General features: G+C 71.9%; 69 protein-coding genes. 34 read left to right on the top strand and 35 right to left on the bottom strand.

Annotated features, from left to right (window positions below; all coding sequences use genetic code 11):
* The first annotated feature begins 229 nt into the window (after window positions 1–229).
* Window positions 230–4,906 carry an AAA family ATPase gene (locus IT293_10870; GenBank protein MCC6765155.1) on the top strand — a complete coding sequence of 1,559 codons (4,677 nt, stop codon included), beginning with the start codon at window positions 230–232 and terminating at the stop codon, window positions 4,904–4,906.
* Window positions 4,903–6,435 (top strand): apolipoprotein N-acyltransferase, encoded by a 1,533-nt coding sequence (gene lnt / locus IT293_10865; protein ID MCC6765154.1) that lies wholly within the window; start codon window positions 4,903–4,905, stop codon window positions 6,433–6,435. Before IT293_10870 ends, lnt begins: the two co-directional genes overlap by 4 nt.
* 10 nt (window positions 6,436–6,445) lie before the next feature.
* On the opposite strand, the gene IT293_10860 is transcribed toward lnt, so the two are convergent.
* From IT293_10860 to IT293_10815, 10 genes are all read right to left on the bottom strand, one after another.
* Window positions 6,446–7,189, bottom strand: coding sequence for a methyltransferase domain-containing protein (locus tag IT293_10860; GenBank protein ID MCC6765153.1), 744 nt, complete (start codon window positions 7,187–7,189; stop codon window positions 6,446–6,448).
* Window positions 7,179–7,775, bottom strand: a complete 597-nt coding sequence (locus IT293_10855) for an adenylyl-sulfate kinase (GenBank protein MCC6765152.1) — start codon at window positions 7,773–7,775, stop codon at window positions 7,179–7,181. The genes IT293_10860 and IT293_10855 overlap by 11 nt, the downstream gene beginning before the upstream one ends.
* Window positions 7,772–8,563, bottom strand: a complete 792-nt coding sequence (locus IT293_10850; protein ID MCC6765151.1) for a phosphocholine cytidylyltransferase family protein — start codon at window positions 8,561–8,563, stop codon at window positions 7,772–7,774. The genes IT293_10855 and IT293_10850 overlap by 4 nt, the downstream gene beginning before the upstream one ends.
* Window positions 8,551–10,926 carry a hypothetical protein gene (locus IT293_10845; protein MCC6765150.1) on the bottom strand — a complete coding sequence of 792 codons (2,376 nt, stop codon included), beginning with the start codon at window positions 10,924–10,926 and terminating at the stop codon, window positions 8,551–8,553. The genes IT293_10850 and IT293_10845 overlap by 13 nt, the downstream gene beginning before the upstream one ends.
* On the bottom strand, window positions 10,923–12,185 hold the full coding sequence (locus IT293_10840; protein ID MCC6765149.1) for a hypothetical protein: 1,263 nt from the start codon (window positions 12,183–12,185) through the stop codon (window positions 10,923–10,925). The genes IT293_10845 and IT293_10840 overlap by 4 nt, the downstream gene beginning before the upstream one ends.
* Before the next feature lie 7 nt (window positions 12,186–12,192).
* Window positions 12,193–13,326, bottom strand: a complete 1,134-nt coding sequence (locus tag IT293_10835) for a B12-binding domain-containing radical SAM protein (GenBank protein ID MCC6765148.1) — start codon at window positions 13,324–13,326, stop codon at window positions 12,193–12,195.
* A 360-nt stretch (window positions 13,327–13,686) separates the two neighbouring features.
* On the bottom strand, window positions 13,687–19,107 hold the full coding sequence (locus IT293_10830) for a PD40 domain-containing protein (GenBank protein ID MCC6765147.1): 5,421 nt from the start codon (window positions 19,105–19,107) through the stop codon (window positions 13,687–13,689).
* Window positions 19,108–19,232: 125 nt separating this feature from the next.
* Window positions 19,233–20,372 (bottom strand): class I SAM-dependent methyltransferase, encoded by a 1,140-nt coding sequence (locus IT293_10825; protein MCC6765146.1) that lies wholly within the window; start codon window positions 20,370–20,372, stop codon window positions 19,233–19,235.
* A complete protein-coding gene (locus IT293_10820) occupies window positions 20,369–21,517 on the bottom strand; it encodes an acyl-CoA dehydrogenase family protein (protein MCC6765145.1) in 1,149 nt (382 codons plus the stop codon). Before IT293_10820 ends, IT293_10825 begins: the two co-directional genes overlap by 4 nt.
* A gap of 19 nt (window positions 21,518–21,536) precedes the next feature.
* Window positions 21,537–22,727, bottom strand: a complete 1,191-nt coding sequence (locus IT293_10815; protein MCC6765144.1) for an acyl-CoA dehydrogenase family protein — start codon at window positions 22,725–22,727, stop codon at window positions 21,537–21,539.
* 274 nt (window positions 22,728–23,001) lie between these two features.
* Here IT293_10815 and IT293_10810 point away from each other — a divergent pair, with 274 nt between their 5' ends.
* From IT293_10810 to IT293_10800, 3 genes are read left to right on the top strand one after another with little or no spacing between them, the layout of a single operon-like run.
* A complete protein-coding gene (locus IT293_10810; GenBank protein ID MCC6765143.1) occupies window positions 23,002–24,021 on the top strand; it encodes a hypothetical protein in 1,020 nt (339 codons plus the stop codon).
* A complete protein-coding gene (locus IT293_10805) occupies window positions 24,018–25,103 on the top strand; it encodes a cyclic nucleotide-binding domain-containing protein (GenBank protein MCC6765142.1) in 1,086 nt (361 codons plus the stop codon). The genes IT293_10810 and IT293_10805 overlap by 4 nt, the downstream gene beginning before the upstream one ends.
* Before the next feature lie 29 nt (window positions 25,104–25,132).
* The gene (locus tag IT293_10800) at window positions 25,133–26,125 is read left to right on the top strand and encodes an ABC transporter ATP-binding protein (protein MCC6765141.1); all 993 of its coding nucleotides are present in this window, start codon (window positions 25,133–25,135) and stop codon (window positions 26,123–26,125) included.
* A 61-nt stretch (window positions 26,126–26,186) separates the two neighbouring features.
* Here IT293_10800 and IT293_10795 read toward each other — a convergent pair whose 3' ends face one another.
* The 7 genes from IT293_10795 to IT293_10765 all read right to left on the bottom strand — a co-directional run bounded on the left by IT293_10795 (window position 26,187) and on the right by IT293_10765 (window position 32,347).
* Complete coding sequence (locus IT293_10795; GenBank protein MCC6765140.1) at window positions 26,187–26,792, bottom strand: cyclic nucleotide-binding domain-containing protein; 606 nt, start codon at window positions 26,790–26,792, stop codon at window positions 26,187–26,189.
* Window positions 26,789–27,910 (bottom strand): ABC transporter permease, encoded by a 1,122-nt coding sequence (locus IT293_10790; GenBank protein ID MCC6765139.1) that lies wholly within the window; start codon window positions 27,908–27,910, stop codon window positions 26,789–26,791. Before IT293_10790 ends, IT293_10795 begins: the two co-directional genes overlap by 4 nt.
* Before the next feature lie 10 nt (window positions 27,911–27,920).
* Complete coding sequence (locus IT293_10785; GenBank protein ID MCC6765138.1) at window positions 27,921–28,688, bottom strand: outer membrane lipoprotein-sorting protein; 768 nt, start codon at window positions 28,686–28,688, stop codon at window positions 27,921–27,923.
* Window positions 28,689–28,898: 210 nt separating this feature from the next.
* Window positions 28,899–30,446 (bottom strand): hypothetical protein, encoded by a 1,548-nt coding sequence (locus IT293_10780; protein MCC6765137.1) that lies wholly within the window; start codon window positions 30,444–30,446, stop codon window positions 28,899–28,901.
* Between the two features lie 17 nt (window positions 30,447–30,463).
* Window positions 30,464–30,865, bottom strand: a complete 402-nt coding sequence (locus tag IT293_10775) for a type II toxin-antitoxin system VapC family toxin (GenBank protein ID MCC6765136.1) — start codon at window positions 30,863–30,865, stop codon at window positions 30,464–30,466.
* Complete coding sequence (locus IT293_10770; protein ID MCC6765135.1) at window positions 30,865–31,101, bottom strand: AbrB/MazE/SpoVT family DNA-binding domain-containing protein; 237 nt, start codon at window positions 31,099–31,101, stop codon at window positions 30,865–30,867. The genes IT293_10775 and IT293_10770 overlap by 1 nt, the downstream gene beginning before the upstream one ends.
* 94 nt (window positions 31,102–31,195) lie before the next feature.
* Entirely contained in the window at window positions 31,196–32,347 is a 1,152-nt protein-coding gene (locus IT293_10765) for an acyl-CoA dehydrogenase family protein (GenBank protein ID MCC6765134.1), read from the bottom strand.
* A 147-nt stretch (window positions 32,348–32,494) separates the two neighbouring features.
* Here IT293_10765 and IT293_10760 point away from each other — a divergent pair, with 147 nt between their 5' ends.
* Window positions 32,495–32,761, top strand: a complete 267-nt coding sequence (locus tag IT293_10760; GenBank protein MCC6765133.1) for a hypothetical protein — start codon at window positions 32,495–32,497, stop codon at window positions 32,759–32,761.
* A gap of 100 nt (window positions 32,762–32,861) precedes the next feature.
* Here IT293_10760 and IT293_10755 read toward each other — a convergent pair whose 3' ends face one another.
* From IT293_10755 to IT293_10720, 8 genes are read right to left on the bottom strand one after another with little or no spacing between them, the layout of a single operon-like run.
* Window positions 32,862–33,611: an acetoacetate decarboxylase family protein gene (locus IT293_10755; GenBank protein ID MCC6765132.1), complete on the bottom strand. Its 750-nt coding sequence runs from the start codon at window positions 33,609–33,611 to the stop codon at window positions 32,862–32,864.
* 35 nt (window positions 33,612–33,646) lie between these two features.
* On the bottom strand, window positions 33,647–34,021 hold the full coding sequence (locus IT293_10750) for a hypothetical protein (GenBank protein ID MCC6765131.1): 375 nt from the start codon (window positions 34,019–34,021) through the stop codon (window positions 33,647–33,649).
* Window positions 34,018–34,965, bottom strand: a complete 948-nt coding sequence (locus IT293_10745; GenBank protein MCC6765130.1) for an SDR family NAD(P)-dependent oxidoreductase — start codon at window positions 34,963–34,965, stop codon at window positions 34,018–34,020. Before IT293_10745 ends, IT293_10750 begins: the two co-directional genes overlap by 4 nt.
* 44 nt (window positions 34,966–35,009) lie before the next feature.
* Complete coding sequence (locus IT293_10740; protein MCC6765129.1) at window positions 35,010–36,293, bottom strand: acyl-CoA/acyl-ACP dehydrogenase; 1,284 nt, start codon at window positions 36,291–36,293, stop codon at window positions 35,010–35,012.
* Window positions 36,290–37,000, bottom strand: a complete 711-nt coding sequence (locus IT293_10735) for a molecular chaperone TorD family protein (GenBank protein MCC6765128.1) — start codon at window positions 36,998–37,000, stop codon at window positions 36,290–36,292. Before IT293_10735 ends, IT293_10740 begins: the two co-directional genes overlap by 4 nt.
* A gap of 3 nt (window positions 37,001–37,003) precedes the next feature.
* Window positions 37,004–37,654 carry an ethylbenzene dehydrogenase gene (locus tag IT293_10730; GenBank protein MCC6765127.1) on the bottom strand — a complete coding sequence of 217 codons (651 nt, stop codon included), beginning with the start codon at window positions 37,652–37,654 and terminating at the stop codon, window positions 37,004–37,006.
* A 9-nt stretch (window positions 37,655–37,663) separates the two neighbouring features.
* Window positions 37,664–38,722: a 4Fe-4S dicluster domain-containing protein gene (locus IT293_10725; GenBank protein MCC6765126.1), complete on the bottom strand. Its 1,059-nt coding sequence runs from the start codon at window positions 38,720–38,722 to the stop codon at window positions 37,664–37,666.
* Window positions 38,719–41,646: a molybdopterin-dependent oxidoreductase gene (locus tag IT293_10720; protein MCC6765125.1), complete on the bottom strand. Its 2,928-nt coding sequence runs from the start codon at window positions 41,644–41,646 to the stop codon at window positions 38,719–38,721. Before IT293_10720 ends, IT293_10725 begins: the two co-directional genes overlap by 4 nt.
* A gap of 132 nt (window positions 41,647–41,778) precedes the next feature.
* Between IT293_10720 and IT293_10715 the strand changes: the two genes are divergently transcribed.
* A complete protein-coding gene (locus IT293_10715) occupies window positions 41,779–42,438 on the top strand; it encodes a TetR/AcrR family transcriptional regulator (protein MCC6765124.1) in 660 nt (219 codons plus the stop codon).
* A 52-nt stretch (window positions 42,439–42,490) separates the two neighbouring features.
* On the opposite strand, the gene IT293_10710 is transcribed toward IT293_10715, so the two are convergent.
* Complete coding sequence (locus IT293_10710; protein ID MCC6765123.1) at window positions 42,491–43,063, bottom strand: Uma2 family endonuclease; 573 nt, start codon at window positions 43,061–43,063, stop codon at window positions 42,491–42,493.
* 166 nt (window positions 43,064–43,229) lie between these two features.
* Between IT293_10710 and IT293_10705 the strand changes: the two genes are divergently transcribed.
* The 4 genes from IT293_10705 (at window position 43,230) to IT293_10690 (ending at window position 49,999) form a co-directional block, all read left to right on the top strand.
* On the top strand, window positions 43,230–44,129 hold the full coding sequence (locus IT293_10705; protein MCC6765122.1) for a TIGR03619 family F420-dependent LLM class oxidoreductase: 900 nt from the start codon (window positions 43,230–43,232) through the stop codon (window positions 44,127–44,129).
* Window positions 44,130–44,196: 67 nt separating this feature from the next.
* Complete coding sequence (locus tag IT293_10700) at window positions 44,197–44,688, top strand: nitroreductase family deazaflavin-dependent oxidoreductase (protein MCC6765121.1); 492 nt, start codon at window positions 44,197–44,199, stop codon at window positions 44,686–44,688.
* Window positions 44,689–44,692: 4 nt separating this feature from the next.
* Window positions 44,693–46,678 carry an FAD-dependent oxidoreductase gene (locus IT293_10695; protein MCC6765120.1) on the top strand — a complete coding sequence of 662 codons (1,986 nt, stop codon included), beginning with the start codon at window positions 44,693–44,695 and terminating at the stop codon, window positions 46,676–46,678.
* A gap of 114 nt (window positions 46,679–46,792) precedes the next feature.
* Window positions 46,793–49,999, top strand: coding sequence for a hypothetical protein (locus IT293_10690; GenBank protein MCC6765119.1), 3,207 nt, complete (start codon window positions 46,793–46,795; stop codon window positions 49,997–49,999).
* Window positions 50,000–50,034: 35 nt separating this feature from the next.
* Here IT293_10690 and IT293_10685 read toward each other — a convergent pair whose 3' ends face one another.
* On the bottom strand, window positions 50,035–51,495 hold the full coding sequence (locus tag IT293_10685) for a hypothetical protein (GenBank protein MCC6765118.1): 1,461 nt from the start codon (window positions 51,493–51,495) through the stop codon (window positions 50,035–50,037).
* Window positions 51,496–51,527: 32 nt separating this feature from the next.
* Complete coding sequence (locus tag IT293_10680) at window positions 51,528–53,075, bottom strand: acetyl-CoA acetyltransferase (protein MCC6765117.1); 1,548 nt, start codon at window positions 53,073–53,075, stop codon at window positions 51,528–51,530.
* A 152-nt stretch (window positions 53,076–53,227) separates the two neighbouring features.
* Here IT293_10680 and IT293_10675 point away from each other — a divergent pair, with 152 nt between their 5' ends.
* From IT293_10675 to IT293_10665, 3 genes are all read left to right on the top strand, one after another.
* Entirely contained in the window at window positions 53,228–53,449 is a 222-nt protein-coding gene (locus IT293_10675) for a type II toxin-antitoxin system VapB family antitoxin (protein MCC6765116.1), read from the top strand.
* Complete coding sequence (locus tag IT293_10670) at window positions 53,446–53,835, top strand: PIN domain-containing protein (protein ID MCC6765115.1); 390 nt, start codon at window positions 53,446–53,448, stop codon at window positions 53,833–53,835. The genes IT293_10675 and IT293_10670 overlap by 4 nt, the downstream gene beginning before the upstream one ends.
* A gap of 70 nt (window positions 53,836–53,905) precedes the next feature.
* Window positions 53,906–54,823, top strand: coding sequence for an SDR family oxidoreductase (locus IT293_10665; protein MCC6765114.1), 918 nt, complete (start codon window positions 53,906–53,908; stop codon window positions 54,821–54,823).
* A gap of 105 nt (window positions 54,824–54,928) precedes the next feature.
* On the opposite strand, the gene IT293_10660 is transcribed toward IT293_10665, so the two are convergent.
* Both IT293_10660 and IT293_10655 read right to left on the bottom strand, forming a co-directional pair.
* Window positions 54,929–55,345, bottom strand: coding sequence for a type II toxin-antitoxin system VapC family toxin (locus tag IT293_10660; GenBank protein MCC6765113.1), 417 nt, complete (start codon window positions 55,343–55,345; stop codon window positions 54,929–54,931).
* Window positions 55,326–55,616, bottom strand: a complete 291-nt coding sequence (locus IT293_10655; protein ID MCC6765112.1) for a hypothetical protein — start codon at window positions 55,614–55,616, stop codon at window positions 55,326–55,328. The genes IT293_10660 and IT293_10655 overlap by 20 nt, the downstream gene beginning before the upstream one ends.
* A gap of 370 nt (window positions 55,617–55,986) precedes the next feature.
* Between IT293_10655 and ychF the strand changes: the two genes are divergently transcribed.
* A complete protein-coding gene (gene ychF / locus IT293_10650) occupies window positions 55,987–57,087 on the top strand; it encodes a redox-regulated ATPase YchF (GenBank protein ID MCC6765111.1) in 1,101 nt (366 codons plus the stop codon).
* A gap of 93 nt (window positions 57,088–57,180) precedes the next feature.
* Here the strand turns inward: ychF and IT293_10645 are convergent, their stop codons facing one another.
* Window positions 57,181–57,786 carry a DUF3109 family protein gene (locus IT293_10645; GenBank protein ID MCC6765110.1) on the bottom strand — a complete coding sequence of 202 codons (606 nt, stop codon included), beginning with the start codon at window positions 57,784–57,786 and terminating at the stop codon, window positions 57,181–57,183.
* Window positions 57,787–58,023: 237 nt separating this feature from the next.
* Between IT293_10645 and IT293_10640 the strand changes: the two genes are divergently transcribed.
* Window positions 58,024–58,575, top strand: coding sequence for a Uma2 family endonuclease (locus tag IT293_10640; protein ID MCC6765109.1), 552 nt, complete (start codon window positions 58,024–58,026; stop codon window positions 58,573–58,575).
* Window positions 58,576–58,688: 113 nt separating this feature from the next.
* Here the strand turns inward: IT293_10640 and IT293_10635 are convergent, their stop codons facing one another.
* Window positions 58,689–60,197, bottom strand: coding sequence for a hypothetical protein (locus IT293_10635; protein ID MCC6765108.1), 1,509 nt, complete (start codon window positions 60,195–60,197; stop codon window positions 58,689–58,691).
* Between the two features lie 51 nt (window positions 60,198–60,248).
* Complete coding sequence (locus IT293_10630) at window positions 60,249–62,435, bottom strand: DUF262 domain-containing protein (GenBank protein ID MCC6765107.1); 2,187 nt, start codon at window positions 62,433–62,435, stop codon at window positions 60,249–60,251.
* Between the two features lie 235 nt (window positions 62,436–62,670).
* On the opposite strand from IT293_10630, the gene IT293_10625 reads away from it, so the two are divergent.
* The gene (locus IT293_10625) at window positions 62,671–64,494 is read left to right on the top strand and encodes an HNH endonuclease (protein MCC6765106.1); all 1,824 of its coding nucleotides are present in this window, start codon (window positions 62,671–62,673) and stop codon (window positions 64,492–64,494) included.
* A 10-nt stretch (window positions 64,495–64,504) separates the two neighbouring features.
* Window positions 64,505–65,365 carry a crotonase/enoyl-CoA hydratase family protein gene (locus IT293_10620; protein MCC6765105.1) on the top strand — a complete coding sequence of 287 codons (861 nt, stop codon included), beginning with the start codon at window positions 64,505–64,507 and terminating at the stop codon, window positions 65,363–65,365.
* 7 nt (window positions 65,366–65,372) lie between these two features.
* Here the strand turns inward: IT293_10620 and IT293_10615 are convergent, their stop codons facing one another.
* A complete protein-coding gene (locus tag IT293_10615) occupies window positions 65,373–66,212 on the bottom strand; it encodes an HDOD domain-containing protein (GenBank protein MCC6765104.1) in 840 nt (279 codons plus the stop codon).
* A gap of 226 nt (window positions 66,213–66,438) precedes the next feature.
* Between IT293_10615 and IT293_10610 the strand changes: the two genes are divergently transcribed.
* The 3 genes from IT293_10610 (at window position 66,439) to IT293_10600 (ending at window position 69,804) form a co-directional block, all read left to right on the top strand.
* Window positions 66,439–67,761 (top strand): VCBS repeat-containing protein, encoded by a 1,323-nt coding sequence (locus IT293_10610; GenBank protein ID MCC6765103.1) that lies wholly within the window; start codon window positions 66,439–66,441, stop codon window positions 67,759–67,761.
* Window positions 67,762–67,804: 43 nt separating this feature from the next.
* On the top strand, window positions 67,805–69,400 hold the full coding sequence (locus IT293_10605) for a hypothetical protein (GenBank protein MCC6765102.1): 1,596 nt from the start codon (window positions 67,805–67,807) through the stop codon (window positions 69,398–69,400).
* Between the two features lie 116 nt (window positions 69,401–69,516).
* Window positions 69,517–69,804, top strand: a complete 288-nt coding sequence (locus tag IT293_10600; GenBank protein MCC6765101.1) for a hypothetical protein — start codon at window positions 69,517–69,519, stop codon at window positions 69,802–69,804.
* Window positions 69,805–69,813: 9 nt separating this feature from the next.
* Here IT293_10600 and IT293_10595 read toward each other — a convergent pair whose 3' ends face one another.
* Entirely contained in the window at window positions 69,814–71,433 is a 1,620-nt protein-coding gene (locus IT293_10595) for a HAMP domain-containing protein (protein MCC6765100.1), read from the bottom strand.
* 82 nt (window positions 71,434–71,515) lie between these two features.
* Between IT293_10595 and IT293_10590 the strand changes: the two genes are divergently transcribed.
* The 13 genes from IT293_10590 to IT293_10530 all read left to right on the top strand — a co-directional run bounded on the left by IT293_10590 (window position 71,516) and on the right by IT293_10530 (window position 92,105).
* A complete protein-coding gene (locus IT293_10590; GenBank protein MCC6765099.1) occupies window positions 71,516–73,267 on the top strand; it encodes a hypothetical protein in 1,752 nt (583 codons plus the stop codon).
* A 375-nt stretch (window positions 73,268–73,642) separates the two neighbouring features.
* The gene (locus IT293_10585; protein ID MCC6765098.1) at window positions 73,643–74,059 is read left to right on the top strand and encodes a hypothetical protein; all 417 of its coding nucleotides are present in this window, start codon (window positions 73,643–73,645) and stop codon (window positions 74,057–74,059) included.
* 31 nt (window positions 74,060–74,090) lie between these two features.
* Complete coding sequence (locus IT293_10580; GenBank protein ID MCC6765097.1) at window positions 74,091–75,239, top strand: polysaccharide biosynthesis/export family protein; 1,149 nt, start codon at window positions 74,091–74,093, stop codon at window positions 75,237–75,239.
* Window positions 75,240–75,266: 27 nt separating this feature from the next.
* Window positions 75,267–77,639 carry a polysaccharide biosynthesis tyrosine autokinase gene (locus IT293_10575; protein ID MCC6765096.1) on the top strand — a complete coding sequence of 791 codons (2,373 nt, stop codon included), beginning with the start codon at window positions 75,267–75,269 and terminating at the stop codon, window positions 77,637–77,639.
* A complete protein-coding gene (locus tag IT293_10570) occupies window positions 77,636–80,311 on the top strand; it encodes an O-antigen ligase family protein (GenBank protein MCC6765095.1) in 2,676 nt (891 codons plus the stop codon). The genes IT293_10575 and IT293_10570 overlap by 4 nt, the downstream gene beginning before the upstream one ends.
* Window positions 80,308–81,516 (top strand): glycosyltransferase family 4 protein, encoded by a 1,209-nt coding sequence (locus IT293_10565; GenBank protein ID MCC6765094.1) that lies wholly within the window; start codon window positions 80,308–80,310, stop codon window positions 81,514–81,516. Before IT293_10570 ends, IT293_10565 begins: the two co-directional genes overlap by 4 nt.
* Window positions 81,513–83,861 (top strand): glycosyltransferase, encoded by a 2,349-nt coding sequence (locus IT293_10560; GenBank protein ID MCC6765093.1) that lies wholly within the window; start codon window positions 81,513–81,515, stop codon window positions 83,859–83,861. The genes IT293_10565 and IT293_10560 overlap by 4 nt, the downstream gene beginning before the upstream one ends.
* Window positions 83,858–85,405: an O-antigen polysaccharide polymerase Wzy gene (gene wzy / locus IT293_10555; GenBank protein ID MCC6765092.1), complete on the top strand. Its 1,548-nt coding sequence runs from the start codon at window positions 83,858–83,860 to the stop codon at window positions 85,403–85,405. Before IT293_10560 ends, wzy begins: the two co-directional genes overlap by 4 nt.
* Window positions 85,402–86,607, top strand: a complete 1,206-nt coding sequence (locus tag IT293_10550) for a glycosyltransferase family 4 protein (GenBank protein ID MCC6765091.1) — start codon at window positions 85,402–85,404, stop codon at window positions 86,605–86,607. The genes wzy and IT293_10550 overlap by 4 nt, the downstream gene beginning before the upstream one ends.
* The gene (locus IT293_10545) at window positions 86,604–87,209 is read left to right on the top strand and encodes a sugar transferase (protein ID MCC6765090.1); all 606 of its coding nucleotides are present in this window, start codon (window positions 86,604–86,606) and stop codon (window positions 87,207–87,209) included. Before IT293_10550 ends, IT293_10545 begins: the two co-directional genes overlap by 4 nt.
* A 29-nt stretch (window positions 87,210–87,238) precedes the next feature.
* Window positions 87,239–88,450, top strand: coding sequence for a DegT/DnrJ/EryC1/StrS family aminotransferase (locus IT293_10540; protein ID MCC6765089.1), 1,212 nt, complete (start codon window positions 87,239–87,241; stop codon window positions 88,448–88,450).
* 5 nt (window positions 88,451–88,455) lie between these two features.
* Entirely contained in the window at window positions 88,456–90,507 is a 2,052-nt protein-coding gene (locus IT293_10535) for a polysaccharide biosynthesis protein (protein MCC6765088.1), read from the top strand.
* Window positions 90,508–90,515: 8 nt separating this feature from the next.
* Window positions 90,516–92,105, top strand: coding sequence for a hypothetical protein (locus IT293_10530; protein ID MCC6765087.1), 1,590 nt, complete (start codon window positions 90,516–90,518; stop codon window positions 92,103–92,105).
* Window positions 92,106–92,195: the final 90 nt, after the last annotated feature.

Below are 92,195 nucleotides of genomic sequence, written 5' to 3'. Positions count from 1 at the left end.
TCCGCGATCGACGGCGTCGCGCGACCCTCGGCGTATCGCACAGATACGCGGTCGGGTCGCGCTCCTTGCGCTCGCGGCGGCTCACGGTTCTCGCTCGAAACCGATCCGTGGCGCAGACTCCTAGCGCCGGAACGCCTACGTGCCAGACGAGCCCTCATCCCGCGCTCCCGTCGGCGCCCCGCCCGCTGGCAGCACCGAGCGTCCCCCGGCGCGCCTCGCGCGCGCGACGGTGCTCTTCGTCGACGTCGTCGGCTTCACCGACATCGCCGAGACGATGGGCGCGGAGCGGGCCTACTTCGCGGTCACCGGCGCGGTCCGCATCATCGACGAGATCGCGCGCCGCCACGGCGGCGCGGTCGACAAGTTCCTGTCCGACTGCCTGCTCGCGATGTTCGGCTATCCGGCGCCGATCCCGAACGCGGCGGCGGCCGCGGCGGCCGCCGCCGTCGAGATGCGCGACGAGCTCCGCGCCTACAACACGAGCCTCGACGTCCCGCTCCGCCTCGTGATCGGCATCAACACCGGCGAGCTCGTCGCCGGCGACGTGCGCGGCCGGGTCGCCCGCGAGTTCAACATCCTCGGCGACGCGGTGAACGTCGCGGCGCGCTTGAAGGCGAAGGCGCCGTACGGCCACGTCTACGTCGGCCCCGAGACCGAGGCCGAGAGCCGCGACGCCTTCGAGTACCGGCCGCTCGGCACGTTCGCGCTCAAGGGCAAGCAGGCCGAGGTGCCGATCTTCGAGCTCGTCGGCGCGCGCGCGCGCACCCGCGCGACGACGGGCTCGCACGCGCCGCTCGTCGGCCGCACCGACGAGCTGGCGCGGCTCGGCGCGCACCTCGAGCGCCTCGCGGGTGGCACGGGCGGCACCGTGCTCGTGATCGGCGAGCACGGCATCGGCACGTCGCGCCTGCTGCTCGAGGCGCAGACGCTGCCGCAGGCGGCGCGCGTCGACCGCGTCCGCGCGGCAGGCAGCGGCGGCGCCGATCACGGCGAGGCCCGCCTGCTCGCCTCGCTGCTCGCGGCGTTGGCCGGCGAGGAGGCGCTCGCCGGCGCCCCCCGCACCGTCGACGCGCTCGCGGCCGACGTCGCGATCGCGCTCGAGCGCCGGAGTCGCACCCGGCCGGTCGCGGTCCTGCTCGACGAGGTGCACCGCGCCGACCCCGCGTCGCTCTCGCTGCTGCCGCGGATCGCGAACCGTCTCGCGGGGCGTCCCGTGTTGTTCCTGGTCGCGGCCCGTCCGGAGACCGACGAGATGGTCGCGGCGATGCTGAGCGGCCTCGGACCGGCGGTCGTCGACGAGATCCGCCTCGGTCCGCTCTCGCGCGCGGAGAGCGTCCGCCTGATCGACGCGGTCGGCGACGCGCGGCTCTCCGAGGACTCGCGCGCCCTCGTGCTGGCGCACGGCGAGGGACACCCCGGCCGGCTCATCCGCGCCGTCTACTTCGAGCCGGCGCTGCGCGCCGAGCGCGAGCGCGCCACGGCCGGCAGCCGCCGGCCGGGCGACACCGAGCGGCGCCGCGCGACCGTCCTCTTCGCCGACATCACCGGCTTCACGAGCCTCACCGAGCGCGCCGGCACCGTGCGGGCGTTCCCGATCGTGGTCGGCTGCCTGCAGGTCCTCGACGAGGTCGCGCGCAAGCACGGCGGGACCGTCGAGAAGCTGATCGGCGACTGCGTGATGGCGCTCTTCGGGTTCCCCGAGGCGCTCGAGGACGCGCCGCGCGCGGCCGTGAACGCCGCGATCGAGATGCGCCGCCAGGTGCGCGCCTACAACGAGCGGCTGGCGCTCGACCCGAATCTCGGGAGCCACGCCCACCTCGACGTCCATATCGGCATCAACACCGGGCTCGGCATCGGCGGCGACGTCGCGGGTGCGCTGATCCGCGAGTTCGCCGTCATGGGTGATCCCGTGAACATCGCCGACGAGCTGAAGGACCTCGCGCCGGCGGGCCGCGTCTTCGTCGGCGCCGAGATGTGGAAGGCGACGCGCGACGTCTTCGCGTACCACGAGCTGCCGCCCGCGGCGCGCAAGGGCGGCGGGGCCCCGCTGCGCGTCTTCGAGCTCGTGTCGGACCAGGAGCGGCTGCACCGCGCGCGGATCGGCGCCGAGCGGCGCGTGTTCTCGCCGCTCGTCGGCCGCGAGCGCGAGCTCGAGACGTTGCGCGACGCGGTGGCGCGTCTCGCCACCGGCCACGGCGGCATCGGCACGATCGTCGCGGTCGCCGGGCTCGGGAAGTCGCGCCTGCTCCGCGAGGTCGCGACCAGCCCCGAGGCCGAGGGCGTCACCTGGTGCGAGGGGCGCTCGGTCGCGACCGGCCGCCACCTCGCCTACCACGCGATCGTCGACCTCTGCCGCTCGCTCGTCGGGATCGAAGAAAGCGACGGCGACGCGAGCGCGCTCGCGAAGCTCGAGGCGCTCGTCGCGGGCGTGATGCCGGACGACGCGGAGGAGGCGCTGCCATTCCTCGCCGCGCTCCTCGCCCTGCCGCTCGACGAGGCGCGCCGCACGCGGATCGCCGACCTCCACGGCGACGCGATGGAGAAGCTGACCCTCCGGAGCGTGACGCAGCTCCTGCGCGCCGCGAGCCGCGACCGGCCCCTCGTCGCCGTCATGGACGACCTGCACTGGGCCGATCTCTCCTCGATCGAGCTCCTCGAGTCGGTGCTACGGCTCTGCGACGAAGCGCCGATCCTCTTCCTCGGCCTCTGCCGTCCCGGCTACCCGAGCACGTCCGAGCGCATCCGCGCCCGGGCGCGCGCCGAGCACGCCGACCGCACCTTCGAGCTCGAGCTCGCGCCGCTCGACGCCTCGGCGGCGCGCAGCATGCTGAACCACCTCTTCCGCCAGGGCGACCTGCCGCGCGACGTCCGCCAGCGCATCGAAGAGAAGGCCCACGGCAATCCCTTCTTCATCGAGGAGGTGGTGCGGAGCCTCGTCGACGAGGGCGCCGTCGAGCACGTCGACGGCCGCTTCCGCGCCACCGTCAAGATCGCCTCGGTCACCATCCCCGACACCATCCACGAGGTCGTGATGGCGCGCGTCGACTCGCTCGACGCGGCCAAGCGCCAGCTCCTCCAGACCGCGGCCGTCATCGGCGCGAGCTTCCACACCGAAGTACTGAGCGGCGTCGTCGAGAACGTGGCGACGATCGCCGACGACATCGACGCGCTCCTCGCCGCCGAGTTCCTGGTGCGGTCGGAGTCGCTGCGGGACGCCGAGTACGACTTCAAGCACCCGCTGATCCAGGAGGTGACCTACGAGAGCCTGCTGCTGGCGCGCCGCGAGGTGGTGCACCGCAAGGTCGCCGAGACGCTCGAACGGGTCTTCCCGGAGGACGTGCCCGGATACTCCGGGATGCTCGCGTACCACTACGGCAAGGGGGGCGCGCCCGAGCGCGCCGAGGAGCACCTCTTCCGCGCCGGCGCCGCGGCGGCGCGCGCCGCAGCGCCGAGCGAGGCGCTGCACTTCTTCGAGGAGGCGTCCAAGCTCTACCTCGAGATCCATCGCGACGGCGGCGACCCCGTCAAGCGCGCGCTCCTCGAGCGGAACATCGCCGAGGCGCTCTACTACCGGGGCCGCTTCCTCGAGGCGATCGAGCACTTCAACGTGGCGCTTCGCCTCCTCGGGGACCGGGTCGCCGAAGGCTCGTGGCGGCTCGGGATCGACTTCGCGCGCAACCTCGTCGCGGTGCTGGCGCGCCTCTACGGGCCGAGCTTCGGCGGCCGCCTCCCGCCGGCGACGGCGCGCCAGCGCGAGATCATGGACCTCCGCTACGCGCGCGCCGAGGCCACCGTCACGACGCAGCCGACCCGCCACCTCTTCGACAGCATGGACACCCTCGCCTTCTTCCAGCGCATCGATCCGCGAACGGTGCCGGGAGCGGGAAAGTTCTACGCCGGCGCCGCCGCGCTCTTCGCGTTCGGCGGCATCTCCTTCGACGTCGCGCGCCGCCTCTCCGAGCGCGCCCACGCGCTCGTGCCGCCCGAGGACGTCGACGAATGGATCTACGAGCGCGCCATGCACGTCGCGTTCCGCGCGCTGCAGGGGGACTGGTCGCCGGAGCACGAGATCGATCCGGAGCGCATCGCGGAGAGCGTGCGCAACGGCCAGCTCTGGGGCCCGACGACCTACCTCGGCCTCCTCGGCGAGAAGCGCATCCAGCAGGGCGACCTCGCCGGCGCCCACGCCTGCATCGCCGAGATCGACCGCATCTGGGACCTCTTCCAGTACGACCTCGCGAAGACGAACTTCTACTACCTGCACTCGCTGCTGCCGCTCGAGGAGTCGGACTGGACGAAGGGCGTCGAGGCCGCGAACGCGTACTACGACGAGAACCCCGAGGACCTGCTGCACATCCTGGCGCTCGGCGCGCGCGCCAAGGCGGAAACCGCGCTCGGCGAGCTCGACGTCGCCGAGGCGACGATCGGCCACGCCGCCGAGATCGTGACCCGCCTCTCGCCCGTGCCGCCCTTCCACGGCAGCGCCTACCACCGCTCGCGGCTGCTCCTGGACCTCGCGCGCCTCGAGGCGGCGGCGCGCGCCGGCGACCGCCAGGGCGCGGCCCGCTGGCGCCGCCGCGCCCGCAAGGACACGGGCCCCGCGCTCCGGAGCGCGGCCCGCGTCGGGTTCCGTCGCACCGAGCTGCTGCGGCTCGCGGCGCGCGCGCAGGCGCTCTTCGGCCGTCGGCGGCGGGCGCTCCGCGCCTTCGAGCGCGCGATCGCGTGCGGCGAGGCGCTCGGCGCCCGGCCCGAGACCGCGCGCGCCTGGGCCGACGTCGCGCGCCTGCTCGCGGGCGGGGGCGCCCGCTTCCGCGATCTCGACGCCGGCGGCTGCCGCGAGCGGGCGCGCGCGACGTTCGAGGCCCTCGGCCTCCGGAACGACCTCGCGCGGCTGGAGCGCGAGTGACGCGGCTCGCGCCGTCGCTCGCCGCGACGGTCGTCTCGGGAGTGCTCTACGCGCTGGCGTTCCCGCCGCTCCGCCTGCGCGCGCTCGCGTGGATCGCGCTCGTGCCCTTCCTCGCGGCGCTCCGGCACGCCTCCTGGCGGCGCCGGCTCGGGCTTGGCGCGCTCTGGACGCTGGTCTCGGGCTGGAGCGTCGGGACGTGGATGGCGCCGGCGGTCGCGAGCTACTTCGATCAGCCGCTCCTCGTCGGCGTCGCGATCTTCCTCGTCGTGACGGTCGGCATGGCGACGCCCTACTACGCCGCGTTCGCCCTCGCGTACGGCCCGCTCGCGCGCCTCGGCGCCGCGACCCCGCTCCTCGCCGGCGCCGCATGGGCCGCGGCCGAGCTCGCGCGCGGACGGCTCTTGAACGGCGCGCTCGGCTACGTCGGCAACTCGCCGTGGGCGACGCTCGGCTATTCGCAGGCGGGTCTGCTGCCGGTCGTGCAGATCGCCGCCGTCGCCGGCGTGTACGGCGTGTCGTTCCTCGTCGCGACCGCGAACGCCGCGCTCGCCGAGCTCGTCGCGGAGCGCGGCGAGCGGCGCTCCCGGCGCGGCGCGCTCGCCGCGGGCGCGGTCGTCGCGGGCGCCGTCGCCTGGGGCGCCCTCGCGGTGGGGAGCGTGCCGCCCGACGCCGCGTCGACGCCGATCGCGATCGTCCAGGGCAACCTCGGCGCCGCCGTCCGCTGGAGCGCCGAGGGCCCGGCGCGCACGCTCGAGGCCTACCAGCACCTCACGCGCGAGCTTCTCGCCGCCGACGCGCCGGCGATCGTGTTCTGGCCCGAAGCCGCCCTCACGTCCTTCATCGAGCACGAGGACACGCACCGCCGCGCGCTCGTCGCGCTGCTCGCCGGCCGCGACGTGGAGCTCGTCTTCGGCGCGCCGCGCGCCGGCACGCCGGCGGGTGGACCGCCCTACGCCAACAGCGTCTACAGAATCGGGCCCGACGGCGCGCTCGATGCGCGCTACGACAAGGAGTGGCTCCTGCCGTTCATGGAGTACCTCCCGCTGCGCTTCGACTTCGCGCGCCGGCACTTCGGCCGCGTCCGCGAGTTCACGCCGGGCGCGCCGACGCCGCCGCTCCCGACGCGCGCCGGCGCCGCCGGGCTGCTCGTCTGCAACGAGGCCTTCCTGCCGCACGTCGCCGCCGCCCGCGTCGCCGCCGGCGCGACCTACCTCGCGAGCCCGTCGAACGACAGCTGGGTGCCGAACGCCGGCTTCGCGTGGCAGCAGTTCGACATCGCCGCGATGCGGGCGGTCGAGCAACGGCGCTTCCTCGTCCGGGTGTCGGACTCGGGACCGTCGGGCGTCGTCGATCCCTGGGGCCGCGTCGTCGCGCACACCGACGCGCGCGCGCGCGCGACGCTGCGGGCGACGATCGTCCCGACGACCGCGCCCTCGCTCTACGCCCGAGCGGGCGATGCGTTCGGGGTCGCCTGCGCGCTCGTCGCCCTACTCGGCTGCGCGCTCGCGCACGTTCGCCGCGGGCGCTAGCCCGCATTTCTCACCGCCGCTCCGCGAGCCAGCAGCGGGTAACGTAGGGCACCGCGATCTCGTCCTCCACCTCCGCAGCGACGACGGCGGCGATCGCCTCGAGGACCGCGTCGAAGTGCGCGCCGGCCTGACGACGGAGCGTGAGATGCGAGCGCCACGCCGTCATCCATACGGCGACGGGCACGCGATGGACGCACGCTGCCTCGAGTGCGCGTACGCGCGCGAAGCGACCACTCGCCCGCAGCACGTCGTCCTGAGGATCGCGCCGAGAACCGTAGCGATACCCGGGAACAAGCCCACGGATGCGCTCCTCGATGCGGCGCTGCACGGGATCGTCGAGGACGCGGTGGTTCCAGAGGCAGGCCAGGCGCCCGCCCGGGACGAGCACGCGCGCGGCCTCGGCGAGCGCCGCGTCCGGCTCCACCACGTTGAACGACGCGCCGAAGGTCACGAGCGAGCGGCAGGCCGACGGGAGCGGCAGCGCTTCGGCGCGTCCGGCGAGCCACGCGACCCGCGACAGCCCCGCGGTGTTCGCGACGCCGCGCGCCCGCATCGCCGGGCTCGGCTCGACGGCGGCGACGGCGAAACCGCGCGCGGCGAGCGCCGCCGCGAGACGACCGGTCCCCGCACCGACGTCACAGGCGTGCGATCCGAACGGCAGGTCGTCGAAGCAGGCCGCGAGCGCCGCGGCGACGTACGGCGGCCGCGCATCGTAGTCGGCGGCAACGCTCGCGTAGTCCCACTCAAGTGCCATGCACGAGGCTCCGAACGATACACGCCCCGACGGACGCAGCGCGGGCGCGCGTGAGGGGCCCGTCGACGACGAGGTCGGGACGGACCGGCGCCTCGAATGGCAGCTCGCGGCCCACGACCGGCGTCGCGCCGCCGCGGCCCCGGACGCGCGGCGCGCATCCCGCCGCGAGCCGCAGGTAGACCTCGAAGTAGTGCGGCGCACGCCGCCGGTTGGCGCGACGGACGCTCTCGAACATGGAGATCGTCGCGACGACGACCGTGAGGCCTTGTGCGGCGAGGAGCCGCGCGAGGCGCGCGTACCGTTCCGCCGCGCGCCGCCGGTCGGCAAGGTCGTAGCCGAGGTCGGTCGCAATCGAGCGGCGGAGCGCGTCGCCGTCGAGGAGCACGGCTGCGATGCGCGCGCGGCCGAGGCCGCGGACGACGGCGGTCGCGACCATCGTCTTGCCGCTCCCGGCGAGCCCGGTGATCCAGACGATCCGCCCGCCGCGGGGGGGCGCAGCACGCCAACCATGCGCCGCGCGCCGGCCGCGCACCGTCGTCGTGCCGGGGGCGTCCCGCCGCCCGCTCCGCGCGCCGATCCGGGTCACGCCGGGCGCCCCGCGCGACCCGAGCGGCGCGACGGCGCCGGCCGCCAGTCGTGACGCCACGCCCGCCCGGTCGCAATCCGGCGCTCGTAGAGGCCGAGGTCGGTGACACGGTCCACCTCGCACCACCGGCCGCGCACGGGGATCGCCTCGACCGCCACGCCGCGCGCGACGAGCGACGCGAGTAGCGCAGTCGTCTCGAGCCGATCCGCCCGCTCCGCGCCGAGACGGGCGACCAACGCCGCGATGCGCCCGAGCCCGCGCGGCGTCAGCCGGAGCAACCCCATGAACTGCCCGTCGCACTCGGCGACGTCGCCGATCCGCGCTCCGATCGCCCGCACGCGGCCGGCGACGACGCGCAGCGACTCGGCGTCGTCCTCGGGACGCGCGAAGCGGGCGCGCCAGAGCGCTCGCCATGCCGTATCGTACGTAATCGCGACGTCCGCCGTTGCGCCGGCGAGCGCACGGAGCACCATCGGGTGGCAGACGACGTCGCCGTAGACGACGATGCACGGCCCGGCCGCGAGCCAGCGGCGCGCCGCGAGGAGCGAGGCGACCATCGCCGTCCGCCGCCACGCGCAGTTCACGAAGCGCACGAGCCCGCGCCGCCGGAGGCGATCGGCACGCCATCCGCCGACGACGGCCACGCGCTCGACGCCGGCGGCGCGAAGCGCCGCCGTCTGCCATGCGAGGAGCGGCTTCCCGGCGAGACGCACCAGGCATTTCGGCCGATCGTCGGTCAACGGCCGCAGCCGCTCGCCGCGGCCGGCGGCGAGGATCAGAGCTCGCACCACGTCACCGGGGCCGGAGCGTCCTCGGCCGGTGCGCCGACGACCCGGAGCACGCCTTCGCTGCAGCGCAGCTCCACGGTCGCGGCCGCGATCACGCGCTCGAAGACCGGCGCCCCGACGCCGAGCGCCGCCGGCACGTCGAGCTCGCGGCAGCGCACCGCCATGTGTGAGTTGCCGCCTCCGAAGCGGGTGACCAGCCCAACGATGCCGCAGCCGAAGATCCAGTCGAATCCGGGATCGGCGCGCTCGGCGCAGACGAGCCGTCCGCGCAGACCATGGCGATCGAGCCCGCGTCCGTCGAGCGCCACCGGCGCGGCCACGACCGTGCGCTCGCTGACGAAGGTCGGCAGCACCGCTGCCTCGACGACGACCACGAGGTCAGCAGCGTCGCGCACGAGCGGCCCCAGGCGAAGCGTGCGCTCGCACTCGCGGCGTGCACTCGCGGCATCGATCCGCGCCCGCAGCCACCCACCGTCGCCGCGCGCCGCCGCGGCAGCATGACGCAGGTCGCGAAGGGAGAGCAGCGCGATCTCCTCGCGCGCGAGGCCGCACGCTCGTCCCCACGCCGCGAGGTCCTCGAGGATCGCCGAGAGCCGGCGCGTGAAGCGGAGCTTCGCCTCCTCGCGGCCGACGATCGCGGCTGCCGCCCAGGCGAGGAGCGCGGCGGCGTCGCCGCCGATGCCGACCTCGCGCAAGAGGCGGTCGATCGCCGCCCGCTCGGCGGCACGAGCGACGAAGGCCACGCGCGGCGGCCGTGCCTCAGGCGCGGCCGTCCAGAGATCGCGCCCGCGGAGCCCGTACGGCAACGAGGTCACGTCGAACGCCCCCGGCCGGAGATGACCCCAGCGCGCGACGAAGCGCCCGGGCGCGAGCGTGCCGCGCGCAGCGCGCGACCAGTCGGCGGCGAAGCGTCCCGCGACGGTCGTAAGCGAACGGCGAAACGCGTCGAGGCGCTCCGGCGCGAGCGCGCCGCGCTCGACGAGCGAGCGCAGGAGCCGCTCCGCCATGAAGGCGTGCCGTGCGACGACCGCGAACGGGCGCGCGCCCGTGATCCGGCACTCGCCGAGCGCGGTGAGACAGACGCGGAGTCCGCGCGGACGGGTGGAGGCGCGCGACACGGACGCGCCGGCGTCGTGGCGAAGCGCGGTCGCGAGCGAGCCGCGCGGGCCCGGATCGACGGCGCGCGCCGTGAGCGCGGCGAGCGCGCGCCGCCACTCGCGCGCGGCGTCGGCGCGCAGCACCCCACGGGCCGCGCCGGCCGCGAAGTCCCGGACCGTCACCGCGATCTCGAGCTCGACGCGATCGTGCAGCTCGGGTGCGGCGCGCAGGCGCGCGAGCCAGGCATCGACGAGCGCCGCGCGCGTGGCGAACGGGAGCCCGGCCGGCAGGAACGAGTTGAAGGACGCCCGCACGTCGACGTACGGCCGGCCCGCGAGCATCCGCACGAGCGGCGTGCGCGGCACCGACTGGTAGCCGAGCGCGGCGCGCGCTTGCTGCCACGTACGGTCGGTGACGAGCGCGCGGAAGATCCCGGCCGCGAGCGGCATCGGGTGGACGCCGATCAGCTCCGCCGGATTCCAGTCCGGCATGACGCCGAGCACGGTCGATGCTCCGGCGAGCCCGGCCCGCGGCCGGCCCAGAAGCTCGACCGTCGCGGCGAGATGCGCGATCCCGCGCGCCACGTGGCGGTCGCGGGCGGCGCGCGCCGCAATCCGGAACGGCAGCGGCCGCACCTGCAGCACCGCGACGGCGCCGCCGGTGCGCTCGGCGAGTTCGACCTCAGCGCCGCGATCGCCGAACACGGCGCGCGCCGCGGCGCGTGCCGCGGCGACGATCGCCGCGCACCCGGTGGCCGCGACCGCGCGCGGCTCGGCGCCGTGGAGCACCGCGACCCGCGTCGTCGCCGCGCGTCCGCTCGTCACGAGGTCGGTCGCCGGGCCCTCAGCGAGCTCGACGACATCGTAGGGCGCGCCGGTCGCGGGATCGCGAGTCGCCACGACACCGCTTCGCCGCGCGTCCGTCACCATCTCCTGCACGAGCACGTGGTGTATCCGGCCGTCGTCGGGATACGCCGCGACCACCCGGTCGACCGCCCGCGCGAGCGCATCCGGCGTCGGCGTAACGTCGAGCTCGCTCCGGAAGTGCCCGGCGAGGCCGCCGTCGGCGGCGTCCTCGTCGCGGGTGGCGCTCCGGACGGCAAGCCGCACGCCGCCGAGCCGCGCGAGGCAGGCCGCAACGACGGCGCGGCGCTCGCTCCGCCAGTCCGCGACGGTCCAGTACACGAACGGCGGCACGGTGCCGGACGGCAGCAGCGCGGCCGCGCAGGCGAGCGCCTCTGCCTTGGTCGGCCCCCCGGCGCTCACGCGTCGCCCCGCGCCGCGCGCGCCGGCACCATGCTGCCGATCGGCCCACGGCCGTGGTCGCCGAGCACCTGCCGCCAGCGCAGGCACTCGGTCGCCTTGGTCGCCGCCGGAAGCGGGCGTTGCCGTGCCGATGCCGCCCGATAGGCCGCGAGCGCCGCCCCGAAGCCCGCCGTCACCACCCGCTCATGGAAACGCGCGCGCGCCTCGGCGTAGAGCTCGAGATCGACCGCGAGATCACGCGCGAGGCGCCGGCGCGTCGCCGGCGCCAGCCGGTCCGGGTCCACCGTCCGCGGCGCCGCGAGCACCGAGTGCCACATGGGAATGCTCGCGTAGCCGGCGAGACGCGCGAGCAGGAAGACGGTCTCGTCGAAGCGCTCGGTGATGCCAACGAGCGCGTACGCGTGTGCCAGCTCGCGCGCGGCGGCGTGGTGCAGCCCGATGCCGTCGCGCTCCCCGTCGCGACCCGCGACGCGCAGGAGGGCGCGTGCCTGAGCGTAACGCCGCGCCTCCCCCGCCGCGACGAAATCGTCGAACGACGCGCCGGCGAAGCGCTCGGGGTGGACGAGGATGCCGTAGTTGAAGACGCTGACCAGCCGCCGGATCGGATCGCGGAGGAGCGTCACGCGGACGGCGTCGCCGGCGACGACCGGCAACGCGTCGTAGCACGCGTGTCCGTCGATCCAACGAAAGCCCGGCGCGGTCGCGCGCGCCCGCACCCGCCGCCAGAGCGCCGGCACGTTCGCCTCGTCGTAGACCGTCGTCGCCCATCCTTCGCGCAGCATCTTCGCGCGGAGCAAGCAGGCAAGCGTCGAACCGCCGACGGCGCCGAGCCCTGGGAACACGAGCGTCTGCGGCGGTGCGCCCGCGGCCGTGATTCCCTTCGTCACGATCGCGTCCGGGGTAGGCGGCACCGGGTAGTCCGCGAGATCGAGCGGATGCGAGCCGGCGAGCTCGCGTGCGCCCGGCATCACCCAGAGGGGCACGGCTGCCACGCGCGACGTGCCGTGCCAGATCTCGAGGCTCAAGAGGCCGTCGCGAATCGCGTCGAGATGCCGTTGCAAGACGACCTCCGTCCAGAACCCGTGGAGGTCGTCGCGCTCGGCACCGCTCGGATGGAGACACGGCCGGAGCGGGAGCTCGACACCGCCGCACGCAGCGCGGAGCCCGGCGAGGCTCACGACGCCCTCGACGAAGCCGGCGATCGTCTCGGCGCGCGCCCAGAGCTGGTGGTCGGTGGGTCGGTCGACGACGACGCGCATCGATCGCTCAGAGGTCGCGGCGGTTCCACTCGTCGAGCGCTCCCATGATCTCGTCGGCGAGCGCGCGCATCGTTGCGCGGTCGAGGCCGCCGGGGTGCTCCTTCACGTTGAGCGTCCCGAGCGGCCAGACCTGCTGCTCCGCGGTCGGAGGCAGGAGGAGATCATGCGCCCGGCAGAGCTCGTGGAGCGGCGTGCCCGGGAACGGCAGGAACTGGCTCACGATGGTGAGCTCAGCGTCGAGCGCGCGGCAGAGCTCCACCGTCGCGCGCACGTCGTCGGCGGTCTCGAAGGGCAACCCGACCATCGCGAAGATCATGCGTTTGATGCCGTGCCGGCGCGCGGTCGCGGCGGCGTCGAGGATGCGTGCGTTCGACGTGCGGCGATCGAGACGCCGGCGCCGATAGGGCTCCGAGCCGCTCTCCACCCCGAACCACATCGAGTGGCAGCCGCTCGCGGCGGCGAGCGCGCAGAGCTCGTCGGTCATCGTCTCCGGGCGCGCGAAAAGCGAGAACGGCAGGCCCACCTCGCGGCGATACGCGCCGAGGAGGTCGCGCGCATAGGCGGCGTCGTAGAGGAACTCCTCGTCCCAGAATTGGAAGAAGTCGACGCCGTACCGGTCGCGCAGCCGCGCGAGCTCCGCCACGAGCGGCGCCGGCCGCCGTTTGCGGAGGATCCCGCCCTTGCCGCCGTGCTGGTCGAGCAGCGTCGTGTTCGAGCAATAGGCGCAGCGATAGGGACAGCCGCGCCCGCTCAAGACCGGCACCGACACGAGCCGCATCGCTTCGACCGCGTTCGGCTTGAGGTAGGCGATGGTACCGTCGCGTTCGAAGATGCCGTAGTCGGGGAACGGCAACGCGTCGAGGTCGCGCACGAGATACGGCGGCGAGCGCAGGATCTCTGCGCCGCGCTTCTCCCAGAGCCCCGCGACCGGACGCGCGTCACCCGGCGTCCTCAGACGCCGGATCAAGTCCACGAGCGGCTCCTCACCGTCGCCGACGCAGACGAAGTCGACCGCGGGTTCGGTGAGCGTCCCCGCGGGATCGACGATGCCCTGATACCCCCCGACGACGACGCGCACGTCGGAGAGCGCCGCCTTCATCGCCCGGAGGTGCGGCACGAGCGGCAGCCAGGTCGGCCACATCGCCGAGGCCGCGACCACGTGCGGCCGGAGCGCCGCAACGAACCGACGCGTCTCCTCCGGCTCGTCGTGGGGAAAGAGGGGCAGGAAGTGGATCCGGACGTCCGGGAACGCCGCGCGGACGCAGGCCGAGAGCGCGGCGAGGCCGAGCGCGTAGACCGGCTCACGCTGCCAGAAGACAAAGAGGACCCCGAAGCGCAGGTCGGGAGTCGCCCCGGCGCCCGGTCCGCAGGCCGCGGGCTCCCTGCCCCAGCGAACCCACGACGCGCGCGCGGCACACCCGATCGGAGACGATCGAGCGGCGCATATCTTTCGCCGGGCGCACCTTGCCGCGCCCGGCCGGCGCGGGCGGCGGAAGCGGCCTCAGGGCAACGTCGACGGCACGCAGAGCTCCGCAGGGCGCAGCCGGTCGAGGGCCACGCTCCCGAACTGGTTCGCGACGTAGAGCTCGTGCGGCCCCTCGAACGGCAGGGAGTCGTTCGCGACCCGCGAGTCGTAGCACGCGAGCAGGGCCGGGTGCTGCTCGGCGCCCGGCGTCTCGCCGTTCTTGTCGACCGGCACGCAGAGCCGGCGCGGCCGCTTCACGTCGACGTGCAGCGAGCCGAGCTGGTCGGCGACCGCAAGGCCCTTCACGCGCGTGCGGGCGCGCGTCACGCGGTAGCACTGGAAATGGTCGACGGTCACCGGGTTCAGCGGCGGCGGCGGGCCCGCCAGGCTCTTCGCGCTCGGCACGAGCAGGAGCTCCGGCCGCACGAGATCCACCGTGATGGTGCCGAACTGGTTCGTGATCTCCTGCCGGCGCGGCAGCGGCACGATCGGACCGTTCCGCCGCACGCGATAGCCGAGCAGGTGCCCCGGGTGTGACGGCGCGCTCGGGTCGCTGCCGTCGACGTTCGCCGGGTTGCAGACGCGGCGCGGGTCGGCGACCCCGACCTGCGTCGTGCCGAAGCGGTCCACGAGCGTGACCGTCTTGCCCGGCGCGCCGCCGGGCGCGCGCACGCCGTAGCAATGGAAGCGATCGAGGGCGTTCGGCGTCGGCTCGATCGTCGGGGTGACGTCGATCGTGGAGGTCGGACCGACGGTCATCGTCGGAGGCGGCGGCGTGGAGGTCGGCGTCGGCGTCGCGCCAGCGCCGCCGGTCGGCGTCGCCGTCGGCAGCGGGCACTGCGGGCAATCGAGATCGCACGCGTCGCCGGCGCGGTCGCCGTCGCTGTCGCGCTGATCGGGATTGTAAGCGTCCGGGCAGTCGTCGAGGTGATCGGGCACGCCGTCGTCGTCGGTGTCGGGGCTCGCGGCCACGATCTTGCCGCGCTCGTCGGTGACGCAGGGCACGCTCGGCGGGCAGTCGAGATCGGCGACGCACGGCCGATGGTCGCGCTGGCACGTTTGCGCCTCGCAGAACGCGCCCGTGGGGCACTGGGCGCCCGTCTCGCAGCCGATGCCGAGGTCCTCGATGCAGCGCCCCGCGGCGACGTAGATCGTCTCGCCGTCGCCGCCCTTCGCGTCGGACTGGAAGGGATCGCTGCCGTCGAACGTCCCGACCACGGTGACCTTACCGGTGCAGACGTCGAAGAGCTGGATCACGATGTCGTCGGCGTCGGGCGGCGTGTCGCCGTTCAGGTCGGAGCCGTCGAGCTCGCAGCGGAGGCCGCCGACGTTGCCGCGCTGCTCGCACTCGCTGGTGAGGAACTTCACGGAACAGTCCTTCACCTTGTAGGGCACGCGCGGGTCGCACGCCTGCTCGGTGCAGGGAATGGCGGACTGCAGGCTGTTGCGGAGGCAATCGGCGGGCGCGGCGGCGGCGAGGCACTCGGGCCGGCCGATCACGTAGCCGTGCATCACGCTCGTCGCCGGGAACGGCGGCTCGCTGCCGCCCTGGTTGCCGCCCTGGAGATCGCGGTTGCCGTACGCGATCTCGGAGGTGCGGAACGCGACGATCCGGTCGTTGCAGACGATCTCGTCGGCCGGGTGCCCGGTATTGATCAGCGTGCCGGTCGCCGGCACGTAGAGCTGGAGCACGGTGTCGATCGCGTCGAGGTCGCCGTCGAGATCGGCGTTCTGGCCGGCTTCGGGCGTCAGCATGGCGAGCACCGCGCCGCAGAAGCGGATCCGGCTCGCCGCCTGCCCGACGTTCGTCCACGCGCCGGACGCGATCGAGTAGACCATGACGACGCCGTCGGCGACGTCCGCGTCGCCGTTCAAGTCGGCCCCGCCGTCGCCCTGCCCCGGCTCGGGCACGATCGCCGCGACGTGCGTCGGCGAGAGCGCGACCGCCGTCCCGGCGCGCGCCAGGTTCTGCGGAGCGCCGTCGCCCGGCCAGAGGTGCACGACCTCGTCCGCGACGTCGGTGTCGCCGACGTTCAACGATCCGCCGGGACAGAGCGTCGTCCCCGTCGCCGTCTCCGGACGGAGGAACGCCGCCATGCCCGCGGTGCTCGTGACCTCGGTCGCCGGGCAGAGCGTCGTGATCGGATCGACGCCGCCGCGCCCACGGCCCGGAACCGCGAGCACCTCGAGCACCGAGTCGTCGAGCCGGCCGTCGGGAAAGAGATCCACGAGCCGCCGGCCGGCGACCGGCTCGCGCACGAAGACGTCGGCGACGCCGTTGGTGTCCTGACCGTCGTCGAGGAGATCCGGCGCGCCGCTCACCATGAGGACGCGCGTCCCGTCGGGCGAGAGCGCGCCCCACAGGCTCCCATGAGCCGTCGCCTGCGCGCCTCGCGTCGACACGGTCACGCGCTCGGTCGTCGCGAACGTGCGGTCGCGCACGAAGAGATCGGGCTCGCCGTTGCTGTCGTTGCCCGGGCCGATCAGGTCCGGCGAGTCGCTCCGGAAGAGCACGAAGCGGCCGTCGTCGGAGACGCTCGGCTCGTACGACGACTCCTCGGGCGGCAGGCTGCCGTCCGGACGCAGGTTCACCGTGTCGATCGCGAAGCTCGTCCGATCGACGACGGCGACGTCGCTCGGCACGCGTCCGCCGTAGTCGACGTACTGGTAGGCGACGAAGCGGCCGTCGGAGGAGATCGACGGCGCCTCCGCCGCTTGCGTGTACGCCACCTGCGCGGTCGTCCCGGCGAGGCGGTCGCGCACGAACACCTGCGGCTCGCCGGTGTTGTATCCGTACGGCAGGTTGTCGCTGCGGAAGTCGAAGGCGACGTAGCGGCCGTCGGCCGAGAGGTCGACGCGCGGCTGCCAGCCGAGCGGCCCGGTCGCCTGCTGCTCGTCGTCGGTGACGCTCACCCGCTCGGTGGTCGGCGTGCAGCCGTCCACGAGCGCGCCGCCCGCGAGGCAGCGGTCGCGCACGAACACGTCGACGAGGGCATTGCCGTCCGCCCCGCCGCCGACGAGGTCGTCCGCGGCGCTCGTGAAGGCGACGTAGCGGCCGTCGTCGGAGATCGCGGGGGAGCCCGAGTGGTCGTTCGCCTGGAGGCCGGCCGGTCCGACGCTCACCCGCTCGATCGTCCACGTGCACCCGTCGATCGGCAGGCCGTCGACACGGCAGCGGTCGACGACGAAGACGTCGGCGCAGGTGAGCTGATCGCCGGGGCAGGCGTTGGTGTCGCCCGGCACGAGGTCGTTGTTGTAGCTCGCGAAGGCGACGAAGCGGCCGTCGCCCGAGATCGACACCCTGCCGACCGCCCCGAAGCCGCTCGAGAGCCCGCCGCTCGCGGGCCGGCTCACGAGCTCGGTCGCACCCGCGGCACGGTCGCGGACGAAGACGTCCGGCGTGCCGTTCTCGTCGTTCGCGGTGCCGCCGATCGGACCGTCGTTGACGAACGCGACGAGGGCGCCGTCGCGCGAGATGTCGGCATCCGGTTGCGACGCGTCTTCGCTCTCCTGGCCATCGCCGGCGAGGCTCACGCGCACCGTGACGCGCGCCCCCGAGGCGGCTTCCGAGGTGCGGAAGAAGACCCGGCCGTTCGAGATCGCGATCGGCTGGCCGTCGACGAGCGGCCCCGGATCGACGGCGCGCGGCGGCGAGACGCCGGCCGTGAGCTCGCCGAGCGAGAGCGAGAAGACCCGCAGGATCGCGTCGGCGCGGTCACCGTCGCCGTTCTCGTCACACTGGTTCTCCGCCGCTTCGTTCTCGAGAAAGGCCGCCACGTCGCTCTCGAACGCGATCGCCGGCAGCTCGAACCCCTGCTGCGGCAGGGTGAAGACGGCCCGGCTCTCGGGCGGCGGCGCGGCGATGCCGCAGGTCGCGAGCGGGGCGCCGTCGGGCGCGAACCCGGACGGCGCGCCGAGCGTGTAGATCGCCCCGTTCGCGCGATCACGCAGCGTCACGACGAAGTCGAGCGCGTCGGTGTCGCCGTTGCGGTCGACGCCGTCGACGCTCTCGGAGCCGGTCAGGACGAGCATCTCGTCGGTCTTCGACTCGAGGCTGTCGAGCGAGACCGCGTTCTGCGCCTCGAGCGCGTAGAGCACGCACGCATCGCCGCTCGCGGGACACTCTGCGTCGCTCGCGCAGACCGCGTGATCGGGTTGCTCGCAGACGCCCTCGATGCCGTTCGGCGCCGAGCGCGGCAGGATCACCGCGCCGCCGTCGTTGGCGAGGGCCGCGAACGCGCTCGCGTCGAAGAGCGAGCCGCAGCGGCCGCCCGGACAGTCGCCGTCGGCGGCGCAGGTGAGGCCGTCGGCGGCGCCGCCGACGCAGGCGTCGGCGCACGTCGAGCCGTTGCAGTCGAGGACGCTGTTGCAGTCGTGGCCGGCCTCGGTGCCGCCCTGACAGACGCCGCGCCTCTGAGCGATGCGCAGCACCGTCTGGCGCACGTCGACGGAGCCGAAGAACGCGAGCGCGGCGGTCGCCCCGGCCGACGGATCGGTCTCGGGCTCGAAGATCGGCGGCAGGCGCTGGCCCTCGGTCGTGAGCGAGCTCACGAAGACGTCGCTCGGGATCGTGACCGCCACGGGCGGCTCGATCGTCGCCCGCAGCAGGCGCGGCACCGGCTGGTCGCCGTCCTTCACGAGGACGCCCTGCCAGTACACCGGCACGAGCAGGTTGCCGCCGCGGTCGACGGTGAGGCGGGCCTCCTCCGCGAACGCCGTGCAGGGCGGCGACTCGGTGTAGCAGGCCGCCTGGTAGTCGCTCGGCGGCGGCAGAGCCGTGAAGTTGGCGAAGGTCGGATCGAGGTTCGGCGCGCAGGTGCCGTCGCGCGCGTAGAGATCGTCGACGCAGGCGACGAGGCCGAGGCTCGCCGCGTCCGCCTCGCACGTGGTGGCAGCGAGGCCGCAGGGGAACGTCGAGGCGCTCTTCGGGCTCACCGCGATCGTCGCGGGGCCGGCGAGCGTCCGGTCGTCGGGGCTGCCGTCGAGGAAGAGGTCGGTGTTCGGGAAGCGGAACCGCAACCGCGGGATGCCGTCGCGCTCGACGATCGCCATGTCGGTCGGGCCCGCGGCGTTCATCTGCACGCAGGCGACGCTCGCGACGCCGGGCGCCGCGTCGCAGGTCCCGAGCCGCGCCGCGACGCCGGGAGCGTCGCACGCGTCCGTCGTCAGCACGACGACGCGCTTCGGACCCGAGAGCGGCTCGAACACCAGGGTGACCACGAGGTCGTCGACGCTCTGGGGCAGACCCGCCGACGCCTGGTCGCAAACGCCCGGCCGCACGTGCAGCTCGACGAAGTCTCCCGGCCCGGCATAGGGCCGGTCGAGCGTGCCGAGCGCGCCGCGGAAGACCGGCTGCGCCTGCGGGATCAAGTCGCAGCCGGCGCGCGCGGCATCGGGTCGGAGCGCGGCCGCGCCGAGGGCGACGACTGCGAGGACGCGAAACGGAAACAGGCGCACGATCGGTCTCCTCACGGGTGGAGTGTGCGTCCGGAACGCGCCGGATGGGGACCGGAGAATCGCGGAAGCGCGTGACGGCACACACTACGGGCAGGACCCCGGACGATCAAGCGCCGACTCACCGCCTACGGCTCGCGACCCGCGACCAGATGGTAGGCCTGGGTCCGACCCGTCGCGAGGAAGTGGTGCGAGCTCCAGAGATAGAGAAGGAAGGCGCGCACCGCGACCGCACCATGACGTTCCGCAAGACGTTCGCCATGGCGTTGCAGCTCCCTCGCCCAGTCGCGGACCGTCCACGCGCTGCTGAGCGTGTCGTCGCCGATCGCCGACGGATCGAAGCCCGCCCGCCCGAGCGCGCCGACGAGCCGCCCGAGCTCCACGTAGCCGGTGACGCCGGGGAAGATGTACTTGCGCAGGAAGGCCCCCGCCAGGCGCCCCTCCCGTGTCGTCACGAAGTCGGCATACACACGCGCCGCCGGTTTCAAATGGCGGGCGAGGAAAGCCGCGACGGAGCGGTGGTCCGGGATGTGCTCGAGGCTCCCCATGAACACCGCACCGTCGAACGCAAGCGGCGGCCGATAGTCGAAGAAGTCGACGAGCGTCACCGTGCACGGCAGGCCGTGCGCGCGGATGCGCTCGGCGACGAAGTCGTGCTGGGCGCGCGAGAGCGTGATGCCGTGGACGCGGATGCCCCGCGCCCCCGCGTACTCGAGGAACGAGCCCCAGCCGCAGCCGACGTCGAGCGCGTCCATGCCCGGGCGGAGCCCGAGCGCGTCGATCGCGTACTGCAGCTTGCGCCGCTGCGCCGCCTCGAGCGAGTCGTCGGCCGAGGCGTAGAAGCCGTGCGTGTACGAGCGCGAGGGATCGAGCCACGCGAGGAAGAACTCCGGCGGCCGGTCGTAGTGGGCCGCGACCGAGCGGCGGTCCAGGCGCCGGCGGTCGACGAGGTACCGGAGCCAGTGCGCCCTCTCCCGCAGGCGCGAGGGCTTCCCCATGTCGAGGAAGTCGGTGACGCGGAGCACCTGGCTCAAGTCACCCGCGAGGTCGACCTCGCCGCGCAGATACGCTTCCGCGAGCGCCAGGTGGTCGCCACGCAGCAGCGCACCGAGCGCGCGCTCGTTCCGGAACACCACCCGCGCGCGGTCCGGGTCGGCGCCGATCGCGAGCCGCGCGCCGGCGGGCGCCTCGACGGTCAGGTTCGCGCCGCCCGCCTCCATGCGCGCGGCGAGGTCGGCGAGCGGCGCGTTCGTCGTCGGCCCCGTCAATACCCTTCGAGACACGCGCTGCGGTCGCGATGGAACGCGGCGTCGCCGAACGTCGCCTCCGCGACCCGGGCGCGCTTGAAGAAGAGGCCGATGTCGTGCTCGTCGGTGACGCCGATCCCGCCGTGCATCTGCACGCACTCGTTCCCGATCAGCACGAAGGCGTCGGAACAACGGGCCTTGGCGAGGCTGGCGAGCTTGGCGATCGTGGCGTCGTCTCTCCGCTCGTCGAGCGCCCGGTGCGCGCCCATGACGGCCGATCGCGAGAGCTCGAGCTCGATGTACATCTTGGCCGCGCGATGCTTGAGGGCCTGGAAGCTCCCGATCGGGACGCCGAACTGGATGCGGGTCTTGAGATAGTCGTTCGTCATCTCGAAGGCGGCCCGCATCGAGCCGAGCATCTCGGCCGAGAGCCCGATGCGCGCGCGGTCGAGCACGCGACCGAGGAGAGCGCCGCCGCCGCCGACCTCGCCGAGCGCCGCGTCGGCGCCGATCTCGACCCCGTCGAAGCGCACGAGCGCCGCGTTCCGTCCGTCGATGCGCGACTGGCGCGCGATCGTCACGCCGGGAGTGTCGGCCGGAACGAGGAGGAGGGTGATGCCGTTCACGTCGCCGCTCGCCCCCGACGTGCGCGCCGACACCACGAGGTGGTCCGCGACGTGCCCGTCGAGCACCTGGATCTTCTCGCCCGTGATCGTGAACCCCGTGGCGCTCTTCACCGCCCCGGTCGCGACCTTGCTCGCGTCGTAGCGGCTGCCGGCCTCCTGGTACGCGACCGCGACGAGCCGCGCGCCACCGGCGATCGCCGGTAGATGCTCCTCCTTCTGCGCGGCGCTGCCGCCGAGGAGGAGCGCCGTCGCGCCGAGCAGCACCGTCGAGGTGAACGGCTCCGGCATGAGGCCGCGGCCCATCTCCTCGAGCACGACCATCTGGTCCGTCCAGCCGAGCCCGGCGCCTCCGAACTCCTCGGGGACGGTGATTCCGAGCCAGCCGAGCGCCGCCATCTCGCGCCAGAGGTCGCGCGAGAAGCCGTCGGCGTCTTCGCCGTCGCGAAGCTGCCGCACCCGCCGGAGCGACGAGCGCCCGCTCACGAACTCGCGCGCGCTCCGCGCGAGCATCTCCTGCTCTTCGTTCAGGACCAGATCCATGGGATGGTCGCCTTCCTGGCTAGTCCGGCAAGCCGAGCACGCGCTTGGCGATGATGTTGAGCTGGATCTCCGAGGTGCCGCCCTCGATCGAGTTGCCGCGTGAGCGCAGCCAGTCGCGCGTCATCTTGAGCTCGTCCTCGTCGAAGCCGGGCCCTTCCCAGCCGAGCCCCTGCGGCCCGCAGACGCTCACCATGAGCTCGCGGCGGCGCATGTTGAGCTCGGTGCCGTAGTACTTGAAGATCGAGGTCTCGGGGCCGGGCTTGTGGCCCGCCTTCATGCCGTCGCGCGCGCGCGCGAGCGTGAGGTCGAGGCAGGCCTGGTCCATCTCCACCTGCGTGATCCGGTCTCGCATGATCGCGTCCGCGACCTTCCCGCCGTCGTCCCCGAGGTGCCGCCGCGCCAGATCGACGAGCTTCCGCGCGTCGTCGCGCTCCTTGAACGCGTCGGCGATCATCGTACGCTCGTGGCCGAGGAGCGCCTTCGCCATCGTCCAGCCCGCGTTCACCTGCCCGACGACGTTTTTCACGGGCACCCGCACGTCGGAGAGGAAGGTCTCGCAGAAGGGCGAGTAGCCGCTGATGAGCTTGATCGGCTTCACGCCGACGCCGGGCGACGTCATGTCCATCAAGAGGAACGTGATGCCGTTGTGCTTCGGCGCCTGGAAGTCGGTGCGGACGAGGATGAACATCCAGTCGGCCTTGTCGGCGTAGGAGGTCCAGACCTTCTGCCCGTTCAGCACGTAGACGTCGCCGTCGCGGACGGCCTTCGTCTGCAGGCTCGCGAGATCGGAGCCGGAGCCGGGCTCGGAGTAGCCCTGACACCAGCGGATCTTCCCCTGGATGATCGACGGCAGGTGCTCCTTGCGGAGTTCCTCGCTGCCTTCCTGCAGGAGGAGCGGTCCGATCATCGAGAGCCCGAAGCCGGTGAGGGGCGGCCGCAGGCGGAGCTTCGCCATCTCCTCGGCGAGCGCCTTCGCCTCCTGCTTCGAGAGCCCGCCGCCGCCGTATTCCCTCGGCCACGTCGGCGCGGTCCAACCGCGCTCCGCCATGACCGCGAGCCAGCGCAGTACCGGGGCGGGGTAGGAGGCGGACGCTCTCCGTCCGCCCCAGCAAATCTCGTCCTGCGACTTGGGCGGCACGCGCATCTCCGGCGGCGCGCTCTTCTCGAGCCACTGGCGCGCGTCGGCACGGAACTGTTCGAGATCGGCCATGGGAACCCTCGCGGTACGGGCACGCGCTCGCGCGCGGCGGTGCATCGACGAACCGGCGGGAAGCTAGACCACGCGGGAAGCTAGTTCAAATCGAGCGCGCGCGGGGCGAGGCCGGGCGCGCGGCGCCTGCGGACGGCAGTTTTCCTGCGCCATTCTCGCGCAGGTGTGCCGTCCCGGAGCGCTCCGGGGCACGGCGCCGACGCGAATTCGCTGGCGGAGGATCCATGCACCGTGCGACACCCGACACGTGAACCGCGCGTCGGCAGACCGCCGCGTGCTCCCGCCCGAGACGACGCACGCAGTGGACACGGGGCTCGTCGAGACGCTGCCCTGGCTCGCTGCGCTCCGCGACGACGAGAGAGCGCGCGCGGCCTCGCGCTTTCGCGTGCTGCCGCTCGCGGCCGGCGAGCGCCTCGCGCTCGCGGACCAGGGCGTGCCGATGCTCGGGGTCGTCCTCGCCGGACACGTACGCGTCCGCCACGCGGCGGCGGGCGGCGGCGACGCGGCGACGCTGCTCTGGCCCGGCGACCGCTGGGACGAGGTCGCGCTCTTCACCGAGGTCGTCGCGGCGGCGGTGGTCGAGGCCGACGAGGTGGCCGTCGTGGCGCTGCTCGATCGCCCGGCGTTCCTCGCGCTCGTCGGCGACTTCCCGATCGTGTGGGTCGCCGTGGCCGAGCGCTTGTCGCGCGAGCTCAAAGCGACGAGCGACCTCCTGCGCGAGATTCGCGACCTCGAGAGCACCGAGACGCCGGCCGCGCTCGCGCGCTTCCTCGCGGCGAGGCGCCGGCGGGTCGGCCGCCGCGGGGGCGTCACGCGCGCGGCCGCGCGTCAGGTGCTCGCCCGGCTCGTGAGCGCGCACGTCCGCGAGCCGACGTTCTGGGTGCTCGCCGGCTTCGCCGCCGCGATCCTCGCGTCGCGCGCCGTCGTCACGGCGATCCTCGGGCTCGACCTCGAGCATCGGCTCTTCAACCTGCGCGACTCGGGCGGCCCGAACCCGGTGCACGTCCACCATTTCAACTACGGCTTCGCGATCGTGATCGCGGCCGGCCTGTGCGCCTTCTTCCCGACGGGCCGCCGGCACCTGCGCGCGGTCGCGGCGGCGTTCGGCGTCGGCCTCGGGCTCGTCTTCGACGAGTTCGCGCTCATCTGGAACCTGCACCCGGACTACTACCAACCGTTGAACTACTGGGCGCAGGCGCTGCTCGGCGTCCTCCTCGCGCAGCTCGTGTACTTCCGGCGGCTCTACGGCGACCTCGCGACCTACGTGCTCGCGCGCGCGGGGAGACGCGCGTGAGCGGGCGTCGCGCCGTCGGCGTGGCCCGGCTGCTCCGTCGCGTCCCGCTCTTCCACGACGTCCCCGCGCCGATGTTGCGGGCGCTCGCCGGGGAGGGCGCGCTCCGCATCGTCGGCGCCGGCCGCTGCGTCGTGGCCGAGCTCGAGCCCGGCGAGGAGGCGCTCGTGGTGCTACGCGGCACCGGCACGGCGACCGTCGGCGGCCTCGGCGACGACGCGCCCCTCGCGCTCGCCGAGGTCGGTCCGGGCGACTGTATCGGCGAGATGGCGCTCTTCACGGGCGAGCTGCGCTCGGCGACCGTCACCGCCACCACCCGCATGCTGCTGCTCGCGATCGACCACGCGCGCTTCGACGAGCTGTTGCGCCGCTACCCGCCGGCCGCCGCCCGCCTCGCGGCCGTCCTCGCGGCGCGCCACCGCGACAACCAGCGGGTGCTCGCGACCGTGCTCGACCCGACGAGCGACGACGCCGCGCGCCGCGGCGCGCTCCGCAACGCCGACGGCGGCGACGCCCGGCCCGAGCGTCCGCGCCGCTTCACGGCGGCGGCGCGCGTCGCCTGGCGCGAGCTCGTCGTACGGCACCGTCGGGAGCTGCCGTTCCTCATGCTCGGCGCCTTCGCGGCGACGCTCCTCGGCGTGCGCGGAGCGATCGGGCTCGCGCGCCGGGTCGCGCTCGCCCCGACCGTCGAGTCGCTGCTGCGCGCGAGCTACGTGAGCGGCGTCGTGCTGCTCTGCGTCGCCGGCACCGTCTCGCTGCTCTACTTCCGGCCCCGCCTCCGCCGGACCCTCGCCATTCTCTACGGCACCGGGCTCGCGCTCCTCGTGAACGCCCTCCCGGTGCTCCTCACCTTCGACCTCTTCTATCGCGACATGGTGACGCCCGACCCGAACCTCGCGTTCTCCGTCGACGTGCTCTACGACCGCGCCGAGGGCGCGAACGCCGCGTTCGTCGCCGCGGCGCTGCTCTTCCAGGCGGTGTACCTCCGCCGCTTCCATCGCCGGGTGGCGCAGCTACTGGCGGACGCGCTCCGCCGGCGCGCCGCGCCGGCACCGCCGTTGACCCCGCCGACGGTGGGCACGTAGAAGCCGAGACCATGCCGGACGCGATCATCATCGAGGACCTGACGCGCGCCTTCGGCGAGCGCCTCGCCGTGTCGCACGTGAGCCTGACGATCGGCGAGGGCGAGATCTTCGGGATGCTCGGGCCGAACGGCTCCGGCAAGACGACGCTCATCCGCATGCTCTGCGGGCTCCTCGTGCCGACCTCGGGCCGCGCGATCGTCGGCGGCTGCGACGTCACACGCGAGCCCGAGCGCGTGAAGCGCCTGATCGGCTACGTCTCGCAGAAGTTCAGCCTGTACCCGGACCTCACGATCCGGGAGAACCTCGATTTCTTCGGCGACGTGTACGACGTCGCGCGCGACGTCGCCGACGAGCGCAAGCGCGAGCTCGTCCGCCTCTGCGGCCTCGAGGGCCGCGAGCGGCAGATCGCGGGAAGCCTCTCGGGCGGCTTGAAGCAACGTCTGGCGCTCGCGTGCGCGTTGATCCACCGGCCGCGCATCCTCTTCCTCGACGAGCCGACGGCCGGCGTCGACCCGGTCGCGCGCCGGCTCCTCTGGGACCTCCTCTTCCAGCTCGCCGAGCAGGGCACGACGCTCTTCGTCACCACGCACTACATGGACGAGGCCGAGCGTTGCACCCAGGCCGCCTACATCTACTACGGGAATCTCCTCGTGAGCGGCGACCCGAACTCGATGAAGCAGGAAGAGATCGCGGCGACGAATCGCCGCCTCGAGATCATGTGCCACCCGCTCATGCCGGCCCTGGCGTCGCTGCGAAACGCGCCCTTCGTCGACGACGTGAGCGTCTTCGGGCAGGCCCTGCACGTCCGCCTGCGCGACGTCCCGCCCGAGCCGCAGAACGCCGACGGCTTCGCGACGTTCGCGGCCGCCGCGCAGCGCGCCGTCGTGATGGACGCGCTCCGCAAACACCTGCTCGCGGCGCGGATCGAGGTGCGCGCGATCCGCTCGGTGTACCCCAGCCTCGAGGACATCTTCGTGTCCTTCACGCGCCGCATGGACCACGAGACGGCGTCAGGCCGCTGAGCGTCGAGACACCCCGTCGCCGGCACCGCGCCCGTGCCGCAGCGCGCACCCTCGTGTCCGCTCACCCGGCGAAGGTGACGAGCGCGCCGAGCAGCGCGTCGACCTCGCCGCGCGTCGCGATCGTCCACGTCTCGCCGTCCCAGGTGCCGCCGCCGCAACCGACGACTTCGCGCACGATCCCGGCGAGAGCATCGGGCGACGTCCCGAACACGATCGCAAGCGCCGCGCTCGGGATCCGCGCGGGCAGGCGCATCTCGGCGCCGACCTCGCGCAGGCCGCGCGCGATCAGGCGGACGCGCGCGAGCCGCTGCAATCCCTCCTGGATCGGATCGTTCGTGCGGCTCAATCGCACGCCCTGCTCGCTCAGCATGCGGGTGACGGTGGCGAGGTCGTCCTGGAGCAACATGTGGAACGCGTCGCGGTCGATGACGAGCAAGCGGCTGTCCTCGATCACCTCCGCCGACGCGCTGCGCTCGCCGCCGGTGATGAGCGAGACCTCACCGAAGAACTCGCCCGGGCCAACCGTACCGATCTCCTGGATCTCGGCGCCGCCCCCGAGGGTGAGGCGCACGCGGCCGGCCGCGACGACGAACATCGAGTCACTCGGATCTCCCTGCCGGAAGAGAACGGTTCCCTTCGGAACGTCGATCTCGCCGTTCGGGCTCATGAGAGCGTCTTCCGGAAGCGGACGACGCTGACGGCGCCAAGGACAACAACGAAGGTGACGAGCGCCGCGAAGTCCCGCCCGAGCTCCGCGATCGACGCCCCCTTCAACGTGAGCCCGCGGCTCGCCTCGACGAAATAGGTCATGGGGAGACTCCAGGCGACCGGCCGAAGCCAGTACGGCATGGCCTCGATCGGAAAGACGAAGCCGGACATCAGGACCGACGGCACGATCACGAAGACCGCCATGAAGTTCGCCTGGATCTGCGTCTCCGAGAGCGTCGAGATGAGGGCGCCGAGGGCGAGCAGAGCCAGGATGAAGAGCGCCGCGAGCACGACGACGCCGAGCACCGAGCCGCGGAACGGCAGCGCGAACACGACGCGCGCGAGCACGACGGCGACCACGAAGTCGAGGGCGGCGATGAAGCCGTACGGCAGCATCTTTCCGATGATGAGGGCGCCGGGGGAGATCGGCGTCACGAGGAGCTGCTCGATCGTCTGCTGCTCCTTCTCGCGCACGAGCCCCGACGAGAGCGTGAGCGTGACCAGCATGATGACGATGCCGATCGTGCCCGGCAGGAAGAAATCGGAGTCGCGGAGCTCCGGGTTGAAGAGGATCTCCTCGACGATCTTGATCGGCGGCTTGCGGGTCGGCGGCGTCGGGTGATCGGGATCGTCGAAGCGGAGCGCCTCCGACGCCTCTTCCCCCGTGAGCACGCGGGCGCCGAAGAGCCCCGCTTGCGCGAGCGTCGGCATGCTGCCGTCGACGAGCAGGCCGAAGGGCGTCTGCTGGTTGTCGGCGAGGCGCTGCGAGAAGCCGGTCGGAATGACGAGCCCGAGCCGCGCCCGGCCGTCCTTCAGCCAGGCGCGGATCGTCTCCTCGGAATCCACCTCCACGACCTTGAGCTTGCCCTCGTCGGCGAGCCGGTCCTTCACGCTCACGCTGAAGAAGCTCTTCTCCCGGTCCCAGACCGCGACCGTGAGGTTGTCGGGGCGGAGCCGGAGCGCATAGCCGAACAGCACGAGCAGCAGGATGGGGAGCCCGATCACGAAGCCGATCAGCTGCGGGTCGCGCGCGATGTGCACGAACTCCTTGCGGATCATCGCCTGGAGCGAGCGCATGCCTTCTCCCTCAGCGGTTCAGGTAGCTGCGCTTGAAGACGTCGGGCGAAACGTCGGCGCCGTAGCGCACCTCGGTGAGCGTGAGGCGCGACCAGTGCCCGTCCGTCAGGTCCTCCATGCGCTGCACCATCGGCGTCCAGTTGCCGTCGATCCGCTCGACCTTGTCGAGCGTCCAGACCTTGAGGAGCCCGCCCTTCGGGTCGAAGAACTGCACGCGCAGCACGAGCAGATCGCGCGGGTCGATCGCCGAAACGGTCTTCGCGTAGAGCTCCTTCTCGGGCGTCCTGGGCGTCGCCTCGACCAGACGGGCGGCCCGTCCGCCGACCGTCTCGTCGCCGACGACGCGGTAGGTGAAGGCGTCGAGCTCCGGACGCACCATGTCGCTGACGTTGAAGTCCGAGCCGAGGAACGGCTGCTTGCGGGTCTCGTCCGAGACCTGCATCGCCCGCTTCACGGTCGGGACGTAGATGAACTGCTCGTCGCGCCCCTCCGCCCGGTCGACCAGGAGGAAGCGCGTGTCCTTGAGGGCGAGCGGCGCCGTCACCTCGAGGTAGGATGCGTCGGCGCCGTCGACGAACGCGCGGCTGAGTGCGAGCTCGCGTGTCCAGCCGCGGTCGGACGTAAGCGTCGCCTGGGCGGTGAGCGCGACCTTCGGCACCGCGTCGAGGACGCGCTTCACGAGATCGCGCGGGTCGTCGCCATCGGCGTGTGCCGGGCGCGTGATCACGAGCAGTGCGACGGCGAGCAGCCACGGGCGCCGAGACGAGCCACAAGTCATGTCGGGAGCCTCCTCCGCGCGCGCCGCGCGCCTCGGGTGATCTCACAACGTTGCGACGACGCTCGCTCTTACCCCCGGGGGCCCCGCAGCGACAAGCTCACCCGAGCGATTCCCTGCGTCGAATCGGCGCACCCCCGCCCCGGCGAGCGATGCGCGCACGCGGGCGAGCGCTCACGACGGAGCGGCGCGCCCGGATGCGGACGGCGCGGGTCAGCGGTCGCGGACCGCGAGGAGGCCGCGCAGCGTGCCGACGTACGCCGTGCCGTTCGGGCCGATCGTCACCGGGGCCCAGTGGTTGTCGTAGCCGAGCCCGACGCCCGTGCGCGCGCGGTACACCGTCTCCCCGGTCCGGAAGTCGACCGCCGTCAGATAGTACGCGTCGGTCCACCAGGGCGCGTCGGCGAGCTTCGTGTAGAGATAGACGAGGCCGTTCCCGAGCGAGAGCTTCGGCACCGTCGTCTGCGAGATCTCGGGGCTCGTCCAGACGACGTGACAGCCGAGGCCCTGCTCGTCGACGTCGACCCGCGCGACCCCGCCCGCGCCGGTCCGGCCGAACATCATGGTCGGGAAGATGTCGTAGCCGGCGTTGTTCTCGACCACGAGCGAGCGGCCGACGCCGATGAAGCTGTTGTCGGTGGCGCTCGCGCCGGGGGCGAAGAGCGGCTGCTTGCAGATCAGCCGCCTGCGGTCGTCGACCTCGGGCGCGTGCCCGCGGCGGTACACCAGCACGTTCAGGCGCGGCTCGGCGTTGTCGGCGATCGCGACCCACTCGTCGCCGAGGAGCGTCGGGGTCGTACCGGAGCCCTGGTCGAGCTGTCCGAGCTTCCGGCGCGCGCCGCGGTCGTAGAGCGCGCGCCAGGCGACCGTCGGCGCGCCGGTCTCCGGGGCGGCGACGAAATCGTAGAGCGCGTGATCGGACACGATGAAGGCGCCCTCGGGTCCGACCGCGAACGAGTTCTGGATGCGCTCGCCGTCGAGCTGGTGGGTCGCGACGCGGCCGCTCTCGCGCTCGACGGTCCCCACCATGCCGAGGCGGGTGACGAACCAGTACCAACGCCCGCTCCAGTCCGGGAGAACCGTGACGATCGCGTCGCCGCCGCCCGAGGCGCCGGACGCGCGCCCTGCCGGCGCGATCGTCGCCGCCAGGTCGTAGGCGCGCTCGAGCCGGAAGCCCGCGTCGTCGTGCGCGACCACCTCGATGCGGTGCGCGGCCGTCCCGACCACCACGCGATCCTGCTCGTCGAGATAGAAGTACGCGCCCCCCGACGTATCGGTCGTGATGGTCCGGATCGAGAGCGACCGCATCGAGGGGCGCGGCGGCATGTCGTACGCCGCCAGCTCACGGAGCGTGGCCGGGTCGAGCACGAGGAGCTGCATGCGACGGGCGCTCGTGCACACCGTGACGATGCGCCCCGCGCGGTCGAAGGTCACCGACGCGCACTCGCCGCCGAAGAAGCCGCGCGCCGTCGAGACGATCTCCGGGTCCCGTCCGAGCGGACCGCCCTCCGGGTGCGTGTCGCTGGCGGCGCCGTCGCCGTGCATGTTGCTCCACCCGTTCCGCGCCATGAACGGGTGCTGGGCGACCGGCGCGACCGCGACGGGCCGCGCGACCGCCGGACGCCCCGTGAACGCGGGGACAAGGCGCGCGCCGAAGCCCTGCGCGATCGGCGTCGGCGCGTCGCCGCCGCCGCATCCGATCGCGACGGCGAGCGCGCAGCGCGCCGCGACCGCCGACCACCGGGCCGCTCCCATCTCCACGGCGCAGGGCAGGCGATTCACGGGGCAATCAGCCGCAACCTGGGGAAGTAGGTCCGATAGCGTGCGGCGTCACGCGTGAGCAGCTTCATGCCCGACACGCTGGCGTGCGCGCCGATGTAGAAGTCCGGCAAGGGCGACGTCCGGGTCCCGCCGCGCTTCCGGTAGCGCACGAAACACTTGCCCGCGAGAAAGGCCGCCTCCCAGGGGAGGGTCAGCCGGTGAAACGTCGACGGAGGCAGCGCGGCCTCGACCTCCTCGATCCGTACGAAGCCGATCGACACCTCCGCATAGATGATCGGGTCGATCGCCAGCACGTCGCGATCCCCTTGCTCGGCCAGCGCGCTCTCGGACCACGAAGACCAGCGTGGATCTTCGGTGAGGACGTCGAGCAGCACGTTGCTGTCGACGAGGACCGCCACTACTTCTCGCCGCGCGTAAGCGCCATGATCTGGGCCGTGGTCAGACCACTGGTCGCCTTGCCCTTCAAACGCTCCACGATGCTCCGTCCGCGTCCTCGCCGGCGCGCGCCCCGGGCTTTTCGGAGTCGCACCGCGGCCCCCTCGACCACGAACTCGACCTCGCTGTTGGGCAGGAGTCCGAGTCGTTCACGGATCTCGATCGGAATGGTGACCTGCCCCTTCGTGGTGACGCGCATCACGTCCTCCTGGTAATACTTCGAGAGGTCTTACTTTGGCGGCATGACGCCGGCCCGTCAAGCGCGCACGCCGCGCGGCCGGAACAGGCATGCGCTACCCCCCGAGCCCCATGCGCTTGGCGATGATCACCTTCATGATCTCGTTCGACCCTGCGTAGATCGATTGCACCGCGGCGTCGGCGTAGTCCTGGGAGATCGGGTACTCGTGCATGAAGCCGTACCCGCCGTGCAGCTGGAGGCACTCGCCGACCACCTTCTTCTGGAGGTCGGTCGTCCACCACTTGCCCATGCTCACCTCGGAGACGATCTCGTCGCCGCGCACGTGCGCGACGATCAGCTGGTCGACGAAGGCCTGGCCGATCTGGATCTGCGTCGCGAGCTCGGCGAGCTTGAACTGGGTGTTCTGGAAATGGGCGATCTGGCGCCCGAAGGCCTTCCGCTGGAGCGTGTAGGCGATGGTGTCGTCGAGGGCGCGGCGGCACGACGCGATCGCGGTGATGCAGATCGAGAGGCGCTCCTGCTGGAGCTTCTCCATCATCATCTTGAAGCCCTGCCCTTCCTTCCCGAGCAGGTTCTCGACCGGCACCTTGCAATCCTCGAAGAAGAGCTCGCTCGTGTCCTGCGACGGGAAGCCGAGCTTCTCGAGCTTCCGGCCGCGCACGAAGCCCGGCGTGTCGGCCTCGATGACGAGGAGGCTCACGCCTTTGTGGGCGGGCTTGGCGCTCGGGTCGGTCTTCACGGCCGTCACGTAGGCGCCGCCGAGCTGGCCGATCGAGATGAACGTCTTGGCGCCGTTCACGACGTAATGGTCGCCGTGGCGGATCGCCTTCGTCTGGATGTTCGCGAGGTCGGAGCCGGCGCCGGGCTCGGTCATGCCGATCCCGAAGAGCAGGTCGCCGGTCACGGCGGGCGGCAGGAACTTCTTCTTCTGCGACGGCGTGCCGTAGGTGATGACGTACGGCAGGCAGATCGACGCGTGGACCGTCGTCATGATGCCGTGGGCTCGCATGTAGGCGATCTCCTCGATGATGATGGCGTCGTAGCGGAAGTCGACGCCGGCTCCGCCGTACTCCTCGGGCACGCACGGCGCGAGGAAGCCGGCCTCACCCATCCGCTTCCACGTCTCGCGGTCGGTGATGCCGTCGCGGTTCCAGCGCTCGATCTTCGGCTCGATCTCCTTGGCGGCGAACTTCCGGAACTGCTCGCGGAAGAGCTCGTGCTCTTCGGTGTAGACGTCGCGCTTCATCATCGGGGAACGGGTCTCCTCGGCACGGTGGGTTGGGGGCGGCTTCTAGCATTCACGCAGCGGAACCGCACGCCGCCCCGGTCCGCCTGTCGGGATTCCTGACTCCGTGTGCTCCCGGACCTGACCCCGGCGGACAGTCAGATTTCCATGATCATCGACTCCGCGAATGCGTTGCTGGCCGAGATCCATCGGCTGCGCTCCCAGGTCGACGCGAAACAGCAACTCCTGAACTATGTGTGTCACGAGCTACGCGGTCCGTTGCACTTGGCTCGGCTGTGTCTCGACAGCGCGCTCGCGACGGCGGACCTGACGCCCCAGTGCCGCGAGGAGCTCGGCCTCGCCGACATGAGCCCTGAAGGCGACTGCTCGTACTCGACGAGATCCACAAATACGCCCGCTGGCGAAACCTCGTGAAGGGCATCTTCGACACGGAGAAGTCCCGCCTTCGTACCGTTTCGGCTTTCTGCCGCGATCTCGATCCGCCGTAGCGACGCGGCGTTCGCGCGCGCGCTGCTCAGCTCACGCGAAGACGCATCAACGTCGCCTGGAACAGCGGGCCAACGGGCCAGATCCGGATCGGTGGAATCGGGCTCATGCCGATGTCGCACGTGCGGATGGTGGCGTTCTCTGGCGCACCGGCGACGCGACAGATGGGATCGTTCTCGGTCGGCGTCAGCGTCACCTGGAGATCGACGGCGTTCGCCTGGTGGACGGTCTCGGTCGGCTTGACCACGACGAGGTGGCCCGGCGTGAACGTCAGCAGGTGCCGGGCGTTGACGCCCCAGCGGCCGACCCCCGGCGGCGGATCCTGCAGCGGTGCGCCGATCGTTCCCTCGATGCGGCAGACTTCGCGTCCCCTGCGCTCGGCGGAGCCGAAGATCCTTCCGTCGCGTTCCTCGAAACGGATCGTCGCCATCTTCTTGGGGTAGCCGAGCATCTCGCGCCCGTTGATCAGGTGCGTGTCGTCATCGACCAGCATCCATGCGCAATGGAGCATCGGAACGATGCCGAAGAGTCGCACCTGCACGAAGAGCCCGATCTCGTGGTACGGAACGCCCCAGACGCATTCGGGATAGTGCGCCACGAAGAACGTCACACGCGCCGGCCGTGCCAGGCGCATTGGAAACGGCAGCCAGGGCTCGACCTCGCCGGGATCCACGGGGAGGTCGACGAAGACCATGCGGGCGTTGCTCCACAACGCGCCGCCGAACCGCATGCCGTGGTCCTTCCATGCACGGATTCCGCGAATCAGGTTGAACGCCATCGTTTCGTCCTCCTCACCCCACAGGGCTCGAACCTCTATGGGTTCGAGCCGGTGCGGCGACAGTCCGGTGCATGAGGGTCGAGGCCGGCGAGCTCGGCCTGGACTCCTTTCAGTTTCATCTCGCTGAGATCGACGAACGGCAGGTCGGCGAGGCGCCGCAGCGTCAACCGGCTCGCGAGCCGCAGCTGCGGGCTGTCGATCAGGTCTCCGGCGCCGAGTCGTTCGACGAAGAGCGCATGTGTGCACGGCGTGTCCACGAGTCGCGCGATCGGTGTCGCATCGACGGTGAACTTCTCGCCGTCGGGCTGCGCCGGCGGGCCGCCGACGATGCCGAGCAGGCCGATCACGGCGGCACCACAAGCGGCCAGCGTCGTGCCGCCGATGAACAGCACCATGGAATGCGACTTCATGCCGTTTCCGCCGCGGCGGGCCTCGATCCCGGGTCTCGTCCGAGAAACCTCACACCGGCTACGAACCCGTGAATGATGGCCGAGGCACGATCCATGCTTTCGTCGTCGGGATCGATGCCGTCGATCATCTGGCGTGCGCGGGCGAGCACCGGACCGCGAAGTTGCTCGGCGTGCGGCAGGATCCAGAACCGCTTCTCGCGGATCGCGGCGAACACCGCCGCGGCGACGTCGTGCGGCGCCAGGACGTGCAGGGGTTCCTCGACGAGAATCGGCGGCAGTCCCTCGGTCGGCGCCTCGTAGTGCGGCATCCCGGGCCGGTTGCGCTCCGCATAGGCGATGCGGGTGTCCACGGCGGCGGGACACAGCACCGAGACGCCCACGGCCGATCCGGTTGCACGCAGCTCGCGACAGATCGCCTCGGACAGCCCGACCACGGCGTGCTTGGAGGCGACATAGGGTGCGCCTCCAGGCACGCCGAGCAATCCGGCGGCCGAAGCCGTGTTCACGAGATGGCCTTCGTTGCGCGCGACCAGTCCGGGCAAAAACGCGACGGTGCCGTGGACGACGCCGAATAGATTGACGTCGAGCACCCACCGCCAATCCGAAGTGCGGAGCTGCCAGGACAGGCCGATCTTCGCGACGCCGGCGTTGTTGGCGACGAGCCACGGGTCGCCAAGCTCTTGCTGCACGCGCCGCGCGAGCTCGTCGACGGACGCGGGATCGCTCACGTCGGTGCGCACGGCGATCACCTGCGCGCCGGCGGCACCGACTCGCGACTCGGCGCGTGCGAGCGCTGCGTCCTCGATGTCGGCCAGCGCCACCTTCATGCCCGCCGACGCGGCCCGCTCGGCCATCGCCAGGCCGATCCCGCTGCCTGCCCCGGTGATGACGGCGACCCGTCCCGCAAGGAAGGCGTCGTCCAGGCGCTTCCCGTGTGTCGTCATGGTTCTGCCTCCGGACGTTCCCGCTGCGTTCTTCGTCGTTCGCCTCATGCACCGCGAAGGCCCGACGACTGGAACCACTGGCTGAGGTGACCCGCGGCGACCAGGCCGAGCATGTGGTTCTCTCCGTCCTCGATCGTCGCGGCGCGCGCATCGCGCAGGAGCTTCTCCATCGGATACTCCCGGCTGAGACCGTAGCCGCCGAACAGTTGCAGCGCTTCGTCGGCGGCCTGCACCGCGTGCTGCGTGGCGGTGACCTTAGCCGTGATGGACGCGAGCACGTGAGGGTTTCCGAGGAAGTTGTAGTTCGCGCAGCGCTGGGCGATCGCGAACGCGGCCTCCGACGACTGCCAGATGCGGAAAATGCGCGCCCGCACGCTCTGGTGCTCGATCAGCAGCGCGCCGCCCTGCTCGCGCTCGTGTACATAGGCGAGGGCATGGTCGAGGGCGGCGCGCGCGACGCCCGCGAACACGCATGCCATCTCCATGTTCGCCAGTGTGAAGGCGCTGAAGAACTTTCCCCGGTACGCGGAGTCGTCGCTCATCAGGTAGCGCCGCGGCAGGCGGACCTCGTCGAAGAACACCTCACCCTGTGGGAGCGGGCGCTGGCCCAGCTTCTCGAGGGGCTTGCCCCTGGACACGCCCGGCTCGTCGAACGGCACGAACACGACGGCGCCACGCATCGTCCCGTCATCGGCGTACAATCCGTTCCCGTAGTCGGCCGGTATGTACGCGAGGCCGCACTCGGCGATCGGCGCACCGGTAACCCAGGCGGAGGTCTGCCCGTGCAGGATCACCTCGTCGCGGGTGACTCGCGCGACGAGATTGGCCTTGCCGTGCCGCCGCCCCGGGAACTTCTCGCGGCCATCGAGGTCGGTGGTGTCCGAGCCGCGGTCCGGCTGCGTGCCGATCCAGCAACCGCGGCAGGAGCCGAATCTCTCGATCAGCTCGGCGTTGCCGCTGAGCTGGGCGACAGTGGCCGGAAAGCCGGACGCGCCCGCGAGAATGGCAAGGCCCGCGTCGCCCCAGCCAAGGATGCTCTGCACCAGGGGGAACATCCGCACCATCTGGCCGGCGGGCATCGTGACCAGCGTTTCGATGCCCATGCCGAGCGCTTTCATCTGCTCGAGGAACCCGAGGACAGGCGAGCCTTCCGCTGCGACCTCGTCCGCCGTCATCCGGTCGAGCTTCTGGCCGAGCGGTCGCATCACGTCCGTGGCGAAGCCGCGAATCATGTCGGCGATCGCGCGCTCCTCGTCGCTCAGGCCGGCCTCGAGCCCGCCGTACGGAAGGTCGGCAATCGGAATCGTGTCGTAGTCGAATTGTTTCATGTTCGTCGGCTCTCCAGGTTGGCGCCGTGCCCAGATCGACCGGTCGCCCGGGCCATCGGCGGGGATGTCCTGCGCGCGTCGAGGTAGCCGGCGTCGGCCGCCACGAAGTCCGCGAGAGCATTCGCGCAGGTGCAGTACACGGTGCCGGCGCCGGCCAGAGCGACGCGCACCGCGAAAGCGGGCACCCAGGCCGCCAGGTGTCGGTCGAGGAAATCGGCCTGCGCGCGCACGAGATCCGGGGTGTGTCGCGCATCGACCGTCGCTTCGAGGAACGCGAGGTAGTGCGCGAACTCGAGCTCGACCGGCAGGCAGTCCGGCCACTCGCGCGCGCGGCCCAGATCGTACTCCAAGCCGAAGTGCTCGTAGTAGCGGATCAGCTCCTCCCACAGTCGCGAGGCCTCGACGGCGACGTGGTCCTTTTCGTGCAGCGACGCTCTGGCGCGTCCGCTGCAGTGGTCGAACAGGCGAGTGAAATCTGTGGCGACATCGATGCTTCGCGGCATGGCGAGGTCCGCCATCCAGACGGTGGGATACGGAAGATCGGCCGCGATCCGCCGGAGATCCTCGATCGCGCCGTCGAGAACGAGGTCCTTCTGCTCCTGGCCGCCCGGGTACAGGAACAGCCGGCGGAACGAATCGTAGGCGACGGCTCGCGCGGCGGCGTCAGAACGCCCGTCCTCGATCGTGAGCTGGAGTCGCTCGCCCATGCCTCAGGCCTCCAGGGAGAAATCGGTGAAGTCGCCGGAAATCGACTTGCGGCCCGACCGCTCCGCGTTGCCGCCGTCCCACGCGGCCAGTGCGATCTTCAGGTCCTGCCCGGGCAGGAAGGAGACCTGCCCCTCCTTGCCGGACAAGCCACGCCGGAAGACGACGTGCCAGCTCGATCCATCGTGACGCGCGGAAGCGGTGAGATCGCCTGCCGCTTCGTCGTCGAGACGACGGACGGCAGCGTAGCCCGTGCCCATGATCTCGTACGGCCGCTGCCGGTTCGCCCGCCACAGCCAGCCGTTCACCGGCCCCTCGGCGCTGCCCATCGTCATGGCGATGGCTGTCCTCGACATCGGGAACAGCACCGCGACGGCGTCCACGAACTGATCGAGATCGACGATCTCGGCGTGCCTGCCGCAGCCCCATCGCAGGGAAATCGCCAGGCAGCGGCCGTTGTGAGCCGCCGCCAGCTCGATGCGGCGCAGCGTGCCGTGGCCGGCGCTACGCGCGAGAAACGGCGAGGCGGCCTCCACCATCGGCAGCGGCGCCGGGAACAAGTCGATGGCCGTCATCGGCACGTTCGTCCACGCGCTCGACGACGCGTCGAGCAGGGCGGAGTCGGAGTCGGGAACTCGGTGCGCCTTGCAGCCCATCGTTCTACCTCACGCCGGAGTCAGCGGATCCGCGTCGAACCCGCCGAAACGGTCCTTCCAGATGTTGCTGATGAGGATGTCCATGAGCTCGGACTTGCCGCCGTTTCGCTGCTTCTCCCGCTCCTGGCGGAGCACCTTCAACGCGTCGTTCACGCGCGGGCCGAACAGCTCCTCGAGTCGCTCGACCGGGATGCGGCTGTCGTCGGTGATCTCCCCGTCGGCGCCGAATCCGCGCGATCCCATGGGCGGGACGTAGTAGATGTTCGGCTCGGTGCCGTACTCGGGGTGCAGCGGAAGCGCCACACTCCACTGCCGGACCAGTCGGTGGACGTGGCTCGTCTCGTCGTCGAGATAGCCGAAGCAGCGGACACGCCCGGGACACTGGCGGTTGCACGCCGGGGCAATGCCCTTCTCGACGCGCGGGAAGCACAGGATGCACTTCTCGCTCGTCTCGCTGACGGGGTTGAAGTAAATCGCCTTGTAGGGGCAGGCCTCGACGCAGTGCCGGTGGCCTTTGCACCGCTCCTGGTCGATCAGCACGATTCCGTCCTGCTCGCGCTTGTAGATCGCCTGGGTCGGACAGGCGGCGAGGCATGCGGGATTGCTGCAGTGATTGCACATCCGCGCGAGGTAGACGAAGAACGCGTTCGGCCAGTCGCCGCCGCCCTGGTCTTCGTCCCAGTTGTAGCCCCAGCGAGGCGTGCCGCCGTCGAGCCTGCGCATGGGACGCAGGTGCGCGGACTGGCCGTTTCCGTCGTAGAAGACCTCGTCATGATTGAAGCGGAAGTCGTCGCCGCTGTCCTCGTACGTGGGGATGCTGCCGGGCTGCGGCTGGCCGTCGCGGAACCCGCCGCCCTTCTTCTCGAAGTCGCGCGGATAGCCCTTGCCGGGCCACGTCGAGACGTTCGCCCAGCGCATGTGCTCGGTGCCCGGCCGCTTCGTCCAAAGGTTCTTGCAGGCGATCGTGCAGGTCTGGCAGCCGATGCACTTGTTCAGGTCGATGACGGTGACGAGCTGTCGCTTCGCAGCGCGCAGATCGTCCTTCGTTCCTCCGATGCGGTAGCTCACAGGCTCTCTCCGGTGGCGTGAGGCGCTTCGTCCGCTGCGCGCCGGATCCCGACGCGCACGCCGCGGTCGGTGGCCGGTTGTGGACCACCGTTCATCGAGTAGTACCGGAACTGCTCGTAGCCGCCTGCGAGATGAAGAGCCTTCGGCAAGCCGATCAGCAGCGTGTCGTACGGTTTCCAGTCCTTGTACTGGTAGGTCTCCCAGAAATAGACGACGCACTGGCCCGGCTGGATGTTGGCCGCGGTCCTCACCATGACGCGGCTCTCGCCGATGTCGTTGTAGATTTCCGCGAAATCGCCGTCGGCGAGCCCGAGCCGTGCGGCATCGCGGTCGTTCACGTGCACGACCGGCTGGCCACGGTGGAGGCGGGAGAGGTGCGCGTTCGAGAGGTGCGTCGCATGGATGCTCACGCGCGGATGGCCCCCGGTGATCACGAACGGGTAGTCGCCGCCCATCGGCGGCGCTTCCTTGTGCACGGGCAGGGCCTCGCCGGCTTCGAGATACCAGTCGTGGTCGAGGTAGAACTGGGCCCGCCGGGTGTGGGTCGGGAAGATCTTCTTGTCCTCGACGTGCCACCTGAAGCTGTAGAACGGCCGGTCGGCGGTGAACTGGTTCGCGGCTGCGAGGAGTGCGCGTCCGCTGAGCCCGTGCAGGCGCACCTGGCCCTCGCTTCGGAACTGCTCGTACGTGAAGTCCTTCGGCAGCACGCCGACGGTGCGGAAGATCTCGATCTGTTCCTTCAGGCAATCCTCGTTGGTCTCGAGGTGGCCGTTCATCGTGAACTGGTCGCGCAGGGCCGCGTAGCGGTGCTTCATGCCGAAGTGGTCGATGAATTCCGCGAGCCCGCGTGCGCGTGCGCGCTCGACGACCTTCTCGAGAATGAGCGCCATGATGGCCCACTCTTCCTTGCACTCGCCCGGCGGCGGCACGGCGCGATCGACATACGTGTAGAACGGGTTGCCGGAGGTCCCGTTCGTCATCTCGTGCTTCTCGTAATACCAGGCGCAGGGCAGCACGATGTCGGCGTACATCGCGGAGGACGACATCCTGGTCTCGAGCGCGAAGATCATCCCGAGCTTCGGGAACAGGACGTCGGGATAGGTCTTCATGCCGCTGCGCTTGCGCCTGAGTGGATTGTGGTTGAGCAGCATGAGGACGTGCGGGTCGTTTCCCGGGACCGGTCGCAACGAGTCCTTCACCCACCAGTCGTTCGCCAGCGCCTCCCGGAGATAGTCGCCGTAGACCTTTCCGGTCGCGGGATCGGCGAGCGCGGGATTGTCGTAGAGCGGCTTGTAGCCGGCGTGGTTGTAGAGCCACAGCGACGGCGTGACGAACCCCATCAGCCGGGTCGCCTTGACGTTCATCTCGAGATTGGCGATCTCGTCGTTGCTGTCGGGATCGCGCCCGCGCATGCCGACCGCGGCGTCGTCTGCCACGCCGTGCAGGTCCTCGACGCCCCCGTCCTTCACCGGACGATCCATGGCCGCGAGGTACGTGATGTGTTCCTCCGGCGTCGTCGCGATGGCATAGCCGGTTCCCGGTTTTCCCCAGTTCCCGCTGAGCGCCATCGCGAGGTGGAGGCTGCGCTCCATCAGGTCGCCGTGGTAGTGCTTGCCGGCCGTGAAGCCTATGTACGAGCAGGTGCGCCGGGTCGCGACCTTGCGCCCCAGCTCCCGGATCAGCGACACCGGCACTCCGCTCTTCCGGCTCGCTTCCTCCGGGGCGTAGTCGCGTTCGAGCATCTCCTTCAGGCGGTCGAACACCGGGCGCACGCCGACCGGCGTGCCGTCGCGCAGCGTGACCGTGCGCGCACCTTCCAGCAGCGGGGATCCCTCGACACGCAGCGTCCGCCGACTGGCCGGGCGCAGCGCGGAGGCGCCGGTGTCGAAAAAGTAGAACTGGTCGCCGCGTCCTTCCTCCACATCGGCCGCGGAAAGGAACTTCCCGGTGTCGTCGCGTACGAGGAGCGGCAGGTCCGTCTGCTCGACGACGAAATCCCGGTCGAAGAGGCCTTCCGAGATCATCACGTGGCAGACACCGAGCCAGAAGGCGGCATCGGCGCCGACGCGCACCGGCACGTGGATGTCGGCCGCCGGCATCGTCGGATTGTAATCCGGCGCGATGACCACGACCTCGGCACCGTTGTACCGCGCCTCGGTCAGGAAGTGGTACCCGGAGGGATAGGTGTACGACCAGTTGCTGCAGGTCATGAAGATGAGCTCGGCATCGAGGAGATTGTCGGCCGAGTACCCGGACTGCATCTTTCCGAAGGTCTGCAGCGCGCCCATGTAGACGTCGCCGATGTCGACGTTTACGTCGGGCTGTACTCCGTCGAGCAGGTAGTTCAGGCGCATCGCGCCTGCCCAGCCGATCGATCCGCAGTGGTGGTGCGGCGCATCGAGCACGAACGTGTCGGTGCCGCCGGCGAGATGCCCGTCGAGAATCGCATCGGCGATCTCGGTCGTCGCCTGGTCCCAGCCGATGCGCTCCCACCTGCCCTCGCCGCGGCGCCCTGTGCGCTTGAGCGGAAACTTGAGGCGTTCGTCTCCGTAGAGGTTGTTGTTGAACGCGGCGCCCTTCTGGCAGCCCATCGGGTTGTAGTCCGGGTAGTCGGGTGCGCAGGCCGTGGTTCGTGCAGCCTGCTCCTCGCGCCACACGATTCCGTTGCGCACGTAGACGTGGAACAGGCACGACCCCACGGGCCAACAGATGTTCAGATGGGAGCCGAACGCCACGCGGTCCCACGTCCATTGTTTTCGGTAGACGTCTTCCCAGTCCGCGTAGCTGGCAGCACGTTCGCCGTCGGCCGAGGCGTGCGGCAGCCAGCCGCCGGCCGTGCGCGCCAACGACGACAGCGACAGAGTGAGGACGGTCGCTCCGCTGCGTTTCAGGAAGTCGCGCCGACTCTGGTAGATTTCCCGCATGCTCGCCCCTTGCGTGCTGCGTGTTCCCGGCCCCCGGCGGCGCCGCCTCGGACTCGAGCCGGCGAGCCTGTCTAGCTGTAGCGATCACTACAGTAACTCGGTGCGGGCTGTCAAGGAGTTCCGACCATGGCGATGACGAGGAAGTCGCCCGACCGCCGCAAGCGCGCGCACGGAGAGGAATCCCGCCAGCGCATCCTCGACGCCGCTGCCGAGATTGCCGGCGAGCGCGGGTACGACGGCACGAGCATCGCCCTGGTCAGCGAGCGGTCCGGGCTGCCGGCGAGCTCGATCTACTGGCACTTCGAGGACAAGGACCGGCTGATCGCGGCCGTGATCGAGCGCAGCTTCGGGCGCTGGCTCGAGGGCATGCGGGCCTGGACCCCGTCACGACCCGGGACGACGCGGGAAGAACTGCTGAAATCCGCCGTGGAAAGCACGGCAAACGCGCTCATCGCGGCACCGGACTTCCTTCGCCTCGGCCTGATGCTGGCGCTCGACCGCCGGCCCGACGAGGTCTCGGCGAGGACCATGTACCTTCAGGTGCGCGATCAGGCGTACCGCCAGTTGCTGGTCACGTTCGACTCGCTGTTCGGCGGTGAGCTCGACGCGGATGGGGTCCGGGACCTGGTCATCCTGACGATGGCCGGAGGAGACGGGCTCTTCATCGCGCACGAAATCGACCCGAGCGTGGACCTGCGGGATGCCTTCCAAGTCCTAGCTGCGGCGGTGCTGGGCGCCGCGGCGCATCTCCGTTACCGTAGCGTACACTCCAGTAAAGCGAAGAAGCCCTGAGACGGCCGCACCGTCCTCCCGGCGGCGGAACGCCCTCCAGCGTCGGCGCTCGTCAGTCGACGTCGAGCCACCACCGGCCGACGTCGAGCTCTACGGCGTCGAACGGCTCGATGCGCGCCGGCGCCGCACCGGTGAACGTATTCGCCACGACCCAGTGGTCACCGTCGAGACGATAGACCTCGATGGTGCGCAGCAACGGATCGACGATCCACATGTGGCCGACGTTCTCCCGTGCGTAGATGCGCATCTTGCGGCCGCGGTCGATGGCGCCGGTGCTGGGCGAGATCACCTCGCACACCCAGTCCGGTGCGCGGTCGAACGCGGCGACGTTCGGCAAGCGTGGAACGTTGTCGCGGCGCCAGCCGGCTTGATCGGGAACGATCACGTCGGCACCGAAGTGCAGCTCGGGCTCGTCCAGCAGCCACCATCCGCCCGGACCCTTCGGATCCCCGGGCGGACGGTGGAACGCATTGATGAGATCGGAACCCATGACCGAGCCCGCATGCGCGTGCGGAAACGCCGGGCGCGGCGAGACGACGAGCTCACCGTCGATGATCTCCGCGACCTTGGTGTCGGGAACCTTCCGGAGATCGTCGTAGCTCGCGAGGCGTCGCGGCTTCGTCATGCGAGCGACCGTACCACGGCGGGTGTCGCCGACACATCACAGAGGTGCGGGCACCGACTATTCGGAGCGATCAGCCGCCCGAGCGCGTGCCCGCCGCCCGACCGGCGCGCGGCTTGGCGCGGGACCCGGTTTGCGCCTACATTGCGGCCGCAACGGGAGGTGCGCTTTGCGATTCGGATTCCACATCTTCATGGTCGACCCGGCGGAGTTCCTCGATCTCGCCCGCACGGCCGACGCGTCGGGCTGGGACAGCATCCAGGTCGCCGACGCGCCCTTCTTCCCCGAGGTGACGTCCGAGCCCTACCCGTACACGCCCGACGGCAAGCGCTTCTGGCCGCTCGACACGCCCGTCCTCGACCCGTGGGTCGCGATCACCGCCATGGCGGTGGTGACGAAACGGATCCGGTTCCTGCCCTCGGTCCTCCGCCTCGCGATCCGCCAACCGCTACTCGAGGCGAAGGCACTCTGCTCGGTGGCCGCCGTGTCGAACGACCGGGTCGCGCTCGGCGTCGGGCTCGCGTGGATGCCCGAGGAGTTCAAGTGGCTCGGGGTGGACAAGAAGACGCGCGGCGCGCGACAGAACGAGGCCATCCAGATCATCCGGCTCCTCCTCGGCGGCGGCTTCGTCGAGTTCCACGGCAGGTACTACGACTTCGACCGCCTCGTCATGGCGCCGGTCCCGAAGAAGAAGATCCCGATCTACGTCGGGGGCTCGTCGAAGCCCGCGCTGAAGCGCGCCGCGCAGTACGGCGACGGCTGGATCGGCATCGTGCACACGATCGACGAAACGAAGAGCATGATGGCGGAGCTCACCGAGATGCGCCGCGAGTTCGGGCGCGAGCGCGAGCCCTTCGACGTCATGCTGCACTGCCCCGACGCCGTGAGCGTCGACGACGTCCGCCGGCTGGAAGACCTCGGCGTGACCGATCTCCAGATCGCACCCTGGACCCTGCCGAGCGTGCTCGGCGACCTCGGCGTGTCGTCGATGGCCTTGCAACCGCCCCTCGCCGTGAAGCAAGAAGCACTCGAGCGCTATGCCGGAGACGTCATCGCGAAGTGCTCTTGAGCATCGCCGCAAAGACGCCCCGTCCCACCTCGGAATCGAAAGGCCGACCATGGCGAAACGAGACTCGATGAACAAACCCGACTTCCTCTCGGACGCGGATTGGGCCCACGTGCGGGACCAGACGTCGTCGCTCGACCGCATTCGGAGCGACGGCAAGGCCGACGTCGCGGACTACCTCGCGAACCCCGACGGCCGCACCGCCGGCAAGGGTCCGTCCGGGCTCCCGACGCTGCTCCTCACGACGGTCGGCCGTAAGTCGGGCGAGAAGCGCACGGTGGCGCTCGTATTCCTCCAGCACGGCGACGACATGGTGATCGTGGCGTCGCTCGCGGGCTACGACCAGCACCCGGCCTGGTACCTGAACCTCGGCGCGAACCCGCGCTGCTGGGTGCAGCGCGACCGCCACCGGACGGCCGCCGTCGCGCGCGAGGCGAGCGAGGCGGAGCGCCGAGACCTCTGGCCGAGGCTGAACGCGGTCCTGCCGCTGTGGGGCCATTTCCAATCCGGGACCGATCGGTCTTTTCCGATCGTGATCCTCTCGCCGACGGGAGATGCGTGAGCCGATGAGCACCCAGTTCGAGCACCTCTTCTCGCCGTTGCAGGTCGGGCCGATGCGGGTTCCGAACCGCATCTGCGAGACCACCAACACCATCAACTCCTCGCAGGCTCCCGGTCTGATCGACGAGCACTTCATCGCCCACCATGCCGCGAAGGCGCGCGGCGGCACCGGCTGGATCGGCAGCGAGACCTGGCTCCTCGACTCGCCCTTCCCGCCCGGGGCGCCGGACGAGGTCGGCCTCTCGGTCGGCTTCGCGTCGCACTGGGCCGCCTACCAGAACCCCGCCTTCGCCGAGGGCATGACGAAGTTCTTCGACGAGGTGCATCGCGCCGGCGCGGTCGCGATCACGCAGCTGACGCACCTCTCGGCGGTGTGGGCGCCGTCACCCGTCGTGGTGGTCGGCGCGCAGGACTACACGCCGCACGTGATCGGCGCGGACGAGATCGAGTTTTTCCTCAATAGCTACGCCAACGCGGCGGCCGCGGCGAAGGACCTCGGCACCGACGGCATCGAGATCCACTGCGCGCACGAGACGCTCGGCTACAGCTTCCTCTCGCCGGTGACCAACCGCCGCACCGACGAGTGGGGCGGCGGCCCGCAAGAGCGCATCCGCTTCGTCGTCGCGGTGCTGGAGCGCGTCCGCGAGCGCATCGGCAGCGGGCTCGCGCTCGGCATCCGCATCAGCGGCAAGGAGTTCCGCGCGGGCGGCTTCGACAACCTCGCGATGCGCGAGATGCTCTACTACATCGGCGAGACCGGCCTCATCGACTTCGCCGACGTCGACGTCGGGCACTGCTGGGGCGCGCCCTCGTACGTGCCGTCCTCGTACTACGAGCACGCGCAGTTCCGGGAGTGCGGCAAGGCGGCGCGCACCGACCTCGATCCGAAGATCAAGGTGCTCTTCAGCGGTCGGGTGAACGACCCGGTCGTCGCCGAAGACCTGCTGAAGGGCGGCTACTGCGACCTCGTCGGCATGGTGCGGGCCGGCATCGCCGACCCGGACTTCGCCGTGAAGGCACGCGAAGGCCGGCTCGCCGAGATCCGCCGCTGCATCAGCTGCACGCGCTGCATCGACGAGGCGTCCGAGCCGAAGACGTTCCCCTACACCCCGACGTGCTCCATCAATCCCATGATCGGCAACGAGGTGCGCTGGGAGAAGGAATACAAGCCGGCCGCGGCGCCGAAGCGCGTGGTCGTCGTCGGCGGCGGCATCGCCGGCTGCGAGGCCGCGCGCGTCGCCGCGATGCGCGGCCACGAGGTGATCCTGCTGGACCGCGGCAAGCGCCTCGGCGGCCAGCTGCTCCTCTCCGTCCCCGTCCCCGGCCGCGACGACTTCGAGGACCAGGTCTACTTCGAGGAGAACCAGCTGGAGCGGCTCGGCGTCGACGTCCGGCTCCAGACGTCCGCCGACCTCGCCACGGTGAAGGCGCTCGCGCCCGACGCGGTGGTGATCGCGACCGGCTCCGTGCCGCGCGTGCCGCGCGAGGTTCCCGGCATCGACCTGCCGCACGTGGTGCAGGGGTGGGACGTGCTCGCCGGCAAGGCCGAGACCGGCGCCCGCATCGCGGTCATCTCCCAGGAGGACTACTACGAGACCCCGTGCGTCGCGGAGTACCTCACCGCGCGCGGCAAGCACGTCGAGGTGTTCCACAAGTCGGTGCACCTCGGCTTCGAGATCGCGCGCTATTCGATCGGAATGGTGCACGCCCGCATGGAGCAGTGCGGGGTCGTGGTGCACACGAACCTCGTGCTCCAGGCGGTGCGGGCCGACGCCTTCGACCTCGTGTCGGCGTACGGCGTCCGCAGCTACGAGAAGAAGGGGTTCGACACGATCGTGCTCGTCTACGGCTCGGTCCCGGACCACGCGCTCTACGACGAGCTCAAGGCGGACGGCGGCGTGCCGAAGGTCTATATCGCCGGCGCGGCGTGGCTGCCGCGCTTCATGGCCGAGGCGACCAGGCACGGCGCGAGCGTGGGCTTGGCGATCTAGCCCCGGCGCGGCCGCGCGCACGCCGCTGCTTGACCTCGACGACCACCGGGCGTACAGGCCGGCGCGCGATCCGAAGATCTGCCCCCCGGGATGTCAACGCGGTACGGAGGAGCCATGGCGGGAAGGATCCGGCCTCTGCTCTCGACGGTGACGGCGTTGCTGGCCGTACTCGCGTCGGCCGACCCGGCTCGGGCGGGTTGCAACACCATTCCACCGGCCTCACGGACCTTCGTCTCGACGCGCGGGGTGGTCGATCGCGCGCTTGCCGGTCCGCGCGACACGGTGATGATCACGCTCCGACCGGAGTGCCTGCCGAATCCCCTCCCAATCGGCCAGCGCGATCACTTCCAGGCGGGCGACCGTGTGGTGATCCACTTCACGGTCGAGCTCGGACCGAGCCCCGGGCCGACACCGATGCCGCTCATGGGCGCCAAGGTCGCCGTCGATCCCTTCGACGACCACGTCCTCCGCTTCGACGTGCCGAATGCCGTCGCGCCGCCGGGACGGCCCTTCGGCGTAGCGGGTCCGGTGCGGATCACGGTCGACGACGGCGCCGGCAACACGATCGCCCAGATCGACGCTCTCAACCAGCCGACGGTCGGATGCGACACGATCCCCGAGTCGATGTTCCGGCAGTTCACCCTCCTGCCCGAGGCCAACGACTTCGATCGGAAGGACACCGACGACGATGTCGTGCTGATGACCCTCGACGGCGGCGAGAACATCTTGATTCCCTTTCGCCACAAGCAGAAGCCGGTCACTCCCAGGGGTCCGGCCGCGCACCTGCAACGGGGCGCCGGACACTTTCGCGCCTTTTCCGCGAAGCCCGACAAGATCGGCCAGGTTCTCGCCACCGCCAAGGCCGGTGGCGCGAAGGATTCCGAGCTCGTGCAGGCATTCTCCCGCGAGGGCTTCCCGCTTCCGCCGGTCGTTTCGGTCGACGGGAGCGGCGCGCTCTTCGGCACGACCGACGCGGAAATCTCGGTCATCCGCATCGCGCGCCGTAGCGGCCTGTACGACCTCACCGATCGCGTCACCGCGGTGCAAGACGACCTCGGCGTCACCCACGCCGGCATCGGCCCGATCGTGATGGACAACACGCAGGGCGGTCGGAAGTTCAAGGTCAACCGTTGCAAGCATCCCGCGCTGCTCTCCGGCATCAAGCCCGCGAGCCGGGTCACGGCGCTCACGACCGACGAAAACTTTCCGGCGGTCGGCGAGCTCAACGGCGACGGCAAGCTCGACATGGTCCCCGAAGTGCTGACGATCGCGCAGGGCGGCCAGAAGTGTCCCGACACGACCAAGGTCCCGGTGGCGGGTCGGGTGACGCCGACCTCCACGATCCCGCTCCTCGACGCCCACGTCGGGCTCACGGCGATGGTGCGCACCGACGACACGCTGCGCGTGGTCGACGCGGACGGCGCCGACATCACCCCGACCGTCGGCGCCATCGACGTCAGCAGGGATGCCGTCCTGAACGGCGGCCCCCTCGTGGTCGCGGCTCCCTTCGTGTTCTTCCGCGAGCCCGCGAGCGGCGGCGGGACGCCCGTGCTGAAGCTCGTGAACACGTCGGGGATACCGTCGGTCGTGAGTCCGAATCCTTCGATCGCCGCGCGCGCCGCCGTCATCGATCCGGCGGCGCGTACCGCGGCCGCGCGCACCGATGCCGTCGCGCAATTCTACGATGCCGACACCAACGCGGTCCTCTCCCTCACGTACGCCGTCGAGAAGCTCGCCCTCTCCGATCATCTGGTCGCGATGACGGTCCCGGAGAGCTCGCTCGGAAGCTCCGGCAACAACGACGGGGACACGAACGACACCGTCTTGATGCTCGCCGCCGTGAACCCGCCGGTCGCGCCGACACCGACGGGTCTCGGGGTCGCTGCCGATGACGTCGCGATCAGCGTAGTCGCGGGCCAGAAATGGGTCGTCTTCGTCACCCCCGAGAGCGCCGAAGGTTCCGCCGGACTCGACTGCGTCGCGACCACGGCGCCCGGCGGCTGCGACCTGAACGGAGACGGCGATGCAGCCGACCGCGTCCTGCGCGCCTACAACCTGGCCACGACCCAACGGATCACGATCGGACAGGCGGAGGACTTCGTGGTCGGCGGCGCGCTGATCGCCTATCGCGCCAAAGAGATCACGCCGCCACCGCCTGCGGGCACCGCAACGCCGGTCATGACCGCGTACGACCTCGCGGCGACGACGCCGCGGCGCATCCGCATCGACGTCCCGGCAGCCCGCTGCGAAAGGGACGGCTACGAATGGATGCATCCGTACGCCGTCCGGAATCGCAACATCTACTTCCTCGGTCGGGAGCCGGGCGGTCCCGGCAAGGACGTGCTCGTCATCGTCAACGTGGACACCTTGGGATTCCAAGCGCTCGCCGTGCAGGTCGGACCCACCCTGCCCCCGCTCACGATGACGACGATCGACGGAACGCCGATGATCGGCGTCGCGACGACGACCGACCAGCCGTCCACGCTCTTCGGGGACCGCGACGGCGACGGCATGCTCGACGCCTTCGACCACTGCATCGACGCCCCGGATCGTTCGAGCTTCGACGACGATCTCGACGGGCTCGGGACGGCGTGCGACGCCAATCTCTGCACCCCCTTCCGCATCCCGGTGGTCGCGCCCCCAGCCGATGACGAGCGGACCGCGCTCGTCGTTCGAGCGGTGCGGACGTACATCGCCGAGCGCGCGAAGGCGACGACCGATTGTCTCGTGAACGTCAGCGGTGATCCGCACGCTCCCGCCGATCACCCGACCGAGCGCTGTCGCGGCTACTACGTCGGGTCGGCCGAGGTCCGTCCAGAAGATCCCGCGACGGCCGCCGAGGTGGCGCGGGCGGCGGAAGTCTTCCTGCGCGACCTGCGCAAGGCGGATCCCGGCATCGAGCGCGCGCGCGAGGCGCGCCTCCTACAGCACGCCACCGAGGCGGCCATCGCCGTCAGCCACGCAGCGTTCGGCGACGACACCACGCGCGCCGATCCGTCGTGTCCGGAGGCGCTCGCTCAATGGGTGCTCATCGACCTCGACACGGTGTTCACGAAGGTCGCGGCCTTCCTCGCCGCGCCGCCGGCGCAGGATACGCTCGTCAAGACGCCCGACCGGAAGCTCTCCCTCACGTCCGCCGTCACGCTCCCCGATCCCGCCCCACTCACCGGTTGCAACCCCCAGGACCTCGCGCGCCTCGACGCATGCGGCCGCGACGGCCGCGCGGTCACGCAATGCGTCCGCTGCGTCGTCCTCCGGCGCGCCGTGGACGCCCTCGTCGAGGTGTACGCTCCGCCGGCGCTGCCGCACGGCCCCCCCTGAGCCCGCGTTTTCGCTTCCGCGATCTTCCTGCCGGGCTAGCGCGGTCCTCGAATCGCGGAGACGGGATAGATCGTCGCGTCGTCCCGGTAGATCGAGAAGAACAGCGGGTGGTGGTCGGGGCAGGCTTCCTCGAAGTAGCAATGGTAGACGCGGAGGTGGTCGGCGTAGCCGAACGGTTGGCTCCGGAACCAGCGGTCCGGAATGTCGCCGTGGAGGAAGGCGCGCGCCTTCTCGTCGAACGCCGCGAACTGCCCCCGCAAGACCACGCTCCGCTCCGCGGCGATCGCGAGCGCGCAGGCGACGAGGACGCTCGTGACGAGCCGCGAGGATCGGATCGGCTCGAGCGAACGGAGGACCAGCGCCGCGGTGAGCACCCCGAAGAAGAACACGAGGAAGCACGGCCCGCGCACGGGAAACCAGAGGAGCCGCCGGCCGAGCCCGACGATGTCGTGCCTGAGGAAGAGAAAGAGAAGCGCGCTCAGAACGAAGACGAGGGCGAGCCGCAGCGCCGGGGAGGCGGCGAGCGGGGGCGCCGGCTGCCGCGCGGCCGGCCGATCCGCCGCGCGCGGGATCAGCGACGCGACCAGCCCGACGGCGCACGATGCGGCGAGAAAGAACGCGACGACGACGGGATAGGAAGCGACCGCCGATGCCGGCTCACGGATGGGCGGGATGCCGAGCTCGATCGGGATCTGCGCGAGAAAGGCACGCGCCGCCGCGACCCCATGGAAGGGAGCGGCGAAGGCGGGCATGGAACGCGCGAGGTCGAGCTCGTGGCCGGCGGGCGCCGTAAGGACATGGAGCGTCACCACCGCCGATGCCCACACGACGAGCGGCCACGCGCTCGGCCAGACGCGGGCCGCCGCGCCGGCGGTGCGAAGGCCTCCGAGCTCGAGCGCGACCGCCGCGCCGGCAGCGCCCGCCAGCATGATCGCCAGGAAGAGCGACGAGATCGGATGCACGACGTGCGCCAGCAGCGCGGCCGCGACGAAGAGCGCCACCCGCCTCCCCGTCCCGGGCCCGGCGGCCCGCGCGGCGTTCACGACCCCGCTCGCCTCGAAGTAGGCGACGTAGGCGATCAGCGCCGGCGGCACGCTGAGGAGGAAGGGGATCAGGCCCCAGAAGAAGGCCGAGCCGTACAGGAACATGGTGACCAGGAGCGCGAGACTCACGGCGAGCGGCGAGGACGCGGGGCGCCTGCCGAGCGACGCGACGCCATGACAGACCGCCGCGTAGAACGCCGCGACCATCACCCCGACGGCGACCGGGCCGACCTCCGCCTTCGGCAGCAGCGCGAAGATCCCGTAGAGGAGCACGTAGGCCGGCTTGTGGACGGGATTGAGGTTCAGCTGCAGCGAGTCGCGGTACTGGCCGTGCAGGACGTCGTCGAGGATGCGCGTGACGGCCAGGTGGCCGGGAAGATCCACCATCGGAACGAACGCGATCCCGACGAGTGGCCAGAGCAGGATCGCCAGCGCGGCGCCGTGCAGCGCCACGGGCCGCAGCGCATGGAGTAGAGCTCTCGACGTCATCGCGCCGCGAACACGAAGCGATTCGCGGCGGCTCCTCCCGGCGTGACCTCGATGGCCGCGCCGAGCGGGTCGGCGGCGCCCGCGAGCCCCGCGATCGTCGCGGCGTCGCCCTTGCCGGTGGTCGCCATGCAACGCGAGCCGTCGGGCAAGCGGCCGACGGCGACGCCGACCGCGGGGCGTCCGTCCTTGCCGTGGATGACGGTGAAGCTCTCGAGCGTCGCACGGCCGCGCGGCTGCGCCGTGAGCACGACCGCCGCCCGCGCCTCGACGGCGGCCTGCACCGACCCGCTGCCGCAGATCGTGAAGGACCGGGGCCGCGTCGAGTACACGCCGACCGAGTATTTCGAGAGCATCCCGCCGTTCGCGCCGACGAAGCCCCACGTCCCGGGATGCGCGCGCAGCCTTTCCACCGTGCTCGCGATGGCGTGCATCGAGTAGTTGTTGCCGGGCCCGCCGAAGAAGGGAAGCCCGCCGGTCACCGTGAGCCCGCGGGGATCGTCGGCGGCGATCCCGAGGGCGTCGCGCACGCTCGAGACGGCGATCGGGAAGCAGCTGTAGAGGTCGAAGAAGCGGACGTCGGCGACCCCGATGCCGGAGGCGGCGAGCGCCGCCTTGCCGGAGAGCTCGGCCGCCGGATAGCCCCCGAGGTCGGCGCGTTCGAGGAGCGGCCGCTCGGCGGCGCGCGCGTAGCCGTGCAGGTAGACCCAGCGCTCCTCCGGGATGCCGAGCGCGCGTGCCGCGCCGGTCGTCGTCAGGAGCACCGCCGCGCCCTGGTTGGTCTGGTCGCGCGCCACGACGAGCCGCGGGTACGGATCGGCGATCATGCGGTTGCGCTCCGTCACCTCCATGAGCTCGTCCGCCGAGTACGCGCGCCGCACCGCCGCGTAGGGGTTGCCAGCGGCGACGACGGTGAAGGGCACGAACAGCTCGCCCATCGTGCGCGCGTACGCCGCGCGCGCGAGGCCGAGCCGCCCGCGCCGCGCGTGCTCGGCGAGCGCGTAGATCGGCGGCACGGAGAAGACGCGATGGCGGATCTCGGCCTCGGAGACCATCTTCGACACGTCGCCGAGCCGGTCCTCGACGTCGCCGTCGACGGTCTCGGACCAGTCCGCGTGCCGCTGCCGGGCTTGCAACCAGCGCGCGGTCGACACGGCCTCCGCCCCCGCGAGCAGGACCATGCGCGCCCCGCCCGCGTGCAGAAGCTCGCTCATCTCGCTCACCAGGTCCTGCGGCGTGTTGCCGCCCGCGTCCTCCCAGATCGCCCGCCGCGGCACTACGTCGACGCGCCTGGCGATCGAGCGCGGGAAGTTGTTCGACGTGCCGAACGGCGAGGCCAGGATCGGCACCGAGTCGTGGAACGTGCGGGTCGTCGCGACGACGTCGATCTCCGCGGCGAGCGGCCGGGTCGCCCGCGCGTCGGCGAGCGCGGCACGCGCCGCCTCGGCGGCGATCTCGACGGGCCCGCGGGCGGCGTAGCCCGGCGTCTCCGGCGCCTCCATGAACTGCCCGACGCCGACGATGACAGGGGTGTTGGCCTCGATCACGATCTCTCTCCGCGGAGCAGCTTCGAACCGGACCGCGGCACCCTACACCACCGCCGGCCCGAGCGCTCGTCCGGACGCGGCGCGCGCCGGAGAGGACGTTTCGCCGCAATCGAGGTTGCCGGCGCCGGCCGTCCGCAGTACACCCGATACACATGAAACGTACGAATTTGGTGCTTCGTGAGGATCTCCTTCGCGAAGCCACGCGCCTGAGCGGCGAGAAGACGTACTCCCGCGCCGTTGACCGCGCGCTGGAGGAGTTCGTGCGGCGGGCGCGAGCGCGTGGAATCCTCGCATTGCGCGGGAGCGGCGCCTGGGACGGCGACCTGTCGGAGATGCGACAGGACGCCCGTCCTCCTCGCCGTCGGCGGTCATGACCCTCGTCGACACATCGATTTGGATCGAGACGTTTCGCCGCCGCCATGCTCTCGACCTCGAGGCGGTCGTCCCGTTCGACGACGTCGTGACCTTCCTGCCGATCGTCCAGGAGGTGTTGCAGGGCTTCCGCGAAGAGCAGGCCTTTCGAGCCGCCAAGACCGCGATGCTGGCGCTGCCGATCGTCGAGACGCCGATCGGCGAGTCCCTCGTGCTGGACGCCGTCGGCCTCTACCGCTCGGCACGTCGCCGCGGCCTGGCGATCCGGTCCTCGGTGGACTGCCTGATCGCCGCGTGCGCCCTGCGGCACGATCTCGAGATCCTGCATCGCGACCGCGACTTCCGGACGCTCGCTCGGATCAGCGACCTCAGGGAACGACAGCCCTGAGGCCGTAGCAACCGGCCATTCCACGCAGAACCAACCCCGGGGCGAAGCCCCGTCCTGAAAGGATCAGACGATGAGCGAGATTCGATTCGACGGGCGTGTCGCCCTCGTGACCGGCGCGGGCGGCGGTCTCGGCCGCTCCCATGCCCTCCTGTTCGGCGCGCGCGGCGCCAAGGTGGTGGTGAACGACCTCGGCGGGAACACCGACGGCACCGGCAGCGGCACCACGATGGCGGACCAGGTCGTCGCCGAGATCAAGGCGATGGGCGGCGACGCCGTCGCCAACTACGATTCGGTCGACACCTGGGACGGCGGCGAGAAGATGATCGCCGCCGCCGTCGGGGCCTTCGGCCGCCTCGACATCGTCGTCAACAACGCCGGCATCCTCCGCGACAAGAGCATCGCGAAGATGACGCCCGAGGAATGGACGCGCGTCCTCGACGTGCACCTGAACGGCAGCTACTACGTGACGCGCGCTGCGCTCCCCGCCATGCGCCAGAACGGCTACGGCCGCGTGGTCTTCACCACCTCCGCCGCCGGCCTCTACGGCAACTTCGGCCAGGCCAACTACTCGGCGGCGAAGCTCGGCATCGTCGGCCTCATGAACACCGTGAAGCTCGAGGGCCAGAAGTTCGGCGTCCTCGCCAACACCATCGCGCCGATCGCGAAGAGCCGCCTCATGGGCACGGTGATGGACGAAGCCACGATGGAGAAGCTGAAGCCCGAGTTCGTGTCGGCGATGGTCGCGTTCCTCTGCAGCGAGGAGAACACCTTCACCGGCGGCATCTTCACCGCCGGCGGCGGGCACTACGCGCGCGCCGCGATGGTCGAGAGCCCCGGCGTCACGCTCGGCATCGACGCGATCCCGAGCGTCGAGCAGATTGCGGCGAGCTTCCCGAAGATCGCCGACCTCGCGGACGCGCAGGAGTACCCGAGCGCCGGCGCCAACGTCCCGAAGCTCATGGCGGGGCTCTTCGGGAGCAGGGGGTAGGCCGCGGCGGAGCCGTATGGGAAGCCACGGCTCGAGGGAGAGGCCAGGCCCGCACCCTGGTTTCGACTACTTTTCGAACGGCAGGCGGCCGGCGCATCCCGGACGTCACGTTCCGAAGACCGCGAGCCCACGCGACGTCGCCGCTACCGCCTGGCGGTCGTCGTGCGTCCAGAACTCCAGCGCCTCGCCCCGCGCTTCCGCCGCGAGGATCTCCGCGCTCGCGACATGCATGGCATCGAGCGCCCGCACGTTCACCGCGAACGAGCTCTTCGCTCGATCGACGACCGCACCGTCGATCGGGAGGAGATCGAGCATCGCGAGAAAATCCCCCAGCTCCTTGCGCTTGATCGCCGTCTGCGCATCGTCGAGGGCCCCGAGCAGGCGCTCGCGGTCGACGGCGCGGACTGTTTCGATCTCCACGAGCTGCGAGGACACGATGCGGTCGCCGTCCCGCAGCGGGACCGTCGTCCCCGCCTCGGCGAAGATCACCCGCAGCACCGCGCTAGCGTCGACGTACTTCACTCGGATCCTCGCGCACCGCGCGTAGCGACGCCTGGATGTCGACCGACCGATCGAGCTTCGCGATCTTCAACTGGCTCCAGTTCTGCGTCCCAACGCGGAGGCGCCCCTGGCGCGCCATCCGTTCCGACCAGGAGACCGCGGCCTCCTGCGGTGGACCGATCTGAGCGATCGGCTCGTCGCGATCCCTGACGACGATGGACGAGCCGCGGGACGCCATCCGTAGGTACTTGCTGAGGTTCGCCTTGAGCTCGCTGACTTTTATGTCCTTCATGGACTGATTATGAGTCCATGATGGCCTCAAACACAAGATCCCTCACTTCCCGATGAGGTCGAAGTCCTGGCAGCCGTCGATGAACGTGGATCGAGCTCTCTACCATTGGCCGGGGAGCCAGGGACGCGGCGAGCTCGGATCTCGACACCCCAGCGCCCAAGAGGAAAGAGCGGACCCGCTGACCCCGCAACATGGAGCCACCGGCGGGCCCTGAGTGCGGGGCTCCAGGAACCGGGAGCCGCAAAGCGACCCACCGCCCGGTGGCGCGCGCGGTCGCGCGGGTCGCGCGCGCGGTCGCGCGGGTCGCGCGCGCGGTGGCGCACGCGGCTTGCCCACGCCCATGCTCCGGGCTACCTAACGCGATTCACCCATGGGTCTTTCGATCGGCATCGTCGGCCTCCCGAACGTCGGCAAGTCCACGCTCTTCAACGCCCTCACCAAGGCGCAGAACGCGGAGGCCGCCAACTACCCGTTCTGCACGATCGAGCCGAACAAGGCGGTCGTGCCGGTGCCGGACGAGCGGCTCGCGAAGCTCGCCGCCCTCGTCGACCCCGAGCGCATCGTCGCGGCGACCGTCGAGTTCGTCGACATCGCCGGGCTCGTGAAGGGCGCGTCGACCGGCGAAGGCCTCGGCAACCAGTTCCTCGCCCACATCCGCGAGACCGCCGCCATCGTCCACGTGGTGCGCTGCTTCGACGACTCCGACGTCGTGCACGTCGACGGCTCGGTGAACCCGGTGCGCGACGTCGAGGTGATCGAGACCGAGCTCGTGCTCGCCGACCTCCAGATGGCGGAAGGACGCATCGACCGCCTCGCCAAGAAGGCGAAGGGCGACAAGGATGCGGCGGCGCAGCTCGAGGTCGCGAAGCGCCTCGTCGAGCACCTGCATCAGGGGCTGCCGGCGGTCGCGTTTCCCGAGCGCGAGTCGGCACACGGCGCCGTGCTCTTCCAGGAGCTCGGCCTCATCACCTCGAAGCCGGTCATCTTCTGCGCCAACGTCGACGAGGGGTCGCTCGCCGAGGACAACGCGCACGTGCAGGGGCTGCGCGCGTGGGCGGAGCCGCGCCAGGCGCACATCATCAAGATCTCCGCCAAGGTCGAGGCCGAGCTCGTCGGCCTCGACGACGCCGAGCGCGCCGAGTTCCTCCAGTCCTACGGCATCACCGCGAGCGGCATCGAGCAGGTGATCCAGGAAGGCTACGCCGTCCTCGGACTCGTCAGCTATTTCACCGCCGGCCCGAAGGAAGTGCGCGCCTGGACGATCGGGCGCGGCTGGAAGGCGCCGAAGGCGGCGTCGGTCATCCACACCGACTTCGAGCGCGGCTTCATCCGTGCCGAGGTGATGTCGTACGCCGACTTCCTCGCGCACAGAGGCGAAGCGGGCTGCCGCGCCGCCGGCGTCTTCCGCGTCGAGGGCAAGGACTACGTGGTGCAGGACGGCGACGTGCTGCACTTCCGCTTCAACGTCTGACGCCCGGGCGAGTGCTCCGATGCCCCCGGGATCGTGCACGCGGTGCGGCGTTGCGGACGCGGTGTCGGATCGATCCGCGTCGGGGCCGCGGCGTCAGGACTTCGTCGGTCCGCGCCGCAAGTGCGGCGGCATCTCGCCGCTCCCGCCGCGCGAGTTCTCCTTCCGCGCCATCATGCGGATCGAGGCATCGTCGGGGCCGATCACGTCGTAGATGGTCCGGGCGCCGTTCCGAACCGGGGCGCAGCATTCCTTGCGGCGCGTGAAGGAAGCGTAGCTGACGTCGAGCTCGCCGTCGACGACGCAGAGCGGCCACAGGAGACAGATCGCCGGCTTCAACTTGAAGGGCGTGCCGAGCTCCTTCTCGCCCGCGACGTGCAGCGCGCACAGGCGATCGTCACGGCGGAACACGCACGCGCCGTCGAGCACGCGGGTCGCGACCGCCTTGCCGCAGAGGTAGTCGGGGTCCTTCTTCACCCGCGCCTCGAACCAGCGGTCGGGCTTGGTGCGCGCGCGCGACGTCATGTACGGGGCGATCAGCGCCTTGTGCTTCAGGATGTTCCGGTACTCGTCGTACGACGCGACCGAGCCCTTGAGGCAGCAGCTGCCGTCGCAGTTCCGGACCGACGCGCCCTTCCGGAAGACCTTCCAGCTCATCCGCGCATGCAGCTTCTTCACGTGCATGCCGAGATGATCCCGCACCGTCTCGAAGAGCCTCCGCCTCGCCGCCGCATTCATCCGCACGCGCGACGGCGTAGCGCGCGCGCAGCGGAACGGTCAAGCGACGACCCGCTACTCGGAGCGATGCGCCGCTCGCACGCCTAGCGCATGATCTCAACGGCGCCGGTCACCACGAAATGTGTTCTCGAAAGGCGAACCAGTATGGTTAGGAACTCGGCAATGGCACGCGCCGTTGCTCACGAAGCCGTCGACGATACGATGCCGGTCCGGCACCGCTTCACGATCGACGAGTACCACCGCATGGGCGACGCGGGAATCTTCGACGAGGATTCCCGCGTCGAGCTCATCGAGGGTGACGTCCTCCACATGTGCCCGATCGGCATGCGACATATCGGCGGCGTCAACCGTCTGAACGCGCTCTTTTCGCGGCGGCTCGGGGCGCGGGTCGTCGTCAGCGTGCAGAATCCCGTCGTCCTCGACGACTACTCCGAGCCGCAGCCCGATCTGACACTCCTCGCAGTGCGGGCCGATTTCTACAGCACCGTCTACGCCCGCCCATCCGACGTGCTGCTCGCGATCGAGGTCGCGGACTCGAGCGTCTCCTACGACCGTCGCATCAAGTCGAATCTCTACGCCCGCAAGCACGTGCGCGAGCTCTGGCTGATCGACATCCCCGGGAAGGCGCTCGAAGTGTACCGGCGCCCCTCGGCAAGCGGGTACCGCGAGCACCAGCGGCTGGTCCGCGGCCGGCGCATCGCCATGGTCGCGTTTCCGCGCGTCTTCTTCCGGGTCGCCGAGATCCTCGGCTGACCGCTGCGCTGCCCTAACGCGGGGAACGCTGCCGCACCGCGCTCGGTGGGGTTGCCGTTTCAGGCACGGATGGGGTCGCGCGCCGCCACCACCTCGCTCGGCGGACCACCGCTTCACGGCGTCGGGCGCCGCACCTCGAACGGCGTCCGCGCGAACTCCGCGAGGCTCGCCTCGCGGCGCGCGACCGCCTCGGCGCGGTGGCGCCAGTAGAACACGATCGGATTCTCACCGATCGACCACAGCCGCTCGCGCCAGCGCGGCTCGTCGATGCTGCGGGTGACGCGGCGGTCGAATCCACCGTGACGGTCCCAGCTGTCGCTGTCGTACGCGGTCCCCACCCATTGCACGAAGACCGACCACGCGAGGGCCGCGGCGACGGCGGCGCGGCGGAGCGCCGTCGGCCGGGCGGCGGCGAGCGCCGGGATCAACAACACGGCGAACGGCACGATCGCGTCCATGAGCGGCCGGTAGCCGTAGCTGTACCCACCCCACCAATCGAACCACTTGAACCGCACCACCATGATCGCGGCGGCCGCCGCGACGATCGGCAAGAACGCGCGGTCCGCCCGCCCGCGCACGACGCGCCACGCGCCGACGAACGCGAGGACGAGCACCGGCGAGTAGACGAGTAGCCCGCGGCCCGGGCTCGCGAGGAGGCCGAGCGCGCCTTCCCAGAGCGGCGTCTGCCAGAGGTCGGCGACACCCGTCTTGCGGAGCGCGACCGCCGGTCCCATGAGCGCGTGCGCTTCGACGAGGGGCGAGCCGAAGTAGCGGAGGTTGTAGGCCGCGAGGCCCGCGAGCGGCGCGAGCGCGCCCGCGACGACGAGCACCAAGGACTTGCGGTCGGTCGCGAGGAGATGGAGGCCGAGCGCCGCCAGCACGACGAGGCTCGTCGAACGGCACGCGACCGCGGCGCCGAGCGCGAGCCCCGCGACGAGCGCATGGCCGCGACGGTCGCGGATGCGCAGGAACTGGTCGATGCCGAGCGCGAGGAACGGCTGCATTCCCGCCTGCGCCCAGAGCGCCTGGCTGCCGAGCGACCAGGCACACGACCCGAGCCCGAAGATCGCCGCGACGAGCAGCGCGCGCCCGGTGTCGAGGAAGCGCGCCGCCGTGAGGAAGAGGATCGCCGCGGTCGCAGCGGTCAGCACGGCCGCCACGAGCCCGTTCTTCTCGACGAGCGGCCGGACGTCGCGGAGGCTCCGGGCGACGTCCGGCAGCGCCAGCGCCGCGTAGAACGGCGCCGCCACGACCGCCGTCCCCGGCGGCTCGCTCCCCACATACTCGCCGGTCGGCGTCCGGACAACGAAGTAGTACGGCGACCCTTCGGGCCGGAGCTTCCCTTCCCGATAGAGCTCGGCCGCCGGCCGCCCGTCGATCACCATGCGATCCCACACCGGCACCTGGAGCCGGCGCCCGCTCGCCGGCAGGCTCCAGTCGAAGAGAAAGGGAATCTCGGTGGGCGCGAGCACGAAGTCGCCGTCGTTCACGAGGCTGAGCGCCGGGAACACGTTGGCATACGCATCCCACGTCGGCAGCGGCCCGCGCGACGAGGAATAGACGGCGAGGAGCACGCCGAAGACGAGGGCGGCGAGCGCGGCGCGACTAAGGAAGAGCGGCATCGGGAATCTCCGTTTAGACCAGGACTCGGAAGAGCTCTACGATCTCGCGCGTCAGTCGTCGTCCTCGGTCGGTTCGTCATCGAGATCGTCGTCGTCGACCGACATCGCTTCGACGTAGTCGAGGCGGACGTCCTGCAGGGAGCGGCGGGATGCCTGATCCACCAGGAAGAAGTACCAGCCCTTGGTCGGCCGGCCCGTGATCGCAACGGCGGCTTCGGATGGTCGGGTGAAGATGCGACCGTCGACCTCGATCCGGCCGTCGGGGAGCAGTATCGCGACCCGATCGGCGAGCGTCTTGCGGCGCGGATGGAGCGACATGCCGGGCATGAGCTTGCCGGCGCTGATGAGGTCGGCGAGTTGCACGAACTTTCGGAGGCGGGGGCGGCGATCGCGCTGGAAGTTCGCGCGATGGCCGGGCGGCACGGGCCAGATCTGGAGGATGCTCTCCGTGAGCTCCTCCGTGCGGCGGCGGATCGCAACCTCGCTCCACTGCTCGGCTGCCCTCTTGAGGAGCTCGCGGTTCAGGACGAGCACGTCGTGCGATTCGAGCGCCTCGCGCTTCCCGCCCGCGCCGAGCCAGGGACCGTTCGAGACTTTGGAGTTCAGCTTCCCCGTCAGCAGTGTCAGGTTCCCCAGCGTGTGGAGCAGCCGCTCGCGGTCAGTCTCGGTATCTCCCCCGGCGGTGAGCGGCCAGTGCGACACCCACTTTCGCGGCATGACGTGCTCGATCACGAGCTTGCCGCGGGCGACGCGCTCGTCGCCGAATCCCGGCCGGCCGTCCCTCCACCCGCGTTGGAAGTCCTCGATCGCCTCGAGCACCATCCGCAAGCGGCCGCGACCCAGCCGCCGGTACGCCTGGAGTGTGCCGAGCTCCTCGCGGACCTCGGCGTCGTCCGGCCAGTAGCGACTCTCGCTCGCTTGAGCGCGCAGATACGTCTCGATGATGTCCCCCGCGCAGCTCCGGTCACCCTTGCGGACCTGCGCGACGAGCTCCGCGATCACTTGGTTGTACGCTTTGGTCGTGGCGCGAACCAACATGCGGCGCACCATCCAGCTTTCGACGACGTCGAGCGCCTTGCTGATCTGCTCGTGCGGAATCTCCGCCTCTTCGGGATCCAGAAGACCGAGGACGAGCGGCTTGATGACCTCGCTTTCCAGAACGCCGGTGCGGTATCCGAATAGCCCGAGGCGGTCGATCGGACCGGTAGGCGTGGCCGCCCCCGTCACGAACCGGCGGTAGACCTGCGACGCCTCGTGAATCCTCGAGAGCAGCCCGCTCATCGGCACGCCGGCTTCGTGATCAGCGAAGCGTTTGAACCGGTCGAACACCTCGCGCGCCACGACCTCCTCGGCCGTCCGCGCCACCAGCCAATGATTCAGGAAGATCGAGGAGCGCGGATAACGCACGCGACCAACGGCGATCTCGGTCTCCCAGAACCCGGTCTCGAACTCCGCCCAGTGCTTCCGATACGCCGCCTCGACGTCCGTCCCGAGCTCGAGCAGGCGCTGAAAAATGAAGTTCTTGATGAGGTCGGCCGCGGTCAGTTGGGCGCCGCGAGCGTTCAGCGTCTCGAAGATCTCCTGCGCGTTCTCGTCCGCGGCGAGATCGATCACGACCACTTGCAGCAGGTCTCGCACGACGGTCTCGATCGCGGCGGCGCGGGTCGCGACCGCGTCCGGCCCTGCCGTTCCCAGCCACTCGTGCGCCCGAGCGTGGAAAAAGCGGTGCGCTTCCACCATGCGCTCACCGACGTGCCCAAGCCCCGCGTAGTCGATCGGCGGCGAGGCCGCCATGACGGCATTGAAGGCCGAGCGGTCGCGATTGGTCGGCCAGACCTTGAACCGATCCTCCGGTTTCACACAAAACGGCTCGGCGTTCATCACGAGAGGCTCGATCCGCATCGCCGGCGCCTGCGCTCCGACCGCCAGTAGCTCGGCATGCAGCGCATCGAGCAACAGTTGCAACGTGGTCAGCCGTTGCTGGCCGTCGATGATCGTCCGCTCCTGCATCTGCCCCGTCTGCTTCGGGACCTGCTGGAGCACGACGGCGCCAAGGAAGTGCGGGTGATGGCGATCGGTCGGTCGCGCGAGGACACGGTCGGCAAGGCGAGTGACGTCCTCCCAGAGCGGTTCCCACTGACTCTCTTCGTTCCAGACGTAGGGGCGCTGGAAGAGCGGGACGACGAGGCGCTGCGGCTGCATGAAGACCGTTTGGGGCGTGCGGACCTGGGTTTCCAATCGGAGACTCCTCTACGGGCGGGGCAGGTGCGCATCGCGATCTCAGATCGGCATCGTGGGATGCAAGATGAACCTGAGCGCGATCAAGAACTCTGATTTGTCGGGCGATGTCACCACTTCCGGACGGGTGGCGCAAATCCGCTTTCCATCGGGATGGCCCTTGCCTCGACCGTCAAGATTTTTCTTGACTACCGTACTGGGTTTCGCCTATTCTTCGCTCTCCGGAGAGTCTCCGATGTCGCACCTCGCCGCCCGACCCTCCTTTGCCCGCGTGCCGGCGGGCCGTCCGCGGCTCGTCGCGTGCGCGCGCGCCGAAGCCGAGCGGGTCCGCGTGGTGGAGCGCGAGCGCCTCGCGATCGACATCGACCGTGGCCTGCGGGTGGCATGTCGCACCGAGGCATCCGCGCGGCTGACGATCGGGATGTACGCGGACCTGTTGCTGGGCCGGCGCTCCTATGGCCGGCTCGGGTTCGCGCGGCTCGCCGACTACGCTCGCGAGCGACTGGGCTTGTCCGCCCGCGCAGTCGAAGAAGCGGCGTTCGTCGCCAGGCGGCTGGCGGATCGCCCACGGATCGCGGCGGAGTTTCACGACGGCACCCTTTCGTGGACGCAGCTGCGGCTGCTGGTTGGCGTCGCGACGGCCGCCACCGAATCGGCGTGGGTGCGCCTCGCGCGCACGCGCTCGATCGACGTGCTGAGCGCGACGGTGGCCGCGCACCGCTCGCGGAATCGGAGTGCGGCGGTCGAGGACTTCGACGACGATCTCATCGACGGCGAGCCCGTCGCCGTGCTGCGGATCGAGTGCCCGGGTCGCATCCGGCGTCTCTGGCGGCACGCTTGCGAGCTCGCGAGCCGCATGGCGGGGGCGCCGCTCCCGGCGTGGCGGGCAGCGGAAGCGATCGCCGCCGAAGGGATCGCGGCGCGCCCGATGAGGACGACGATCGCCGACCGTGTGATCGCCGCCCTCCTTCGTGTGAAGCGGCGAGCCGGGCGCGGTGATCGGCAGTCGGTCGCTGCGCCCGTCGTCGATATCGAGATCGATCCATCCCTCGCCGATCTCGACAGGGTTGCAGAGCCAACCGCCAACGACCTCCCACTCGCCGATACGGCGCCGTCGCTCGCGCCGCCCGCCGAATCCACCGACCCGCACGAGATCGACGCGCGTCTCGTCGCCGCGCTGCACACGCTCCGCACGGTCGAGCCGCGCATCGGCCGGCTTCTCCGAGTGCTCGTCGATCACCATCTTTACCGCGCGCTCGGATTCCGGTCGCTCGATGCCTATGTCCGCGAGCGCCTCGGCCTCTCGACGCGCAAGGTCTGGGCGCTCGTGCGGATCGAACGCGGCGTCCGGCGTGCCGCGCCGTTCGCGGCCGCCTATGAAGAGGGTCGGCTCTCCTGGGCGCGCACCCTCGCCCTTCTCCCGGTCGTCGACCGAACCACGGCCGATGCCTGGCTCGCGCGCGCGAACGCGGTCACCGTGCGCCGCCTGCAAGACGAGGTGGCTTGGGTGCTCGATCGCCGCGATCTCGACGGTCCCTTTTCGTCACTCCTGCCGCCGCTCGTCGAAAGCCCGCTCGGCGTGCAAATCGGCGCGTGTCCGAGCGCGTCGAGCTCGGTGACAAAAATTGACACCGGCACGATCGAGATCGCGGAGAGCGAGGTTCGCTTCGCCGGCCCCGTCTCGGTGACGGCCCTGATGCGGGATGCGCTCGGGATCTTCGCGAGCGCCGGCGAGCCCCGCTGGCGTGCGCTCGAACGCTTGCTCCTGCGCGTGATCGTCGATTGGGAAGCCGAATCGCCGCATCGCGACCCGGTGTTCACGCGCGACGGCTGGCGTTGCACGGTGCCCGGCTGCTCGAGCCGCCGGAACCTGCACGACCATCACGTCCGCTTCCGCTCACGCGGCGGCGGGAACCAGCGGTCGAACCGTACGACGGTCTGCGCGGCGCACCACCTGCACGGGATCCACGCCGGCATCATCCGGGTGGCCGGGACCGCGCCGGATGGGCTGCGGTGGGATCTCCCGCTCTTCTCGTGCATCGGGGACCGCTACGTGTAAGAGAACGCCCATGGACTACGAGCAGATCCGCTACGACGTCGACGGCCCGCTCCTCACCATCACCCTGAACCGCCCCGACAAGCTGAATGCGTTCACCGTGCGCATGATGCACGAAATGATCGACGCGTTCGATCGCGCCGACGCCGACGACGCGGTGCGGGCGATCATCGTGACCGGCGCGGGGCGCGCGTTCTGCGCCGGCGCCGACCTGTCCGGAGGGAGTGGCGCCTTCGACCATTCCGCCGGAGCGAAACCGCTCACCATCGACACGCACCGCGACGGCGGCGGCCTCCTCACGCTCCGCATCTTCGAGTCGAAGAAGCCGGTGATCGCGGCGATCAACGGCCCCGCGGTCGGCGTCGGCATCACGATGACGCTACCGATGGACGTCCGCATCGCGGCGACCGGCGCGCGCATGGGCTTCGTCTTCACCAAGCGCGGCATCGTGCCCGAGGCGTGCAGCAGCTGGTTCCTGCCGCGCCTGGTCGGCATCAGCCGGGCGACGGAGTGGGTCTACACGGCACGGGTGTTCGCGGCGGAGGAAGCGCTCGCGGCCGGACTGGTCAGTCGGGTGACGCCGCCGGAGATCATGCTGGATACGGCCCGCGGTCTCGCGCGCGAGATGGCCGAGGGCACGTCGGCGATGTCGGTCGCGCTCTCGCGCCAGATGCTCTGGCGCATGCTCGGCGCCGACCATCCGATGGAAGCCCACAAGGTCGACTCGCGTGCGATCTTCGCGATGGGCCGGTCGGCCGACGCTCACGAAGGCGTGGCGTCCTTCCTCGAGAAGCGCCCGCCGAAGTTCACGCTCCGGCCGAGCGTGGACATGCCGTCCTTCTACCCGTGGTGGCGCGAGCGCGAGTTCGAGTGACCGCGCCCTACACGAACAACGTACGCTCGGTCTCGAACGACGACAGCACGTTGGCGGCCACCTCGTCGACCGGCACGGTCGAGGCGAGATCGCGCGGCAGCTCGGCGTCGCCGCCGCGCGTGCAGCCGTAGCCGATCCGGCACGCGATCGCGTCGGCGAGCTGGATGCGGCCGGCGAGCGGCGCCTCCTTCGGCGCGTCATGATGCGCCAGGATGGCCCACACGACGTCGTCCTCGAGGCCCCAGTGCTCCGCGAGACATGCCCCCACCTGGCAGTGGGTGACGCCGAAGATCTCCGCCTCGCGCCCCTCGTCGTCGTGATCGAGCGCGGCGAAGCGGCGGCCGTCGGAGAGGTGCAGCACGAGCTTCCCGATGTCGTGCATGAGCCCGGCGATGAACGAGCCCCCGCCGCGCGGCTCGCCCGCTAGACGTGCGAGCTCGTCGGCAGCGAGCGCGGTCGCGAGCGCGTGCTCCCAGAGCGTCTGCGCGACGACGTCGTCGGCCCGATAGGCGGCCCGCGCCGAGGCGGCGATGAGGATGCGCCGGAGCGCCTGGAACCCGACGGTCTGGATGGCGGCGTCGAGCGTGCGGGGAGGCTCGCGCCGCATGTAGCGCACCGAACGCGCGATCGAGACGACGCGCGCCGCGAGCGCGGCGTCGGTCGACACGACACGCACCAGCTGATCGGTGCCGACGTTCGGATCGCGGGCGAGCGCGATGGCGCGTACGGCGACCGCGGGCAGCGGCGGCAGGTCGCAGCTCTCGGAGACGCGATTGAAGAGCTCGCGCAGGGCGGAGCGGGGGGCGAGGTATTCGGCGGCCTCGGAGTGCATCTCGGGCGAGCTCATGCCGTGCCGTGCGAGCAACGAGCATGCCTTTGGAGATTCGCGGCGCCCGGAGGCGCCGCCCGCGCGGTATCTGCTTGATCGGACGCGCGATACGCCGCCCCGCCCACGCGTCGCCGGGCGTCACAAAGGCGCATTCCGGCGTACACAAACGCACAGCACTCGCGCCCCGCGCCGCGGGCCGCGGCCCCCTTTGCAAGCCGCCATGATCCATCCTACGTCAGCTCGCATGCGGCGTCGGACGGTCGGGTGGCGGAGCATGATGGCGTCGGCCGCACTCCTCGCCCTCGGGGCGTGCGAACGCGGCGGCGAAACGGTCGGGAAGCCCGGCGTGCCGCCCGCACCCGCGGCGCCCGTGCCCGCGGCACCGGCCGCGGCACCCGCGCCCGTGGCACCGCGCCGCGATCCGCTCGCCGGCGGGCCCTACCCGTCGCTCCTCCTCACCGTCGCGCAGTTCGTCGACGTGAAGAAGGCCGACGGCAAGACGCAGCCCGTTCCCGGCCCGGCGAAGCTCCTGATCGTCCGCCGCACCGACGCGGGCTGGAAGACGGTCACGGTCGAGGATCCCGAGAGCAACGCCTTCCACAAGGCGATGCCGTGGGACGGCGGTCTCCTCACGATCGGCGCCAACCAGGCGATGCTCAAGACCTGGCGCTTCACGGACGGCGCATGGTCGGCGACGACGCGCTGGAACCCCAAGTTTGGCGGCAAGTTCGATCGCCTCCGCGACATCGAGCGCGGCGACGTCGACGGCGACGGCAAGGACGACCTCGTGATCGCCACCCACGACCAGGGAGTGATCGCGATCGTCCACCCGAGCGACGGGTGGCGCGTGGAGGAGATCGACCGCCGGGCCGACACCTTCGTCCACGAGATCGAGATCGGCGATATCGACGGCGACGGTCTCCCGGAGATCTTCGCCACGCCGAGCAAGCCGAACAAGCTCGACCAGGAGCAGCCGGGCGAGGTGACGATGTACCACCACGCGCCCGACGGCGCCTGGAAGAAGTCGGTCGTCGACGCGCCCGGCGACACGCACGCGAAGGAGATCCTCGTCGCCGACCTGGACCGCGACGCGCAGTCCGAGCTCTACGTGGTGTGGGAAGGCGCGGTCGGCGCGGGCGGCCAGATCGTGCGTCCGGTCACGGTGAAGGAGTACCGTTTCAGGGACGGCGCCTTCACCAGCACCGTCGTCGCGACCGTCCCCGACCGGCAGATGCGCGCGATCCAGGCAGGCGACGTGAACGGCGACGGCAAGATGGACCTGGTCGCCGGTGCGCTGGCGTCGGGGCTCTGGCTGTTCGAGCAGGGCCCGGACGGCGCGACCGGCGCGTGGACGCGCACGCTCATCGACGCCAAGTCGTCGGGCTTCGAGCAGCCCGTCGACCTCGCCGACCTCGACGGTGACGGGAGACTCGAGATCTACGTCGCCTCCGAGGACCAACACGAGCTCCGCCAATACCGCTGGCAGAACGGCTCGTTCGCGAAAACGGTGCTGACGCCGCTCACCCCCGGCGACATCACCTGGAACGTCACTCACGCCACGCTCTAGCTTCCCCCGCGTCGGCGCCGACGGGCTCGCCGTCGGCCTCCTGGTGATCGCGACGGTCGTGTTGTGGGTGCCGCGCCTGCGCGGTCCGCTCGACCTCCGCTACGACGCCGGCGCGTACTACGTGCTCGGAACCTCGCTCGGCGAAGGAAACGGCTACCGCCTCCTCAACGAGCCCGGACGGATCGAGGCGATCCAGTATCCGCCGCTCCTGCCGATGATCGTGGCGGCGCACCAGCGCCTCGTCGGCAGCCGCGCGCCCGCCGTCACCGGACACGCGCTGCGGCTCACGTGGGCGGTGCTCTTCCTCGTCTACGCGCTCGCCGTCTACGCGCTCGCGCGCCGCTGGCTCCGTGCCGGGTGGGCGCTCGTCGCGAGCCTGCTGGTGGTGCTGCACCTCGAGTTGCTCTGGCTCTCCGACGCGCTCTTCGCCGAGTTGCCCTTCGCGTGCGCGACGGTGCTGTTCCTGCTCGTCGCCGAGCGCGACGAGCGGCGCGGGCTCGCCGCGCTGCTCGGCGGCGCGGCCTACCTCTTGCGCGCGAGCGGGCTCGCGCTCCTGGTCGCCTGGGTCGTCGACGCGCTCCTCGCGCGCCGCGTGCTCGAGGCCGCGCTCCGCGCCGCGCTCGCGGCGCTGCCCGTGCTGGTCTGGCAGGCTTACGTCACCGAGGTGCAGACACGGCCGGAGTTCGTGAAGCCGGCGTACGCGTACCAGCGCGCGCCCTACAACTTCTACAACGTCGGCTACGCGGCCAACATGGCGTACCGCGACGCCTTCGAGCCGGAGCGCGGCATCGCCGACGGGCGCGATCTCGTCCGGCGCGTCGTCGACAACGCGCTCGCCCTTCCCGAGCGTCTCGGCGAAAGCATCGGCGTCCGCGCCGAGGGTCCGCTCCGGCCGGTGTTCCACTTGCGCGACGATCCGCCGCCGCCGTCACGCTCGCTCGCGCTCAACCGCTTCGGCTGCACGCTGATCGGACTCGTGGCCGCCGCCGGCCTCGGCATGCTCGTCCTCGACGGCATCCGCCTGGCGCCCCTGGTCTGGCTCGCGTCGCTCGCGCTCGCGACGCTCACGCCGTGGCCGTCGCAGTTCGGCCGCTACCTCATGCCGCTCGCGCCGCTCACGGCCATCGGCCTGGCGCTCGTCCTCGAGAACGCGAGCCGCGTCGCGAGCCTGGCGCTCCAGACGGCCGCCGGCGCCGCGATCGGCGTGCTCCTCGCCGCCGAGGTCGTCGTCCTCGGCACCGTGTTCAGCGCGCGCCACACGCCGGTCGCGGCGGTCCCGGGCGCGACGCCCCAGCGCCTCTTCTTCTACTCGCACCGCTGGCAGCTCCACGACGAGGCGCTCGCCTGGCTCGCGCGGCAGGCCGCCCCCGGCGCGATCGCGGCGACCGCGACGCCGCACCGGCTCTACCTGATGAGCGGGCTCCGCGCGGTCTTCCCCCCCTTCGATCCCGATGCCAACCGCGCCGAGCGCCAGCTCCGCGAGGTCCCCATCGACTGGGTCGTGATCGACGACCTCGAGTTCCTCGACGTTTCGCGGCGGTACGCCGAGCCGGCGGTTCTGTCCCACCCCGAGCACTGGCGGCTCGCCTACGGCGCCAGCACGGGCGGACCGCGCATCTACCGGCGCATCCGTCCCTGATGCGCGTCGCCGCGCCGGGGAAGGACGGCCGGAGCAACGAGCCGCGCACGCCGTGACGCGCCGGCGCGCGTGCCATCGCGTTGCCGCTCGGAGCGACGCGTACTACGGTGCGCCCGATGGCCGCGCCGCGCCGCCGCATCCTCAGTCGCCTCGCGCTCGCCGCGCTCTTCCTCTTCATGGGCTTCGTCGTGTGGCGGACCTTTCACCTGCAGGGGGTTCGCTGCGAGGTGTGCATCACCTACAACGGCCTCTCGCAGTGCCGCACCGTCGAAGGCGAGCGCGAGGAGGACGCGCGCCAGGCCGCGATCGGCAACGCCTGCGCCTACCTCGCGAGCGGCGTCACCGACGGCATGGCGTGCGCGCGCACGCCGCCGGCGAAGGACGTCTGCACGCCGATCGACTGACGGCGGCGCTCAGCGCGGCGCGGAGCCCTCCGCCGGTCCGGGTCCTTCCACCGCCCAGACCTCGACGGGCTCGGCGAGGCCCTTGATCGCGAGCGGGCCGAACGGGCGGAGCACGACGCGCGACGGGTCGTCGAGCGCGGCGCGCGTGCTCGCGGTGATGAGAACCGGCGCGGCGAGATCGCGCGTCATCACCTGGAGCCGCGCCGCCTGGTTCACGGCGTCGCCGACGACCGTGTAGGTGACGCGTCCGCCCGTGCCGACGTTCCCGGCGATCATGTCGCCGGTGCAGATGCCGGTGCCGGCGACGAACGGCTCGTCGGCGGTCGCGGCGTTGCGCTCGGCGAGCGCGCGCTGCAGCGCGATCGCCGCCCGCACCGCGGCGCGCGCATGCCCCGCGAGCGGCTGCAGCGGGTGGCCGAAGACCACGACGACGCCGTCGCCGAGGAACTGCGTGATGACGCCGCCCTCGCGCTCGCACACGCGCTCGACCAGCGCGTAGTACTCCGTCAGCATCTCGACGACCCGCGCCGGCGTGTTCAGCCGCGACGTCGCCGTGAAGCCGCGCAGGTCGACGAACATGGCGGTCGCGACGATCACCTCGCCGCCGAGCGCGACCCCGCGCTCGAGCGCCTCGCGCGCAACCGCCGGACTGACGTAGCGCCCGAAGATCTCGCGCGTTCGCTCGGCGGCGCGAAGCTCGCCGACCATCGCGTTGAAGTGGGCCGAGAGCTCCCCGAGCTCGTCCGCGCTCCGGACCGGCGCGCGCACCGAGAGATCGCCGGCCGCGACCCGCGCCATCGCCGCGCGCAGGGCCTGCACGGGCCGGTTGATGAAGCGCGCGACCAGCCACGCCATCACGAGCGACGCGATGCCGGTCACGAGCGCGATGAAGCCCTGGGCGCGGACGAGGTGCGTCCAGAAGGCGCCGCCCTCGCCCGCGGCGTACGCGCCGTGGCGCTGCTGCACCCAGAAGGCGACCAGCATCATGAGCGCGAGCGGCAGGATCGACGTGACCGCGAAGGTGCCGCCGAGCCGGGCGAGGATCGGCACCCGCAGCACGCCGGCCTGCTCGATGCGGCCGTCGGGAAAGAAGATCGGCACCTGGCGGCGCAGGTAGAGCTCGCTCGCGAGGAAGGTCAGCGCCGACGTGAGGGGTCCGGCGATGAAGACGAGCGCCGCCGTGATGCGTCCGACCTCGCCGAGCGCCAGGCCGTCGATGGCGCGCAGGTAGATCAGGTAGAAGATCCCGGCGAAGGTCCATCCCGTCTGCGTGAGGACGGTGTTCGCGAGCGGCGCGTTCAGCACCCGGCGGCGGATCGTCGCCGGCACCGCCGCCGGGTCCGCGCCCTCGCGCAGGCGCTGCCGCCAACGCGCCAGCGGACCGAACCAGCGCGCGCTCAGATAGACGCTGCTCCCGAGGATCGCCGTCACGACGAGCAGGAAGACGGCGAGCCGCTGCCCCTCGTAGGCGCCGTCGTCGATCACCGGCTCGAGCGGATCGACGAAGTTGAAGTAGAGGTAGACGAGGATCGCGCCCGCGAGGTTCGCCGGCAGGACCGGCAGCGCCGCCGCGCGCAGGAGGAAGCCCTCGCGCACGGCACGCGGGCGGTCGGCGGGCGGCGGGGGCATCCGGGCGCTCCTATCACGGCGGCCGGGGCGATGCGCGAGACGAGTCGTTCCGCCGTCCCTGGTGTGCTAACGCGGTGGGGCGATGGAGCCCGAAGCCCCCGGCGCGCCGCCATCGCGCGCGCGAGACGCCGCCCCGCGCCGCCGCCGGCGCCGCCGCGGACGGCGCGGACGTCCGGCCGGGGACGCGCCGGCGGCCGCCACCCCGAACGCCACGCCCGCCGAGGCGGCCGCGCCGCTCGTCCCGAGCGTCAGCCGGCTCGCGGCGGAGTCGGCGGTCGCGCCCGAGCCCCTCGGCCCCGAGGAGATCGCGGAGATGAAGGAGCACCTCGTGTTCCTCCGCGAGTACAAGGACGCGCTCCGGCTGCGGCTGAACGCCGCCGAGGATCTGCTCGTGAACGGCCGGCGCGAGCCGAGCGACCGCGGCGTCTGCCGCCACCTCCTCGGCAAGGTCGAGCGCGGCGTGATCGAGGCCGCGATCGGCCGCGAGCCGCTGAAGTCGAACGCCGCCGCGCGCTCGCGCATGCTGGCGGGCGCGATCCGGCTGACCGCCGACGTCGGCGTGCTGCTCGCCTACCTCGAGACGCTCGCGCCGCAGCGCTCGCACGCCGAGGCCGCCGCCGCCTTCGCGGAGGTCGTGCACCGGATCGATTTCGCGAGCCTCTCGGCGACCCGCCTCGCGCGCCTCCTCCAGGTGCTGACCGAGACCTTCCAGGGCCAGGAGCGCGTGCAGGTGCTGTTCAGCCTCCTCGACGGCGACGCGTTCCGCCGCGCCTTCGACGCGGCCGCTGTGCACCCCGCGGGTGCGGCGTCGCTGTCGCCGGACGTCGCCGCGATCTTCGCGCCGCTCCGCGCGGTACACCGACGCCTGCGCGGTGAAAGCGACGCCGGCGCGGCGAACGGCGACCCGCAGGGGCTCGCGGTCGGCCTCGAGCAGGTGATGGCGGCGCCCGACCCGGTGCTGCGCGGCTACGCCGAGCCGCTCCGCGTCCGCATGCTCGAGCTCGCGCTCGATCCCGGCATCCCGCCGGCGCTCGCCGATCGCGCCGCGGGCGTGCTGCTCGCGAGCCTGGCGCGCGCCGGCAAGACTTTCACCCGCCTCGCCATGCGGCGCGCCGCGCAGCTCCTCGCGCGCCACGTCGACGACCGCGCGCGCGCGACGCTCGAGGAAGTGCGGCGCGCCGCGCCCGGCTACCACGCCGCGGAGCGCTGGCTCGCCGCGCTCGCCGCGCGTCACATGGGCCGCGTCGCGATCGTGGCCTCGCCGCCCGAGCGCGGCCGCCTCGAGGCGGCGTTCTGGCTCGACGGACAGCGCCCCGTCTGGCTCCGCACGGCGGCCGCCGCCGACGCCGCGCGCCTCGCGGGCGAGGCCGAGCTGCAGGCGGCGCTCGGGCTCCCGGGCGTGGCGCCGCTCGTCGAGCACGGCGTCGCGAGCGGCATCCCGTACGTCGCGGTCGCGGCACCGGGTCAGCCGTGGCGGCTGGGGGACCAGCGGACCGCCGCTCCCGACCGCCCGGCGGCGCTCGCGCTCGCCACGCAGGCGGCGCGCATCCTCCGCGCCCTCGCGCTCGCCGACGTAGCGCTGCCCGATGCCGAGCCCGAGCGCTTCTGCCTCGCGGCCGACCGCGCCTCTTCGCTCACGCTCGCCGACCTCGACGGCGCCCGCGCGACGACGCGCGCGGAGGCCGAGCACGCCAACGCCGGCGCCGCGGCCGCGCTCGCGGCGCGCCTGGTTCCGGGTGCGACGAACGCCGCCGATCTCACGACGCTCGTCCGCGACCTCGACCGCGCCCTGCTCGGGGCGCGCCAGGACCCGACCAGACCTGCTGCGCATTGACGCATGCTCGTGGGACGGGACGAGCCGATCCGCTTCGCGCTCGCGTTCTCGGGCCGCGTCGCACACACGCGCTTCGGAGAACGCATGGCGTCGGGCGTTCATCGTTGCACGAGCCGCTAGAGTCGTGACGCGCGTTCGCTTGCGCAGCCGCTGACGCGCGCGCTCAAGCGGCCGCGGACGTCCGCGAACCGGCTGAGCTCTCGATCCTCCGCGGGCGCAGGCACGCGTCTCGCTAGGTTCCGCCCCGGCTGGCGCAGGCGTCCTCGCGACGCACGACGCGGCCACATCGAGACAACACGAGAGTTGAGCGAGCCGGTACGGAGCCGCGCCGTGGGGGTGTGTGTGTCGGCCGGGACAAACCGTGAGGGGGTGTGCATGCTGCATCGAGGTTACGCTGCCAGTGCGCTGCGGGTGGGGACCGCGGCGCTCGTCTTCACCATGGCATTGGCGCCGGCCGCGTTCGCCAGGGGCGACCACGACGCGAGGGGCGGTCATGAGAAGAGCAAGGGATTCTTCGCCCACGACGACGACGACGACGACCGGCGCTCGATCCCGAATTGCGGCCGTCACGACGACGACTGGGACGACGACCGCCACGACGGTCATGGAGGCCGTGACAGGGGCGATCGGCTCTTCTGTCCGAACAAGCAGGTACTGGTGCGGACCGACGAGAAGCTCTGTCCCGAAAAGCCGAACCGTCCGGCGGTCGTCCGCAAGCGGGTGTGTTGCCGCCACGGCAGCATGACGTGGTGCCGGCCGTTTCGTCCCTGCCCGCCGCGCTCGCGGTCGTAGCGCGGACGATCGGACTCCGAGGCGCGCGGACATGCATCGCATCTCTACGAAGCTGTGCGCGGGCGCTTGCGCCCTCGCGCTGACGACGGTTGCCGGCTGCGGCGGCCCTCGCCTCGGCGCGACCCCCGAGCGCGCCGCGGGGGCGCCGCCGGTGGCGAGCGATCTCATGACATCGGCCGACGTCGAGGCCCTGTCGAAGATCGCGGCGGCGCGCGCGGTCGCGCCGGCGAGCGAAGGGTATCGCATCGGGCCGGACGATCTTCTCGAAGTCCGGATCCCGGATCTGTTGGACGCGCAGGCGTCGGCAGGCGCGCGGTCGTCGAGCGCGGCGGCCGGCGCCGGCCAGGTGGTGGCGGGGGCCCCAGTATTTCAGCAGGGGCTGAGGGTGAGTGGTGGGGGCGAGGTGACGATTCCGATGATCGGCGTCGTGCGCGTGGCGGGGCTCACCCCGTCGGCGCTCGAAGCCGAGATAGGGCGGCGCCTCATCGCGGCCGGGATCCTGCGCGCGCCGAAAGTGAGCGTGCAGGTGGCCGAGTTCCGTAGCGGGGTGGTGGCGGTGATTGGGAGCGTCGAGCGGCCGGGTCTCTATCCCGTGACCCGGCCGCGCGCGACGCTGAGCGACATGCTGTGGACGGCCGGCGGTCCGAGCAAGGACGCCGGCCGTATCGTCGAGTTCGCCGTGTCCTCGGAGAGGGCCGTGTCCTCGGAGAGGGCCGTCGACGCGCGGCCGGCGCCGCGCGAGCGCATCTACATCGACGTGGCGCTGGTCGGGACGCCGGCCGCACGCGGGCCGGCGGGCCTCGATCCCGAGGTGCGACCCGGCGACGTCATCACGGTGACGGCGGCGGGAAGCGTGCTCGTCGACGGCTGGGTGGAGAAGCCGGGATCGTACCCGGTGAGTCGCGGTCTCACGGTCGGAGGCGCCGTCGCGGCGGCGGGCGGCCAGCACGTCTCGGCCGACCAGTCGCGCACGGTGGTCCGCCGCGTGACGCCGGGGGGCGGCTCGCGGACCTTCGAGGTGGATCTCGACGCGATCGCCGACGGCCGCGCGGCCGACGTGCCGATCACCGACGGCGACGTCGTGCACGTCCCGCTGTCGGTGGCGCGCGCGGTGCCGTGGGGCATGTGGACGCTCGCGCGCGAGATGATCCACGTCGGCGGCAGCGTGCTGTTGTTCTGAGTCGCTTCTTCTTCAGGGGGAGACATCGTGGCCACCATCGACGCCAACGGCACGGCCTTGCCGGCCGCGCCCGGGACTTTCGCGCCCGCCCCCTCCGGGGGGACGCCGAACTACGCGTTCGCGCATGCGCCTTACGAAGCGGAGTACGGGGAGGCGCCGCGCCGGCACCTGCGCGACTACGTCCGCATCTTCTACAAGTACCGCTGGCTCGCCGCAGCATGCTTCGCGATCGTGTTCGGCGCGAGCCTGCTCGTGACGATGCTGTCGCCGCGACTCTACACCTCGGCGACGCAACTCCAGGTGTCGCGCCAATCGCCGATCCAGCTCCGTCTCGACGGCAACGTGCTCGACCTCGAGCAGAACGAGCGCAACGTGAACGGCGCGTCGAGCTTCCTCGCGACGCAGGTCGCGATGCTCGAGAGCCGCGATCTCGCCGAGCGCGTGATCCGCACGCGCCGCCTGGCGGAGAACGAGGCGTTCCTCCACCCCGGCGCGGAGCGCGCGGGACTGCTCGCCGTCGGCGGGCAGCTCTTGACGATGCTCCGGCCGCGCGGCGTCCCGGGCACGCCGCTCGTCCACGACGACGGCGGCGCCGAGGCCGACGTCGATGGCGAGCTCCTCGACCGCTACATGCGCTGGCTGTCCGTGCGCGACGTGCGCGGCACCGACCTCGTCGAGGTGCGGTTCACGACGCCGAGCCCGACCCTTTCGGCGATCCTCGCCGCGGCGCACACGCAGGCCTATCTCGAGGCCAACGAAGAGGCGCGCCTCGGCACCGACGCGACCGCACGGCACTTCCTCGACCAGCAGCTCGGCGAGTCGGTGCAGCAGCTCGAGCACGCGCAGGCCGCGCTGCGCGCCTTCTCGACCGAGCACCCGAACGTCGCGGTGAACCAGGAGCAGAAGGTGACCGGCCAGAAGATCGGCGAGCTTTCGAGCCTGCTCACGAAGGCCGAAGGCGCGCGCGTCACGCTGCAGAGCCGATTCGACTTCCTGACCGACCCCGCCGCCGCTCCGCTCGCCTACTTTCTCGACCGTCCCGGCATCCAGAAACTGCACGGGACGCTGCTCGATCTGCAGGCGACGCGGACCGGCCTCGACAGCCGCCTCGGTCCGAACCACGAGGCGATGGTCGAGCTGCGGCGCCAGGAGAGCATCGTCGCGCGGCAGCTCGACGCCGAGGTGCGGCAGGAGGTGAGCGGGGTGCGCGCGAAATTCGACGCCGCCGTCGCGCGCGAGCGAGGCCTCCGCGAGAAGCTCTCGGGTCTCGAGACGGCGGCCATCGAGCTGCGCGACCTCGGCGCCCGCTACGACCTCCTGCGGAGCGACGTCGAGAGCGCGAGCGCGCTGTACGCGTCGCTCCTGAAGCAGCAGATGGAGACGGCGGCGAGCTCGGCGCTCGCGCCGACGAACCTGCGCGTCGTCGAGCGCGCCGAGGTGCCGGCCGAGGCGAGCTCGCCGCGCGTCGCGATGAACCTCGTGTTCGGCTTCGGCGCCGGCCTCCTCCTCGCCTGCGCCGCGACCTTCCTCTGCGAGTACTTCGACGACAGCGTGAAGAGCAGCGAGGAGATGGAGGGGCTTCTCCATCTGCCCGCGCTGGCGACGATCCCGAACTTCGCGCTCGCGCGCCGCTCGCCGGCGACCCGCGCGCTCGGCAACGCCGGCGCCGACGCCGTGGCGCCGGCGGCCGCGAACGTCTCGCCGGCGCTCGTGGTCGTCCACGAGCCGCTCTCGCCGGTCGCCGAGGCGTTCCGCGCGCTCCGCACGGCGGTGCTCTTCTCGACGCCCGCGGCGCCGCCGAAGATGCTGCTCGTCACGAGCGCCGGCGCGAGCGAGGGCAAGACCGTCTCGTCGCTGAACCTCGCGGCGACGCTCGCGGAGGCGGGCTCGCGCGTGCTGCTCGTCGACGTCGACCTCCGCAAGCCGAGCTGCCACCGCCAGCTCGGCATCACCAACACGGCGGGGCTCTCGAGCTTCCTCGCCGGCCAGGTCGAGCTCGCGGCGGTCGTACACGCGCTCGAGGCGCCGCGTTTCGACTTCATCCCGGCCGGCCCGACGCCGCCGAACCCCGCGGAGCTCGTCGGATCGCAGCGCATGCGCACGATGCTCGAGGAGATGCGCGGGCACTACGACTTCGTCGTGCTCGACTCGCCGCCGGTGCTCCCCGTGACGGACGCGGTCGTGCTGGCGCGCGAGGTCGACGGCGTGGTGCAGGTGGTGAAGGGCCACGACACGCCGCGCGAACTCATCCGGCGCGCCCGCGACCAGCTCGTGCAGGCGAACGCGCATCTCCTCGGCGCGGTCATCAACAACGTCGACCTCGGCTGGGGCGACCTCTACTTCTACAACCGCTACTACGGCTACTACCGCGCGCCGCAGGCGGTGGAGGCGGCGGCATGACGTCCGCGCCGAACGATCGGCGCGTCCTCGTCGCGCTGCAGGTGCTCCTCCTCGCCGTGCCTCTGCTCCTCGGCGGACGGCACCCGCTCGCGACTCCCGTGAGCCTCGTCGCCGCGCTCGGCCTCCTCGCCGTGACCCTGCACGCGCGCCGGGAGGCGGGCGGCGGTCCCGCCCCGACCGGCGTCGCCGCGCTCGCGGCGTTCGTCGGGCTCGCGCTCGCGACGACGGTCCCGCTGCCGCCCGTGATCTTCGCGCTCGTCTCGCCGAGCGCGGCCCGGCTCACCGCGGAGATGCTGCCGGGATGGCCGGACGCGGGGGCGTTCTCGCGCTGGCGGCCGCTGGCGCTCGACGCGTACGCGGTCTGGGCCGAGCTCGGCCGCCTAGCGCTCGGCCTGGCGGTCTTCACGACGATCGTCGCATACCCGTGGCGCGCCGAAGGCCTCGACGAGCCGCGCGACGAGCGCGTGCTCGCGCGCCTCGTCCCGACGCTCGTGATCGGCGCCGCGGCGCTCGCGGCGCTCGGGCTCCTCGCCGAGGCGGTCGGGAACGGCCGGGTGCTCTGGATCACCGGCGAGCCGACCGTCGACGACCGCGTCTCGGGCCCGTTCGTGAACCCGAACCACTTCGCCGCCTGGCTCACCATGGCGATTCCGGTGGCGCTCGCCTACGCGGTGTCGCTGGCGAGCCGGCTCGGGCGCCGGCTCGGGCGGGCCGTCGAGGCGGCTCGCGGCCTGGGCGTCCGGCGCGAACGCGCCTGGGCGGCGGCGCTCATCGCGAACCAGCGCGCGCTCGCGCTGCCGCTCGCGGCCGCCGCGGGCACGGCGCTCCTGGTCGTGGCGCTCGTCGCCACCGGCTCCCGCGGCGGCCTCGCGGCGTTCCTCGCCGGGCTCGGGGTCGCCGGCGCCGGCATGATCGCGCGCGCGCGCCGCTCGACGCAGCGCACCCGTCTCGGCCGCTTCGGCCGGCTCGCGCCGGCGGCGACGGCGCTCGTGCTCGTGGTCGCGGCGGCCGGCACGCTCGTGCGTTGGGCCGCAAGCGAGGATCTCGCCGACGACGGCCTCGACGTGAACCTCGCCAGCCGGCTCGCCGTCGCGGCCCAAGGCACCGCTCTCCTGCGCGACTATCCGCTCGCCGGGAGCGGACTCGGCTCGTGGCTGCACGCGTACCGCCCCCACCAGGCGCCGCCCGTCGAGGGCGGCATCTGGGACCACGCGCACAACGACTACCTCGAGCTCGCCGCCGAGACCGGTGTCGCCGGCGCCGCGATCGTCGTCGCCTTCTTCGTCCTCGTCGGCCGCGCGCTCTCGGCCGACCGCCGCGCGCGCCACGCCGCGGCCGCCGAGCAGGCGGAGCGACAGACACGGAGGCACGCCGCACCACCGGGGTTCGAGCCCGCCGAATGGCGCGCCGCGCTCCGCGAGCGCGGCAACCTGCGCTGGGGGCTCGTCGGCGGCATCGCGGCGATCCTGGTGCAGAGTCTCGTCGACTTCGGACTGCGGCTGCCCGCGAACTTCCTCCTGCTGATGACGCTCGGCGCGCTCCTGGTGCTGACGAGCCGCCCGCGGCCGGCGGCGACGCCGGCGTTCGACGAGGAGGCGACGCTCTTGCCGGCCGCGTTCGAGCCGCGCGTGCCGGCGCCGGTCGAAGCGCCCGCCGTGCTGGCGCTCCTGGCGCTCCTCGCGCTCGCCGCGAGCTTCCAGGCGGCGAACGCGGCGCTGGTCGTCGCCGGCGCGACGCCGCTCGCCCCGGCCGCGGCCCTCGCGCAAGCCGACCGGGCGCTCGCCGAGGACGACGGCGCGACGACGGCTCTCCGCCTGGCGCGCTCCGCGCTCGACTGGTCGCCCGCCGACCGCGCGGCCCACGAGACGGAGGCGGCCGTGCTCGGCTCCGGACCGGAGGCGGAGGCCGCCTGGCGGCGCGCGATCGCGCTCTCGCCCTGGTCGCCGGAGCTCCGCGACGGGCTCGCGCTCGCGCTCTGGCAGGAGAACCGCCGCGCGGCCGCGCTCACGGAGGTCGAGGAGTCGATGTTCCGCTACCCGTATCTCGTCTCGCACGGGTACCTGAGCCCGGCGAGCGACGTCGTCGCGCGCGGCGCGCGCGAGTGGCTGCGCGTCCTCGCCGAGGGCGACACGCTCGCGATCCGCCTCGCGGCGCTGAACGCCGACCTGGCCGACGCGGTCCAGCGCGGCCTCGAACGCGCGCTCGCCGCGACCGCCGACGGTCCGGTGCGCACCGGCATCGTCGACGACCTCGCGACGCTGCTCGAAGCCCGCGAGCGCTTCGCCGACGCGGCCGCGCTGCTCCGCGCCGAGGCCGAGCGCAGCGAGGACGGTCGCGCCCACCTGGCGCGCGCCGCGCGCGCCGCGCTGCGGGCCCGCGACCTCGACGCCGCCGAGGCGACGCTGCTCGCGGCGCTGACGCGCACGCCGGAGCAAGGCCGCCTCTACCGCGACCTCGCGCTCGACGTGTACGCCGCGCGCGGCGACTTCGAGAGCGCCGAGACGGTGCTCCGCGCCGGCGAGCGGAACGCGATCGACCTCCTGCCGATCCATCGCGGCGTGAGCGAGCTGGTGGTGCGACGCGAAACGAGCCGGCGGCGCACGGTCGCGGAGCTGCCGCCTCACGCGGGCGCCGAGGTCGCGGCGTCACGCGAGGAGGCCGTCGCACCATGAAGCTCCTCGTCGCGCTCGAAGCCCGTCTCGCAACGGCACCGGACGGCACCATTTCGTCGCCGACGGGCGTCGAGGGACCGGCCTTCTGGGAACGCTACCTCGACGTCTTCGACTCGGTCACGGTCGCGGCGCGCACGACGCCGCCGCGGGACGACGACACCGCCCGCCGGCCGTCCATCGCGGGACCGCGCGTCAGCATCGCGCCGCTCCCCGACTACCATGGTCCCTGGGAATGGCTGCGGACGCGGTCGAAGGTGCGCGCGGCGCTCCGCGGCGCCATCGCGGACGCCGACGCCCTCTGTCTGCGCGCCCCGGGTCCGATCGCGGCCGCCGCATGGCGCGTGCGCGGCCGGCGGCCGTTCGCGGTCGAGGTGGTCGGCGATCCCCATGCGGCGCTCGCGCCGGGCGCGGTCAAGAGCATCGTGCGGCCGCTCGCGCGCCGCCGGCTCACCCGCGAGCTCCGGGCCATGTGCCGCACCGCCGATGCCGTCGCCTACGTCACGAGCGCGGGGCTTCCCGAGCGCTACCCTGCCGCCGACTGGTGGACGAGCTATTCCTCGCTCGACCTCGAAGACGACGCGTTCATCGACGAGGCGGCGCTCGCGACCCGTTCCGCCTGGCGCGCGCGGCCGAGCCGCGGCACCGCGATCGATCCGTGGCGGGTGGTGGCGGTGGGATCGCTCGCGCAACCGTACAAGGGTCACGACGTGCTGATCGACGCGCTCGCGCGCCTGCGGACGCGCGGCCTGGTCGCCGACCTGACGCTCGTCGGCGAGGGGCGCCTGCGCGCGGCGCTCACGGCGCGCGCCGCGCAGGCGGGCGTGACGCTGCGCCTGCCGGGGCACGTCCCGGCCGGGTCCGCCGTGCGCGCCTGCCTCGACGCCGCCGACGTGTTCGTGCTGCCGTCGCGGAGCGAAGGCTTGCCGCGCGCGTTGCTCGAGGCGATGGCGCGCGGCGTCCCGTCGGTCGGCACCGAGGTGGGCGGCGTCCCCGCCTTGCTGCCGGGCGATCGCCTCGTGCCGCCCGGCGACGCCGGCGCGCTCGCCGCTCTCCTCGAGCGCCTCGCCGCCCGGAGCGCCGATCCGCTGGCGTGGGGCTCCCGCGACCGCGCGGCGGCGTACGAGCACCATGTACGGACCCTCGCGCCGAAGCGCGCCGCGCTCTACCGGCGGCTCCACGACGCCGCCGTCGCGGGGCACGCGTGAGCCTGCTCCGCCGCAACGCCGCGTGGGCGCTCGCGGGCAACGCGGGCTATGCGGCGTGTCAGTGGGCCATCCTCATGGCGGTCGCGCGGCGCGCGGCGCCCGCCGATGTCGGCCGCTTCGCGCTGGCCCTCGCCGTCACCTCGCCGATCGTGATGCTGACCAATCTGCAGCTGCGCGCGGTCCAGGCGACCGACGCGCGGCGCGAGACGCCTTTCGGCGTCTACTTCGGCGTCCGGCTCGCGTCGGTCGGGGTGGCGTGGCTCGTGATCGCCCTCGTCACCACCGCGAGTGGCTACGAGCGGGCGACGGCGGCGCTCGTCGCCGCCATGGCCCTCGCGAAGGGCGTCGAGGCGATCGCCGACGTCGTCTTCGGACTGCAGCAACAGCACGAGAACCTGCGCCGCATCGCGTGCTCGCTCTTGCTGAAGGGCGCCGGCAGTGTCGTAGCGGTCGCGCTCGTCCTCGCCGCGACCGGCGGGCTCGTTTGGTCGGTGCTGGCGATGGCGGCGTGGTGGGCGGTCGTGCTGATCGCGGTGGACCTCCGCGGCGCGGCGCAGCTCGCCACGCTCCGCCCCGTCCTGCGACCGTCCGTGCTCGCCCCGCTCGCCTGGCTGGCCCTGCCGCTCGGCCTCGTCATGGGCCTCAACAGCTTCGCCGTGAACGTGCCGCGGTACGCGGTCGCCGCGCATCTCGGGCCCGACGCGCTCGGGTACTTCGCCGCCACCGCGTACCTCCTCGTCGCGGGGTCGCAGCCGATGCTGGCGGTCGGGGCGGCCTTGAGCCCGAGGTTGGCGCGCCTGCATCACGACGATCGTCGGGCGTACCGTGCGCTGGCCCTCCGCGGCCTCGGTGCCGCCGCGGCGCTCGGTGTCGCCGGCATCGTGGCGGCGAGCCTGTGCGGCCGGACGTTCCTCGCCCTCGCCTACCCCCCCGACTACACCGCCCACGCCGACCTCCTGGTCTGGCTCGCCGTCGTCGCGGCCGTCGGCTTCCTCTCGACCGGCCTCGGCGTCGCGGCCACCGCCGCCCGCCGCTTTCGGGTCCAACTCGCCACCGCCGGCGCGTCACTGGCGCTCGGAGCGATCGCCGCCGTCACGCTGGTGCCGCGCTTCGGCCTCGTCGGCGCCGCGCTCGCCTTGCTGACGAGCGAGCTCACACGCCTGGTCTGCCTCGGCGCGGCCTTCGCCCGCGAATGCCGCACGCCGGCGGAGGAGGAGGGCGACGAGCTCCGGGCGGCCAGCCGCCGGCCGCGGCGCATCCTGCACGTCTTCGGCACGATGGACCGCGGCGGCGCCGAAACCCGCACGCTCGAGATCATGCGCGGCATCGACCGGGCCGCGTATCGATTCGACTTCTGCGTGTTGAGCGGGAAGCCGGGAGCCTACGCCCCGGAGATCGTCGCGCTCGGCGGAAGCGTAATTCCCTGTCCGCTGGCGCCACATTGGAGCTTCGCGATGCGGCTGCTCCGCATGCTGCGGAGCGGACGCTACGACGTGGTGCACAGCCACGTGCACCAGTTCTCCGGTCCGGTGCTGCTGCTCGCGTGGCTCGCCGCCGTCCCCATCCGCATCGCCCACCTCCGGAGCGTGCACGACGGCCGAGGCGGCGGCCTCGCGCGGCGCGCGTATCGCGTCGCGGCGCGTGCGATCGTCGCGCGCGCGGCCACCACCGTCATCGCCGTCTCGAGGAGCGCGATGGAAGCGTTCTGGGGTGCCGACTGGGAGGATGATCCGCGCCGGCGCGTCATCTACAACGGCGTCGACGTCGCCCGTTTCGCGTGTCGGGGCGGCCCGGACGTCCGAACCGAGCTCGGCATTCCGCCGGCCGCCCGCGTCGTGCTCCACGTCGGGAGCTTCACGCCGGCAAAGAACCACGCGGCGCTCGTCGCGATCGCCGCCGCATTGGAGCGCCGCCGGCCCGAGGTCGTCTTCGTGCTCGTCGGCGACGGTGCGCTACGCCCCGGCATCGAGGCCGCGGTGGCCGCGGACGGCCTCGGGCCTCGCTTCCGCTTCACCGGCAGCCGCGACGACGTGCCCGCGCTCCTCGCGGCGGCCGACGTCCTGGTGCTGCCGTCGCTCTGGGAAGGACTCCCCGGGGTCGTGCTGGAAGCGTCGGCCTGCGGCGTACCGGTCGTCGCGAGCCCGCTCGCCGCGGTCGCGGAGATCGGGCGCACGATCGATGGCATCCACACCGCGGACCCGGCCGACGCCGCGGGCTTCGCCGCGACGCTGGACGACGTGCTGCAGCGCGCGGCTTCCCGTCGCAGCGCGCAGGCGGCGCGCGGGCTGCCGCCGATCTTCGCGACCGAGACGTCGATGCAACGGCTCCTGGAGTGCTACCGATGACCCGCGTCGGACGGCGCCGCGGCCGCCCCGGCGCGCGCGCGGACCTCGCGGGACCGCTGGCATGGCTGCTCGTCGCGATCGGGCTCGGGCTCGTGGCGTTGCTGGCCTCCGCCGACGCCGTCCTCGCGCCCGGCGCCGCCGCGCTCGCGACGAGCGCGCTCGTCGCCACGCTCACCGCCTGCAACGTCCACGGCATGCGGCGCGCGCTCGTGGCGCCCTCGATGCTCTTCCTCGCGGCGCTCACGGTCTTCCATCTCGGCATGGTGGTGCCGGTAGCACTCGGGGTCGCCGAGCCGGCGCCCTGGCTCGCGAGCGCCGATCCCGACCTCGTCACGCGCGCGGTGCTGTCCGTGGCTTTGACGGTCGTCGCCTACGAGCTCGGATGTCTGGCCGGGTGGCGGACGATCCGCGCGCGCCCCGGCCGCCCCGGCCGCGGCCGCGACGTGGTCCCGGTCGCCACCGTAGGGTCGGCGCCGCGCGGTGCGCCCCGGCCCGCTCCCGTGCGTCGCGGGAACGTGTTCCATTCGGGCGGGCTGCTCGTCGCCGGTGGCGCCGCCGCAGCGATCCTCGCGAACGTCGCGTCGATCGGCGCGGGCCGCTTCTTCTCGGCCTCCTACGGCTACGCACTCTACGCGGCGACCGACTCGCGCCTGCTCCTCACCGCCTTCTACTGGCTCCTGCCGACGTCGGCCCTGGTGACGCTCGTCGGCGCTCGTCCGGGGCGCGAAACCGTCCGCGCGCTCGGGCTGCTCGCGCTCGTGACGACGCTGCTGCTCTGGGCGGGCGATCGCGGCGGGGCGGTGTCGCTGCTCTCGGCGGCGGTCGTCGTCTGGACGGCGATGCGCGGTCCGCTACCGCGCAAGCTCGTCGTGCCGGGAGCGCTCGGCCTCCTGCTGCTCATGCCGGTGGTCGCGACGCTCCGACAACTGCCGCGCAACGGGCTCGACCTCGAGGCGATCGCCGCCGCGGCCACCGAGGCCTCGCCCGTCGGCGCGCTCACGGAGATGGGCGGCAGCTTGCGGACGCTCGTCGAGACGATCCGTCTGGTTCCCGAAGTCACGCCCTACCGGCTCGGCGGCTCGTACCTCGACGCGGCGCTGCGCATCGTCCCGAACGTCGGCCTCGACAAGGCGAGCCACGACTGGAGCGATCCCGCGTCGCTGCCACCCAATCACTGGATCACCTACATGGTCGCGCCCTGGGCCTACGCGAGCTTCGGCGGCCTCGGCTTCTCGGCGATCGCCGAGCCCTACCTGAACTTCGGTCTGGCCGGCGTGGTGGTCTACTTCTTCGCGCTCGGCGCCGCCCTGGGTTGGCTCGATGGCGCCCTCACGCGGGCGCCGTCCCGGCGCTTCCTCGCGATCACGGCCGTCGTGTTCATGCCGCTGCTGGTGACGGTGCGCAACGACTTCCACAATTTCCTGCGCCCGGCCGCGTGGGGCGCGGGCATCGTGCTCCTCGTCGAGCACGTCCACGGCGACCGGCGAGCACGGACGCGGCGCATGCGTCCGCCCGTGACGATCCGCGCGGCGGAGGCGGCATGAAGGTCCTGCATCTGGTGAAGACGACGCGCGGCGCCGGATTCGTCTTGCGGCAGATCCGCGCCCTCCGCCGGGTCGGCGTCGAGATCGTGGTGGCCCTGCCGTCGACGACCGACGGACTCGCGCCGCGTTACGCGGAGGCCGGGGCGGAGGTGATCGCGGCCGACCTCGACTTCGGCGCGCGGGCCCCCTGGCGGCTCCCCGCCGCGCTCACGCGCTGCCGCCAGCTGGTCGCCGCCGTCCGCCCCGACGTCATCCACAGCCACTTCGTGTCGACGACGCTCGTGGCGCGCCTTGCCCTCGGGCGCACGCATGCGGTGCCCCGCATCTTCCAGGTGCCGGGACTACTGCACCTGGAGCACGCGCTCTTCCGCCGGCTCGATCTCGCGACGGCCGGACCGGCCGACGTCTGGATCGGCTGCTGCGACGCGATCACGGCGGCGTATCGGCGTGCCGGCATCGCCCCCGAGCGCGTCCTGCGGTCCTACTACGGGCTCGAGCTCGCGGGGTTCGGCGAGGCCGCACGCGGCGGCTTCCGGCGCACGATCGGGGTCGGCGCGACGACCCCCCTCGTCGGGATGGTCGGGTACATGTACCGCCCGAAGTGGTACCTCGGCGAGCGCCGCGGCGTGAAGGGGCACGAGGACCTGCTCGAGGCGATCACGCTCGTGCGCGCGGTGCGTCCCGAGGTGCGGGCAGTGATCGTGGGCGGCGCCTGGGACGGCGCCGAGGACTACGAGCGCGAGCTCCGGCGCCGGGCCGGCAGAGGCGTGGTCTTCACCGGCGACCTCCCCGACACGCGTCCGGTCTACGCCGATCTCGACGTCGCGGTGCAGCCGTCACGCTCGGAGGGACTGCCAAACGCGACCGTCGAGGCGCTCGCGAGCGGCTGTCCCGTCGTCGCGACCGCGGTCGGCGGTCTTCCGGACGTGATCCGGGACGGCACGACCGGATGGCTCGTACACCCCGGGGATCCGGCGCGGCTCGCCGATGCCATCCTCGAAGCGCTCGCCGATCGCGCCGAGGCCGGGCGGCGGGCGACCGCCGGTCGCGCGCTCGTCACCAGGCTCCTCGCGGTCGACCGCACGGCGGCGGAGGTCGCCGCGCTCTACGAGCGGCTCGTCGGCCGGGCCCGGGCGGCGGACGGCGGCGACGCGGCTGCCGCAGCGCCCGCGGCGCGACGTCCGCAGGGAGCCACCGCATGAGCTCCGTCGTCAAGCGCGGCCTCGACCTCGCGGGGACGCTCGCGCTCGCCGTCATGGCCGCCCCGGTGCTCTTGCTCGCGGCCCTCACGGTGCGGATCACGATGGGATCACCGGTCTTCTTCCGACAAGCGCGCGTCGGCCGCGACGGCCGCCTCTTCACGCTCGTCAAGCTCCGTACCATGCGCGCTCCCGCGGCCGGCGAGGACGCGCTCGCCAGCGATCACGCGCGCCTGACGCCGCTCGGGCGCCGGCTCCGAGCGACCAGCATCGACGAGCTGCCGGAGCTCTGGAACGTGCTCCGCGGCGACATGTCGCTCGTCGGTCCGCGGCCGCTCCTGCCGGAGTATCTGCCGCGCTACACGCCCGAGCAGGCGCGCCGCCACGATGTGCGGCCGGGGCTCACCGGCCTCGCCCAGGTCCGCGGACGCAACGCCCTCGACTGGCCGGAGCGCCTGGCCCTCGACGTCTGGTACGTCGACCACCAGTCGCTCGCCCTCGATCTTTCGATCCTGCTGCGAACCCTCCTCGCCGTGCTGCGCCGCGACGGCATCGCCGCGGCCGACCACGCGACCATGCCGGAATTCCAAGGAGTCAGAAGGTGAACGACACGATTCCCGTCCCCATCGTCCCCATGAGCGAGCCCGACATCGGACCCGCGGAGCGCGCGGCCGTGCTCGACGTGCTCGACGGCAAGACACTCGCGCTCGGGCCGCGGCTCGCCGCCTTCGAGGCGCGGCTCGCCGCGAAGGTCGGCGCCCGCCACGGCGTCGCGGTCAACAGCGGCACCGCGGCGCTCCACCTCTGCCTCCTCGCCGCGGGCATCGGGCCCGAGGACGTCGTCGTGACGACGCCCTTCAGCTTCGTCGCCTCGGCGAACTGCATCCTCTACGCCGGCGCGCGCCCGCTCTTCGTGGACGTCGACCCGGTGACGCTGACGCTCGATCCCGCGCGCCTCGAGCACGCCGTCGAGGCCATGGCGCGGAGCGGCCGGCGCGTGAAGGCGGTCCTCCCGGTGCACGTCTTCGGGCAGCCGGCCGACATGGACGCGATCCTCACCGTCGCCGAGCGCCACGGCCTCGCCGTCATCGAGGACGCGTGCGAAGCGATCGGCGGCGCCTACAAGGGCCGTCCGCTCGGCACGCTCGGCGACGCCGGCACCTTCGCCTTCTACCCGAACAAGCAGATGACGACCGGCGAAGGAGGCATGATCGTCACCGACGACGCGCGCTGGGACGCGCTCGCGCGGAGCCTCCGCAACCAGGGCCGTGACGTGTTCGACGCCTGGCTCGCGCACACGCGGCTCGGCTACAACTACCGCCTCGACGAGATGAGCGCCGCACTCGGCCTCGCGCAGATCGAGCGGCTCGACGAGATCCTGGCGAAGCGGGCGCGCGTCGCCGGCTGGTACCACGCGCGCCTCGACCGCCTCGAAGGCGTCGTGCGCCCGCGCCTCTCGGCGGCCACCACCACCGAGAGCTGGTTCGTCTACGTCGTGCGCCTCGCGGATCTCGCCACCCGCGCCCACGTCATGCGCGGGCTCGCCGCGCGCGGCGTCCCGTCGCGCCCGTACTTCCCGCCGATCCACCTGCAGCCGTTCTACCGGAGCGACTTCGGGTTCCGGCCCGGGATGTTCCCCATCGCCGAGGCCGCCGGCGACACGTGTGTCGCGCTGCCGTTCTTCGGCACGATGACGGAGGCGCAGGTCGATGCGGTGTGCGGCGCGTTCGGCGAGGTGCTGGACGCAGTCCGTGGGCCGGGTCGCAGACGCAGCGGGGTCGGCGCGGAGCCGGCGACCGACGGCGAGCGCAGCTCGTGCGACGCGGAGGAGGCGGCACGCGCCTGAGCTCCATGCCCTTCCTCGTCCGGCATCGGCAGCTGGTGAGCATCGCGACCCACCTCGGAATCGCGGCCGCCGCGTACCTCGCCGCCTTCGCCCTGCGCTTCGATCTCGAGCTGCACCCGCGCTGGCTCACGATGGTCGCGACGACCCTGCCGCTGCTGCTCGCGTGCAAGCTCGCCGGCTTCTGGTCGGCGCGACTTTTCGGCGGCTCGTGGCGGCACGTGAGCGTGCAGGACGTCGAGGACATCGCGCGCGGCAACCTCCTCGCCTCGACGCTCTTCCTCGGCGTCATGGTCTTCACGCACGGCCTCCGCGGCTTCCCGCGCTCGGTCTTCCTCCTCGACCTGCTCCTCTGCACGCTCGCGATGAGCGCGATCCGGATCGGCATCCGGCTCGCCCGCGAGCGCGGCGAGCGCCGGTCCGTCCGGCGCATCGAGACGCTCGCGCTCATCGTCGGCGCCGGCTCGGCCGGCATCAAGCTCCTCCAGGAGATCGAGCAGCGCCGGCGCCTGCGGGTCGGCGTCGTCGGCTTCGTCGACGACGACCCGCGGAAGATCGGACTCCGCGTCTGCGGCACGCCCGTCCTCGGCGGCATCGACGACCTGACAGCGCTGGTCGCCGAGCACGAGGTCGGCGAGGTGCTGATCGCGCTGCCCGAGGCGTCGGGCGCCGTCATCCGCCGCGTCGTCCAGCACTGCGCGGCGGCGCGCGTCCGCCACCGCGTGCTGCCGACGCTCGGCGAGCTCGTCGACGGTCGCGTCATGTACACGCAGATGCGCGAGGTGAAGGTCGGCGATCTGCTGGCGCGCGATGCGGTGCGCCTCGACCTGCCGCGCGTGGCCGCGCTCATCGCGGGCAAGACCGTCATCGTCACCGGCGCCGCCGGCTCGATCGGCTCCGAGCTCTGCCGCCAGGTCGCCGCCTACGGCCCGGCGCGCCTCGTCCTCTACGACCGCCACGAGAACGGCATGTTCGTGCTCGAGATGGAGCTGCGCACGCGCTTCCCCGGCGTGGCTCTCGTACCTGTCCTCGGCGACGTGCTCCTCGCCGACCAGTTGGAACGCGTCTTCTCGGCGGAGCGCCCCGATCTGGTCTTCCACGCGGCCGCCTACAAGCACGTGCCGCTCGCCGAGCTGAACGTGCTGGAAGCCGTCCGCAACAACGTGCTCGGCACGTACAACGTCGCGCGCACCGCGCGCGCCCACGGGACGAGCCAGTTCGTGATGGTGTCGACCGACAAGGCCGTCCGCCCGACGAGCGTCATGGGCGTCACCAAGCGCGTCGCCGAGCTGGTCGTGAAGAATCTCCAGCGCGAGGGCCGCACCTGCTTCGCCGCCGTCCGCTTCGGGAACGTGCTCGGCTCGAACGGCAGCGTCGTCCCGATCTTCCGCGAGCAGATCGCGCGCGGCGGCCCGGTGACGGTCACGCATCCGGAGGTCACGCGCTACTTCATGACGATCCCGGAAGCCGTGCAGCTCATCTTGCAGGCCGCGACCATCGGCGAGGGCGGCGAGACCTTCGTCCTCGAGATGGGCGAGCCGGTGAAGATCGTCGACCTGGCGCGCCAGATGATCCGCCTCTCCGGCTTCGAGCCCGACGAGGACATCGCGATCGAGTTCAGCGGCCTCCGGCCGGGCGAAAAGCTCTACGAAGAGCTCGTCGCCGACGGCGAAGAGCAAACCACCACGCCGCACGAGCGCATCCGGGTCCTGGTCGCGCAGGACGCGCCGCCTCCGCTCACGGAATGGCTCGGACGAATCGAGGCCGGCGTCGCCGCGAGCGACATGGGCGTCGTGATGCGGACGATCCAAGATCTCGTGCCCAACTACACGCCGGGCGCTGGCGTCCGCGAGGCGATCGTCGACGCGGGTGAGCATGCGATGGCGAGTCCCGACGGCCGCAGATACGCCCGCGACAGCGAGCGCGAAACGGGAGACCCCCCGAGCTCCATGCCGGGCGGTGCGCGCCTGCGGCGCCTGCCACGTCCCGCCGCCGCACCGGAGATGCCGGCCATGCTGGCCGACGAGGTCGGGGACCCCCGCCGCCTACCGGTCGGATAGCCCGCGCCATGCACCACTCCCGGCACGTCGTCGCGGCCGCCGCGGTCGCGGGCATCGCGATGCTCGTCGCGCGCGGCCGCTGCGCCGCGGACGACGGCGAGGTCGCCGGGCCCCCGGTCGTCGACGTGCGCGCCTTCGGCGCCCGCGGCGACGGAAGGACCGACGACACCGACGCGGTTCGCCGCGCCCTGCTCGCCGTCCCGCCCGGCGGCGGCACGGTCATCGTCCCGCCCGGCACGTATCTCCTCGATCCGCAGGGGGGCGCACGGCCGCTGAATCTCGTCGGCGCGCATACCGCCATCATCGGACGCTCCGGCCGCTCGACGCTCCGGCTCGCCGACGGATCCTACGCGCCGCACGACGGCGGCATGCTGCTGCGCAACCGCGACGCCGTCCGCGGCGACGACGGCATCATCGTCCGCGGCCTCCGCTTCGACGGCAACGATCGCGGCAACCTGGGACGCCAGGGGCGCGCCGAGTCGCTGCTGCGGTGCACGCGGTGCCGCGATCTCCTCGTCGAGGACTGCGAGTTCCTCGACGCCAAGTACCACGGGATCGCCACGATCCTCGGCGGGAATCTCGTGATACGGCGCAACCGCTTCTACCGCATCTCGCAAACCGAGCATGCCGGCGACGCCGTGCAGCTGAACGGTCCCGAGGGCGCCTCGATCCGCGACAATCTCGTCGAGAACGCCGACGAAGGCCTCTTCTGCCAACACGAGAACGATCCCCCGACCGCTGCCCGCGCCTGCACGGTGACCGGGAACCACCTCCGGAATCTTCCCGCCGCCGCCGCCTGCACCGCGACGGGCACGCCGTTCGCGTGCTGCACCGGCGCCGGGCGCGGGCACACGACGTGCACCGCGGCCGACCCGTCGGGGTGTCTGTGCGCGGCCGGCGCGAGCACCGGCTCCGGACTCGGCGTGCTCGCCCTCGGAGCGCAGGTCACCGACAACCTGCTCGTGCGCGTCGGACAACTGTCGGTGCAAGGCGTGCGCGCGGCCGGAGGCTTTCCGACGCGCGACGTGCTCGTCGCGAAGAACCGTCTCCTCGACCTCGCCTGGAACGACCGCCTCACGGGCAGCGGCGCGATCGCCGTCATCGCCGCGGACGCGCCGGTCGGCCGCATCACCGTCCGCGCCAACCGCGTCGACCACACCCGCGACGCCGGCATCCGCCTGGCCTCCGCGGACGCCGCGCTGACCAGCATCGAGATCGCCGACAACGTCGTCACCGCCAGCTGCACCGCGCACGCGCCCTGCGCCGGCATCCAGCTCGAGACCGCCGGCGCGGAGTCGGCGATCACGCAGGTGACGCTCGCACGCAATGCCGTCGGGAACGGCCGTGCCGCCGGCATCCGACTCGAAGGCCCCGCCGACGTCGATCTGGTCGGCAACACCCGCCTCGCCAGCAACGCCGGCGGCCCCTACGCCGTCAGTCGCCGGCGCGGCCCCGTCCGCTACCGCATATCGACCGCGATCCCGAGCGACGAGATGAAGCGGGCAAGCGAAGCCCCTCCTCTGTCCCTTCATGAGATGAAGCCGGTGGCAGAAGGCCGATCGCTCAAAAAGGGGCAGATGCAAGGCGCGACCGACTGAGCGCGGAGGCGTAGCGGAGCTACGCCGCACCCTCTCCGAGGGCACGGCAAGCGAAGGAGGGAGCAACGCAGCAGATGCCCCTTTTTCAGC

This window comes from Deltaproteobacteria bacterium (genome assembly GCA_020848745.1).
Lineage (GTDB): Bacteria > Desulfobacterota > Binatia > UTPRO1 > UTPRO1 > UTPRO1.
The sequence above is the reverse complement of the archived record's forward strand: the minus strand, read 5'-3'. Positions and strand labels throughout refer to the sequence as shown.

Bases quoted from the DNA above. Each gene is read 5' to 3' on its own strand.
- IT293_10860 (MCC6765153.1), bottom strand. From the start codon at position 7,189: ATGGCACTTGAGTGGGACTACGCGAGCGTTGCCGCCGACTACGATGCG.
- IT293_10840 (MCC6765149.1), bottom strand. From the start codon at position 12,185: ATGCGCGTCGTCGTCGACCGACCCACCGACCACCAGCTCTGGGCGCGC.
- IT293_10835 (MCC6765148.1), bottom strand. From the start codon at position 13,326: ATGTGGCCGACCTGGCTGCCGCTCGTGCCGCACCTCCGGGCGATGAAG.
- IT293_10820 (MCC6765145.1), bottom strand. From the start codon at position 21,517: ATGGATCTGGTCCTGAACGAAGAGCAGGAGATGCTCGCGCGGAGCGCG.
- IT293_10815 (MCC6765144.1), bottom strand. From the start codon at position 22,727: ATGGCCGATCTCGAACAGTTCCGTGCCGACGCGCGCCAGTGGCTCGAG.
- IT293_10795 (MCC6765140.1), bottom strand. From the start codon at position 26,792: ATGAGCCCGAACGGCGAGATCGACGTTCCGAAGGGAACCGTTCTCTTC.
- IT293_10790 (MCC6765139.1), bottom strand. From the start codon at position 27,910: ATGCGCTCGCTCCAGGCGATGATCCGCAAGGAGTTCGTGCACATCGCG.
- IT293_10785 (MCC6765138.1), bottom strand. From the start codon at position 28,688: ATGACTTGTGGCTCGTCTCGGCGCCCGTGGCTGCTCGCCGTCGCACTG.
- IT293_10770 (MCC6765135.1), bottom strand. From the start codon at position 31,101: ATGCGCGTCACCACGAAGGGGCAGGTCACCATTCCGATCGAGATCCGT.
- IT293_10765 (MCC6765134.1), bottom strand. From the start codon at position 32,347: ATGAAGCGCGACGTCTACACCGAAGAGCACGAGCTCTTCCGCGAGCAG.
- IT293_10760 (MCC6765133.1), top strand. From the start codon at position 32,495: ATGATCATCGACTCCGCGAATGCGTTGCTGGCCGAGATCCATCGGCTG.
- IT293_10755 (MCC6765132.1), bottom strand. From the start codon at position 33,611: ATGGCGTTCAACCTGATTCGCGGAATCCGTGCATGGAAGGACCACGGC.
- IT293_10750 (MCC6765131.1), bottom strand. From the start codon at position 34,021: ATGAAGTCGCATTCCATGGTGCTGTTCATCGGCGGCACGACGCTGGCC.
- IT293_10745 (MCC6765130.1), bottom strand. From the start codon at position 34,965: ATGACGACACACGGGAAGCGCCTGGACGACGCCTTCCTTGCGGGACGG.
- IT293_10740 (MCC6765129.1), bottom strand. From the start codon at position 36,293: ATGAAACAATTCGACTACGACACGATTCCGATTGCCGACCTTCCGTAC.
- IT293_10735 (MCC6765128.1), bottom strand. From the start codon at position 37,000: ATGGGCGAGCGACTCCAGCTCACGATCGAGGACGGGCGTTCTGACGCC.
- IT293_10730 (MCC6765127.1), bottom strand. From the start codon at position 37,654: ATGGGCTGCAAGGCGCACCGAGTTCCCGACTCCGACTCCGCCCTGCTC.
- IT293_10720 (MCC6765125.1), bottom strand. From the start codon at position 41,646: ATGCGGGAAATCTACCAGAGTCGGCGCGACTTCCTGAAACGCAGCGGA.
- IT293_10715 (MCC6765124.1), top strand. From the start codon at position 41,779: ATGACGAGGAAGTCGCCCGACCGCCGCAAGCGCGCGCACGGAGAGGAA.
- IT293_10710 (MCC6765123.1), bottom strand. From the start codon at position 43,063: ATGACGAAGCCGCGACGCCTCGCGAGCTACGACGATCTCCGGAAGGTT.
- IT293_10700 (MCC6765121.1), top strand. From the start codon at position 44,197: ATGAACAAACCCGACTTCCTCTCGGACGCGGATTGGGCCCACGTGCGG.
- IT293_10695 (MCC6765120.1), top strand. From the start codon at position 44,693: ATGAGCACCCAGTTCGAGCACCTCTTCTCGCCGTTGCAGGTCGGGCCG.
- IT293_10690 (MCC6765119.1), top strand. From the start codon at position 46,793: ATGGCGGGAAGGATCCGGCCTCTGCTCTCGACGGTGACGGCGTTGCTG.
- IT293_10675 (MCC6765116.1), top strand. From the start codon at position 53,228: ATGAAACGTACGAATTTGGTGCTTCGTGAGGATCTCCTTCGCGAAGCC.
- IT293_10670 (MCC6765115.1), top strand. From the start codon at position 53,446: ATGACCCTCGTCGACACATCGATTTGGATCGAGACGTTTCGCCGCCGC.
- IT293_10665 (MCC6765114.1), top strand. From the start codon at position 53,906: ATGAGCGAGATTCGATTCGACGGGCGTGTCGCCCTCGTGACCGGCGCG.
- IT293_10655 (MCC6765112.1), bottom strand. From the start codon at position 55,616: ATGAAGGACATAAAAGTCAGCGAGCTCAAGGCGAACCTCAGCAAGTAC.
- ychF (MCC6765111.1), top strand. From the start codon at position 55,987: ATGGGTCTTTCGATCGGCATCGTCGGCCTCCCGAACGTCGGCAAGTCC.
- IT293_10640 (MCC6765109.1), top strand. From the start codon at position 58,024: ATGCCGGTCCGGCACCGCTTCACGATCGACGAGTACCACCGCATGGGC.
- IT293_10635 (MCC6765108.1), bottom strand. From the start codon at position 60,197: ATGCCGCTCTTCCTTAGTCGCGCCGCGCTCGCCGCCCTCGTCTTCGGC.
- IT293_10625 (MCC6765106.1), top strand. From the start codon at position 62,671: ATGTCGCACCTCGCCGCCCGACCCTCCTTTGCCCGCGTGCCGGCGGGC.
- IT293_10620 (MCC6765105.1), top strand. From the start codon at position 64,505: ATGGACTACGAGCAGATCCGCTACGACGTCGACGGCCCGCTCCTCACC.
- IT293_10615 (MCC6765104.1), bottom strand. From the start codon at position 66,212: ATGAGCTCGCCCGAGATGCACTCCGAGGCCGCCGAATACCTCGCCCCC.
- IT293_10610 (MCC6765103.1), top strand. From the start codon at position 66,439: ATGCGGCGTCGGACGGTCGGGTGGCGGAGCATGATGGCGTCGGCCGCA.
- IT293_10600 (MCC6765101.1), top strand. From the start codon at position 69,517: ATGGCCGCGCCGCGCCGCCGCATCCTCAGTCGCCTCGCGCTCGCCGCG.
- IT293_10595 (MCC6765100.1), bottom strand. From the start codon at position 71,433: ATGCCCCCGCCGCCCGCCGACCGCCCGCGTGCCGTGCGCGAGGGCTTC.
- IT293_10590 (MCC6765099.1), top strand. From the start codon at position 71,516: ATGGAGCCCGAAGCCCCCGGCGCGCCGCCATCGCGCGCGCGAGACGCC.
- IT293_10585 (MCC6765098.1), top strand. From the start codon at position 73,643: ATGCTGCATCGAGGTTACGCTGCCAGTGCGCTGCGGGTGGGGACCGCG.
- IT293_10580 (MCC6765097.1), top strand. From the start codon at position 74,091: ATGCATCGCATCTCTACGAAGCTGTGCGCGGGCGCTTGCGCCCTCGCG.
- IT293_10570 (MCC6765095.1), top strand. From the start codon at position 77,636: ATGACGTCCGCGCCGAACGATCGGCGCGTCCTCGTCGCGCTGCAGGTG.
- IT293_10565 (MCC6765094.1), top strand. From the start codon at position 80,308: ATGAAGCTCCTCGTCGCGCTCGAAGCCCGTCTCGCAACGGCACCGGAC.
- wzy (MCC6765092.1), top strand. From the start codon at position 83,858: ATGACCCGCGTCGGACGGCGCCGCGGCCGCCCCGGCGCGCGCGCGGAC.
- IT293_10550 (MCC6765091.1), top strand. From the start codon at position 85,402: ATGAAGGTCCTGCATCTGGTGAAGACGACGCGCGGCGCCGGATTCGTC.
- IT293_10545 (MCC6765090.1), top strand. From the start codon at position 86,604: ATGAGCTCCGTCGTCAAGCGCGGCCTCGACCTCGCGGGGACGCTCGCG.
- IT293_10540 (MCC6765089.1), top strand. From the start codon at position 87,239: ATGAGCGAGCCCGACATCGGACCCGCGGAGCGCGCGGCCGTGCTCGAC.
- IT293_10535 (MCC6765088.1), top strand. From the start codon at position 88,456: ATGCCCTTCCTCGTCCGGCATCGGCAGCTGGTGAGCATCGCGACCCAC.
- IT293_10530 (MCC6765087.1), top strand. From the start codon at position 90,516: ATGCACCACTCCCGGCACGTCGTCGCGGCCGCCGCGGTCGCGGGCATC.